The sequence below is a fragment of the Gordonia tangerina genome (genome assembly GCF_021556435.1).
In the GTDB taxonomy this organism is placed as follows: Bacteria; Actinomycetota; Actinomycetes; order Mycobacteriales; family Mycobacteriaceae; genus Gordonia; species Gordonia tangerina.
The window spans coordinates 460358-575700 of the sequence record NZ_JAKGCU010000001.1 but is presented as its reverse complement, the minus strand read 5'-3'; the positions used below and the strand labels follow the sequence as shown (position 1 = coordinate 575700).

Genomic DNA, 115343 nt, shown 5'->3' with positions numbered 1-115343 from the left:
GCGCGGCGCCGCGGCCATCCACCGCGACCTGATCCGGATCGGGCGTGCCGTCCGGTCGACGACCGGAGACAACCTGTTGTCGCCGAGCCAGATGTCGGCGCTGTGGACGATTGCGCAGCATGCACCCATCCGGGCGACCGAACTCGCCGACCGCGAGCGAGTCGCGGCACCGACCATGTCGCGGGTGGCGGCCTCGCTCGAGCACCTCGGGATGGTGGTCCGCACCACCGACGCCCACGACGGCCGGGTGAGTCTGCTCGCGCTGAGCGACGCCGGCAGTGCGCATCTCGCTGGTGCCTCGTCACGGAACTCGGCGCTGTTCGAGTCCGCGCTCGATGCACTCACCGATCCGGATCGCCGGTGTGTCGAACGGTCGATGCGGCTGCTCGCCGACACCGTGTGCGCCCTGACCCCGACTCAGCAGAAGGGAACCTGATGCAGCCCGGCACCAACGGCCATCGTGAGGGCGATGGCACCTCCCGAGCATCCGGTGGCGTGATACGTGGCGAGATCCGTTCCGGGGGAGCGACCGTCGGCGACGCCACGATCACCGTCGTCGATCCGAGTGGGCGGCAGGCCGCGCGTTCGATGGCCCGCAGCGACGGGACCTTCGTCGTCGATGTGTCCGCCGGCGGCCACTACGTGGTCGTCGTCTCCGCGGCCGGCCATGAACCTGCCGCGGTGACCGTGACCGTGGGAGCCACGCCGATCGACATCGAGGTGGCGCTCGCCTCCATGGCCGCACTCGGCGGAACGGTCACGACGTCGGCGACCGGAGAGCCGGTGGCACACGCGACGGTAGCCGTGGCCGACCGGGCAGGTCACGTCACCACCACCGCGGTCACCGATGCCACCGGAGGGTGGGAAGTCTCCGGACTGCCGGTCGGCACGTACACCGTCATCGTGACCGCGGCCGGCTGCGACCCGGTCGCCGAGACGGTCACCGTCGGCGGAACCGGAGTCGCCGTGGCCGACATCGTGCTGCGGACCGCAGCGGAGCTGGCCGGGGTGATCACCGACGGAGACGGCGTGACCGAAGGACAACCGGTGCCGCACAGCCAGGTCGGTCTACTCGACAATGCCGGGCAGATGGCGGCGAGTATGTTGACCGACGCCGCCGGCCGCTATCTCTTCGCGAACCTCGCACCCGGCGACTACACCGTCATCGCCAACGGCTATGCGCCGGAGGCCATCACCATCGACATCGAGCCCGGGCGCGTGGTCACCCACGAATTCGTCCTGGGCGCACGGGGGCAGGCATGAGTGGCACCATCACCGCGCGCGTGGCGACGTCGAGCGGCCATCCGCTGCCGGCCGCGGTGATGACCGTCATGTCCGCCACCGGCGAGCAGCAGGCCGTCCTGCGCGGCGACGACGGCGGCGCCATCACCACCGACGCCCTCGACGCAGGCACCTACACGGTGGTCATCACCGCCGACGGCTTCGCGCCCACCGCCCGCACGGCGGTGGTCAACGGCGCTGGACAGGTGAGCCTCGGCACGATCGCGGTGACCCGCTCCGGCGGAGCGCCGGTGCCGGCGGCCGGATCATGGGAGATCGATCCCGGCCACTCCACCGTCGAGATCAGCGTCCGGCACTTCGGAATCGCCACCATCAAAGGCCGATTCACCGACTTCTCAGGCCGCATCGAGGTGCCCGAGGACGTCGAGGCGTCGTCGGTGAGCGCCCAGATCAGCACGGCCAGCATCGACACCGACAACCAGACCCGCGACGGACACCTGCGCTCCGCGGCGTTCTTCGATGTCGAGCAGTATCCGCTCGCCGAGTTCCGGGCGACGCGGGTGTGCCCGGGCAGCGACGACACCTGGCGCCTGGCCGGGCATCTGACCCTGCGCGGGACCTCGGTTCCGGTCGACCTCAACCTGTCCTACCTCGGCGAGGTCGACGACCCCTGGGGCGGTCGGCGGGCCGCATTCCGCGCGACGGGGACGTTGCAGCGCAACGATTTCGGCATCAGCTTCGACGACAAACTGATCAGTGGGGTGGCGCAGATCGGCGGCACCGCATCGGTCGATCTGGAGATCCAGGCCATCCGTACCCCCTGAGCAACCACATTGTTCCTGATTGATCTGAAAGGCATCATGTCCGACACCAGCACCGCCGTCGCCCCGGGCACCACCGCCCGCGGCTCCCGACAGCGCTCCCTTGCCGAACTCGGCCCCAACTACAAATGGATTGCCCTGTCCAACACCACGTTGGGGATGCTGATCGCGACCATCAACTCCTCCATCGTGCTGATCGCGCTACCCGACATCTTCAAGGGCATTCACCTCAATCCGTTGGAACCGCAGAACACCAGCTATCTGCTGTGGATGATGATGGGCTTCCTCGTGGTGACCGCTGTGCTGGTGGTCAGCTTCGGTCGTCTCGGCGACATGTTCGGTCGCGCCCGGATGTACAACATGGGGTTCGCGATCTTCACCGTCTCGTCGATCTTCTTGGCCATCACCTGGTTCGACGGTGGCGAAGCGGCCATCTGGCTGATCTTCTGGCGCATCATCCAAGGCGTCGGTGGCGCCTTCCTGATGGCGAACTCGTCGGCCATCCTCACCGACGCCTTCCCGGCCAATCAGCGCGGACTAGCCATGGGCATCAACGGCGTTGCCGCCATCGCCGGGTCGTTCCTCGGCTTGCTGATCGGCGGTGTGCTGGCACCGATCCAGTGGCACTACATCTTCCTGGTCTCGGTGCCGTTCGGCGTGGTCGGAACCATCTGGGCGTACCTGAAACTCCACGACACCGGCGAACGCCGCAAGGCCAAGATGGACTGGTGGGGCAACATCACCTTCGCCGTCGGGCTCATCGCCATCCTCATCGCGATCACCTACGGCATCCAGCCCTACGGCACCTCCAACATGGGCTGGGGCAACCCGTGGGTCCTGACCGGACTCATCGGTGGTGCCGTCGTGCTGGGCATCTTCGTCTTCATCGAGACCAAGGTCGCAAGCCCGCTGTTCGAACTATCCCTGTTCCGCAACCGTTCTTTCGCCTTCGGCAACATAGCGAATCTGATGGCCTCCATCGGACGCGGCGGTCTTCAGTTCATCCTCATCATCTGGCTGCAGGGCATCTGGCTGCCGCAGCACGGATACGACTACTCGCGCACGCCGCTGTGGGCAGGTATCTACATGGTGCCGATGACCATCGGCTTCCTGCTCAGCGCACCGGTATCGGGTGCACTGTCCGATCGGCTGGGTACCAAATGGTTCACCACCACCGGCATGGTCATCACCGCCGGTACCTTCGCCGCACTCATCGCGATGCCGGTCGACTTCCAGTACTGGGTCTTCGCTCTGGTGATGCTCATCAACGGAATCGGCATGGGGCTGTTCGCCTCCCCCAACCGTGCCGAGGTGATGAACAGCTTGCCCATCACCTCCCGCGGGTCGGGCGCCGGGATGATGACCACATTCCAGAACGCCGCGATGGTGCTGTCGATCGGGTTGTTCTTCTCGCTGATGATCGCCGGACTCAGCGCGCATCTGCCCGACGCGATGTTCAGCGGACTCACTGCCAACGGCATGCCCGACGCGCCCGCCGACGGGATTGCTCATCTGCCCACCGTGGGCATCCTTTTCGCGGCGTTCCTCGGCTACAACCCCATCCGTGAGGTCGGCGGTCAAGCGCTGCAGGGCCTGCCGCAGTCGGCGGTGGATCACCTGACCGGGTTGGACTTCTTCCCGCATCTGATCAGTGATCCGTTCTCCGATGGCCTCACCGCCGCGTTCACCTTCGCTCTCATCTGCTGTGTGATCGGTGCGATCGCCTCGCTGTTCACCGGATCGCCGAAGTCGGCGACACCGGAGATGGTGGGCGCCGAACTGGCTGCCGTCGCCGCCGATGCCGGCGTAGGCACACCCGCGGAGCTGATCGACGAAGCGCACATGACCGGGGCACGACACCGCAAGCCTGGCCCGTCGACGGCAGGTTCCGCGGCGAGCGGCGACCCCCGAATCACCGGACACATCAACGGGTCCGACGGCGTCGCGCCCGCCGAAGCCGCCGTGACGGTGACCGATGTCCGGGGCCACCAGGTCGGTACGGCCACGGTCGGGCCGGACGGGTCCTACGCGGTGGGTGATCTCGCCGACGGCACCTATACGGTCATCGCGACCGCACCGGGCCGGTCGCCGCGGGCGCTCACGGTGTCCGTCGTCGGTGAGCTGACCTTCCGTCGCGACTTCGTCCTCGCCGGGGGATCGACTCTGCGCGGCACGGTCCGCGACGGGGACCGTCCGCTACCGGCGGCCCTGGTGGTCACCGACCGGTCGGGCGCGGTGGTCACCCGGGCGCACGCCGGCTCCGACGGCGACTTCGTCATCGGCGGCCTGTCGAACGGGGACACTGTCGCCGTCACGGCCTCGGCGCCCGGCTACCAGCCGACAAGTCAACTCGTGACCGTCGACGCCTCGGCACCCGGCGTGGTCGACATCGTCCTGATCGCCACCGGTGGCGTGCAGGGTACGGTCCTCACCCCCGACGGCACACCGCTCGTCGGCGCCACGGTATCGGCAATCGGACCCGATCAGACGATCGTCGCGTCGGTGACCACCGACACCGACGGCCGCTACCGCATCGAGGGACTCACCGACTCGGCGTTCACGGTGGTTGCCAACATGTACGAGCCGACGGCCCTCGCGGTCAGTGTGTCCGCCGGACAACGCAACACCGCCGACATCGCGCTCGGCGCCGGACACAAGCCGGTCGTGTCGTAGCGATCGTCCGGCGCGCGTCGGCACCGGACCGGCCCGTCCGGGCCGCCCGTGCACGTCCCCGGAAAAGCGCCCCGACACAGCACCCTCCGTAGCGAACCCGTCAACAATGCGTCGGCTGCCCCGCTACGCAGGGCGCTTTTCTGGGGCGGTCTTCCGGCGCGGCGGATTCTTCGGCGGGCACATTCCGGAAAAGCGCGCCTCAGCGCAACGACCCCAGGTGATCCCGGACCAGCCGGCGTACCCGGGCGGGCGCGTCGTTGTGCCCCAACAGCAGATGCACCGCCAGCCCGTCGACAAGCGCGTGCAGTCTCATCGCCTCGGCCTCCAGATCGTGCCGCGCGTCGACGAGCCCGTGGTCGCCCAGATCGGTCAGCACCCGCCGAGACAGCGCCCGCAGGCCGTCGTGCGCCTCGAGTCCGGCCTCGGCCAGCCCCGGATGTGCGACCGCATCGGTGACCAGCGCCAGGTTCACGTGCATCTCGACCCGCCGGACGTCGTCGAACGGTAGAACCTCCGACAGCATCGCCTCCGCGCGCCGCAGCGGATCGCGGACAGACCCGTGCCCGACGACACGCTCCCCGACCCGCTGATAGATCAGCCGCATCGAGAACGCGAGCAACTCCTCCTTGTCGGCGAACACATGTCGCAACGACCCGGCGGAAATCCCCGCCTCGGCGGCGACGTCCCGGATCGACACCCCCGACACCCCTTCGCGGAGCACCACCCGCCAGAGCGCCTCCGCGATCTCAGTTCGTCGGGCGTCGTGGTCGATCAGCTTGGGCACTTCCGCATGGTAGCCCAACTGTGCTAGCTTAGGTCGCGTTGCCAACACAGTCGTGCCGCCACAATCGTCTGCGCCTTGCCCGGACGACTCCCGACGACGACGAAGGAACTGTGACGGACCTGCCCACCGCGCCCCGACGCTTCGCCGCCCTCGACGTCTTGCGTGGCGTCGCCATTCTCGGGACGCTGGCCACCAATATCTGGATCTTCACGAATGTCGACGGTCTGGTCGGCTATCTCAACGGCACCCACGAGGCGACCGGGGCATGGTCCGTGGTCCAGGACGTCCTGCAACAGCTCGCACAGGGCAAGTTCCTCGGCCTGCTCACGATCATGTTCGGCATCGGACTCGCCATCCAACAGCGTTCCGCGGAACGTCGTGGCGAATCATGGCCCGGTGGCTATCCGTGGCGCGCGGCACTGCTCTTCGTCGACGGCACGGTCAACTACTTCCTCTTCACCGAGTTCGACGTCCTGATGGGTTACGCGGTCACCGGCCTGATCGTGGCGTTCATCCTGTCGACGACCATCCGACGACAACACGTCGCGCTGATCACTGCCGCAGTCATCCATGTGCTGCTGCTGACGCTGATCGTCGCCGCGCTCGCGACCGCCCCACCGACCGACCGAGCACAACCGCTGTCACCCAATCCGTACGCCGACGGCTCGTTCCTCGATCTCGTCGTGTTCCGTGCCGCGCACATCGCGCTGTTCCGTGCCGAGGTCGTCCTGATCCTGCCGATGTCGGTGGCGCTGTTCCTCGTCGGCGCCGCCCTCCTGCGGGCAGGCGTCCTCGAGCCGACGACACGCGTACCGTCGGCCGGCCGGCTGCGGAGGCGGCTGATGATCGTCGGACTCGGCGTCGCGTTCCCGCTCGACCTCGTCGTCGGCATCACCGGCGGCGACGCCGGCCTGATCGTCGGCCGCTACCTGCTCGCGCCGATCGTCGCACTCGGGATCCTCGCGGCGATCGCGGCTTTCTACGCGGACGGCCGGACACCCGGGATCCTCGGCCGCGCCCTCTCGCCGATCGGCCGGACGGCGTTGAGCTGCTACGTCTTCCAGAACGCACTGGCCGGCGCCATCTGCTACGGGTGGGGACTCGGCCTGGCCGCACGCCTCGACCCGACCACGGTCGTGCCCGCGACGATCGGGCTGTTCCTCGGCATCACCGTAGTGCTGATGGTGCTCGCGCGGCTGTGGCTCCGGCGATTCGATCGCGGTCCCCTGGAACGGCTCTGGCACAGCAGCTATGCGCGACTACACCGGCCTGAGCGGATGCGGACCACCGAACCGGCGGACCACACCCCGACGAATGCCTCCTCGTGAGACCATGAGGTCGCAGTCGCCCAGACGATCTGCGGGGACGTCCCAGATCTCGGCAATGATCTGGTAGCACTCACCAAGATCACGGGTCTGCTCGGACACAAACCGGTCGGAGGGCGCTGCTACCCGCACACCACCGCGACACTCAGTGATCCACAACGGCCTTCAGGAATGACCGGGTCCGCTCCTCACGCGGGGCGGTGAAGATCTGTTTCGGATCGCCCTCCTCGACGATGCGCCCCTGGTCGAAGACGAGCACCCGGTCGGCGACGTCGCGTGCGAAGCCCATCTCATGGGTGACGATGAGCATGGTGATGTCGGTGGTCTCGGCGATGCGCCGCAGCACGCCGAGCACGTCGGCCACCAGTTCCGGGTCCAGCGCCGAGGTGACCTCGTCGAGAAGGAGGATGTCGGGGTCCATCGCCAACGCCCGGGCGATGGCCACGCGCTGCTGCTGGCCGCCGGACAGTTTGGTGGGGTGCGCGTCCTCTTTGTCCTGGAGGCCGACGGTGGCGAGCAGTTCCCGGGCACGTTCGGCCGCCTCGGCCTTGCTCTTGCCCAGCACGTGGATCGGCGCCTCGGTGATGTTCTCCAGCACGGTCATGTTGGGGAACAGATTGAACTGCTGGAACACCATGCCGATCTTGGAGCGGACAGCACGCAGGTGCTTTTGCGAGGGCTTCACCAACTTGTCGCCCTTGAACTGATGGGTCAGTGGATCACCCTCGACCCAGATCACTCCGCCGTTTGCGTCCTCGAGGGTCATCAGCAGGCGCAGGATCGTGGTCTTGCCGGAGCCACTGGGACCGATCAGGGCCACCCGTTCCCCGCGCTCGACCCGGAAGTCGAGGTGGTCGAGCACCACGTGATCGCCGAAACGTTTGACGACCTTGTCGAACACGATCATCGCATCCGACGACGGTTCGGTCGGTAGTAGCTCAGTAGGCAAGGGACTTCTCCAGCTTTCGGATCAGGATGGATGTGGGATAGCTGGCAATCAGGAAGATGACACCGGCGATCGTGATCGGTTCCAGGTACTGAAAGGTGCGGGCACCGTACTGTTGCGCCGCGGTGACCATCTCGACCACGGTGATCGCGAACAGGAACGGCGTGTCCTTGAACATGGAGATCGCGTAATTGCCCAGGGCGGGCGTCGTGTTGCGGATGGCCTGCGGCAACACGACCGCACGCCAGGTTCGCGCGGTGGGCAATGACAGCGCGTGTGCCGCCTCCCATTGCCCCTTGGGCACCGAGTCGATGCCGGCGCGATACACCTCGGCCATGTACGTCGAATAGTGGATGCCGAGCACCACGATGCCGATCTGCAGCGCACTGAACTGCGGCAGCAGATAGTAGGCGAACAGCAACTGCACCACCAGCGGGGTGAGCCTGATGAACTCGCAGACCGCCCGGATGGGGACGCTGATCACAGCGGGCCCGGTTCGACGGAGTACCGCGATAGCCAACCCCAGTACCGCCGCGATCACAAAGCCCAGCACCGTGGCGAGCAAGGTGATCTTGAAGCCCTCCAACAAGATCGGCAGGCAGTCCCAGGCGCGCTGCCAACTCCAGTCGACGTTCATCGGCCCACCCCCACGTTCTCGTCGACCCGCTCGGGTCGCAGGCTGAGCACCTCGCGCAGCGTCGGGCCCACGCCCAGGCGCGACTTGGCACGCATCTCGAGGAGATTCATGAACAGCGTCAGCACGTAGGCGATGCAGAAGTACAGGATCAGACCGATACCGAAGGAGAACAGCGTGTCACCGGTGCCGCGGCGCAGCTGTTCGATCTGATACGTCAGATCCTGCAGCAGAATGAAACTCGCGAGGGCACTGCCCTTGAGTAATTGGATCAGCAGGTTGTTCATCGGCGGGATCATCTGCACCCAGGCCTGCGGGAAGATGACCCGATGCAACCGCTGCCAGGCCGAGAAGTTCAGCGCCACAGCGGCTTCACGCTGCGGAGCGGGAATCGCGGCCAGCGACCCGCGCACCACTTCCGCGCCGTACGCGCCGTAGTTCAGACCGAGCGCGAGGATGCCACAGAACATCGGGTCGAGTTCGTAACCGAACAACGGCAGCACGTAGAACAGCCAAAACAGCTGCACCAAAAGCGATGTGCCGCGGAAGAACTCCACGATCACCCGAGCGGTCCCGCGGATCGCGATCTGACGCGCCCCCGCCGCCACCCCCAGAACGAGCGCCAGCACAAACGCCAGCGCAGCCCCACCGAGGGTCAGGTAGACAGTGGTGAGTATGCCTTCCCAGATGCGCGGCCACGCATCCAGGAAGGCGTCGAAGTTGTCACCCACGAGTCGTTACTCGTCGCCCCTCAGATGTTGCCGGCACACAGATCCTCGGTGGTCAGCTCTGGATCGGGCAGCTCCTCTTCGGTGAACCCGAACTCACCGACGATGGACAGGTACTTCTCCGGATCGGAGGTGATCTTCTCGAGTTCGGAGTTGTAGGCGTCGAGCAGGTCCTGATCATCGGTGCGGAAGACCGTGCCGCCCGCGCCGACCTGCGGGACTCCGTCGATGACGGCGACGAAGGACGGCGTCACATCGACCGGGGCGTCCGGGTTGTTATTCTTCATCCAGTTCAGCGAGATGCCGGTGAGTGCGAAGACGTCGGCGCGTCCCGAGGTGACCGCGTCCATCCCGTCCTGCGGGGTGGCCACCTGCATGCTGTCGATGCCGAGGCTCGACGCATAGTCGGACTCGATCGCGCCGGTCATGGTGGCCAGGCGGGCGCCGCTCTCGGCCACCGACTGCATGTCGGTGAGGTTCATCGGATTGCCGGTGGGCACCATCAGAGCGGTCGTGTAGTTGAATTCGGGATCGCTGAACGAGGCCTGCTCGCAACGCTCGGGCAGGATCGACATACCGGCGCTGACCACGTCGAACCGGTTGGCCTGTAGACCCGGGATGAGCGCACCGAAGTCGGCGTTGACGCCTTCGACGGTCTCGATGCCGAGGTTGCCGAAGATCTCGCGGTGCAGGGCGACGGTCGCGCCGGTCAGCTGCCCGTTCTCCTCGAACGAATACGGCGCCTCACCGGCGAAGCCGACCGTGACGACCCCTTCGTCCTGCAACTGTTCCAACAGGCTGGAATCGCCGCCGGAATCGGTCGATGAACACGCCGCGAGACTCGCGCCCACCAGGACTGCAGCCGCCATGGTCCGGACGGATCGACGATGCAGGGTCTTCTTCATTGCAGACAATGCCATGAACTCAGCCTTCCGGTAACAGCCGGGACGCACCCGCCGTACAGGCCAGAGCCCGCGCTCCGGTCACCGAACCGACGCCCAACTTCTCCGATTTGATCGCTTCGTACGCCTAGTGAACCTAACACGGATCTCAGGTGGCGCTCAGGCGGCCCTCATCCCGCCCATCCTGACGATGGCGCCAAAAGGGCTTCCCACCTCCGGGTTTCGCGAGCCCATCCCCGTCCGACCGTTTTCTTCTGACAGCACACACGGTATCGGGTTGTCATTGGGTGAAACCATTTGTGCAGAAAACGAATCCGGGTGGTATTCGTCGACACCATCCGATCCGACGCCGACGTCTCTCGCGTTGTGTTCGCGCACCTTCGACCTAGGCAGCACGAGCGCACCGAGGAGCTCACACGGTCGTCACGGCTGGTGCACGCAACGGGTTTGCGGCCGGAGCATCCTGGCTATGCTCGGGCGGGAGGTGTGCGAGCGGTGCGAATCCTGTGCGTTGCGGTTCTGGTCCTGGCGGCCATCGGGTGCGGCGCGGCGTCGGCGGTGTGGTGGGGCTGGCTCATTCCCACGGTGATTGTGGGGGCGCTCGCCGCGCTCGGCGTCTACGATCTGGTCCAGCGCCGCCACTCGGTGTTGCGCAACTACCCCGTCGTCGGCCATCTGCGATTCCTGCTCGAATCGGTGCGGCCCGAGTTGCAGCAGTACTTCATCGAGCGCAACGTCGATGGTCGGCCGTTCGATCGGGATGTCCGCTCGTTGATCTACGAGCGCGCCAAGGGCACCGCGGCTGAGCTGTCCTACGGCACCGAACGCGACATCGACAGGGCCGGTTACGAATACCTGGTGCATTCCACCGCGCCGGTCGAGCCGCCGCCCCATCCATTCCGGGTGTCGGTCGGCGGCCCGGACTGCGCCGCACCGTACGCCATGTCGCTGCTCAACATCTCGTCGATGAGCTTTGGCGCACTATCAGGTAACGCTTTGCGCGCCTTGAACAACGGCGCACGCAGAGGCGAGTTCGCCCATGACACCGGCGAGGGTGGCCTCACGCCGTATCACCTCGGTGGTGCCGACGTCATCTGGGAGATCGGCTCCGGCTACTTCGGCACCCGCACCGACGAGGGACACTTCGATCCCGACCAGTTCGCGGACAAGGCGGCCACCGAACAGATCAAAGCCATCTCGATCAAGCTCAGCCAAGGCGCCAAACCCGGCATCGGTGGCGTGCTGCCGGCGGCGAAGGTCAGCGCAGAGATCGCCCGCTACCGCGGCGTGCCCGAGGGACAGAAATGTGTCAGCCCGGCCGGTCACTCGGAGTTCTCCACGCCTCGTGAACTCGTCGGCTTCATCGCCCGCCTGCGCGAGCTCAGCGGCGGAAAGCCGATCGGCTTCAAGCTGTGCGTGGGATCGCGAGTCGACGTGCTGGCCATCTGCAAGGCGATGCGCGCGGAGTCGATCGCGCCGGATTTCATCGTGGTCGACGGCGCCGAAGGTGGTACCGCCGCGGCACCGCTGGAGTACGAGGACCACGTCGGGTTGCCGCTGACCGACGGACTGATGACGGTACACAATGCGCTGGTCGGGACCGGGCTGCGCGACATCATCCGGATCGGTGCCAGCGGCAAGGTCGCGACCGGCAACGACATCGTCAAAAGACTCATCCAGGGAGCCGACTACACCAATGCCGCACGACCGATGATGATGGCCGTGGGTTGCATCCAATCTCAGCGGTGCCACACCAACCACTGCCCGGTGGGCGTGGCCACCCAGGATCGGCGTCGCGCCCGCGCGCTCGACGTCGACGACAAGAGTGACCGCGCGTTTCGATATCACCAGGCGACCGTCGACGAAGCGATGCGGTTGATGGCTTCTCTCGGGGTGCGCGACCCCGCCGAGCTCGGCCCGCATCTGCTCCGCAAACGCGTCTCGGCCACCGAGCAACGTTCCTACGCCGAGATCTACGAGTGGTTGACACCCGGTCAGTTACTCGACGACCCACCCGAGTCGTGGATCGACGACTGGACGCGCGCCGATCCGGATTCGTTTGCCCCGAGCGCCGGCAACTGAGCCCGACGATTTGTCAGAATCGGTGTCGTGCAGATCGGAATGACCTTGCCGGTGATGGAACCGGGGCTCGACGCCGATGTCCTGCGGACGTGGGCGACCGAGATCGACCGAGGGTCCTTTTCATCGTTGTGCTTCGGAGAGCGCATCGCCTTCGACAACCCGGACACCCTGACCCTGCTCGGTGCGCTGGCCGCCTGGACCGAGCGCGTACGGCTCGTGACGACGGTGGTGGTGCCGCAGCTCCATGACCCGGTGATGTTGGCCAAGGCCTTGGCCACCGGCGACATGCTGTGCGGCGGACGGCTGACCGTCGGCCTCGGGATCGGCGGACGGCATGAGGATTATCACGCGGTCGGCGCCGACACCGGCACGCAGACGATCCGCGGATTGACCGACCGTGTGACCACGATGCGCCGGGTGTGGGCGGGCGAGAAGATCACCGACTCGATGCTCCCCGTCGGTCCCACGCCGCCGCAGTCCGGCGGACCCGAGCTGCACGTCGGCACCACCGGACCCAAGACCATTCGCAGCGCCGCCGGATGGGCCGATGGGGTGGCCGGGGTGACCCTGGATCTGAACCTGGATCGACAGGCCGAACTGTTCGACGTCGCGCGTCGCGCGTGGGCCGACGCCGGGCGGCGCCGTCCACATCTGGCGACCTCGTTCTGGTTCGCACTCGGCACCGGTGACGGTCCGCGAGAGCAGATCCACCGACACCTCCGCCACTACATGAACTGGATTCCGACCGAGTTCGTCGACGCCATGGCCCCCACCACGGGGTGGGCCGGCACTGAGGACGAGCTGGTCGAGACACTACGGAGGTTCGCTGCCATCGGCACCGACGAGGTCCAGCTGATCCCGACGAGTTCTGATCCGGATCAGCTCCGACGTGCCGCCGAGGTGGCCGCCGCGTTTGGCTGATCCGATCCGATCGGCCGCCGACACCCACATGGGGAGCTGACATCCACGTGAGTAGCAACCCCCGTGGTTGTCAGTTCTCTATGTGGATGCGCGACGACCCGGTCGCCGAGTCCGGGTCTACGACGCCTTCGGCAAGCGAGGCGTCCAACGCGAGCAGTTGCTCGGGTGAGACCGCGCGCAACACTCCGAGGGTGGCCGACACCGCGATCTCGCAGGCGACGTCGATGTCGGCGCGATCAACGATCAACGCACGATATGCGACATCGAGACTGATCCCGATCAGCAGCGACGCCAGGGTATCGGCGCTCGCCGCGATCTCGGCGCCGCGTTCGGCGTAGTTCTGACGCAAACGAGCGGCGACCCGCGGTTCGAGCGTCGTGTAGAGCCGACGGCCGGGATCCTCGGCCTCCTGCCGGTGCCCGAGGAGGAGCCGCAACCCCTCCGGATTGCTCCGCGCGAAGTCGAAGGTCGCCTCCACCGAGTGTCGCGCCCGGGCGCCGTACGACCAGTCTTCGCTTTCGTCGTAGGCAGCCGCCATCCAGTCGGTGAAGTTGCCCAACTCCCGTTCGATCAGCCGGTCGACCAGTGCATCACGCGACCCGAAGTGTGCGTACAACGTCACCCGGGTGGTGCCGCCGCGTTCGGCGATCATGTCCATCGTCGACCGTTCGACCCCGTGTTCGGAGATGACCGCCCGGGCGGCGTCCAACAGTTGGTCATCGGTGGGTCGATTGCGGGTGCTGCGCGGTCGCGAACGACGACGCGATGCGCCCGTCCGCCCGGGCTTGTTCACTGTGGGCTCCTGATATCACCTCGTGGTCCGGGTGGCCAGACCGATGTGGACTCCATTGCCCCCGACACCCTCAGCCGGGGGTGTCCGTGCCACCCAACCGACCGAAATAGGCGGCCTCGACCTTATCCCGACTGGCCCGCAGGTCATCGGCCGAGCCCCCCAACGCAACCCGCCCGTGGTGCATCACGATGGCCGAGTCGGCGATGCCCAGCGCCAGGTCGATGTGCTGTTCGACCAACACCACCGCCATGCTCTGCTCGTCGGCGATGCTGCGCAGCCGCGGCAACAGATCCTGGACGGCCACCGGCGACAGACCGAGGCTCAGCTCATCGATGAGCAACACGGACGGCCGCGTCAACAATGCCTTCGCCAGGGCCAGCATCTGCTGCTCACCGCCGGACAGGTTGCCGCACCGTCGGCCGCGCAACGTCTTCAGCTTGGGAAAGTACTCAAAGACCACATCCACCTGCGGCCCACCCTTGCGTCGCGCCAACCGCAGATTGTCGGTGACGGACAGACGGTGGAACAAGCCGCGGTTGTCGGGCACCAGCGTCACCCCGCGGCGCGCATTGCGCTCGACACGATGATCGATCGGTTCACCCAATGCGGTGATCTGACCCGACATCAGAGGGAGCGCGCCCACCGCTGACAGCAATGTCGTGGTCTTTCCCGCGCCGTTGGGCCCCAGCAACGCAAGGATCTCACCAGGCCGAACCTCGAAGGTCAGCTCACGCACCGCGGGTACGCCGTAGTGACCGACGGTGACTCGATCCAGGGACAGAACTGGAGCGGCTGCGGCGGAGTCCGTGACCGCGCCGTCGGCGACTGTCGGCGTTGTCATCGTGTCTCCTCCGTAGTGGTCGATTCTCTCGTGGTCTCGTCCGTAGTGGTCGATTCCACCGGGGTCATTACGGTGCCGGCCGATGTGTCGGGTGCCGGATCGTCGGCGCCCGAATCCGACTCGGCCTGTACCTCAGCACTACCGAGGTAGGCCGCAACCACGGCCGGGTCGTTCGTGATCTCCGCCGGCGGCCCGGCCGCTATCACGCGCCCGAAATCGAGGACGTACAGCCGGTCGCAGACATCGAGAACCAGCGACATGTCGTGGTCGATGAGCAGGATGCCCACACCCGTCGCGGCGATCCGGCGCAACTCGCCGCCGAACTCACGACTCTCGTGCGTGTCGAGTCCGGCGGCCGGCTCGTCGAGCAGGACCAACCCGGTATCGCCGACGAGCGCGCGGGCTACACCGACCAGCTTCTGCTGCCCCAGCGTCAGTTCGTCCGGTCGGCGATCGGCGACGTCGGTCAGGCCGACGACGTCGAGCGCCTTCTCCACGACACCGGCCGGCGGTCGGGAACCGTTCACCACGTCGAGGACCATGGCGCGTAGTCCAACCCGCTGCACCGCGACAGCCAGATTCTGGGCGACGGTCAAGTCGGCGAACAGCTCTCCGGCTTGCCAGGTACGCGCCATACCCGCGCGGCGCCGACGGTGCGGCCCGGCACGGTCGATGCGCCGCCCGGACAGGGTCACCTCACCGCTGGAGCGCGCGAAGCCGGTGACCGCATCGACGAAGGTCGTCTTGCCGGCACCGTTGGGGCCGATCAGTCCGACGATCTCCCCCGCTCCGACGGTGAGGTCGATGTCGGCATTGGCGGTGACACCGCCGTAGTGCACCGAGAGCCCGCGGGTGCGCAGCAACGGCTCGGCGTCGGGGGCGGCTACGGTTGTCGCGCTGTCAGGCATGAAGGCCCGCCTTTGAGGTCGTAGGGGTGACGAGCGGTGCGGCCGCACCATCGCCGCTGTCGTCGGCCGGGGTGTCCGCGTGCGTATGTCGCCGGCGCAACTTGTCGCCGAGCTCGGTGAACGCGCCGGCCATGCCGACCGGATTGAGGATCGCCGCCAGCAACAGGCCTGCCGCAGCGATGATCTCGTAGTACTCACCGAGGGCCAACGTCTGGTTGAGGAAGACGTAGCCCACACCAAGCGGTCCGACGATGCCGGCGATGAATGCACCGGACACCGACGTGATGCCGCCGACATAGGTCATGGCGAGCAGGATCAGACCGACCATCACGGTGAACGATCCCGCCGACAGCTGGCCTCGGCTGTAGCCAATCAGGCAGCCGCCGACGCCGGCGAGGAAGGCCGAGAGCGCGAAGCCGAGCAACTTGGTCGATGCCACGTTGATCCCGACCGCGGCCGCGGCTCGCTCGTTGGATCGCACCGCCAGGAAGGCACGCCCGGTGGACCCGGCCATCAGACGCATCACCGCCAGCGTGGCGATGGTGACCACCACGAGAACCATCAGCGAGAACCGCAGGGTCACCAGGTTTGTGCCGTCACGCACACCGAGATCGATGCCGAACAGCGTCGGATCCGTGATCAGATTGCCCTCGTAGGCGGTGATTCCCGGATTGTTGAACACGAAACCCTGGATCGCGATCGCCGCGGCCAGGGTGACCACGGCGAGTTGGGCGCCACGGATACGCAATGCGGGTACGCCGACCAGGATGCCCAAGCCGGTGGCGATCAGCGCGGCGAACAGGATGCTGAACGGGAAGGGCACATTCCAGTTCACCGTCAGCTTCGACAACGCGAACCCGGCGGCGCCGGCAAAAGCCATGGACGCCAGCGAGATCTGACCCAGATAGCCGGTGAGCAACACCAGCGACAACGCGATCAGCGACAAGATCACCGAGGTGACGACACCGAAGCGCCACGTCCCCTCCGTGAAGAAGATGGCGGCCGTCACCGCGGCCAGCACGGTGATCGTCGGAATGGGACGGATGTGTGGGATGCGGACCGCAGGCATCTTCACCTCGCCCAGTGAACCGCGGGAGGGAATCCGTCCACCCATCAGGAACAGCGCGATGACGATGAGGACGAACGGTACGGCATCACCCAAGCCCGCCTGCGCCCATTCGGGCCACCAGTCCTTGGTGGTCAACCACGTGATGACCGCCTGGAAAGCTCCGAGGAAAAGTCCACCTGCGCAGGCGATTCCGAAGGATGTGAGTCGACCGAGTAGTGCGACGGCGAGAGCCGGGATCACGTAGAAGGTGTAGCTGGTGACGCTGAGTCCGATCGTGAAGGCAGCCAGGACCGCGATCAGACCCGTTGCGGCGCCGGTGATCACCCAGACGACAGCGGCGAGACGATCAGGTGAGTATCCGACGAGCCGCGCGGCGAGTTCGTCCTCGGCGCCGGCGCGGGTCGCCACACCGAGCCGGGTGAGCTTGAAGTATGCCCAGAACAGTGCGGCGATCACGATCGCGATGCCGGCCAGGATCAGGTCGGAGACGTTGACGACTGCGCCGGCGAACTCGATCGTGTCGTCGGGCAGAATCCGCAGGGCCAGCAGACCTTCGGTGTCGAAGCGGAGATGTACGAGCGCCTGGATGAAGAGCATCAGACCGACCGACGCCACCACCTGCGCCAGCACCGGCGCATGCCGCAGCGGCCGAAAGACGAGATAGTGCGCGACGATGGCCCAGAGAACGGCCGAGAGCACGCCGATGATGATCGCCGGGCCCATCGAGACCGGGTCGTCGGCGCTACCGATCGGGATGTGACCGATGGGGAGAACCAGCTCTCCGTCGCTACGCAGTGCGGCGACCGTGTAGACCGCCCACAGCCCGAGCGTGCCCTGCGCGAAGTTGATGACACCGGTCGCGGCGTACACGCCGACCAGCGACGATGCGAGAACGGCGTACACCGCACCGGTCGAGAGACCGAGAAAGACGAACTGCAGGAATTGCCCCATTACCGAACCAATCGATCGGTGCGCCGGCGAAGCGCGCGAACACGGAAAGAGACGGGGGGGGGGGGGGGGGGGCCGCCGGCCCCCCCCCCCCGACCCGGTGTGAGAGGACTCAGATGGCGCCCGGGATCATCTTGAGGACCTCCGGGTTCGGCGTGATGTAGCCACCGCCGACCGGTTCGGTCTTGTTGTCACCGGTGACCTCGAACAGCAGCATCTCGGTGGTGCAGTTCGGGGTCGTCTCCTTGCCGCAGGTGAGGGTCGGACCGGCGAAGCTCTGGAAGTCGGTGAGCCCCTTCAGCCCGGCCAGCACGCCCGGCCCGGTGAAGTCGGTGACGCCGGCCGTGTTCAGTCCGTTCACGAAGTCAACGAGCGTTGCGAACATCCCGTAGGCGTAGAAGCCGCCGCTGCCTCCGGCCTCGTCGACGTACTGCTCAGAGATCTGCACGTTCTCCTTGACCTCTTCAGGCGCCGACTCGAGCGCCGGCGGCTGCCAGATCGGCGAGTACGTTTGCGCGCCCACGGCCTGGGCACCCATGGTGTCGATGAACTCGGTGCACGCAGCCATGAACATAGTGCCCTGGTAGCCGACCGACCGCAGCGACTGCGACAGCTTGGTGCAGTTGTTCTCGTTCGCCGACGTCATCAGGCCGGCAGCCGCGGGGTCACCGTCGGCGAGAGTGGTGGCCAGCGCGGTGTAGTTGGGTCCGGCCGGCGGGTAGTACACCCCCTTGACGTCGATCTGGAGTTGCTGGCCCAGCGGCACCATGAGGGTGTCGAACACCTGATGCGCCTGCGGCAGATCGGCATTCGCGAGGGTCAGGGACTCCTTCTCGGCCGCCTTCAGGGACTGCATGAATCCGACGAGGAACGCGGCCGCGGGCGGGCCGAAGTACACCCGGTTGGCCGCCTCGGCGCCGGTCGCCGTGTTGAACGGGATCTGGCCGACCATCGGGATGCCGGCCGAGGTGAGAATCGGCATCGCTGCCTGGGATTCGGAGTTGTATCCGTCGATCGCGGCGACGACACCTGCTTGGACGAACTGGTTCGCGCACGAGATCGTGGACTCCGGCGCGGTCTGGTCGATCCCGCAGTCGATGACCTCGATGGGCCGACCGTTGATCCCACCGATCTGGTTGTTGATGTACTCGACGGCGGCGTCCTTGCCGGTGGTCACACCCGGTTGGGTGCCGGGCCCCTGCGAGGGATTGAACAGGCCGACCCGGATCGGGTCACCGGCGGCCGCGGTTCCGCTCCCCTCGGCCACCCCGGTGCTGCCGGAACCGCTGTCATCGTCGCTGCTGCACGAGACAACGGAGAATACACACGCCGCTGCCACGGCGGCCGCGAAGACGCGGCCAGTTCTCCTACGCATACTCACATGCCTTTCCCGCCGGTTCCGGGCACGACTGTTCGACCCGGTAGGGCTTCGAGTTCCAGATTTGAGCACCGGACCACCGGCGGCGGTTCGGTGGCCCGATCCGCCTGATGTGATCTGGGCCACTCGGAAAGTAGCGTCTGCCTTACACCGGTGTCAAGCTGTTTCACGAAGTGAAATTCACTGTGCGCGAGTGTGACCCCGCAGGTAGTGATGGGACAAGTGACCCAGAAAGTGCGGATCTGTGCGATCGCGACAATGCTTATCGTCACATTTCGGACACTGCCCAGAGGAGGTCCCGAAGCGGTGCGGCCGGTCAGTCCGTCAGGCGCTGCTGTGCGGCGTAGCGCGCCATCGCCTCGCGCTCGCGGGCGTGCCCGGGGTAGCCGAACAGAACGATCAGGGCACCGAGCACCACCACCGCAATCGCCGCCCCGTAGGCACGAGTATCGCCGTCCACGAAGGCATTTCGCGCAGCGGCGATGATCTGGTCGGCATATTGCGGGTAGCGTGACGCCAATACCTCGGCGCTGGAGAAGGATTTGGTGAGCGCGGCCTCGCTCTGCGCGGTGATCTCGTCGGCTTGCGGCGACGCGGCAATCGAGGCCGACAGCGACTTCGCGTAGCCCGCGGTGAGGATGGCCCCGAGCAGCGACTGCATGATGGCGCCACCGAGGTCACGCTGGAGGTCGGACATACTCGATGCCATGCCGGCGCGCTGCACGGGCACCGACCCGGTCAACGAGTGCGATGCGGGCGTGCCGGCGAAGCCCACACCGACACCGATCAAGAAGTAGGCGGCAATGACGACCCACACCGACGCACCCTCGTCCCAGGTGAGGTAGGCGACCACCAACCCGGCGACGATGAACGCGTAGCCGAGCAGGAGGGTGAACCGGGAGCCCAGGGCCTCGACGAGCTTGGCCGACTGTGGGGCCACCACCACCATCGCCAGAGCCGCGGGCAGGATCATCGCGCCCGCCTCCAGCGTGGAGTAGCCCAACACGTTCTGCAGGAACTGCTGCCCGATGAACATCGCACCCATCAAGGTGCCGAAAATGATGATGCCGCCGACGGCCGCCACCCAGAAGGTTCGGCGACGCGCGATCCGCAGGTCGAACAGCGGTACCCGGACTCGGAGTTGGCGCACCACGAAGCCCAGCGCAGCGACGAGTGCGATGGCGGTGAGGATCACTACCGCGGTGCCCTTGTCACCCAACGGGGCGAAGTTGAGCGCGAGCACCGTCGCGCCCACGAGCACGATCGACAGGACACCGCCGAGGTTGTCGACGGTGGCGGCGGTGTCTCCGCTGTCGGAGGGAACGAGGAACCAGGCGCCGATCAGGGCGATCACGGCCAACGGAAGGGTGACGAGGAATACCGCGTTCCACTTGAACACTTCGAGCAGTCCCCCCGACAGCACCGGGCCGGACGCCGAGATGGCCGCGCCCAGAGCCGACCAGGCCGCGATCGCCTTGGTGCGCCGAGCGCCCGACCACAGGGCGGTGATCACCGCCAGAGTGGTGGGAAACGCCAGGCCCGCTGAGATACCGCCCACCACCCGGGCCCCGAACAACACCTCGAACGACGGCGCGAATCCGGCCACCAGCGAGGCCGGGATCGACAGCGACATACCGAACACGAGCATGCGTTTGCGGCCGTACCTGTCGCCGAGGGCACCGAAGTAGAGCACCGAGGCGGCCAGCCCGAGTGAATAGCCGACCGCGATGAGGTTCAGTTGCGTGGAGCTGGCGTCGAGTGCCTCGCCGATGTCGGGCAAAGCGACGTTGGCGACCGCGAGATTGATGTTGGCGACCCCCGCCACGAGGATCAGCGCGGTCAGGACTCGGCCCGCGCGCGCGGGCGCGACACCGTCGTCGTCGGGCTTCGATACGGGCGCCGTCACGCGTCAAGAGTACGACGATCCGAGCGCCGAGGATGCGCACGCCAGGGAATTCGAACTGCCGGAGTCACGTTCGGGCGACATTCCGCCGCCTGATGGGGCCTGTCGGCGATTGCGGCCTAAGATCACCGACGAAAGACACACCAGGCCCGGTGGTGTCGTCGAGAAGAAAGGCGCCACAACGGTGCTCACACTCATCCCCGACTCCCAACGCCGCACCCTCGATGAGCTGGCCGAACGGCTCGATTTTTCGGTCGGCGAACGACTCTCGAAGCAGTCCGCATTCTGGATCATGCTCACGCTCTCGGGGATCATCGCGGTTGCCGGCGTGGTCGCCGACAGCACCGCCACCGTCATCGGCGCGATGATCGTCGCACCGCTGTCCACCCCGATCCTGGGCGTCGGGCTCGGGATCGTGACCGCGCGTGGACGACTGATCTTGTCGAGTGTCGGCTACATCGTCATCGGGGTGGTGCTGGTGACCGCATTGGGCGCGGTCATGGCGCAGCTGTTGCCCAACCCGACCAACGTGCTGGCCAATTCGCAGGTCCTCGGGCGCACCTCCCCCACCCTGGTGGACCTCTTGGCGGCCATCGCGACCGGCCTGGTCGGCGCCATCGCAATCACCCGGCGCGACGTCGGCGACGTCCTGCCCGGCGTCGCCATCGCCATCTCGTTGGTGCCGCCGCTCGGGGTGGTCGGGGTCTGTCTCGGTTCGGGAGCGCCGTCGTTGGCGCTGGGCGCGTTCGTGCTGTTCGCGTCGAATGTGATCGCCATGATCATCACTGCCACGATCATCCTGACCATCGGACGATACGGTCGCGAGGCCGCCGAACTCGCCGTGCAGGCCGGCGCGGGTCCGCAGCGGCCGCGTGTACGCGCGTATGTGGTGCTGACCGTCGCGCTCGTCGTGGTGGCGATCCCGATGGTCGCCAACTCCTTGTCGTCGCTCTGGTCCCGCCAGATTGCCACTGCGACCGACCAGTGGCTGTCTGACGCCGGATACGACACCGCGGAAGTGACCGATGTGTCGTGGAGCGGAAATGCGGTGACGATCAGCGTGCTGGCGCCACAGCAACTGCCACCGGTGGACGACCTCCAGCACACCGTCGACGACCTGGTGCCGTGGGACCCGCAGGTCGTCGTGGTGCACACCGTCGGGGGACGGACGCAGGCCGACTGATCTTCACCTGTCGGCCACTTTGCCGACGACGTGGCGTCTGCTCTGCGATGGTAGAGATGCGAGCTACACCAGGCGCGGTGTGAACCCGTATGTCGATGACAACACAGAAGAGGTGATCTCCGTGGGGAGTCCCCGTGAAGCCAGTCAAGCAGTGGCGGCAGCGAACTCGGACGCGCACGCGACGTTGCCCTTCGACGACACGCATGATGTCGACGATGCGGCCCGCGGCCTCATCGCGAAGCTCGACCCTGCCGTGATCTCGCGGGCCGACGGTGCAACGGCCTGGGATTGCGACGAATTCGGCTTCCTTGCCGAGGACTGCCCGCCCACGGCCAATCCCAGTCTGTGGCGTCAGTCGGGTCTGGTGGCACAACAAGGACTCTTCGAGGTCGCCGATCGAATCTATCAGCTGCGTGGTCTCGACCTGTCGAATATGACGGTGATCGAGGGCGACGAGGGCGTGATCATCATCGATCCGTTGATCTCGGCCGAGACCGCCGCAGCGGGATTGCGACTGTACCGGGAGCATCGGGGCGCACGTCCGGTGAAGGCGGTCATCTACACCCATTCGCACATCGACCATTTCGGCGGCGTGAAGGGTGTGATCAGCCAGGAGGCCGTCGATGCCGGGGAGTGCGCGATCATCGCGCCGGTCGGCATGGTCGAGCACGCGGTCGCAGAAAACGTCTATGCCGGAACGGCAATGGGACGCCGCGCCGCGTACATGTACGGAGCCGCATTGCCGCGTGGGCCGCAGGGCGCCGTGGGTGCCGGCCTCGGGCAATCGACGTCCACCGGAACGGCAACCCTGATCCTGCCGACGCTCAACATCACCACCACCGGGCAGACCGAGACCGTCGACGGTGTGACCATCGAGTTCCAGATGACACCGGGCACCGAGGCGCCCGCGGAGATGAATTTCCACTTCCCGCAGATGCGGGCACTGTGCATGGCGGAGAACGCCACCCACACCCTGCACAACCTCCTGACGCTGCGCGGCGCCCTCGTGCGCGATCCGCACGTCTGGTCGAAGTACCTGACCGAGGCCATCACCATGTTCGCCGCCCGATCCGATGTGCTGTTCGCCTCCCATCATTGGCCGACCTGGGGCACCGAGCAACTCACCGAATTCCTGTCGCTGCAACGAGACCTGTACGGCTATCTGCACGATCAGACACTGCGGCAGTTGAACCAGGGCAGAACCGGGTTGGAGATCGCCGAGGACATCGTGCTACCGCCCGCACTCGAGAACGCCTGGCACACCCACGGGTATTACGGTTCGGTGAGTCACAACGTGAAGGCCATCTATCAGCGCTACATGGGCTGGTTCGACGGCAACCCAGCGCACCTCTGGGAGCATCCGCCCGAGGAGTCGGCTCGCCGTCATGTGGAGTTCATGGGCGGAGCGGACGAGGTCATCACCAAGGCGCGCGCTACGTTCGACGACGGCGACTTCCGTTGGACGGCAACCGTGTTGAATTATGTCATCTTCGCTGACCCGACCAACGACGAAGCGAAACAGTTGCAGGCCGACACCTTCGAGCAGCTCGGCTACGGCGCGGAGAACGGCACCTGGCGCAATTTCTATCTCATGGGTGCCCACGAATTGCGCAACGGCCCCGTCGGCACGCCCACCACCACCGCGTCGGCGGACATCGCGGGCGCGATGTCGGTGGACCAGTTGTTCGATGCGGTGAGTCTCCGCGTTGACGGCCCGGCGTGTTGGGACGCCCACATCGTCGTCGACTGGGTGCTGACGGGCCTCGATCGTCGCCATCGCACCGAACTGCGCAACGGTCTGCTCGTGCACTTCGACGTCCCCCTCGATTCCGCCGACGCCACTGATGTGACATTCACGCTGAGCAAGTCGACGCTGATGGGGATACTGCTCGGTGGAGTCGACCTCGACGACGCGGTCAAGGTCCGGTCGGCCACCGTGGAGGGTGACATCGACAGGTTCCGCGAACTGGTCGGCTACCTCGACGCGCCGGACCCGGATTTCACCATCGTCACCCCGTGATCGAGATTCGAGATTGATCGTGTTCACCTGATTCCTGCCGCCGAGGAGTGCCCGAGGAACGGGCGCTGCTCCTGCCCCCTGGGGAGCGACCGAGCTTGCGAGGCCGTGTCACGAAGAGCCCACCACCGCAACCACACTCACGCACCAAGAGTTGTCGGACCCCGCCGCTATCCTGAACCCAACACCTACCGATCAAGTCCATCCCCAGCCGTCCCGCAGCGCACCAAAGTTGTCAGACCCTCCCGATAGTCTGATAGCAGTTCGATTCCCCACCAACTGATCCCGAACCCGATCTCGCTGTTGCCGCCGGAAAGGAGTGTTTCGTGTTCACTTTCACCGACCGTGCTGCCGACGACGCTCTGCTGGCCTCGAGCAGTCTCGATGAGTTGGCGCAGTACGGTCGCGATTTGTTGCGGTTGAGTAATCAAGCCCAGGCTCTGGCGATGCAGATCGCCCGTCAGATCGGTCAATCCACTTACAACGAGCGCATCACCGGCTACAACGATTACGTTCCGAACCGCATCCGCAATGCCGCCGATAAGGCCGCGAAAGGCGAAATCTCGCTGCAGTTGGGTATTTCGCGACGTCAAGCCAGCGAATGGGTTGGTCTTGACGAACTGCTCGACGAGCACCCCAAGATTCGTGATGCCTTCCGTGCCGGCGACCTGAGGCCCCACCGGCTGGGTGTGGCCATCCGCGGCGCCGCCACCGGCCCCACCGGCGACCTGCGAGCACGACTGGGCGAACTCGCCGGCAACGCCGAAACCACCGACAAACCCGACACCGAGAGCAAGGATGTCGAGGAGGAACTCACCCTCGACCTCGACGACCCCGCAGCCGACCTCGATCCCGACACCGACGGTGACAGCACTGACGACGTCGGCTCCGACGAGGCTGGTGATGCTGCGGCCGACACCGACCCCGATCCTGTTACCGACAATCCCGCCGACGAGGATGAGCCGTGGGATTTCGATGATGTGGTGCTCGATCTGGCCAGCCGACCCACCACCGACACCGCTCTGCGAGATGATCTCGACGCCATCATCATCAGCCTCGACCCCGATCGAGCCGCCGAGACCCGCGAGGACATCACCGATCTGTTCGGGGATGTGACGATCGGTGCCGAAGCGTTCGGTCACATGACCGTCGACGCCTGCATCCCCGCCGAACACGGCGTGCACCTGCGTGACCGCATCAGCGCCTTGATCAGCCGACGGGTGTGTCGCCGTGATGGGCGCAGCATCAAAGCCCAACGCGTCGCCGCGTTCGCCGAAATCATCAAAGCCCCCGGCGCCAAGCTGCGCTGCCACTGCGGCGACGACACCTGCCCCGCCCGCCAGACCCGCACCAACAACCCGGCACCCGCCACCACCCCGGGTTCGGTCACCGACAGTGTGCGCGAGTCGTCGGTCGACTCCAGCACGGCTGACGACGCCAGCGCATCTGGCCAGAGCGCCGACGAACCCGCCATGGGTGGGCCTGATGCGGCAGAAGAACAGCCGATCACCCTCGCCGACATCGACGCCGACCGTGACATCGAGGGCGAGAGCGAACAGTCCGACACCGGAAGCGATCACGCCGAAGCCGATCATGTCGCGCCCTTCCCGGAACCGCGACGAGACTTCATCACCGCACCACCTGCCGAGCACGACGCCGCCGTGGCCGATGCTCACACCGATTCCGACACCGATTCCGATTCCGACCTCGTCGTCCCCGGCCTGACCCTGCTGCGCGACCCGACCGGTCTCGACCCGGCCCGCCTGATGGGCTACGGGGCGATTGATCCGGCCCATGCCGCTCGGATCGCACCACACGCCAGCACCATCACCGCCCGACCGAGTGAAACCCGTACCGCCAGCGGGTTGATCATCTTCGGCAACCGCACACCGGCCCCACCGATCGACCCCACCGGGCACGGCGGATTCGCCACCCCACCACCGGGGGCACTGACCTATAAACCGTCAGCGGCATTGCGGGCGGAGATCATTCAACTCGACCGGCGCTGCCGTTATCCCTACTGCGGGCGACCATCCGAAGAGTGCGAACTCGACCACCTACACAAGTTCTGCCATGCCGACCCGTTGGCCGGCGGCTGGACCGTGGCCTTCAACCTCGCACCCCTGTGCCGCCCCGACCACGACCGCAAACATGACGGGCCGTGGATACCGACCATGCACACCGACCGCACCATCACCTGGCGCAACGCCCGCACCGGACAGACCATCGTCACCTACCCCAGGTGATCGGCGGCGCGAAACTGTCCGCGTCGTCTTCCCTGCGTCCGCCTGAGCAGTGACAACCACCGTCCTTACGGTCCTGAACCCGAGAACCCGCAGGGCCACAAATATCAGCCGAGTCCCGAGATCCCCTTGCCGATCAGCACTGCACCCATCACCAGGATCAGCACGCCCATGACCGTCGCATTGTTGGCCTCCAACCACACCTTGAGCCGGTCCATCGGGTCGCGCAGGTGATCAGCGGCGAACTGGTACGCGACGACGGGAACCACCACCGTCGTCGCGGCCAGCACCGTGAAGATCGCCACGAGCGCCGCATCGGCTCCCCACGCCAGTGACGCGGAGCCAATCGTGACACCCGCCGATGCACACAGCACCAGGTTCTTCGGGTTGACCGCCGCCAGCGCCACTCCGAGACCGGTGGCCGCCGGAGCGCGCATCTTGTCGATCGCAGACATCCACCGCGGCTGCGAGCTCTCGGCGTCGCGGCTGCGCCAGGTCCGAAACCCGTACAGCAGCAGGATGACCCCGAGGACGAGTTTCACCCATCCGCTCGACGATGATCTTTCATCGAGCGCCCCACCGACGACCAGGAAGATCGTCGTGGCCGCCACGATCCCGACCAGCCAACCCAGCACGAAGCCGACACTGGTGGTGCGCGCGTGCTGTCCGAGCATCATCGCGATGACACCGATGATCGGGATGGGAGAGATCGCCACGCCGACCGCGAGCGGCACCAACTCGCCGATCACAGATCCCATCCGATGCTCTCCGTCCGGTGTCAGACGCAGATGTTCACTGTCGCCGGCCCGATCGGAATGGTGACACAGATACTCGCCGAACCGAAGGGACTGGCAGCCTGGTGTGGCTCGACGGTGGCGGCGCTCGCTGCCGGAGCACACAGCAGACCAAGGCCCAACACCGCCGCGGTGACCCCCAAGGCCGTGCTCATCCTGCGCTTCATGAATACCCCCTGAGGTGGCGTCACCGGCGATCCGTCTGGCCGCGGTGTAGCGAATCTTACCTGCACGAGCCCTCACGCTCATCCGGCCGAACAGCCGATCCTGTGCTTTCGTTGCCGGGTGAGCATCACCCACCTCGGCCAGATCTTCCATATCGCCGGACGTCCCCGGGCATCCGCCGCCGACGACGCGCTGGTCTGGTTCCCCGACGGCGCACTGGTCGTCGATGACGACGGAATCATCACCTATTGCGGGCCGCGCGATGCCCGACCGGCCGACGCCACCGAGACGATCCGCGACCACGGCGACGCCTACCTCATCCCCGGTTTCGTCGACACCCACATCCACTTTCCGCAGACCTATTCGGTCGACGCCTACGGTGGCGGACAACTGCTGGAGTGGCTCGACTCGTGCATCTTCCCGGCCGAGGCCCGGCTGGCCGATCCGGACTTCGCCACCCGGATCGCTCGCGACTTCTGCGCCCGTCGGGTCGCGGTCGGTACCACCGCCGCGATGGTGTTCGGCTCCGCCTTTCCGCACGCTCAGGACGCCCTGTTCACCGAGACCCGACGTGCGGGGCTGCGACTGGTCAGCGGGCGGGGTATCCAAACGGTGGGCGGCCCGTCGGCCGAGCCGCTGCTCACCTCCGAGCGCGAAGCCATCGAGCTCACCGCAGCCGAGATCGAGAAGTGGCACGCAGCGGACACCGGCGCTCCTGACACCGCACTGCTGCACTCAGCCATCGTGCCCCGGTTCGCCCTGTCGGTGACCACCGAGACCCTGGCCAACCTGGGCGAGCTCTACGCCGACGTCCGCGACCGCGGGGTCTACGTGCACACCCACCTCAACGAGAACAACCGGCCCGGCGACGGCGAGATCGACACCGTCAGAAAACTCTTCGGGGTCGAGTCCTACCTCGACACCTACGACGGCCGGTTCCTTCCGGGCAGCCGCGTCGGCGGTGCCGGCCTGCTGGGTCGGCGCACGATCATGGCGCACGCGGTGCACTGCACCGACACCGAACTCGCCCGGATGGCCGAGACCGGCACGTCGATCGCGCATTGCCCGGTGTCCCAACTGTTCCTGGGCTCCGGAACCATGCCGTGGCAGCGTACGCTCGCCGCCGGGATCACGGTCGCGGCCGGCAGCGACGTTGGCGCCGGCGACGAATGGTTGATCTCCCGGGTGCTGTCCGACGCCTTCAAGGTGCATCTGAGCGAGCCCGGCGATGCCGGTGTGGCGATCCACCCGGCCGAGATGTTGTTCACCGGCACCCTCGCCGGTGCCCGCGCGCTCGATATGGAGGACCGCTTCGGGAACTTCGACGACGGCAAGGAAGCGGACTTCCTCGTCATCGAACCCGATCGTTGGCCACCACTGGAAGCGATTCTGACGCAAGGGATTCGCGCCGACGACGACCGCACCGCGCGCGACCAGACGTTGTTCGCGCTGCTGATGGGTCTGCGGGAGCCGGCCATCGCCGAGGTGTATGTGCGTGGTCGACGGGTGCAGGTGTCGACCACAGCGTGAGGCGCCCTTCGCGACGGTCCTCTACGCAGGGAGCAGGAGTCACTCGGAGATGCGGAGGCCGTCCCACTCGTGATCGTGCATCAAACCCTCGGCGAGACCGACGCGATACTTCAGGCAGCTGCGCAGGATTCCGAGGTAAGCGACCGGTAGTAGCACGGCGGGACGGTTGTCGCCGGGCGAACCGATCACATCGCTAGCGCCCCGGAAGTCCCGTACGAACTCTCGGAGGCTGCGGTCGCCGCGGGAATCCTTGCGCCAGCCGTAGAGCAGCATGCCCAACCCGATCATCTTGTCCACGTTGGGGTCCGGGGTGATGACGTCATCGTTCTCACCGAAGAAGGCCCGATCGACGCCGTCAGCCGGAGCGAACATCATGATCCCGCTGGTGGCCCGGGGATTGCATTCGATGCAGTACAGCCCGCGCCCGGGATGCTCGATGAAGTCGAAACCCACCTGCCCAGTGAAGTTCATGTCCCGCACGAACTCCGAGATCCAGTCGAAGATGCCGTCGTGGCGAACCGACCGGAAGTTGAGGCACGAACTTCCGCCGATCGCATAGTCGACCGGATAGGTCGCGTGAGCGTGGATGTGCCCCTCACGGACGATCGAATATGTGCAGTACTGCTTGCCCGAGACCCACTCCTGCGCCAACCACGGGTTGAGCGGATCGAACTCGAGCCAGTCCAGCGAATCCCCCGGCATCACCTTGTGCACCTGCTGTGATCCGCGCGAATAGCACTCCTTGAGTGCGAACGGCGCGTCAAAATCCAGTCCGGCCACATCCTGCGGTCCGCGCACCTGCGCGAACTTCATCGTCTGGAATTGTTTGTCGGCGAGCAGATGCTGGAATTCGAACTTGTTGTGCAGCCGATTCTCGGTATCGAAGTCGGACAGGAACAGTTCACACTCGGGTGGGAAGAGATCCACCATCATCGACAGGATGTCGGTTTCCTCATGAATCGGGATGACCATGTCGATGTGTTCATCGGTGACGATCTTCGCCAAGGCATGGCAATACGCCCGCGGTTCGAACTTCGGTGCCGGGACCCGATGAAACGACGTCGTGGCGTGGGAGAACCGGGTGACACCGATGGGAATGCTGTCCACGATGGTCACGCGATGACCGGCCGCCGACATCAGCCGGGCCAGTTCCAGGGTGAGAAATGATCGCCCGAATGTGATCAGGACGCGTTTGCTACCGGTAGTGCCCACCGTCGTGAGTGTAGGAGAGGCCCATTAGGCTCTCTCACCGGAGTCGGCCGACGCCGCGGAAAACAACGGCAGAAAAGGAATAGTCGGGCCGCCCAGAACGTTGCACAATCCTGATGTGACTCGGGAAACGGCTGTGACCAGGTGTGGGGAGGGTGTGGGATGTTCGTGATCGGCGTCATCGCCGCCTGTCTCGCTGCGATCGCCTACGGCATGTCCACGGTGCTGCGTGCACTGGGCGCGCGGCGAGTGGCGATGACTGCTCGTGCGGAAGGCACCGAGGCGTCGTACACCAACGCCGCCGGCGGTCCGTCGCTGCGGTCCACCACCTCCACGTTCCTCGATCCGGCCTTCATCCTCGGCACCATGATGGTCGTCGTCGGCTTCGCAGGTGGCGCACTCGCCGCACGCTTCCTGCCGCTCTTCCTGTCCCAGACCATTGTGTCGGCCAACCTCGTGGTGACTGCCCTGCTGGGCACGATCATGCTCAACATCGCACTGCACACCCGCGATTGGATCGCGATCTGGCTGGTCGTGCTGTCGCTGTGTCTACTCGGACTGTCGGCCGAACACCACACCGGTGGCGGCGAAAGCGCCGTCTTCCACTGGGAGTTGTTCGTCGCCACGCTCGGCCTGTGCGCCATCGCCCTGTTCGGCGTCTACCGGCTCGGCAGGCATGCGGCAATCGTCGGCGGCGCGACCGCCGGCCTGTTGTTCGGTGTCATCGCGATCGCCGTGCGTGTCCTCGACGGCGTGGACCCCTTCGACCCAATCGCGCTGATCACCGATCCGGCCGCCTGGACGATCGCGGTCGCGGGCGCGGTCGGATTCTTCGTGCAGACCGTCGCACTGCAGGTCGGTGCGGTCAACGGGGTCACCGCGGTACTGGTGGTCGGCGAGACGGCCGGCCCCAGCCTGGTCGGCGTGCTGTTCCTCAACGACAACGCCAAAGCCGGGCTCGGCTGGCTGGCGATCGTCGGCTTCGTCGGCGCCGTGGTGGGTGCGGTACTGGTCGCCTGGTACGGCTCGGGGGACCCCGACCACTTCGGCGAGGCCCCGCCGCAGAAGGGTGGCTGGCGACGCGGCCGTGAATCCGAACCCGAACCCATCGCGGAGCCGTACGACGACGATATCGACGCACCGCCGCCTGGCAGCACCTCGTGACCAGAAGTTCTGGCCGTGCCTGCCGGGTGTGGCCGCAGGTCCGGTCCCAAGCCGGAACCCGGAACTGCAGCCAGAGATATCAGTCCTTCTTGCGGGTGCCGGGCAGGACTCCGGCGTCGATGACCGCCTTCACATATGGGCGGGTGCGTTCGAGAAGATCGTCGACGCCGCTACCCGACCAGGCGGGTGCGGTAAGCGCGTCGGTCTCGGCCTCCATGGCCTGATAGAGCGAGACCCCGGCATCCGAGAGCTGATGGCCGTCGTCGGTGCGGGTCGCCAGACCGCGGGCGACGAGCCGGTCCACCGAACCCTCCCACGCCTCGTCGGACCATCCACGGGTCAGCTGCACCAGCTTGCGGCCCAGCACCCGCCGACGAATCGTGGGGTCGGGCAGTTGAGCCTCGTGGAAGACGACCGCGTCGAGCCCGCCGAACTGATGGTTGACCAGGACGGCGATGTGGTTGTCACCGCGCCACTCCCGGATGATCGCAATCGCCTGCCACAGCGCAACGTGCGGCACATCGGGCACTGGGGAGGCGTTCCAGCCGGCAGCCAGAGGCCGCCCGCCCATCGGCAGATCGGCCGCGATCTCCCGATAACGCTTCTCGAGATCGCGGATCTCCGGGTCCTCGACCAGGTCGCCGAGGACTGCACCCAATTGCTCGTCGAGCATCTGGTCACGGCGTGCGGCGACCCGATCGAGCCCCACGTCACGGGCCGCTTGCCAGGCCGGCGTGATGACATCGGCAGAGAAGTTGAAGAACGCGGCGGTCACCACCGCGGCATCGCAGTCACCCATCGGGGCACCGCGCGCGCCGACATAGAACCCGTGGCCGTCGAGACCGGTGTCCTGCTGGGCCTCGCGCAGGCCCCGATTGAAGTACGCGAGGACATGGAACGGCTCGATGGTCTCGTAGGCGCGTCGCGCCCGTTGCTGATCGGATTCACCGACGGATGAGGTCATGTCGTCCACATTCGCGTCGGCGCCGCGACCTGTCAACCACCGCACCCACCCGGCTGGGTACGTGCACCCAATCCCTTCCGCGGACCGGGTCGACCCGGTAGATGTTGAGTGCATGGATGATCTCGAGTCGATCAAACAGCTCAAGTACCGGTACTTGCGCGCCTTGGACACCAAGGACTGGGATGTGTTCGCCGAAACCCTCACCGACGACGTCACCGGTGAATACGGCTCGAGTCTGAACTTCGGCAACCGCGCCGAACTGGTCGACTACATGCGCACCTCGGTGGGGCCCGCGGTGATCACCGAACATCGCGTCGCCCATCCGGAGATCGACGTCGAGGGTGATTGCGCGACCGGCCGTTGGTATCTGCAGGATCGGGTCATCGTGCCCGACTTCCAGTTCATGCTGATCGGCGCAGCGTTCTACCGCGATCGCTATCGCCGGACCGATCAGGGATGGCGGATCTGCGCCACCGGCTACGACCGCACCTACGAGGCCAAGATGAGCTTGGCCGACCTGCCGAGTTTCGCCGTCGACATCGGCCCCGCGATCAAGGTGTGACGCGATGTGGCGCCGCAGTGAGGTCTTCGCTAACCGGACCGAGGCCGGCGCCTCGCTCGGCAGGATGTTGAGCGCCGATCCAGCGCTCATGGACGCGGCCGACCGCACCGTGGTTCTCGGGTTGGCGCGCGGTGGAGTGCCCGTCGCCCGGGAGGTGGCCTCGGCGCTCGGTGCCCGGCTCGATGTGCTGGTGGTACGCAAACTCGGCGCACCGGATCACCCCGAGTTCGCGATGGGCGCCATCGCTGCCGGCGAGATCGTCGTCAACGACGACGTGCCGCGCCGGTTGGGGGTGTCCGAGGAGCAGTTCCGGCAGATCGTCGACCGCGAGGACCGGATCCGGGTCGACCGGGAACGCCGCTACCGGCAGGGTCGCGAACCGCTATCTGTGCGTGGACGCACGGTGATCCTGGTGGATGACGGCCTGGCGACCGGGTCCACGATGGAGGTGGCGTTGCGGGCGGTACGTGCTGCAGGCGCCGACGCCGTGATCGTCGCCGTGCCGACCGGTCCGCGCGATGTGCTCGACCGGTTCGCCGCCGAGGACGAGGTCGACAAGGTGCTCTGCGTCAGCATCCCGGAGCCGTTCTACGCCGTCGGCGGCTCCTACGACGATTTCCGGCAGGTCGATGACGACGAGGTGCGTCGCAGCCTGCAGCAGCCGTGACCGATCAGATCACCCGCCGCATCGTCCCGGCGGCACGCGGGTCGTCACCGTCGGCGGCCAGGGCAAGGATCTCGTTGAAGCCGTCGACGAGACAGTCGGCGAAGAGCTCTGGTTCGGTGATGGACGCGGCATCGGAGTTCAGGCCCAGGCAGGCGACGCCGTTGTGGGTGATCATCGTGGCCATCACCGCACAGCCGGGCAGCGGCCCGAACGGGAACATCCGCTCCACCTTCGCACCGGCGACGTAGGTGTCCCAGGGGATTCCGGGCACGTTGCTGGCCTGCAGATCGTTCTGCGTTGTCGCACCGCTGAATTGGGCCAGTACCTGTCCCGGTAACCAGGCCAGCAGCGAGCCGAGGGTGTTGAAGATGTCGACGGCGGGTTCGGTGCGCGCGGCGCGCACCTGTTCACGAATGGTGAGTAGTCGCTCGAACGGATCCTCGATCCCCACCGGTCCGGCCATGCGGCCCACCGCGATCCGGTTGCCCCCGGCCGGGTCCTCGGGGCGACGCACCGAGATCGGGATGGCAACGGGGATCGCGTCGACGGGCCGCCCCATCTTCTCGTGATAGAGCCGGAATCCACCGATCAGCCCCGCCAGGTAGGCGTCGTTCACCGACGCCCGCGCCGCCTTACCGGCCGCTTTCAGGTCGTCGAACGGCACCTCGAACGCGCTGAACCGCCACGAGAGGCTGCGTTGCGCCAACAGCGGCGACCCTGGTGGGCTGACGAGCCCGGCCACCCGGGGTACCGATCGGCTGTACCGCAGCGCGGTGCTCAGCGCTCGCCGCGGATGGGCAAGAGCGCGCACACCTCGCCAGGTGGTGTCGACGCGATGCGGTAGCCGCTGCACCTCTTCGGCCAGTTGACGGCCGAGTACGTCGAGCGCCGAGACGGTGACCGGCTCCGGGCGCGGCGGTTGCGGCTTGCCCGGGATCGGCTCACGCGAGGTCGAATGGAGTTGTGCCAAACCGAGTATCGCGCCCATCCCGTCGGTCAGCGCGTGATGGGCCTTGAGGAAGTAGGCCGCCCTGCCGTCCGGGAGCCCCTCTATCAGCGTGCCCTCCCACGGCGGTCGGCCGGGGTCGAGTGCGGTCATCGCGAGTTGCTCACAGATGGCGAAGAGCTCGCGCATCGAACCGTCGCCGGACAACCGCATCCGACGCACGTGGTAATGCAGGTCGAAGTCGGGATCGACTGCCCAACTCGGGGTGCCGGTCCCGAACGGCGAATCGATCACCCGTTGCCGGAACCGAGGCGCCATGCGACTACCCCAGTCATGGGCTTCGATCAGCCGATCCCACTCGGGCGCACAGTCGTAGATCTCGATCATGCAGATGGTGCCACGCAGTCGACGGTCGGTGTCGCCACGCCACATCAGCGCATCGACCGCACTCATGTGCGGTTCGTTGGCCCAGTCCAGCGGCCGATCGGGTTCGCTCATCGGTTGTCCCCTGTCGATCGCGTCATACGGCCGTCCTCAAAGGATTCCACCGGCCAGTCGGCCAGCGTCGTGATGAACATCTGCCGCACCTCCTCCGCATGGTCGCCGACGGTCTCGGCCCGCCAGCGCGAGGTGTCGACGGGTGGCAGAACCTTCACCTCGACTGTCCCCGGTGCGATCAACTGCGCACCCCGCCACATCAATTCGCCGGTGTTGCGCAACACCACGGGCACCACCGGGACGCCGGCCTGCATCGCGATGTGGAACGGCCCCTTCTTGAACGGCCCGATCCGCGGTGTCGACGACCGGGTGCCCTCCGGGGCCACCACCAACGAGACCCCCTCGTCGCGAAGTTTTCCGATGGCGGGTCTGAGTTGCTCGATCGCACGACCTGGGTCGCCTCGGTCGATGAACACCAACCCGGCCGCGTCGAGTATCTGCCCCAGCACCGGAACCCGCTTGACCTCTTTCTTGGCCACCCCGGTCGCGTCGCGCCGAATGAGGTGGATCAGCACCGGCAGATCGAGTTTGGACTGGTGATTGAACACGAACACGCACGGCCGATTCGAGGTCAGGTACTGCGCGCCGTCGAGGACCGCCACGTCGATCCCGGCCAGCGCGAGCCCGACGTCGTTGCCGGTCGGGATGGCCGACTCCACCAGCACGCTCGGGTCGCGTCGCACCAACCCGCCGGCGGCACCGAGCACCGCTGCACCGATGAACGACCCGTAGAAGGCACCGGTCCGCACGGCCATCGCCATCCGGTTGTGACGGGGGTTGCGCAGGTCGATGATGGGCCACCCGCGCGCCTCCGCCTCGGCCCGCAGCCCATAGCGCGGTGACACCGCCGCCGGATGACCCACCGACTCCAGGTACGGGATGTCCTCGTTGCCGTCGCTGTAGGCAAACGAGGCGTCGAGATCGACCTCGTGCTCCTTGGCCAATGCGCGGACCGCAGCGGCCTTTCCCGGCCCCCACAGCGGGCGGCCGAGCACCCGGCCGGTCACGACGCCGTCGACCACCTCGACGTCGGTGGCCAGGGCATGGTCGGCGCCGATCTCGCGGGCGATCGGCTCGATCTGGAACCGGGTGGCCGAGGAGGCGATCACAATCCGGTGTCCGCGCTCGCGATGCGCTCGGATGATCTGCCACATCTGCGGCCGCAGAAAGGACGCGGTCTCATGGGTGAACAGGTCGTCTCCGAACGCGAGCAGTTCGGCATAGGTTTTGCCGGCGAATGCGGGTTTGGTGAGTTCGAGGACCTCGGCGTAGTCCTGTTCGGATGTCACCCCTCGCAACGCGATCAGAATCGCACCGGTCAGTTCGCCGAGTCCGAAATCCATGCTGCGTAACCGCGCCCGCGTGATGGCGCTCGCCGAGAACCCCTCGATCAAGGTGCCGTCGTAGTCGAAGAACGCGCCGACCTTCTTGCCGCTCGGTGCCGCCCGGATCTCCCGCAGCCGGTCGGCGAAGGTGCTCATCGTGCCACTCCGCGCAGGGCCTCCCCGAAATGCTCCGCCTCGATCGCGGCGATCCGCGTCAACCGGTCCCGCATCACGTTCACCTCGTCGAGCCACGCCTGGCGCCCGGCGGCCAGATCCTCGATTCCATCGCTGGTGATGAGGTGGCGGTTGTCGGCGAGCTGGTAGGCCGCGTCGTACAACTCTCTGGACACCGAGTCACGACTCTTGACCACGCTCTGCAATGCGAGTTGCATACCGAGGCCGAGACATTCGTCGAGCGTGGTGTCCTTGTCGATCGGGGTGTCGGTACCGGCCGCGACCAGGCTTTCGGCAACGACCAACTGCGCGTCGAAGAACGGCTGCAGGGTTCGTCGCGCGACCAGCGAACCACCGTGCTCACGCAGGATGCGATCGGTCCATGCCTGGTCGGGATTGACTGTCCGCCATTCCGGGGACATCAGGTCCAGTTCGGCGCCCAGCCGATGCAGGAACACCTCCTTGGCGGGAAAGAAGAACTCGAACTTCAACAGGTCACGAATACGCAGGGCCTCGTGCTGAGCAGACGGCAGCAGTTCACCGGAGCCGTCTTCGGCCAACGCACCACCCGCGGCGGCCAGCAGGCCGAGTTCGACGATGGCGCGGTCGACGAAATGGTGCAGCGCCCCGTTGCGGTAGTAGGCCGCCACCGCGTGGCTGTCGGGCGCGATCGACCACACGGTCTCGGGGCCCCCATCGAACCTGGTGAGCACACCGGCGTCGTGGAGCACCCCCAGGGTGCGGCGCAAGCCGATACCCCGACACAGATCGGGATCGGGCCCGGGCAGATCCCGGCGGTCGATGTAGTCGAGCAACGGTGCCAGGATCGTCTCGATCTCCGCCGCGGTGTAGGCGCGGTCGCGGGCGCCGAGCAGCGCGAAGCCGGCCAGCGAGGTCGCTGAGATCGGTGTGGCGGCATTGATCTCGTCCATCACCGCGAAAGCGACCTTATCGAGTTTCGCCGGACCCTCGCCCGCATCGGCGAGCGCTTGTCGTAGCGAAAACGGTTCGCCGAAACGGACTCTCGCCTCGCCGAGATACTGCCGTTGGGCTTTCGCGTATTTGAGCAGCCAGCCCACGCCCTCCGGCTTCTTGGTTCCGCCCGCGGATTCCTTCGCCATCGCGCCGATCTCGTGCAATTGGTCGTAGACGATGGAGGTGGGCACGATCATCACGTCGGCGTCGTCGAGCTGTTCCACCGCGTCGACGACGTAGGCGAGCAGACCCAGCATCGGCTTGCGCAGCTTGCCGGTCCGGCTGCGTCCGCCTTCGATGTACCACTCCAGATTGAAGCGCTTCTCCACGATGAACGACAGGTACGAGCGCATGGCGAACTTGTAGACGGGATCGGCCCCGAACTTGCGGCGGATGAAGATCATTCCTGCGCGGCGGGCAATGGGACCGACCGGCCAGAACGCCAGATTGTTTCCGCCGAGAACGAGATTGGGTGGAAAGTCGTGGCTGCGCAGGACCTCCGAGAGCACCAGCGGATCGACGTAGGAGCGGTGCGACGGCAAGAAGATCAGACCGGTGGACTTGTTGAGCTCACGGAGCCGGTTGAGGGTGCCGAGATCCACCGACACCGTCCAGGTGCGGTCATGCAGGTTGCTGAAGATCGACGAGAAGACGTCGTCCATCAGTCGGCTCTGGGTGGCGACGAAGGTCGACATCTTGTCGGTCGCCTCCTGCACCACGACTGCGGCAGGTCGACCGAGTTCGGCAGCGAGTTTTGCTGCACCCGCCTGGAACCGCGCCGATGTACCGATCTGCTCGGCGACCAGTCGGGGCACCTTGTAGCGGTCTCCGACGATCTGACGTTCGGCACGTTCGGCCGACAGCGCCGCCTGCACCGTCACGTAGGCGGAAAACGACTCGCCTTCGGCCAGATTCTGGGCATGACGTTGGCGGAGGTCTGCGATCGTGGCCGGTTCGCCCTGCACCACCCGCAGCCGATCGGGTCTGCGACGTTTGATGACCGGTTGGGTGAGCGCGACCGGGCGGCGCGGATTCGACAGCACGAGCACGTCGGCCATCGTGACCCGCCGCTCACCTTTGCGGACCGGAGGCAGCCAGGCCACCCTCGCCGGAATCAGCAGGGTGTCGTCGGCGAGTGAATCAAGGTCGGCCTCGCGCACCGACCGCACCGGCGCGCCCGGGTGCTGAACCTCCGCCCACTCGCTGACCGCCCGCAACTCGCACGCTGTCCGCACCTCGGCCAGCACCACCGATTCGCCCACGCCAACCGCCTCTCGCGTCCAGGCCCCGACGTCGCCGCGACTCGCACTTGCGAGCGCCACGGCATGGCCATTGTCGCGCGCAGACCGGGTCGGTCGGGCGCTTTCGGTGAGAGTCGACCTCAGTTGCTGCCGGAGCTCGCCTTGAGCAGCAGCGCGGCGATCTCGGACCGGTCGGCGACGTCGAGTTTGGTGCAGGCGCGGTAGATGTGGCCTTCCACGGTGCGTACCGACACCGTCAGGCGTTGCGCGATCTCCTTGTTGGACAGACCGGCCGCCACCAGGTTGGCGATCTCGCGTTCGCGGGTGGTCAGTGGCAACGGTTGTGCGGATTCCACCAGCGCGGGTGTCCGCAAACCGCCGCATTCGGCGGCCAACCGGTTGGCCACCGCCGCCGACGCCACCGTCGCGGCCCGGCTGCCCTCCGCCTCATGGAGCACACTGGCCTGCGCCGCCGCGTCGGCCGCCGACAACCGAAATCCCAAACGCTCGAATTCCGTTGCACACAAGTCGAGTTCGACGGCATCACGCGACTCCAGCGCGCTGGCGTGACGAGCGTAGAGTCCCGCGAGCGGTCCATCGATCATCCCGGCGAGTTCGCGGAGTCGCTGCGCGCCGGACGGATCACCGAACCGGGCCGCGGAGTGCAAGGCCTCGGCCTCGATAGCGAACTGCGCGGTTCGTCGGGCGTCGTCGGCGGCCTTGACCGCGGTCTCGACGGCCAGCGACACCGTACCGGCCGAGGCCTGCTGCCACGACTCCGCGACCGCCAACATCGGACCGAACACGGCGATGTGGCGGCCGTACTTGGTGTGCGCCCGACGCAGGGCACGCTCGGCGTCGTCGGTCCGCCCGCACGCGCTGAACGCCTGCACCACGTAGAACATTGCGGGATAGTTCCAGGATTCGGCCACCCCGTTGCCACTGTCCAGGGTGGCAAGCGTCTGTTCCATCCGGCGGCCGACCGATGCGCTGTCGCCGCGCGCCAGCTCGACGACCGATACCAGGATTCCAGCCAACGCCCAACCCACGTACTGGCCGATGTTGGAGAACCGTACGTACCGGTCGGCGCGGGTCGCCGCTTCATCCAGTTGACCGGTCAGGGTGAGTGCGAGGATCTCGCCGAGTCCGGCCGGAAACCGCAGCAGACCGTCGGTCTGGGTCTCGGCCACGCGCGCCCGCGCCGCCAGAGCAGCCACCTCGTCCCCGCGTCCGGCAACAGCTCGGGCCAGTCCACCGCCCAGCACGGCGAACTCCACCGCCCACGGGGACGGGTCCGCCGAGTCGAGCACCTCCTCCGACAGCGCGATCGCCTCGTCGATTCGGTTCTCGAAGGCGGCGCACGCGGACATGAAACCCCTGACCACCAGGGCCAAGTTCGGGTCGGTGACCTTGTCCTGCAGCATCTCGAGGACCTCGTCGGCGCGATCGGCATCGCCGATGGCCCAGAAGATGGTCGCGAACCGCAGCCCACCCCAGAAGATGAGTTCGATCTCGTTGAGGTCCTCGGGCCGAAACCTGTCGAGCACCGCGTCGGCCTCGGACGCATACCCCTGCCACATCAACGACCGTGCCAACGGCTCGGCGGCGCTGAAGCCGCTGCCCTCGGCGACGGCCGCGCGGGCGAAACGCTCACCCAGCGGGGCGTTGGCGAAGGCCAACGCATCGCGGGCGGCCGCACTCATGAGCCCGGAATCGACACCCACGTCGCTCTCCAGCGCGAGGTCGGCCAGCCGGATCCGCTCGGCGGCGGTGTCGGTTCCGCGGGTCTGCAACGCCTTGACCAGTTTGCCGCGCAACCGACGCGACGAGGCCAGGCCCAGTCGGTGCCGGATGACCTCACCGAACAACGGATGGTTGTATTGCACGTTGAGTCGGCGGCCGTCACGCAGGATCCGCACCAGTCCGGCGATCTCGGCTTCCTCGACCGCCTCGTCGCCGGCGAGGTCACCGAGGATGTCGATGTCGAGAGGCTCGCACAGGGCAAGGTACTTGAGGACCGTGAGCACCGAGTCGTCGAGCTGCTCGATCCGGCTTTCCAACAACGACGCCAGCTCGGAGGTGATCGCGGCGCGTCCACGTAGTTGCCAGATCCCATTCACCTGACGGAGCGTCTCGGCTTGGCGCGCCCCTTCCACGAGGTGGCGCAGGAACAGCGCGTTACCGCCGGAGGCCTCCCACATCAGATCCGCCGACAGACCTTCGAGCTGACCACCCAGCACCGATTCGATCAGTTCGACGCTCTGCTGTTTGCTGAACGGTGACAGCGTGATTCGGGTGAGGTGATTGTCCTTCCACAGCGAGGTGACGGCGTCGGGCACGCTCTCCCCGGACCGCACCGTGGCGACGATGTGCACGGCACGATCGATGGCGAGCTGATGCAACAGGGTCGCCGACAGTTCGTCGAGCAGGTGCGCGTCGTCGACACCGATCACGACGTTGCCGTCGGACAGCAACGATTCGCGGGCGGCGGCCAGGTAGGTCACCGGGTCGCTCGACGTCGCCGGGCCGACGAGATGGGCGAACACGCCGAGCGGGATACTGCGGGCGGATTCGGTACCGGCGACCCACCGCACGCCACCGTCGAGGGCGGCGGTGACGTGGCGGGCCAGCGTGGTCTTACCGACACCCGAATCGCCGGTCAGCACAACACCACACGCATTCGTCTCGCCGCGCAGTGCGGCTTCGATGATGCGGAACTCTTTCTCGCGCTCGACCAGAGGCCAATCGGAGGACATGGGGAGAGTTTAGTCTCACGGCCTCGGTCGGGACACAGGTCAGGGTGGGTGACGGTACGCGTACATACCGATGTACGACACAGTTCAGGCGTCGCGGCGGTCGGTGACGACGATGCCGAGCGCGAAGATCACTGCCGCGAACACCGCGAAGTAGATCAGGGACCCGTAGACGTTCCAGTGGTAGTCGGTGCCGGCGAGGTCGCCGTTGAGGAACCGGCTGCCGTTGGCGAACGGCAGGAAGGGGGCGATGTGGTCGCCGATCTTGGGCAGAATGGTCAGGATAGATTCCAACGCCAGGTTCCAGATGAGGACGATGACGATCGCGCCCGCAGTATGACGGACGATCGCGCCGACACCGAGGCCGATGACCACGTAGAGCGCCGCGAGCACGGCGGTACCCCAGATCTGCCGGATCACCACACTGTCGCCGAACTCGATGCCGACCGTCGTGCCACCGACGACACGCGCCAACGCGACACCCACGATGGCCAGCAGCACGCTGACGAGTAACGCCAGCAGACCGAAAACCGCGGCCTTGGCGATGAGCACGACCGGCCGACGCGGCACGGCCTGGAATGTGGTCCGAATGGTGCCAAACCGGTACTCGCTGGTCACAGCCAGCACCGCCATGATCATCAACACCAACACACCGAACGAGTTGAGGCCGATGAGGGCCGTCCACGCCGCCTCACCAGGTGTCGACGCGAGCGGACCGCTGGTGGTGGCCCCGGTCACCAAAGCCAATCCGATGGTCAGCACCGCGACGATCGCCACACACCAGTAGGGCGAGCGCGTGGAGGTGAGTTTGATGCGCTCGGCATCCATCGCCGTGATCATCGCGGTCCTCCCTGCGCGGCGGTGCCGGCCGGCCCGCCACCCTGATATTGGACCGCACCGGCGGTCATCGTCATGAACACCTCTTCGAGTGACGCGGTGGCTCCGGTGAGTTCGTGCAGCACGATTCCGGCATGCGCGGCGATGTCGCCGACCTGATCGGTGACCACGTCGGCGATGTCGAGCACCGGACGGCCATCGGAAGCCACGGCGGGGGTGACCCGCAATCCGGCCTCGGCCAACACCCGGTGCAGGGCGTCGAGCTGTGGGCTGCGCACCCGCACACTGCTCGATGCCCGGCTGGTGAACTCGGCGACCGAACAGTCCGCGATCAATTTGCCCTGTCCGATCACCACAAGGTGGTCGGCGGTCAGGGACATCTCGGTGAGTAGGTGGCTCGACACCAGCACGGTGCGACCCTGTGCGGCCAGATTGCGCATGAACCCGCGGATCCAGACGATGCCCTCGGGATCGAGACCGTTGACCGGTTCGTCGAACAGCAGGGTGTGCGGGTCGCCGAGCATCGCTCCCGCCAGGCCGAGGCGTTGCTTCATACCCAGCGAGAACCCACCGGCGCGTTTGCCGGCCACCGACGCGAGGCCCACCATGTCGAGGACCTCGTCCACCCGCCGCCGCGGGATGCCGTTGGACGCGGCCATCCAGCGCAGATGCGAACGCGCGCTGCGGTTGGGATGAATCCAGCTCGCGTCGAGCAGTGCGCCGACCTGGCGCAGCGGGGCGTCGAGCTCCCGATAGGGCCGGCCGTCTACGGTCGCGGTTCCGGCGGTGGGGCGGTCGAGACCGAGCATCATCCGCATCGTCGTGGATTTGCCTGCCCCGTTGGGTCCCAGGAAACCGGTCACCAGGCCGGGGCGAACCTCGAAGGTGAGGTCGTCGACGGCACGCACCGGCCCGAAGACCTTCGTCAAGTTCTCGACTGTGAGCACGCTCTCGACCTTAGACATCTGGTGGCGTTTGCGGGCGTAGCGTGATGGCGTGCCGGTCACGTTGGTCGTCCTGCTGTGGTCCGTCGATGGCTGCGACGACGCGCTCCACGCCTATGAGGACGACGTGCTGCGGCTGGTGTCTGCGCACGGCGGTCGTGTGCTGGTGCGGGCCCGCCGCACCGACGACGATCCGTCACATCCGTTGGAGACCCAGGTCATCGAGTTCGACGACCGGGCCGGGTCCGACGCATACCTGGCCGATCCGCGTCGGATGTCGATGGCCGATCGCCGCGCGGCATGTGTGGCGCGGACACAGATGTGGCCGGTCACCGTGTGACTGGTCGGGGCGGCGCGTCCGGCGGCAGCACCGCGGCGAGCAACATCCGGGCCGCGGTGGCGACCAACTCGTCGCGGTCGGCCCCGTCGGGCCGCAACAGCGCGATGCGCAGACACAGATTGGCGGTTGCGCCCATGGTGAGGAACACCAGATCGTCGAGTTCATGCGGCTCGAGGTCCGGTCGCAGTCGGGCGGGGAGGATGCGGGCCAGCGGGACCAGAGGTTCTTCGACCTCTGCCCATGCGTCGCCGAACTCCGCCTCGGTGGTCGAGTACGACACGCGCAGGACCGGGTCGTGCTTCTCGAACGCGGCGGTCAACGTCTCGACGATGGTCACCATCGCGGTCATGGGTTCCGCGTCCATCGCGCGGCCAACGCCGGTGGCCAACGACGTGGTGATGTCGTGGATCGCGGCCGCACGCAACTCCTCGATGAGTGCATCGATGTCGGCGAAGTAGCGGTAGACCGTGCCGATACTGACGTGAGCATGGTCGGCGAGTTGCTGCGTGGTGGGACGGATGCCCGGCCGCCTGACCAAAAGCTCCACCGCGCCAGAGAGAAGTCGTCTGCGCATCTCAACGCTGCGATTCTGCTGCGGACGGGCACGTCGGGATCTCGGTGGAGAGCGTCGCGCGGCACCGGCCATGAAAGTGAATAGTAAGTGAGGATTCCTCGTGTTTCACTGAAGCCGTGGAACTGCACCCGCCCGGAGAACTGGTGAACGCCGACCTCGCCGTCGCACGCTACGGCGCGGCGGGCGAACGGTGGGTGTCGGCGATGTGGCAAGGCGATGCACTCGCGGACGCCGTGGCGAACGACAACTTCGCCGGATCGTCGACGACCGACGCGGTGCGCACTGCGCTCGAGCACGGGATCGACGCCCTCGACGATGCCCCCGATTCGCTGCGGAACCTCTTCGAATTCCTGGACGACGAGCCCGATTGGGTCGATCACACCCGGCTCGACCGCGCTGCCGACGCACTGATCCGGCACACCGCGGCGCTGGGGGTGGTACTGGCCGCAGCGTCGTTGCTGCGCGGAGCCGGCAACAGCATCGCAGGCAAGCCGTTGGTGCAGACCGGCCGGTACGCGTCGATGCCCGCCGTCCGGTCGGTCGAGGTCGGCGAGTGGATGCGTCAGATCCTGACGCCGGGCGGGATGCGTCGTGAAGGCGGCGGTTTCGCCTACACCGTCCGGGTTCGGATGATCCATGCGCACGTGCGTCGCGGCCTGTACCGGTCCGGGAAATGGGACGAGCCGGCGTGGGGTGTGCCGATCCCGCAGCCGTACATGGCGTTCACGATGGCCGAGTTCGGCCACATCGCGCTTGAGGCCATGCACAGCCTCGGGGTTCGGCTCAGCGACGACGACCTCGATGCCGTCTATCACCTATGGCGCTACGTCGGACACGTGATCGGCATGGAGCCAGAGCTGAATCCGGCCGACGAGTCCGATCACATCCGGATCGAGGAACTCTACCGACTCACCTCGCCCGGACCTGACGACCACGACCGCGAGTTCGTGGTCGCACTCACCGACGATTACCTGATCCCAGAGATCGCCAATACGCTGCCGGGCCCCACCACCGCCCGACGCGCGGCGGCCACCCGATTGGTCCATGCGCTCCAGCGGGTGTTCCTGGGGGATTCCGACGCCGATGCGTTACAGATCCCCGACACTCGACTCAAGCACGTCATCCGCGCGGGCGCGCCCGTGATGGCAGGATTCGGTCACATCCGAATGCGCATCGGCGGTGGTCCACAACGCATCTCGCAACGGGGCTACCGCGTCCGAGACGCCGAGATGACTCGCATGCGCGCCGCCTACGGCGTCACCCACGAACTGGTGGACAACGCACCCCAGCCCGTTGGTTGATCAGCGGCGTGCCGACCCATGCACCGCCGCCCCCGCCACTGGTTGAGTAGCGGCGTGCTGCCCATGCACCGCCGCCCCCCGTCGTTTGTTGAGTAGCGGCGAGCGAGCCTGCCGCGTATCGAAACCCCCGCCCCGCAGCAACACTCCCTGTCGCATGTCGAGTAGCGACGAGCGAGCCCATGCCGCTGGTTGAGTAGCGGCGTGCGAGCCTGCGAGCCCGCCGCGTATCGAAACCACCCCACCCGCTCAAAAATCTTCTGCACTATCTTTAAGAAACTCCTTGACGTCGAACTGGTGTTCGACCATAGTGGAGTCATGGGAGCTTCGGGGGATCTCACCACCATCACTGATTCTGTTCGTGACCTGCACTTGGGCGACGATATGTCGGGGCGTGCCGCGTTCGATGCGATGACCGCTCTGGTCGTGCTGCGTAATCTGATCGACCATCACGCTGCGACGGTGGTCGGCCATCTGGATCGACTGGGTGTGGCCCGCGATCACGGCCGCAAACTCAGTGAGTTGTTGATCGTGATGGGGCTCGCGCCGGCGGTGGCGACCCGTCTGATCCGGATCGCCGCCGCACGCGAGAAACTGCCGACCCTGGCCGCGCATGCCGCTGATGGGGCGATCTCCGCCGAGCATGTCGACGCGGTGGGTAAAGGGGTCGATCATGTCGGGAAAAGATCGGCGGAACCGCTCGACGATGTGGCGCGTCTAAACATCGTGACCGAACTTCTCGCCCGATTCTTTTCCGGCGCCACCCCCGCCGACATCGGCAAACGTTCCCGTCGTCTGGGTAACCAGGCCGCTGAGGACACCGGTGGGCTACCCGCCTCCGAAGACCGTAACCTCAATGCGCTCACCCACGATGTCGATGGTGACGGACGGCTGCAGGTGCGCGCCGACCTCAACACCGAGGTCGGCGAAAAATTCTCGGCTGCGATGGAAGAGTTGGCGGCACCGCGTCCCGAACCCGACGGGTCGCCTGATGCCCGCGGCCCGGAGCGCCGCCACGCCGACGCGTTGGAGGCATTACTCGATATCGCTGCCCGTAGTGGTGATGTGGCGTCCGCGCCGCGTCACCGACTGCTGGTGTCGGTGCCCGCTGATACTCCTGATTTGGCCGAGTTGCCGTTCCTGGGGTCGATCACTGAAGCCATGCTGCGCACGTTGACGTGCGACACCACCGCGACGGTCGCGATCGTCGACGGTGAGGCGGTGCCGATGGAGATGAGTAAAGACAAACGCCTGTTCCCAGCCCATCTCCGTAAGGCGTTGCACAAACGCGACGAGTGTTGCATCAAATGCGGTGTGGCGGCCTCCCGCTGCCAAGGCCATCACCTCGTGCATTGGGCTGATGGTGGAATCACGGTGTTGGACAACGGATGTTTGCTGTGCCCGTCGTGTCATGCCGACATCCACCACAACGGGTGGGAGGTGATCATGGGTCACGACCGACATCCCTGGCTCATCCCACCCGCCGCTGTTGACCCGACACGTCGGCCGATACCGGCCTACAACCGACGCACGATGAACCTCGACAACCTACCCGCCGCCGCCTGAGCCACGCTGACCACTTCCCACGCACCCGGCCCCGGTCGGGACCGCAACCGTCCCTTGAGAACTCCATAGAGTGAACCAACGGCGCCGCAACGGTGTCGCGTACCCGACGGCCACATCGGTTGCACAGCAACCCATGTGGTGCGCGATACGCGACACCGTACGCCGGGCGAGCAGCATGCGGGCCCACTGCCCAACCGCAGTTTGCCCCAACCCGCTGGTTGCGTAGCGGCGAGCGAGCCTGCGAGCCCGCCGCGTATCGAAACCGGCTCCACGCCAATGTATTTCGCCATGATCGTCACATCGCGAGGTATTATTCAGGCGCGTTGCGGCGAGGACGCCCGAGCCCAGAAGCGCTTCGGGATACGGCCGGCGCCGGCGGCATGACGCCCGGCGATCACCGCGTGCCTCATCGCCGTGGCCATTCGCTCCGGGTCATCAGCGCGCGTGACCGCGGAGGCGAGCAGGACTGCATCGCAACCGATTTCCATGGCGAGAGCGGCGTCGCTCGCAGTGCCGATACCCGCGTCGAGGACCACCGGCACCTGTGCATCTGCGACGATCATCTCGATGTTGTGCGGATTCGCGATACCCAATCCGGTACCGATCGGTGACCCGAGTGGCATCACGGCTGCGACACCGAGATCCTGCAGCCGCCCGGCAAGAACCGGATCGTCGTTGGTGTAGGCCAACACGGCGAAGCCATCGTCGACCAAGGCCCTCGCCGCGTCGATCAGTTCGATCGGGTCGGGTAGCAGGGTACGTTCATCGGACACCACTTCGAGTTTCACCCAATGGGTCTCGACGGCCTCACGGGCGAGCTGTGCGGTCAATACTGCTTCGGCCGTCGTATGGCAACCAGCAGTGTTGGGCAGGATCGCGATGTCGAGGCGGCGCAGCAACTCGATCATCCCGGTACGCGAGTCCGGACTCACACGCCGCAAGGCCACGGTGGTCAGCTCGGTGCCCGACGCCACCAGTGCCCGCTCGAGAACGGCCAGGTTGGAGATCCCACCGGTGCCCATGATGAGCCGAGAAGCGAACTCGCGGTCCGCGATCCGCAGACAGTCAGTGGCCTTCGCGTTCCCGTATAGCGCGGATTCGGCATTCGTATCCGTGGTCGGATCATTCCGCATCGCGCTACCCACCCTGCACCGCCGTGACGATTTCGACACCGGCACCCGCATGCAGGGCCGTGCTCCAGCTCCCCCGGGGAACAACCACGCCGTCGACTGCGACGGCGATACCTCGGTCCGGCAGACCCATACTCCTCAGCAGTTCCGCCACCGAGGCATCGGGCCGCAGGGTCATATCCTCTCCGTTGACGGTGACCGTCATCATCTGTTCACTCCTTGGTTGATGGCGTCGCTCGCGTTCGTGGCCCCGACAGTGCGCCGGCCTGCAGCGCCGCGGAGTACGTCGAGGACCACATGAGCCGTATAGGGCGCCAACAGGATTCCGTTGCGGCCGTGACCGGTGGCAACCAGCACCCGCTCATCGATGCGACGGATGATGGGGAGCCCGTCGACCGAACACGGACGCATGCCGGCACCGGCCTCGGCCAGCTCGTAGGTACGCAGACCGGGCATGAGGTCGACGGCGTCGGACAGCAGGTCCGTCACGCCGCCGACATCGGGGGCAAAGGCCGTCTCGTCGAACGGTTCGTACTGAGTGGCGCCGACAACGACGCCGTCCTGCCGCGGGACCAGATACACCGCCCGACCGTGCATCCGCGCTCGCACCACGTGCGTTGGCGGTGGCACCGACCACGTGGTCCGGCGGAGCCGAAGGATCTCTCCCTTGGCCGCATGCAACGACACCTCCGGCACCAGCGCGGACGTTCCCAATCCCGCGGCGACGAGGATGTCATCGGCGTCGGCCAGCTCGGCGAGATCACTGATCCGCCGCTCGATCACCTCACCACCGGCCGCCAGAAGCGCCTCCCGCAACGCGGCGAGCAATCGACGGTTGTCCACCGCGCCCTCACCGATGGCCAGATAGCCGCTGTGCAGCCGGGAGCTCACGGCCGATTCGAGTCGCCGTATCTCAGTCGGGCCCACCCGGCGCAGGTCGTCCTGGGCGCGCGGTCGGCGGGCCCAGACGAAGTCGGCGAGAGTATCGAGATGTTCGGCGTCGGCGGAGGACGCTGCGACGAACAGCGAGTCGGCGGCTGCCAGAACGCTGTGGCCGCCCAGACGGGACAGCAACTGCGGCCAGCGGCGCACCGACTCGGTGGACAATGCCAGCAGCTCGTCCTCCCCGGGATGCCCTTCACCCAGGGACCCGAGCATGCCCGCCGCCACCCATGCCGCCCGATGCTCGGCGCCGGCGTCAAACACCCGAACCCGCCAACCGGCGTCGGCAGCGGCCAACGCACAGGTCAAGCCGATGACACCGCCACCGATCACCGCCAGCAGGCCGGTGGCGGAGCCGGAATTGTCAGCAATCACGTCCGATCATCCTTCCTTCGCCGGCATTACCCGGATCAGGTCAAACGGTCAGCGGAGGATCGATCCGCACTCTCAGCCCGGCGCACCCCGGGCTCCCGTGTCGTTCCACCCCAGGCTACCGCCGTCGTTCTGGGCGTTGGCACGGCGGTGGCGACCCGGGGCCGCAGTCGTCTCGACTCCCACGGCTAGCGTGGCCACCGTGACCGACACCCGAAGCGCGCGGACCGCGCGGCTCGCCGACGCCCGCCTCTACCTGTGCACCGACGCCCGCCGGGAACGCGGAGATCTCGTCGACTTCGTGTCCGCTGCAGTCGCCGGCGGTGTCGACATCGTCCAGTTACGGGACAAGGGTTCGCCCGGCGAAGCGCAGTTCGGCACCCTCGAGGCCCGAGAGGAACTCGAGATCCTGGCACGTATGCGCGCCATCGCCCACCAGCACGGCGCGATGCTCGCGGTCAACGACCGCGCCGACATCGCCGCACTGTCACGCGCCGATGTCCTGCACGTCGGACAGGGCGACCTGCCCGCCAAGCTGGCCCGCCACATTGCCGGCGCCGACATCGCGATCGGCATCTCCACCCACGACGCAACACAGTTACGCGAAGCGGTCGACGACGACGACGTCGACTACTTCTGCGTCGGGCCGTGCTGGCCCACGCCGACCAAACCCGGCCGGTCCGCCCCCGGCCTGGGCCTCGTCCGTCAGGCAGCGGCGGTCGCGACCGAGAAGCCGTGGTTCGCCATCGGCGGCATCGACGCCGACCGGCTCACTGCGGTGACCGATGCCGGAGCCCGCCGGGCAGTGGTGGTCCGCGCGATCACCGCCGCCGACGATCCACGCACGGCCGCCACGCAGTTGCGTGGTGCGCTGTAGGACGTTGCGCCGACAACGCAGTTGCCGCGTCGCAACTGCGCGGTCTATCGTGGTCGCCATCATGTTGTGCATGCAGAACGCGCTCGTAACCCGCCGCAGCGGGGTCTGAATCTGACCGACCCCCCGCTGCGGGGTCGTTGCGCATCTGCCCGTCGGTCGCTCCTCGACCGGACAGGCGAATTCCATGCACACCATCCGACGCACAACACATCCACGCACCGATCCGTTCGCGGCTCGGTTCGGTCAGTCGCTGCCACGCGGCATGCGCGAGGAGGCGACCGGCCTGAGCTGGGAAGGCTTCCTCGCCGAGTACGCCCCGACCGGGGCGATCCGGCTGGGCACCTGGTCGACCCGACGGGACCGAGAAGACCTGGTCACCTGCCAGGCCACCATCGCCCACGCCGACAAGATCATGTCGTTACAGGCGACCGCCGCCGGCCCGATCGGGGCAATGACGTCGATGTTGCACGACATCGGGGCGCCGGTCCAGATCGCCGGACTCCATCAGCGCGAGGTCGCCGGGACCGTCATCACATTCCTGCTGTGCGAACACGACGACCGCCGATGCTGGGCGTACGGCACCGGCCAGACCGCCGACGAAGCCAACGTCCGCGCACTCATCGCCGGGGCCAACCGGCTCCGGCCGACGCAGTGACCGGCGGTGGCCCGATCCCAAAACTGGGCCCGACTGCAGAATTGGGCCCGATTCTCAGCTCCGCGGATCGAGAGCGTTGATGCGTTCCTGCAGCATCGGCCAAGCATTCTCGAAACCCGGATGCAACGGCAACTCGGAGATGTCGTCCTCGCGCACCCAGCGCAGCTCAGCGGACTCGAAGTTCGCCACGGTGTCCACCGGTTGATCAACCTCTGCGATCACCGTGGTGTACGTCCACCCGCTGGGCGCCTGGTGGGTGACGATCGCGGCAACCACCCGCAGCGCGCTGTCCCCGATACCGGCTTCCTCGTCGGCCTCGCGGATCGCCGTGTCGATCGCACTCTCATGAGAGTCGCGGGCACCTCCGGGCAAACCCCAGGTACCGCCCTGGTGCGACCACACCGCCCGGTGCTGGAGCAGGATCCCGGTGGACCCGTCGGACAGCGGCGCGCGCAGCAGCAGTCCTGCCGCACCATTGCGGCCCCAGTAGCGCGAACCGTCCGGATCGACCACCCAACCGTCGCCGTCTCCGCGCACTCTGCCTCCTGCTGCTCGTCGTCGCCCCGACTCTCCAACCGTGCGGCCCGGACGTCGTCCACCGTATGTGAGGCGGCCGGTACTGGCCAGAGTGCGAACGTGGAATTCACTCCGCCGACCCGATCCGCCTCTGGTCGACTCCCCCGCCGACCCGATCCGCCCGCAATCCGAGAAGTGCGGGGACACGGCACCGCACGTCGAGCCGGGCGCGCACCCGAGGACTAGGGTTGAGGCAGATGTCCGAACCGTGTCCTCGAGCTTTCGACGCAACGCCGGACATCGCGTTTCGCCTCTTGCCGAGAGACGAAACATATGGACTGCACGCGGCGACAGACAAGGTGGAGACCGTGAACCCGACGCCGGCGCGACCGGCACGATCGGAAAGTGACGCCGGAAATATGGAGAGTTCGGAAGGAACCTGACGTGACCGGCGACGTCTCGCCCATGAGGACCGCGCTCACGCGTGCGGGCCGGACCATCCGGCCCAGTCCCACGGCGCCTCCGATCCGACAGGTGCTCTCCGACCGCCGCAATCTCGTCACCTCGACACGCCAGCGGGCACAGTCGCCGCTGACGACGCTGCGCCACTACTCGGTCACCAGTCCGGGAAAACTCATCCTGATCCTTGTGGTGCTCGCGATCTCGTGTGTGGCCACCGGTCTGTACGCCTCGACAACGTTGGAAGACCGCACCCAGACACTTCGGCTGATGATCGATCGCACCGAGCCGCTCGCCGAAGCCTCCCAGGTTCTCTACAGTTCACTGTCGATCGCCGATGCCTCGGCCAACTCGGCGTTCATCTCCGGCGGCCTGGAATCGCCGGAGTTGCGGACGCGATACGCCGACGCGCTCGCCACCGCGTCGTCGTCGCTGATCATCGCGGCCGGGTCCTCCGAAGAGGTCGAGCGAGCCACCAGCGCGGCCGCCTCTCGCGAGATCGACTCGGACCTCAACACCCTGGCCATCAGCATCCCGGTATACAGCGGCCTCGTGGAAGTCGCCCGGACCAACAACCGTCTCGGCAACCCGGTCGGCTCGGCGTACCTCGGCGAGGCGTCGAACATGATGCAGGAGAAGATCCTGCCGGCCGCCCAGCGCCTGTACCAGCGTCGGTCGATGGCAATCGCCGATCCGCAGAGTGCGCTGACGAAGCCACCGTGGGGTGTGTACATCGCGTTGGTCGCCTTGGTCGTCGGGCTCTTGGCCACCAGCCGCTATCTGGTCAGGCGCACTCGACGTCGATTCAACGTCGGTGTGTTGTCGGCCTTGATCGCAGTCGTCGTGGGGACGGTGTGGCTGCTGACCTCCGGTTTGATGTCGGTGGCCGCCACCAACAACGCGCGCGTGGACGGGGCGGCCCCACTGCGCGAACTCACCTCGGCACGCATTCTCACCCAGCAGGCGCGGTCGGCGGAGACGCTGTCATTGGTGCGCCGCGGTGACCAAGAAGATCAGGACCGCACATTCACCGACACCACCGCCGCCATCGAGCGGCTGATCGACCGGGTGGAGCGCGAGCGCGGTGACTCCAGCGTCGTCACCGACGCGCAGATCTACAACGCCAACTATGTGCTCGACCGCTGGCGTGAACTCGATGCGCAGGTCCGCGCACAGATGTCGGCAGGTGACTTCGCACAGGCCCGCACGATGACGATGGGCGACGGGCGCAACACCACCGCGCAGGCCTACCGCGACCTCGACCGCGCGCTCGTCGACAGCATCACCACCACCCGCCAGGCCTTCCGCGACGACATCAACACCGCCCAACGTGTCCTCGGCTTCACTGGCTCCGGCATCCTCGGACTGACCTTGTTCGCCGGCGCCGCGGTGGTGATCGGACTGATCCCGCGTATCCGGGAGTACCGATGATCGACCGGTTCGAGGTTCGGGTACGCATCAAGAAGCTGACGACGTCGGCGGTACTGGTCCTGGCGGTGGGTGCCGCCGCCACCGGCTGCGCCCGGTTCCCCGCACCGGAATCGCCGCCACCGGTCGCGTTCGGAGCACGTCCGCTGCCTCCCGGTGCGCAGACCGATGTGCCGCGCGAGCCGGTGCCGACCTCGCAGAACTGCGACGCGACGGTGAGCCTGCGCCCCGGTGCGATGCCACCCCCCGGCCAGATGCCGCGGGGCAGCACGATGGCGGAGATCCTGGAGAGCGGGCGGCTCATCGTCGGACTCGACATCGGCAGCAATCTGTTCAGTTTCCGCGACCCGATCAGCGGCGACATCCAGGGATTCGACGTCGACATCGCGCGCGCGATCTCGCAAGCCATCTTCGGCGACGAAGCCACCATCGAGTTCCGGGTGCTCAGTTCCGCCGACCGCACCCAGGCGCTCGCCGACCACTCCGTCGACGTGGTGGTGAAGACGATGAGCATCACGTGTGACCGGCTGCAGGATGTGTCGTTCTCAACCCCTTACTACGTTGCCTACCAACGCATTCTGTCGACCCGCAACTCCGGTGTCACCGAACCTCGGCAACTCGTCGGCAAACGCGTGTGCGCCGCCCGGGGCGCCACCTCCATCGGCCGAATACAGGCCATCGTGCCGCGCGTCAGAATGGTCACCACCACCACGTGGGCCGATTGCCTGGTGATGATGCAACAGGGTCAGGCCGACGCGGTCAGCACCGACGACGCCATCCTCGCCGGCCTCGCCGAACAGGACCCGTGGGTGCAACTCGTGGGGCCTAGTCTCGGCGTGGAGTACTACGGTGTCGGAATCCCGAAGGGCCAAGACGACATGGTGCGTTTCGTGAACGGAGTCCTCGAACAGCTCCGCAGCTCAGGACAGTGGCAAGAGATGTACGACCGCTGGTTGTCGATCCTGGGGCCGAGTAACGGACCGCCACAACCGGTGTACAGAGACTGACGGCATGACCGATGAGGAGACGACGGGGAGCATCCGACCGAGCGGCACTGGCCGATCGAGGTGACGTGCTGAGATGACAGGCTGAGATGACAGACGAGGAGTATCGCCCGCAGGCGCCGGCGTCCACAGCGGACGCGGGCGGGGCCGAGGTGGGCACGCAGGCGGTGAGCCGCGATGAGCTCTGCGACGACGAGCCCGCCGACGTGGGTACCCAGGCGGCGTCGGCCGCCGATCTCGACGTCGGCACCCAGCAGGCGTCGGTTGACGATCTCGATGTCGGCACCCAGCAGGCGTCGGTTGACGATCTCGATGTCGGCACCCAGCAGGCCACCCTCGGCGATCTCGACGTCGGAACCCAGTACGCCGACGTTGGGAACGCAGATGACCAGGAAGACGGACCCACCGACCGGGTGTCGGGACGGTCCGGACCGACGATCCCGACCGACGTTATCTCCGCCCTCGGCTCAGGTCGGCGACTGGTGCCGCGCAACCGATCGATGGTGCACGATCGTCGTCTGGGCAGTGGACTCGTCGAGTTGCCCAAGATCACCGACATCGAGCCCGCAGATGCGGTGCTGACCCACCCGGTCATCGCGGAGAGCAAACGCACGTGCTGGCGATGTGGAAAACCGGTCGGACGCACCTCCGGTCCCGGTCAGGGCGATCTCACCGGCGAGTGCCCGCACTGCGGGGTGCGGTATTCGTTCGTGCCCGGCCTCGAGCAGGGCACACTGGTTGCCGACCAGTACGAGATCGCCGGTGCCATCGCACATGGCGGCCTCGGCTGGATCTATCTGGCCATCGACCGCAACGTCTCCGACCGCCCCGTCGTGCTCAAGGGTCTGCTCAATTCGTCGGACTCCGAGGCGCAGGCAGTGGCTGTCGCCGAACGACAGTTCCTCGCGTCGGTGAACCACCCCGGCATCGTCAAGATCTACAACTTCGTGGAGCACGTCAACGAATTCGGTGACCGTTTCGGCTACATCGTGATGGAGTACATCGGCGGGCAGACCCTCAAACAGATCACTGCCGAGGACGAAGGCGGCACCGGGTTGCTGCCCGTCGAGCACGCGATGGCCTACATGCTGGAGGTACTGCCCGCCGTCGGTTACCTGCACTCCGTCGGCCTGGTCTACAACGACGTCAAACCCGAGAACATCATGGTCGGCAGCGACGAGGTGAAGCTGATCGACCTCGGTGCGGTGTCGGCGATCAACGGGTACGGACACCTGTACGGCACACCGGGTTTCCAGGCCCCCGAGATCGTCCGGACCGGCCCGCAGGTGGCCTCCGACATCTACAGCATCGGTCGCACCCTCGCGGCGCTCACCGTGGACATGCCCAAACGCAACGGCCGCTACCTCGACGGCCTGCCCTCCACTGAAGACACCCCGGTGTTCCGAGATAATCCGTCGTATTACCTTCTGCTGCAACGAGCTACGGCCGAAGACCCTGCCGACCGGTTCGCCTCCACCGACGAGATGACGACCCAGGTCCTCAATGTGCTGCGCGAGATCGTCGCCGTGCACACGGGCGTGCCGCGCCCATCGCTGTCCACGGTGTTCACCCCGCAACGCTCGACGTTCGGTACCGATCTGATGTTGGCACCGGTCGACGGTTTCTTCGATCCCGAACAGGCCGCGTTCTACGATCCTGTCGACATCGCCCGGGCGTTGCCGCTGCCGCTGGTCAATCCCGCCGATCCCGCGTCGAGCATGCTCACCTCGGCCGCGTTCTCCGATCCGCGCCAGACCCTGGACTCCATCCATGCGGCCCGCGCCGACGGCTTCTCGTCACTGCTCGGCCGCACCGACAAGCGCAAACACCCGTCCCTGGAGATCGATCTCGCCGAGGTGCGCGCGCATCTGGAACTCGACGACGTCGACACCGCCCTCGCTCTGTTGCGGGATGTCTCGGTGCACCACGGTGATTCGTGGCGCGTGCAATGGTATCTGGCCATCTGCGCGCTGATGAACGACGAGCCAGAGCTGGCCTATGAGCGGTTCAGCGATGTGCTGCAGGCGATGCCCGGCGAGGTGGCACCGAAGTTGGCGGTGGCCGGTACGGCCGAACTCATCGGCCGGTGGCTGTCGGATGAGGGTTTGCCGTCGGAGAGTCACGACGCACGCATAGCCGAACTATTCGATGTCGCCGCCCACCACTATCACGATCTGTGGCTCACCGACCACGGGATCGTGACCGCGGCCTTCGGGCTGGCACGGCTGGCGGTGGCCGCCGGTGACGTCGCGTCGGCCATCGCACCGCTGGACGAAGTGCCGCCCACCAGCAGACATTTCAACACCGCACGCGCGACGGCGGTGATCGCACTGGTGCACGGCAGACCCACCGGCGAGATCACCCGCCAGCAGGTCGTCGAAGCCGCGCGACGAGTGGGCGTGATGCCCGAGGGCGAACCCCGCAAGCAGCGTCTGCTGCTCATCGTGCTCGGCACCGCCCTGGGCTGGGTGCACGAGAATCCCGACACCGATCCCACCCTTCAACCGACCACGCTGCTGGGATATCCGTTCACCGAGCAGGGCCTGCGGGCCGGCACCGAACGCAGTCTGCGAGCACTGGCCCGACAGACCCGGTCCAACCGAGATCACCGGTTCATGCTCGTCGACCTCGCGAACTACGTGCGGCCGGACACGCTCTTCTGAACACGCCACCCCTCGCTGATAGAACAACCCAAAGCCCGCCCCGCTGATCCAGCAGCCCGAAGCCGCCGCTCCTCGAGTAGCCCGAAGCCCCCGCCCCGCTCCTCGAGTAGCCCGAAGCCCCCGCCCCGCTCATCGAGTAGCGTGAAGCCCCCGCCTCGCTGATCGAGTAGCCCGAGGCGCTAGCCGAGGGCGTATCGAGATCAGACAACGCACCCACTCGACCCAAAACAACGCCCAGTCAACGACATACGGCGCCCAACAAACGAGATACCGCGCCCACTCGACGGGAAAGGACGGCCACTCAACGCGGGGTGCTGACGACTTCCGCGGACTGTCGCGCGATGGCCAGTTCCTCGTTGGTGGGGACCACGAGCACCGACACGTCGGCATCGTCCGGCGAAATCCGCCGGGCATCTTTGCTGCGCAGGGCATTACGATCGCGGTCGACGACGATCCCGTAGTTCTCCAGGCCCGCAAGCGCATCGGCGCGCACACTCGCCGCGTTCTCACCGACACCGGCCGTGAACGTGATTGCGTCCACCTTCCCCAACTCGATCATGTACGCGCCGATGTAGCGGCGCAGGCGATGGATGTAGACATCGTAGGCGCGTCGTGCCGCCTCGTCGCCCTGCGCCATCTTCTCGGTGATGGTCCGGAAGTCGTTTTCGCCGCACAAACCCTTCAGCCCGGACTGCTTGTTGAGCAGCGTGTCGATCTGATCGACCCGGAGCTTCGCGACACGGTGCAGGTGCAGCACGATGCCCGGATCGACGTCACCGCTGCGGGTGCCCATCACCAATCCCTCGAGCGGGGTCATCCCCATCGATGTGTCCATCGGCCGACCACCGGCGATCGCCGACGCCGACGCCCCGTTGCCCAGATGCAGGACGATCTGATTGATCGACTCGAGTGGGCGTTCGAGGAACCCGGCCACCTGCTCCGAGACGTACTCGTGGCTGGTGCCGTGAAATCCGTAACGACGAATGGCGTGCATGCTCGCAACGCCGCGGTCGATGGCGTAGGTCGCGGCAGCGTCGGGCATGTCGTGGAAGAAAGCGGTGTCGAAAACCGCCACCGATGGCACCTCCGGCAACAAAGTCCGAGCTGCCTCGATGCCGATCAGGTTGGCTGGATTATGCAGCGGCGCAAGGCTGGAGATTCGCGATATCTCCCCGATCACCTCGTTGTCGATCAGGGTCGGGCGGAAGAAGGTGCGTCCCCCGTGCACCACTCGATGGCCCACCGCCTGCAACCCGGCGCTGCGTAGATCCGTGCCGTGATCGGTGAAGAACCGCATCGCCCGCTCGATGGCCGCATGGTGGTCGGGCAGCTCCGCCGACACGGTCTCGACGTCACCGTTTTGTTCATGGGTGATCGAAGACCCGCTATCACCGATCCGTTCGGCGATGCCGTCAGCCACCACCTGCTGGCTATCGGGATGCACCAGTTGGTATTTCAGCGACGACGAACCGGCGTTGAGAACCAGCACCGCACCGGCGGCCCCCGCGTTCATGCCGGCCCCTCCGTCACGGTCCCGGGTTCACCCTGGGCCTGGATGGCGGTGATCGCCACCGTGTTCACGATGTCGGAGACCAGCGCGCCGCGGGACAGATCGTTGATCGGTTTGTTGAGGCCCTGGAGCACCGGGCCGATGGCGACCGCACCCGCACTGCGTTGTACCGCCTTATAGGTGTTGTTGCCGGTGTTGAGATCCGGGAAGACTAGGACCGTGGCCTGCCCGGCCACCGGCGACTGCGGCATCTTGGTCGCCGCCACGCTCGGTTCCACCGCGGCGTCGTACTGGATGGGACCTTCCACCAGGACCTCCGGCGCTCGTTCTCGTACGAGATCGGTCGCCACCCGCACCTTGTCGACGTCGGCGCCGGAGCCGGACTCACCGGTGGAATACGAGAGCATCGCCACCTTGGGTTCGATCCCGAACTGCGCGGCCGTCTGCGCCGACGAGATGGCGATGTCGGCGAGTTGTTGATCCGTCGGGTCGGGCACCACCGCGCAGTCGCCGTAGGCGAGCACCTTGTCGGCCAGACACATGAAGAACACGCTGGAGACCGTGTTGACGCCGGGCTTGGTCTTGATGATCTCAAAGGCCGGCCGGATCGTGTGTGCGGTGGTGTGCACCGCCCCGGACACCATACCGTCGGCGATTCCGGTGTGTACCATCATCGTGCCGAAATACGAGACGTCGTGCATCATCTCGGCTGCTCGCTCCACGTCCATCCCGCGGTGCTTGCGAATCTCGGTGTACTGGGCGGCGAAATCATCCAGCAGGTCCGACGATCCGGGATCGATCACGTCCACACCGTCGAGGTCGACACCGAGTTCCTGTGCGCGCGTCTGTATCCGGTCCGGTGGGCCGAGCAGGGTGAGGCGGGCGACGCTACGTCGCAACAGGTGTCCGGCTGCGCGCAGAATCCGGTCCTCTTCACCCTCGGGCAACACGATGTGCTTGGGGTTCGCCCGCGCGCGGGCGATGAGGCCGTACTCGAACATCTGTGGGGTGACCACCGATGGCGCCCGCACGTCGAGCACCTTCAGCAACGCCTCCGGGTCGATGTTGCGTTCCATCAACCCCAGGGCCGCATCTATCTTGCGCACCGAATCTCGACCGAGCCGCCCCCGGGTGTGCGCGGCGGTGCGCGCCGTCTCGTAGGTGCCATGTCCGCACGCGATGATCGGCAGCGTCGGTTTGAGGCCTTTCACGAGCGCCTCGATCATCGGATGCGGCCGCAGACCGCCGTTGAGGATGATTCCCGACAGTCTCGGGAAGCTTTGCGCGGTATTGGCGTTGACGAGCGCCAGCAGGACGTCGGAACGGTCGGCGGGCGTGATCACCACCATCCCGTCGGTCAGCCGCTCCAGGATGTGTTCGACGGTCATGCCACCGGCCATCACGTTGAGGGCCTCCCGGTCGAGCAGGGCCTCGTCGCCGCTGTACATGTGCGCACCGAGCGCGGTTTTGAGTTCACCGATCGTGGGGGCGAACAACACCGGGTTCTCCGGCAGACACCAGGTCGGCACCCCGGTCTTGGCGACCTCACGATTGGTGACGTCGAGCAGCTCCGGTTCGCAACGGTTCACCACGATCGCCGCCGTGGTCGCATGCGCGGCGGAGATCTCGGTGAGCAGCAGCTCGGCCAGACCGTGCATCTCCACGGCACTGCGCCCAGACGCCTTGACCGCCAGGATGATCGGCGCCGAGAGGTTTGCCGCGATCCGCGCGTTGTAGCTCAGCTCCGACGGGTTGCCGACGTCGGTGTAGTCGGACCCGACGATCAGGACGGTGTCGCAGGACGCCTCGACGGCGTGGAAGCGGGCCACGATCTCCCCGATCGCCGCTTCCGGGTCGTCGTGCACCTGCTCGTAGGTGACGCCGATACGGTCTTCGTAGGGCAGATCCACCGAGTCCCGATCCATCAGCAGATCGAGGATGTAGTCTCGTTCGCCGCCGCTGGCCCGGGAGATGGGACGGAACACACCGACCCGCCCGCCACGCGCCGACAACAGCGCCAGCAACCCGAGCGCGATGGTCGACTTGCCGGTGTCCCCTTCGGCCGAGGCGAGGTAGATGCTGCGCGACTCGACGGTGTCTGCACCCATGGACTCAGCCTATCGACGATCCGGCGACCACAGGGAGTGCTCGCTGGTGAATTCGAGTTGGATCGATCACGCACGAGGTCGGCATTCGCAGGTCAGAGCAGGATGCCGGGGTTGCAGACGCCGTCGGGGTCCAAGGTGCGTTTGACCGCGCGCAGCGCCTCGACCGCGAGTGTGCCGATCTCGTCGTGGTAGGTGTCGCGGTGGTCGCGGCCGACACCGTGATGATGGGTGATGCTGGCACCGGAAGCGCGGATCGCGGTGTTGGCAGCCGCTTTCGCCGCTGCCCATTGCTCGATCGGGTTCGCTGTCTGTGGGCAGACGACGGTGAAGTAGAGCGAGGCGCCGGCCGCATACACATGGCTGATGTGACACATCACCAGCGGCTCGGTTCCCAGGTCGGCGAGGGTGGTGGTCACCGCATCGGTGACCGCGGCTTTGACCTCCGCCAATCGGGACCAGTAGGTGACGGTCTCCAGGGTCTCCACCAGCACGCCGGCGTCGAGCAGCGGGTCACGCAGATACGGTGCGCGGAACCGACCGGCCCGCCACGCCTGCCCCGGCTCTGTTCCGGCGTAGGTGCCACCGGCCTGACCCAACACCTCGGTGGTCGCGTCACGGCGCCGGTCCACCTCGGCCGCCGCACCCTCATAGCCGACGACCGCCAGACATCCGCCGGTATCGCCGCCGAGGTCGTCGGGGTCGGCGAGGTTGATGGCGGTCTCCACCTCGTCGGACAGCCGCAGCACGGTGGGCATCGGCCCGTCCTGGGCGAGGCGCCGCAGAGCGGCTGCGCCGGCGTCGAAGTCGGCGAAGCGCCAGCCCTCGAATACCCGACGGGTGGGTGTCGGGTGGATGCGGACGGTGACCTCGGTGATGATCCCGAACGCCCCTTCCGATCCGAGGACGAGGTGGCGCAGGTCCGGGCCGGCCGCCGACCGGGGTGCCGTGCCGAACTCGACGGTGCCACGCGGGGTGGCGAGCACCAGATGCTCCACCATCTCGTCGAAGCGACCGTAGCCGGCCGACGACTGACCGGCCGATCGGGTGGCCGCGTACCCGCCGATGCCGGCGCCCGCGTAGGACTGCGGGAAATGCCCGAGGGTGAACCCGTTGGCGCGCAGCAATTCTTCGGCGCGCACGCCACGCAGGCCGGCCTGCAGTGTCGCGGTGCGGGAGATCTCGTCGACCTCCACGAGCTGGTCGAGCCGGTGCAGGTCCACCGACACGACCCCGGCGAACCCGGCACGCTGCGGCGTGAGACCGCCCACCACCGAGGTGCCCCCGGTGAACGGCACCACCGCGACCCGGTGGTGGGCGCACAACTCGAGCAGCCGCACCACGTCGTCGTGGTTTGCGGGTGCGACGACCAGATCGGGGGCGTCGCTGCCGTCACCGCCGCGCAGCGTGAGCAGATCGGTTGTCGAGTATCCACGGGTGTGATCGATGCGATCACGGTGGTCTGCGCTGACATTCGACGCTCCGAGCAGTTTCACCAGCGCGGTGCGGACCGCCTCGGGCACCACGGGTTCGGCGAGCACGACCGCGTCGGGGTCGACACCGGTATCGGCGACCGCATCGGCACCGGCGAGCGCAGCGGCCGCGGCCGGAAGGTCGGCCGGGGTGGTCGGATCACCCCACCGGGGGCGGTGCATCGTCACGGCCCGCAGCGCGGTCTCGTCGTCGGATGTGTTCGACAAGCTCGGTTCGTCGGACATCGGCCCACCTCCTCGTGCGTTACACATTCAGCGTAACTGTCACTCAGGTGGCGGCGTCGGTCACCTCACGATGGCGCGCACCACCAGGTCGGCGACGTCATCGTCGGAGAGCGCACTGTCCGGGATGAGCATCAACGAGTAGATCGTGCGGACCAGGAACTCGGCGGCCCCGCGCGGGTCGGGCCGGAGTTGCGCGGCGATCTCGGGCTGCAGATCGGGCAGGGTCTGCTCCACGATCTGGTGGATCAGTGTCGGGCCCGCCGCAGCTTCGGTGGCCACGAGCGCCCGCACCACCTCTTCGGGTTCGTTGCGCAGCACGTACTGCAGGGCCTCGTGCTCACGGATGTAGGGCAGCACGTTGCGCACCTGCGCACGCACCTTGCCGGCCGCATCGGGCTCGGCGTCGGCCCACTCGCGCAGTTTGACCCGCAAGGTCACGACCTCACGCTCGACGATCGCGGCGATCAGCGCATCCTTGCCACCGAACATCCGGTACGCCGTCGCCCGCGCAACCCCGGCCTGCCGCGCGACCGAGGTCAGGCTCAGCGCCTTCGCCCCGAATCGCGACACCAGCGCCACGCCGACGTCCACCATGCGGTCCCGTTCCATGGGCAATCACGGTATCGGACGAATCGCGCGGTCCGCGGCCACCGCGACCGGCACCGTCAAGCGCCCCCCGAGGCCGATTACGCTCGAGCGCCCGTCACACCGAGAGCTTGCGCAGCCGGGGTGCCAGGTCCTTTTCGAAGTTCTCCAGGAAACGACGCTGGTCGTGCCCGGGCGCGTGGAACACGAGGTGATTGAGCCCCGAGTCGGTGTAGAACTTGACCTTTTCCACCGCCTCGTCCGGGTCGGACGCCACGATCCACCGCTTGGCGACCTGCTCGATGGGCAACTCGTCGGCCAACCGCTCCATCTCCGTCGAGCTGTTCACGCTGTGCTTCTGCTCGGCGGTCAACGACAGTGGCGCCCAGAACCGGGTGTTCTCCAGCGCCAATTCCGGGTCCGGATCGTAGGACATCTTGATCTCGATCATCCGGTCGATCTGCTCGAAATCGCGTTCGGCCTTCTCCGCGCCTTCCTTGACCGCCGGGATCAGCTTCTCCTGATACAGCTCGGCACCCTTGCCCGACGTGCAGATGAACCCGTCACCTGCCCGACCGGCATAGCGGGCGACCACCGGGCCACCCGCGGCCACGTACACCGGGATCGGCTGCTCGGGCACGTCGTACATGTAGGCGCCCTGCGTCTTGTAGTACTCACCGTCGAAGTTCACCTCCTCGCCAGTCCACAACTCACGCATCAGCCTGATCGACTCACGCAGCCGGGCGAAACGCTCCTTGAACTCCGGCCACTCACCCTGAAATCCGGTCGCGTACTCGTTGAGCGCCTCACCGGTACCCACACCGAGCATGATCCGACCCGGATACATGCAGCCCATCGACGCGAACGCCTGGGCGATCACGGCCGGGTTGTAGCGGAACGTGGGCGTCATGACCGACGTCCCGATCTGCACCCGCTCGGTGCGCTCGCCGACCGCCGCCATCCACGCCAACGAGAACGGGGCATGACCACCGTTGTGCCGCCACGGCTGAAAGTGATCGCTTACCGTCACCGAATCGAGCCCGTGCTCCTCGGCCAACACGGCGATCTCCACGAGTTCCCGCGGATCGAACTGCTCCGCCGACGCCTTGAGACCGAGTTTGAGTTCTGCTGCCACGCTGTTACCTCGTTTTCGTCCATCACGTATTCGTTCGTCCCCGATCGATCACTCCGTATCCAACCTACTCAGGCTCAGCGCACGCGGTTCGTCCCCCGGGTACCGCTTCCTCCGGCGGTGGCAGAAGGACAACGAACAGGTGTCGGCGGACGCACCGTTTGCGCCGGTGGACCTCAAGTTGACTTGAGGTTCTACCGTGGTGGGATGAGCATGCAGTCGGTCGCATGGGACACCATGTACAAAACGATGAACGCGCCGCAGGGACGCACGCTGCGCGGTGAACGGCGCGCCACCATGCGTCGGATCGGCGGCTTCGCAAAACCGCATCGTCGGCGCATCGTCCTGTTCCTCGGGTTGTCGGTGTTCACCGCCTTGTTGACGGTGGCGACACCGCTGCTGGCCGGGCGGGTGGTCAATCTGATCACCGGTGGTGGCAGTGGCGGTGCCATCGCCGGACTGGCGGTGCTGATCGCGGGTATCGCGCTCGTCGAGGCCGGATCGGGGATCGCGCTGCGGTGGTTGTCGTCCAATATCGGTGAAGGACTCATCCTGGATTTGCGCCGTGCGGTGTTCGACCACGTGCAGAAGATGCCGGTCGCCTTTTTCACCCGCACGCGGACCGGCGCGTTGGTCAGCCGACTCAACAACGATGTCATCGGCGCACAACGTGCGTTCAGCGACACGCTGTCGGGGGTGGTGTCCAACGCGGTGACGCTGGTGCTCACGCTGGGCGTGATGATCGCGATCAGCTGGCAGATCACTCTGCTCGCACTGGTGCTGTTGCCTATCTTCGTGGTGCCGGCGCGGCGCATGGGCAAACGGATGGCGGCCCTGTCCCGCGAGGCCGCCGAGTACAACGCGCGCATGTCGACGCAGATGACCGAGCGGTTCTCAGCTCCTGGTGCGACGTTGGTCAAGCTATTCGGACGTCCCGAGGTGGAGTCGGCGGAGTTCGCCGATCGCGCCGACCGGGTGCGCGACATCGGCGTACGGCGCGCGATGCTGCAGAACTACTTCATGACGGCACTGACACTGGTGTCCGCGCTCGCCTTGGCACTGGTCTACGGGCTGGGCGGCTGGCTGGCGGTCGGCGGGCACCTGTCCGCGGGCGCCGTGGTGTCGCTGGCGCTGCTGCTGACCCGGATGTATGCGCCGCTGACCGCGCTGGCGAATGCGCGGGTGGAGATCATGAGCGCGTTGGTCAGCTTCGAGCGTGTCTTCGAGGTGCTGGACCTGACGCCGTTGATCGCCGACAAACCCGACGCCCGCACGGTGCCGGCAGGCCCGGTGTCGGTGCGCTTCGACGACGTGTCCTTCGCCTACCCGTCGGCCGACAAGGTGTCGCTGGCGTCGCTGGAAGAGGTTGCCCAACTGGACAACCGCGGTGGTTCGACGGTCCTGCACAACATCGACCTCGACGTGCCGGAGGGCACCATGACCGCGCTCGTGGGCAGTTCAGGCGCCGGCAAGTCGACCATCGCCAATCTCGCGACCAGGCTCTACGACGTCGATTCCGGTTCGATCACTCTCAACGGGGTCGATCTGCGCGATCTGCGCAGCGCCTCGGTCCACCGCACCGTCGGTTTGGTGACGCAGGACGGTCACCTGTTCCACGACACGGTTCGAGCCAACCTGGCGCTGGCGAATCCGGCCGTGTCCGAGGCGCAGATCTGGGATGCGTTGCGTCGCGCGCGCCTCGATGCACTCGTGTCGGCCCTGCCCGATGGCCTCGACACCGTCGTCGGCGAGCGCGGCTACCGCCTGTCCGGCGGCGAACGCCAGCGGCTGACCATCGCGCGGCTGCTGCTGGCCCAACCGTCGCTGGTGATCCTCGACGAGGCCACCGCACATCTGGACTCGACGTCGGAGGCGGCGGTGCAGGAGGCGCTGGCCGAGGCCCTGGTCGGTCGGACGTCGATCGTGATCGCCCACCGACTCTCGACGATCCGGGCCGCCGACGAGATCGCGGTTCTGGAGGGTGGGCGGATCGTCGAACGTGGCGATCACGCGACGCTGCTGGCCCGCAACGGCCGCTACGCCGAGCTGTACCGCACCCAGTTCGCCGACGACGCCGACGGCGATGAGCACGAACTGACCGCCTGAGCCTGCCGAGAGAGCCCCACATCTCGCCGAGCGACTCCGGCCCACGCTCGCCGGTCACTGCTCCGGAGTCGCCGCCCAACCGTGAAAAGTGAGTTCGCGCACCACGATCACCGGACCATCGGGTCGGTCGGTGCGGTAGTGGGAGTACTTCGCGGCCAGGCGGTCGATCGCACGTGTGCCGAGTTCACTCTCGGCGTCGGCCACATCGGCGCGGCCGTCCACACGAACCCACCAGAGGCCCGACCACTCCTCGGTGTAGTGGTCGGCGAGTAGTGATACGGCCGGATTCGCCGCGATGTTGGCAAGGCGCCGGAGCTGCTGTGTGCGTTTGGGTTTGTGATCGACGCACGACACCACGATGTCGTCGAACAGCGCGAAGACCACCGGAACGAGGTGCGGGCGGGCATCGGCACCCACCGTGGCCAGCCGCGCCACTCGAGCCGAGGCGAACCGGTCTCGCGCGGACATCACCGGGAGTTGCCCGCCGACGACGCTCGCGGCACGAGCGCGGGTTCTGTCGGTGACATTTCGGGTTCTGTCGGCGACGGGAGGGTCATTCGGGCGGGGTGTCGCCGGGGCGGGTGTCGTCGGTGCGCGGCTGCCGGCTCGGCGGGCGCGGCCGCCGGAACTGCAACACGATCAGCCCGATGTTGACCACCACGATGGCGATTCCCAGACCCACCCAGACCCATCGTCCTTCCTGCCACCAATTGACCGTCAACAAGGCCACGCAGACCAGCAAGATCGCCGACCCGACGATGGTCATCCCGCGGGAAAAGGTCTGCGCTCCGCGTGCGAAGTCGTTGTTGATCATCGAAAAATGCTCATCTCAGGTGTTGACTACGATCACCACCGCGATCGCGACGGCCACCACCACTATCCCAACGATCAGGAACGTGACATGCGAGGGGCCGGGCATCTCGCCACCGTCGCGCAGGGCGTTCATCGTGCGTCGCCACCGCCACGCACCGAGCAGGGCGATGGCACAACCCAATCCGACCATCACCAGCCCCAGCGCAGTCTCCAGCACGGGATGTTCGATGTCGGCGGCGACATAGACCACGGCAACCCCGGCCGCCATGAACCCCAACGCGGTGCGCACCCAGGCGAGCACCGTGCGTTCGGCGGCCAGCGTGAAACGCGCATCGATGGCGCCGGGCACCGTCGGGGCGCTCGCGCCGGTGGTCGTCGGGGCGGTCTGAGACTCAGCCGGCCCGTTGGCCCTCTCGATGCTCAGTGTCCTTGGCCTTTCGGATGGCGTCGGCGGCAAACGCCGCGATCACGTCGATGGCGTGCATGCTCTCCGGGTGCCGGGTGGACAGCACCGGGAAGGCGTGCACCTGCCAAGCGTAGCTGTGGGCCACGGTGTCGACACCCGCATCATCGAGCGTCTCGACGAGCTCGATGACGTCGGCTTCGAGCATCTCACCCTCGGCGGTGACCATCACCGTCGGCGGGAACGCCGCATCGGCGAGGTCGGTGATGCGGCGCACCCCGTTGAAGACCACCGGACCACGCGCGAACAGCGGTGCGAGCTCGGCCATCTTGCTGCGCGGGATGTAGGCGTCGGAGCGGCTGGACCGATCCGGGTGGGTGCCGACGTCGAGGTCGAGCAACGGCGAAATCCCCACGAAGGCGGTGGGCATCGGCAGTCCCTCGTCGATGGCGGCCTCGATCACCTTGCCGGCCAGGAAGCCGCCCGCGGAGTCACCCGCGACGATGACGCGCCGGTAGCCCCGTTCCGACACCAGTTCTCGGTAGGCGCCGGCGGCGTCGGCCACCGAGGTACCGACCCCGGCCGCGGGCAGCTGGCGATACTCCACCGAGAACACCGGCAGCTCGCAGGATCGCGACAGCCGACTCGCGATCGAGCGGTGCGAGCCCAGTCCGCAGACCACGAACGCGCCGCCGTGCAGATAGAGGATGGCCGTCTCCGCATCGCGCCGCGATGGTCCCGCGGGCAGGATGAGTTCGACCGGACGACCCGCCAGCGTCATCCGCTCACGCACCACGCCGGCCGGGCGCGGCCCGACCGCGAGCGCCCGGTCTATCAGGAACAGACCCGCCATCCCCGGCCTGTTCAGCGGCCACAGCGAGAGTGTGGGGCGCAGCAGACCGCGGCTGCCGACCCACATGGCATAGGACAGCAGACTCGGGGCGCGGTGATGCACGATCGGCATGGCTCACATCCTCGTCGTCTGGCGATCGGCGGTACGCATTGCCGACGCAGCACGTCCGTTGCTCACATGCTGAGATGGCGTCAGTGCGAAAACTACACGGATCGGGCGTTCCGATCTCGGTTTCGTAGACCGTTTACCACACCATCGATGGGCGCAAACGTCGCGGTGCGTGCGCCACGCCCCGTTCACCTGCGTCACAGACACTGCTGGGAGCTCTCGGTTATATTCTCCGTTCCATGCCGAATCGATGGTGGTGATACGTGGTCATTCCGGCCCAGTTCCTGTTGTCGTCGCAGGCCAGCGCACCGCGAACCCTGTGCGACGTCCTCGATGACACCGCTCGGTCGTACCCGGATTCACCGGCCATCGACGATGGTGACCTGACTCTCACCTACTCCGAGTTGCTCGCTTTGGTACGCCGCGGCGCCGAGAACCTCGGTGACGCGGGAGTCGGCCGCGGCGGGCGTGTCGGCATCCGGATGCCCTCGGGCAGCCGCGATCTGTACGTGGCGATCTTGTCCACGCTCTACGCCGGGGCCGCCTACGTTCCCGTCGACGCCGACGACCCCGCCGAACGTGCGGAGCTCGTCTTCGGTGAGGCGGGCGTGGACGCCATCATCGACGCCGAGGGTGTGCACCCGACCGAAGGACGCACGCCGGTCCCGGCGCAGCGCCCGACGGTCGATGACGACGCGTGGATCATCTTCACCTCGGGTTCCACCGGTACCCCGAAGGGTGTGGCCGTCACCCACCGCAATGCGGCCGCGTTCGTCGACGCCGAGGCCCGCATGTTCCTCGTCGACGACCCGCTGGGGCCCGAGGACCGGGTACTGGCTGGACTGTCGGTGGCCTTCGACGCCTCCTGCGAGGAGATGTGGCTGGCCTGGCGTTACGGGGCCTGTCTGGTGCCTGCACCCCGATCGCTGGTGCGCAGCGGCATGGATCTCGGACCATGGTTGGTGCAGCGCGACGTCACGGTGGTGTCGACGGTGCCCACACTGGCATCGCTGTGGCCGCCGGAAGCGCTCGAGGCCGTGCGGCTGCTGATCTTCGGCGGCGAGGCCTGCCCGCCGGAACTGGCCGAGCGGCTGGCCGTCGAGGGCCGCGAGGTGTGGAACACCTACGGTCCCACCGAGGCCACCGTGGTGGCGTGCGCGGCACCGCTCGATGGCCGCGGCCCGGTGCGTATCGGATTGCCACTGCCGGGTTGGGATCTGGCCGTGGTGGGAGCCGATGGCCAGCCGGTGGGCGAGGGCGAGGTCGGTGAACTCGTCATCGGTGGCGTCGGCCTGGCACGTTATCTGGACCCGGCCAAGGACGCCGAGAAGTACGCACCGATGCCGACCCTGGGTTGGGAACGGGCCTATCGCAGCGGCGACCTCGTGCGGCTCGATCCGGCCGGTCTGCTGTTCCAGGGTCGCGCCGACGACCAGGTGAAGGTCGGTGGGCGGCGCATCGAGCTCGGCGAGATCGACAATGCGCTCCAACAGCTTCCGGGCGTCAGTGGCGCGGCCGCGGCGGTCCGCAAGTCGGCCGCCGGCAACAGTCTGTTGGTGGGCTATCTGGTGTCGCCGCACCCCAACTTCGACGTCGCCGCCGCACATCGACTGCTCACCGAACAGCTGCCGGCGCCCATGGTTCCTCGGCTGGCGCTGGTGGATGAACTCCCGACACGAACGTCGGGCAAGGTGGACCGCAATGCGCTGCCCTGGCCGCTCCCGGGGAGCTCTGGTGCGGCAAAAAAAGACGATGACGGTGACGATCTCACCGACACCGAGGCCTGGATGGCCCAACGATGGACCGACGTCCTCGGCGTCACCGTCGACGACGCGAAAGCCGACTTCTTCGCCGAAGGTGGCGGCTCCCTGGCCGCCGCGCAGCTGGTAACCGCACTGCGGGAACGCTATCCCGATATCACCGTCGCCGACCTCTACGACCATCCTCGTCTGGGTTCGCTGGCCGAACTGCTCGACGGTCGCACCCCGGTGACGGTCGTGCAGGAACGTGACATCACGCCGACCCCGCGCAGCACCGGGTGGTCACAGATCCTGCTGTCGGTGCCGCTGACCACCCTCACCGGTCTGCAGTGGGCGACCTGGCTGGGCGTGGTCAACAACATCGCGGTGGAGGTGGTGGCGCGCGCCGACCGGGATGTGCCGTGGCTGGTTCCGGTGAACTGGTGGGTACTGCTCGTGGCGTTCCTGCTGTTCATCACCCCACCCGGCCGGATGGTGATCGCCGCGGCCGGCGCGCGTCTGCTCCTGGCCGGGGTGACTCCCGGCAGCTACCCGCGCGGCGGAAGCACCCATCTGCGGTTGTGGGTGGCCGAACGCCTGCTCGACGCGAGCGGTGCGGCCAACCTGTCCGGTGCACCGTGGATGATCTATCTGGCCCGCGCCCTCGGCGCCACCGTCGGCCGGGGCGTCGACCTGCACACCATTCCGCCGGTGACCGGCTTCCTCACCATCGGCGAGGGTGCGTCGGTGGAACCCGAGGTGGACATCGCCGGATGGTGGATCGACGGCGACACCGTCCACATCGGTGAGATCGTCATCAAACGCGGCGCCTCCATCGGGGCGCGATCGACGTTGCTTCCGGGTGCAGTGATCGGACGCGACGCCGAGGTGGCTGCCGGGTCGGCAGTTCGTGGTCGGGTCAAGGCACGCCAGCACTGGGCGGGCTCACCGGCGGTGAAGGTCGGCAAGGCCGATCACCCGTGGCCCGAACACCGACCACCGCGCGGTTCGATGTGGGTGCCGATCTTCGGACTGTCGTCGATGGTGCTGGCCGCGATCCCGCTGATCGCGCTGGCCGCCGGACTCGCGGTGATGGGCTCGTGGGCCATCCATGCCGATCGGCTACGCAGCGTCGCCCTGCGCTGCCTGGTCCTGCTGCCGGCCGCCACCGTGACCAGCCTGCTCGTGTTCGCGTTGATCACCGCGATCTTGGTGCGGCTGCTGTCGATTGGGCTCACCAAGGGCTATCACCCGGTGCGATCACGCGTCGGCTGGCAGGTGTGGATGACCGAACGCTTGATGGACGCGTCTCGCACCTACCTGTTCCCGCTGTACGCGAGCCTGTTGACGCCGTGGTGGTTCCGGTTACTCGGGGTCAAGGTGGGTGCGGGCACCGAGATCTCCACCGCGCTGGTGTTGCCGAAGTTCACCACGGTCGGCGACGGAGCGTTTCTCGCCGACGACACGATGGTGGCGTCCTACGAACTCGGCGGCGGATGGCTGCACATCGACGAGGCCAAGATCGGCAAGCGGTCGTTCCTGGGCAACTCCGGGATGACCGGACCGGGACGTAAGGTGCCGAAGAACGGCTTGGTCGCGGTGTTGTCGGCGACGCCGGATCGCGCCAAGTCGGGGTCGAGCTGGCTGGGCAGTCCCCCCGTCCGATTGCGGCGCACCACCGCCGAGACCGACACGTCACGCACGTTCGATCCCCCGGTGCGTTTGAAGGTGGCCCGCGCCGTGGTGGAGACCCTGCGCATCATCCCGGTGATGGTGTCGTTCGGACTCGGCCTGTTCATGCTGTTGGGGCTGCAGTACATCGGTCAGCATGTGTCCTGGTGGGCGGCGGACCTGCTCAGCGGTGTGCTCCTGTTGGTGGCCGGCGCGGCCGCATGCTGCATCGCGGCGGCGGCGAAATGGTTGGTGGTGGGTCGGATCCGGGTGTCGGAGCATCCGCTGTGGAGTTCGTTCGTGTGGCGCAACGAGTTGTCTGACGCGTTCGTGGAGACCGTCGCGGCCCCGTGGTTCGCCAATGCGGCCACCGGCACACCGATCCTGAACCTCTGGCTACGCATGCTGGGTGCCCGGATCGGCCGCGGTGTGTGGTGCGAGACCTATTGGCTGCCGGAGGCCGATCTGGTGACCCTCGGCGACGGCGCCACGGTCCAGCGCGGGTGTGTGGTGCAGACGCATCTGTTCCACGACCGGGTGATGGCAATCGATCGGGTCACCCTGGAGGCCGGTTCCACGCTGGGTCCGCACTGTGTGGCGCTGCCCGCGTCAGGCCTGGGCGAGAGCGCGACCGTCGGGCCCGCGTCGTTGGTGATGCGCGGCGACGTCGTCCCCGCTCACACCCGCTGGCAGGGCAACCCCATCGCCCCGTGGCGGAAGTGACCGCGCCCCACCGATGATCGAGTAGCCCGCGAGCCGCCAGGCGAGCGAGCGTATCGAGATCCTCGTCACCGGATCTCGATACGCCTCGCCTAGCGGCTCGGCTACTCGATCGGCGGATAAAGCCGCGCGCGGAACCGCCTACGGATGACACCGCGTACGGAACCGCCGACCGCTGGACCGGTGTGTCGACCCCGCCGACGGATGACACCGCGCGCCGACCCGCCGACGGCTGGTGCGTCAGTCGACGACTGCGCCGCGACGCCGGCGGCGGAAGACGTAGTGGTCGGCGGCGGCGGAGCCGGCCTGGGCGAAGCCGACCGCGAGCAGACCACCGATCAGCGCCAGCGGGAGCTCGTAGCCGCCGTCGGCGGCCCAGAAGCCCGCGTCCCAATGGGCGTAGGCGATGGCGCCGATCATGTCGGCGATCAGCAGGATCGCGACGATGGGCAGGAACAGGCCGAGAATCAGCAGGATGCCGCCGACGAACTCCACCCACGTGGCGTACTGCGCCGCGAGATTCGGCGCGGGTATCCCCATCGAATCGAAAGCGCGCTCGGTGGCGTCGATTCCGTTGGTGTGCAGCTTCTGCCAGCCGTGCATGATGAAGATGTAGCCAAGAATCAGTCGTGCCAAGAAAAACGTCCCACTGCGAATGCCGAACATTGCTCTCCCTTGTCGTCCCGACCATCACAACCGGACTACGGTCCGCTTGATCTACACTTTCTCACGCCATCGCCGTCGCATGCACACGGCACCCGACAGGTAACCTGAGTCTCCGCAACACCACGCGACATCAAGGCGAATACCCCGTTCGCGTGCCGTGACACATTGCGCCGCGTTCGAACACAGATCGGAGAGTCAGTGCCGGGAAAGTCGGCGAAGGGTCCACGAGAACCGCTGCTGGGCGCCCCGCTGGATGCACTCGACCCATACCTGCCCGACAACGGCAACCTCGGCTACCGCATCTCGCGCTACGACCTCGACCTCGAGTACAAGGTGTCACCCAACCGACTATCCGGGGTGGCGACGCTGACTGCAACGTCCTTTGTCGCGCTGCGGAAGTTCACACTCGATCTCGCCTCGTCGCTGTCGGTGTCGCGCGTGACGGTCAACGACAAGCGGGCCCGTTACAGTCACCGCAGCCGCAAGCTGTCGATCACCCCGGATGCCCCGGTACCGCCGGGCGGGGCGATGACCATAGTCATCCGCTACGCCGGCACCCCCCGCCCTATCCGCGGTGCGTGGGGTGAGGTCGGTTGGGAGGAGCTCTCCGAGGGCGCTCTGTGCGCCAACCAGCCCAACGGCGCGGCATCGTGGTTCCCCTGCGACGACCACCCGAGCGCCAAGGCGCCCTACCGGATATCCATCACCACCGACAGCCCCTACTACGCGCTCGCCAACGGGGTGCTGGAATCCAAACGGTCCCGGGCCGCACAGACCACTTGGGTGTACCAGCAGGTCGAGCCGATGCCCACCTACCTCGCGTCGATCCAGATCGGTCCGTACGTCAAGAAGACGTTGGCCAGCAAGCCGATCCCCGTCGACGCCGTGCTGCCGGGACGGCTGGTGTCCAACCTCGACGTCGATTTCGGGCGCCAGGTCGAGATGATCGACACCTTCGTCGAGATGTTCGGGCCCTACCCTTTCCCCCGCTACACCGTGGTGATCACCGACGACGACCTCGACATCCCGATCGAGGCGCAGAGCTTCTCCACCTTCGGCGCCAATCACTGCGACGGCTCCCAACGCGCCGAACGGCTCGTCGCCCATGAGCTGGCCCACCAGTGGTTCGGCAACTCCGTCACACTGTCACGCTGGCGCGACATCTGGCTGCACGAGGGATTCGCCTGCTACGCGGAGTGGCTGTGGAGTCAGCGTTCAGGCGGCAAGAGCGCCACCGAATGGGCACACCACTACTACGACAAACTCGCAGCGAACCCCGTGCGCGCCACCCTCGCCGATCCCGGACCGCGCCGGATGTTCGACGACTGGGTCTACAAACGTGGTGCACTCACCTTGCACGCCCTGCGTCTGACCATCGGCGACGGCAACTTCTTCGCCCTGCTCAAACGGTGGACGGACAAATATCGGTACGGTTCGGCGACCACCGAGGACTTCATCGCGCTGGCCGCCAACTACTCGACCATGTCGCTGACCCACCTGTGGGACGAGTGGCTCTTCACCGCGGCGTTGCCGGACTTCCCCGGTCCGTCCTGAGCATGATCGACGAGCTCGGCCGATGACCGGCGAGACGGCCGCGACGCGGCGCACCTCCGGCGCCATCGGCCGGGTCACCGTGGCCACGCTGATCGCGGCCGCGTCCGGTTACGTGGTGCTGCTGTTGGCGGCCCGTCAGCTCGGCGCAGCGGGCTACGGCGTGTTCGCGGTGTTCTGGGCCGCCTACGGGATGGTCACCGGCGCCCAGAACGGGCAGTTGCAGGAGACCACCCGCGCCATCCGGGCCGGTATCGACGGCGCCACCGCACCGGGTCGTCGGCCGTGGCTGATCAACGGCGCCATCGGAGTGACGATCGGCCTGCTGGTCGCAGTGACGTCTCCGCTGTGGAGCGGGCTGGTCTTCGGCGAACAGCGCGGGCTGTCGGTGCTGCTGCTGGCCATCGGCGTCGCATCGTTCGGGGTGTACGCCCACCTCGCGGGCACATTGTCGGGGGCGGTGTCCTGGGGTGCGTTCGCGATGCTGCTGTCGGTGGACGCGGTGATCCGTCTTGTCGGCGCCGTGCTCACGGTGGTGTTCGACGGCGACGTGACCGCGTTTCTGGTGATCACGGTGATCGGCTCGGTGTCCTGGATGGTGCTGTTGGCGACGTCGCCTGCCGCCCGCGCGGCAGTCTGTCTGCCCGCCGATGTCACCGCGCGCCGATTCACCGGCAACACGGTGACCGCGATGGCGGCCGCCGCGGCCAGCGCGGTGCTGGTGATGGGTTTCCCGGTGCTCATCACCGCGACCGGCGCCGACGCCGACCCCGCTGCGGTGGGCGCGGTAGTGCTCGCCGTGACGCTGACCCGTGCGCCGCTGTTGGTGCCGCTGAACAGCTTTCAAGGGGTGTTGATCACGCGTTTCGTCGACGCCGGTCGACGGTTGGGGGCGGCGTTGCGAGCCCCGTTCGTCGCCGTCGCCGCGATCGGCGTGGTGGGGTCGGGGGCCGCGTGGCTGATCGGACCCTGGCTGCTCACGGCGGTATTCGGCGCGGATTTTCGGCTCAGCGGCGCCGCGCTGGCCGCGTTCACCCTGGGTGCGACGACACTGGCGTTGCTGACCGTGACGGGGGCGGCCACGATCGCCGTCGGCGCACACCGCTGGTATGCGGCCGGCTGGTGGGTGGCGACGCTCGCCTCGATCGGGTTGTTGCTGCTACCGACCGACGTGACGGTCCGCGTGGCGATCGCGTTGCTCGGCGGCCCGGTGGTGGGGATGGCGGTTCACGGTGTGGTGTTGGCCGGGCGCAGTCGGCCCGCGGTGGCCAGCACACGCGATTGAGCGTGGTTGAGCCGCGACGTCGCGTGCAGGCGGGCGGCACGCGCGGCACGCGGCCAGCCTCGCTGCGCGCACCGGCGGGCTTCCTCGGCGAAGAAGGCGTTCTCCTCGGCGAACCGTCGTCCGTCGACGGCCTGCACCGAACTCACCGACGCCTCATGCCGGCGATATCGGAACGCCACGCGCGCATCGTGCACGAGCGAGCCGCCGCGGGCCGCCAGGTCGACGAGCAGGGCAAGGTCGAGCACGATGTCCAGCCCCGGCCGAAACCCGACCTCGCGGACCGGATCGGTACGCCACAGCAGCGACGGAAAATAGGTCCAGTTGCCGTGGTAGAGGCTGGTCGCCATGGCTTCCCCGCGCAGCACGGCCGGCCGGCCGGGCTGCGCGCGCGGCGTCAACAGGGTCTTGATCCGGTCTCCGAGTGGGCGCACCACACGACCGTCGTCGTCGATGACCTCCACCCCCGGGGCGATGACCGTCGCCTGCGGATGGTCGCGGGCCAACGAGCGCACGCCCGCCACGTAGTCGGGCAGCATCACGTCGTCGCAGCCCATCACCACGAAGTACTCGGCCTCCACCAGTTCCACGCATCGCCGGAAGTTTCCGTTGACACCCAGATTGGTCTCGTTGCGCAGGTAGTGGATGCGCGGATCGGCCACAGACGCCAGCCACGCGGCGGGCTCCGGGTCGGGATAGCAGTCGTCGATGACGACGAGCCGCAGGTCTCCGTCACTCTGGTCGAGCACGCTGGTGACCGCCTGCCGGAACTGGGCGACGTCGCCGTAGAACGGCATCATCACGTCGATCGGCACCCGACCAGGGTAGGTCATGGCGACAGTCCGCTCGGCTAGGGTTACCCGCATGACCTCCGGCGCCACCAGCAACGATGACGTGTGGCTGGTGATACCCGTTTTCAACGAGGCGCAGGTGATCCGGGATGTCGCGGCGAATGCGGCGAAGACCTTTCCCAACATCGTCTGCGTCGACGACGGCAGCCGCGACGATTCCGCCGCGCAGATCCGAGCGGCGGGAGTACGACTGGTACGGCATCCGGTCAATCTCGGTCAGGGTGCGGCCATCCAGACCGGCGTCGAGTATGCGCGCGCACAACCGGGAGCTCGGTATTTCGTCACCTTCGACGCCGACGGACAACATCGGGTCGACGACGTCGTCGCGATGATCGAGCGGCTGCGCACCGAGCCCGTCGACATCATCGTCGGCACCCGCTTCGCCGAGGGGCGCAGCGAGTCGGTGCCGCTGCTGCGACGAATGGCGTTGCGCACCATCGTCTTTCTCAGCCCACGAACACGACGCCTCGGACTGACCGACGCCCACAACGGATTACGCGCCTTCAACAAGACCGTGGCCGACGACCTCGACCTGGTGATGGCCGGGATGAGTCATGCTTCGGAGTTCGTGGCCCTCATCGACCATCACGGCTGGCGGGTGGCCGAGCAGCCCGTCACCATCTTGTACACCGACTACTCCCGGGCGAAGGGACAGTCCCTGATCAATGGCGTCAACATCGTCGCCGACGGACTGCTGCACCCGCGAATGAGGAAGTGAGCACCACATGATCTGGCTGCAGATCCTCGCCATCGTCGGGCTGGTGGTACTGGTGGCGTTCTTCGTCGTCAACCGCGGCACCGCTCGCGCCTCGGCGGGCGTGAAGATCCTGTTCGTGGTGTTTGTGGCATTCGGCCTGTACGCAATGCTTCGCCAGGACGACATCACCTGGCTCGCCAACAAGATCGGCATCCAACGTGGCCTCGACCTCGTGTTGTTCCTGTTGGTGATCGCCTTCGCGTTCACTACCGTGTCGACCTACCTACGATTCCGCGAGCTCGAGATCAAGTACGCGAGATTGGCGAGGGCGGTTGCCCTGCGCGACGCGGAGAATCAGCAGAAACCCTAGGCCGCCAAGTCTTGACACGGTAGTCGACCCCTTCGCGTCGAGAGAACCCCAAAAATCGCCGAGAGAACCCAGCTTCTCGCCGACGGCATCCGATTGTGGTGGGGCTGGGTTCTCTCGGCGATTTTTGGGGTTCTCTCGACTACCGTGTCAAGACTTGGGGAGGTTAGGTCGCGAGGGTGCGCAGGTAGGTGGTGACGTCGTCGTGGTTCGGGAGCAGGCCGGAGTCCCGAGCCTCCGACAAGCCCGGCGCGGCAGTGTCTTTCGCCGACAGCTCGTAGCTCAACGGGCTACCGTCACGAGCGGTGTTCGGCCACTCGATGCCCAGTTCCGCGTCGAGGGGGTTGATGCCGTGTTCGGCGCCCGGGTTGTAGCCGGTCGAACAGAGGTAGGTGACCGTCGAGCCGTCGGCGAGCGAGCAGAAGGCGTGACCGAGCCCCTCGGAAAGATACACCGCACGGCGGTCGACGTCGTCGAGCAGCACCGTGTCGTAGGTGCCGAAGGTCGGCGACCCGACCCGGATGTCGACGATGACGTCGAGAATCGCGCCCGACGGACAGGTCACGTACTTGGCCTGCCCGGGCGGGACGTCGGCGAAGTGCACACCACGTAGTACGCCCGCCGCCGACACCGAGAGGTTCACCTGGGCGAGGTCGAGCCGATGGCCGATCGCCTCGGCGAGCAGATCTGCCTTGAACACCTCCGCGAACAGACCGCGATCGTCTCCGTGCTGCACCGGGGTCAGTTCCCACGCCCCGTCGATCGCTAGTGGTCGCAACTTCATGTCAGAAGCCCTTTCCGCGGTCGAGTAGCTCCAGCAGGTAGCCGCCGTAGCCGGATTTGCGGAGTTTCTCGGCGCGTATCCGCAATTCGTCATCGTCGATGAAACCGCGTCGCCAGGCGATCTCTTCGGGCACCGCGATCTTGAGTCCCTGCCGCTGCTCGACGGTTCGGACGAAATTGCCGGCGTCGAGTAACGAGTCGAAGGTGCCGGTGTCGAGCCATGCGGTGCCGCGCGGCAACACCTGCACCGCCAGCCGCCCCTGCTCGAGGTAGTGCGCGTTGATGTCGGTGATCTCGTATTCACCGCGGGCGCTAGGGGCGAGGTTGCGCGCGATCTCGACCACGTCGTTGTCGTAGAAGTACAGGCCCGGCACCGCGTAGTTGGAACGCGGGTGCTGCGGCTTCTCCTGTAACGCCACCGCACGACCGCTTTCGTCGAAGTCCACCACCCCATACGCCGACGGGTCGGCCACCCAGTAGGCGAAAATGGCGCCGCCGTCCACGTTTTCGAATCCCTGTAGCTGACTGCCCAATCCCGGGCCGTAGAAGATGTTGTCTCCCAAGACCAGCGCGACCGACTCATCACCGATGTGATCGGCACCGAGCACGAATGCCTGTGCGAGTCCGTCGGGCGACGGTTGCGTCACGTACGTCAGGTTGATGCCGAATTGCTCACCGGTGCCCAGCAGCCCGCGGAATGCGGCGCTGTCGTGCGGCGTGGTGATGATCAGGATGTCGCGGATGCCGGCGAGCATCAACGTCGACAGCGGATAGTAGATCATCGGCTTGTCATAGACCGGCACCAATTGCTTACTGACGCCCTGGGTGATGGGGTGCAGGCGGGTGCCCGTGCCTCCGGCGAGGATGATGCCGCGCATAGCGCCCAGCCTAGGGCATGGCGCACACGTCCCACCCGGTCACCGCGCCCGACGGTACAGTGACGGTCGTCCAACGGAAGGGTCGAGTCATGCGGGTTCTGGTCACCGGGGGTGCCGGTTTCATCGGCGCCAATTTCGTGTTGCGCACGCTCGCGCAACGCCCCGACGTCGAGATCACCGTGCTCGACAAACTCACCTACGCCGCCAACCCGGCCACCCTGGAGTCGGTCGCCGACCGCATCGATCTGGTCGTCGGCGATGTCGCCGACGCCGCGCTGGTCGATCGGCTGGTCGCGGCCGCCGACGTGGTGGTGCATTTCGCCGCCGAATCCCACAACGACAACTCGCTGGCCGATCCGTCGTCGTTCGTGCAGACCAACCTCGTGGGCACGTTCGCCCTGTTGGAGGCCGTCCGCCGCCACGACGTGCGGTATCACCACATCAGCACCGACGAGGTGTACGGTGACCTCGATCTCGAGGACCCGACCCGGTTCACCGAGGCGACGGCCTACAATCCATCGAGCCCGTATTCCTCCACCAAGGCCGGCTCGGATCTGCTGGTGCGGGCATGGGTGCGGTCATTCGGTCTGCGGGCGACGATCTCCAACTGCTCCAACAACTACGGGCCCTATCAGCACGTCGAGAAGTTCATCCCGCGCCAGATCACCAACGTGCTCGCCGGAGTGCGGCCCAAACTGTATGGCGACGGCCTCAACGTGCGCGACTGGATTCACGTCGACGACCACAACGACGCGGTGTGGACCATCATCGAACGCGGTGAGATCGGCGAGACGTATCTGATCGGCGCCGACGGCGAGGTGAACAACCGCACCGTCGTCGAGACCATCCTGGAATTGCTAGGACAACCCGCAGACGCCTTCGACTTCGTCACCGACCGGCCCGGCCACGACCGCCGTTACGCCATCGACTCCACCCGGCTGCGCACCGAATTGGGTTGGCAGCCGCAATATCTGGACTTCCGATCCGGTTTGTCGGCGACCATCGACTGGTACCGCGCCAACCCTGACTGGTGGCAACCGCACAAGCAGGCCGTCGAAGCGAACTACGCGGGCACCGAGCGGGTCATCGGCTGAGGGTGGGCAGGGCTCACCCCAGCGGCACCACCCGGTCGAGGAAGTCCACCTGGTCGGCGACGACCTCCTCGAAGGCGTCGCCGACGTAGATGTCGAAGTGTCCCTCGGGATAGCGGATCAACTGCGTCGTCGGGCCCCGGTGGGCGTACCGCACCGTCTGCCGTGGTGGCGCGACACTGTCCTTGTCACAGACGCAGACCAACACCGGGCAGGTGAGCTCGGCGAGCGCGCGTCCTGGATGATGCAGCGCGATCTCCGGCACCACCCGCGCCGCGACCTCGTTGGTGAACGCCTGACCATCGGGTACCAGCGGGAGATACCCCGCGACCACATCGGGCGCCGTCATCAGCGCCGTATCGTGGGGCTCGCCTGCCAACCCCACCATCACCGGATCACGCCGCAGAAGCTTCGCCGCGAGGTCGGCGATGGCCCGCCCGGTCACCCGGACCGCCGTGGCCGGCTCCATCGCGAGCACCGACGCGGTGCCGCTGGTGAACGGGCATTGCGCGATCACCGCGGCGACATCGCCGTCGCGCGCGGCCGCCACCATCACGTGGCCGCCACCGAAGGAGGTGCCCCACAAGATCACTCGCCGGTTGTCCACCTCGGTGAGGCTGCGCGCGAACGCGATAGCCGCCGCCCAGTCCTGCAGCTGCCGGCGCACCGACAGCAGTTGCCGCGGCTGACCATCGCTGGCCCCGAAGTGTCGGTAGTCGAAGACCAGACAGGCATACCCGGCGTCGCAGAATCGCTCGGCGAAGGCATCGAGCCGCATCTCTTTGATGGCGCCGAGCCCGTGCGCCATCACGATGATCGGCGCGGGCCGGTCGGCCTCCGGGAGGTACAGCCACGCCCGACACGTCACACCTCTGGAACCGAACTCCACGTCTGCGCGCGCCATGCGCCGACGGTATCCGTTGGGCATGAGGCGGACAACACACAGACTCCCCCACGCTGCCTGCCAGCTGCGACGCATACGGTGGAGCCATGCGCGTACTCGTCAGCGGCGGCGCCGGCTACATCGGCTCGCACACCGTCATCCGTCTCGTCGAGGCCGGCCACGATGTGGTGGTGGTCGACGACTTCAGCAACGCCAAGCCGACCGTCGTGGGCCGGCTGGAGGCGTTGACCGGGCGCCCCATACCCGTGCATGCCATCGACCTGACGGACACCGACAAGACCGAGCACCTGTTCGCGCACGAGCAGATCGACGCGGTCATCCACTTCGCCGGCTTCAAGGCGGTCGGCGAGTCGGTGGCCAAGCCGCTGGCCTACTACCAGAACAATCTCGACAGCACCTTCTCCCTGCTACGCGCGATGGACCGCCACGATGTGCGGACACTGGTGTTCTCGTCGTCGGCGACGGTGTACGGCGCCGAACCCGAACTCCCGATGACCGAGGATCTGCCGACCTCGGCCACCAATCCGTACGGCTGGACCAAGGTGATGATCGAGCAGATCCTGTCCGATGTCGCGGCCAGCGATGACCGGTGGCGGATCGCCGCGCTGCGCTACTTCAACCCGGTGGGCGCCCATGCCAGCGGCGACATCGGCGAGGACCCCAGCGGTATCCCCAACAACCTGATGCCGTTCGTCGCGCAGGTGGCGGTGGGGCGACGCGAGCAGCTGTCGGTGTTCGGAGACGATTACGACACCGTCGACGGCACCGGTGTGCGCGACTACATCCACGTCGACGATCTCGCCGCGGGGCACGTGGCCGCCCTCGACACCGTGGGCAGCCGCGCCGAGCCGATGTCGGTGTGGAACCTGGGCACCGGACAGGGTGTGTCAGTGCTGCAGGTGATCAAGGCGTTCGAACGGGCCAGTGGCCGCCCGATCCCGTATGAGATCGCGCCGCGACGGGCCGGCGACATCGCCGCCTCATACGCCGATCCGGCCCGCGCCAACGCGGACTTGGGGTGGCGGGCCACCAAGACCATCGACGACATGTGCGCCGACACCTGGCGGTGGCAGTCGAAGAACCCGAACGGGTATCCCGACGCCTGAGTGCGTACTCAGCCGGCCGGCCGGTAGACCTGTTCGTTGACGCGATAGACGCTCACGTTGCCCTGCCGGAACACCTCGGTCAGTCCGGGTGCACCGGAGTTGCGCAGCGCCAGGAACGGGTCGCCCTGCACCCCGTTCTCCGGGTCGGGCACCCCGTTCTGGAACTCCCAATAGCTGGGCGGGCTGTCGATGACGTAGTGCACGTTCATGTCGCGCACGATGTCGTCGATGTAGGGGTCGGCGCCGATCTGGGAGACGCCCCAGAACAGGTCGCGCTGCCGTTGGGAGAAGTCGTTGGCCCGGTAGAACGGGAACATCGGGGTGACCCCGGTGACCGGATACAGCCAACCGGTGCCCTGATCGAGATTGTTGAGCACCAGCACGTCGTGAGCGTCGGGTTGCTCGGCCAACCATTGATAGGCGTCCAGATCGTCGGGCCCGATGTACTTGCCGCCACGTTCCTTCGACGCTATCTGCGCGTCGGCCGGGTAGCGCACCACCCCGGCGCCGGCGATCAATGCGATGAGCACGACCGCTACTGCGGGCAGCGCCCAACGAGCCGATCGCGGCGACGTCCGGTCACGTCCGGCCACCCAGCCGGCGACCGCCACCGCCGCAGCGCCCAGTGCGCACCCCACGGCAGCCGCGGAGAACATCGCCACCACAAAGGTCAGTCGATGGGGTGAGTTGTAAAAATAGCCACCGATGGCGCCCAGCGGATAGGACAGCACACCCAGCGAGACGACCGAGTTGGCGGTGACGAGCACGAACACCAGCCAGCCGGCCAGCCCCGCCCAGCACCGCATCCAGGCCAGGACCGCCAGACCGAGCACCGTGAGGACGATGAGCGCCCAGATCGGATAGTGCTTCTCCAGTGGAATGGTGCCGTTGAACGCGGCCTGCGCCAGACCGGACGACACCCCGACCCCTTCTTCGCGGAAGTCGAAGAAGGGTAGTTCGTTGGTGTCGGCGACCTTGATGGTGCCGTAGACGACCGGCGCGATCCCCACCACGGTGAGCAGCCCGGCGACGGCCAGCGTCGCCAGATCACGCAGCCGCCCGTACGCCGGGTGCCACAAACCCTCGAGCAGCAGCCACAGCACCACGATCACGCCGGCCAGGATCAGACCGGACGGATGGGTCGCGGTGACCCCGGCCATCGCCGCGGCGGCCGCCAATACTCGGCGCCGGTCGCGGACGGCACTGATCACCAGAATCGCGGCGATAGGCGCCATCGACACCCCCACCGCGTTGGGCACCGACGTAAGCTGCACCTCCACATAGGGCAGTGACGGGAACAACGCCGACGCCGCAGCCGCAGCCCCGGCCACCACCGCCGAGCGCGACGGGTCGAAGCGATGGCGGGCGAACCAGTAGGCCAGCGCGGCGGCCCCGAACGGAACGGTGATCGCCAACACCGCGGGCGAGTAGGTGTTGTAGAGCTCTACCGGGTCGGCGCCGGTGAGGGGGAAGAGGATGGCGCCCAGTGCATGCCAGGTGTTCGGGTAGTAGTTGAAGCCGTGGGTGTCATAGTTCATCAGTTCGCCCATGCGTAGCGCCGAACCGACCCCGGTCTCGTCGATCCAGCGCAGCGAACTGGCATGCCACAGGGAGTCCCACACCTGCGAGATGTTGCCCAGACCGGCAAAGGCGGTCGTGACGAGCGGCCGGATGCAGGTGATCGCGATGATGATCGCGCCGACACCGGCACCGGCGGCCAACGGCACTGCCGCACGCCATCCGAGCGGTGGGTCGTCGTCTGCGCGGTTCGGGGCGAACGTCGCGAAGCGGCGGGTGGCGAGCAGCGCCGCATACACCCATGCGAACAGCAGTGTGATCACCAGCGCGAGGAGCGCGGTGACGATGTTCCACTCGAACCCGATCGCCGAGTACAACACGGTGAACACGCTGACGACGGCGAAGGTGATCGGCGGGCCGGCGGCGATCGCCACCGGCCAGGGCAGCAACATGCGGCGTCCGACGAGGGCGCCGGGAACCACCAGCATCAGGGCCGTCACCACCGTGACCCATGCCCCCAGCATCATCGCCCGATTCCTCCCGTCGCCTGCGAACCGGAGATGAGGTTACCGGTCGGTCGTCCGGGGGATCTCGCACGCCGCGGCGCCGGGACGCTGCTGGAAGATCCGGCGGTCCGCCCGATGCCCGGCGACGACGATCGCCAGGCACACCAGCGCCGCGATGACCCCGACCCCGAACATCGCGGTGTAGGTGATCGCCGGGCGGTTCTCCGAGATCCAGGCGAGGATCACCGGCACGGCGAACCCGAGGTAAGTGACCGAGTAGAAGACCGCGGTCAGACCCGCCAGGTTGTGCGGTCCGGCGATGCGCTGCACCTCCAGCAGGCCCGCGATCATGGCCATCCCGTAACCGCAGCCCAGCACGATCGCGGCCAGCAGTGACACCCAGACGGCGAGGGTGTGTGCGGCAGCTGCCGCGAGGGCCATCCCCGCGGCGAGCACGATCAGCGCGAGGACCGGGCCGCGTGCACGGTCCGGGTCGTCGAGCCGACGTCCGAGTGACTGGATCCCGAACCCTGCGCCCAGGCCCAGCACGCAGCACAGCGCGGCGAACGCGATCGGCGCGCCGGCGGTCCGGGCCGACATCAGCGCCGGGATGACCGCGTAGGCCGACGCCGCGGCACCGAAGACCCACGGCGCGACCGGGACCACGACGAGCAGGAACCGCCGGTTGAGTACACCTGTGATGCGCAGATCGTCGGCGAGTCGGCCACGGTCGGTGCCCCGGTACCGGGTCTCCGGTGCGCCGGCCAATGCAACGAGGGCGATGCAGGCGAGTGCGATGTTGACCGCGTACGGCGTCACCGTCGGCCACGGCCCCCATTGCGCGAGCACACCCGCGATGCCCGCCCCGACCCCGAAGCCGGCGGTCAGGCTCATCGCCGCCCGACGCGCCCCGACGCCGGCGCGGTCGCCGTTGCGATGACTGATCTCCGCCAGCCAGCTGCCCCCGACCGCCATCGACAGGCCCAACGCGACTCCGCTGGCCACCCGGCCGACGCTGAGCAGGGCCAACGAGTGCGGTCCGAGTGCCAGCAGCAGCGACCCCAATCCGGCGAACACCGGCGCCGGCAGCATCAACGGCCGCCGGCCGTACCGGTCGGACAGTGGGCCGCCGATCAACAGCGCCGGGACGATGCCCAGCACATAGGTGAACAGCAGACTGTCGATGGCGACAGCCGACAACTCGCCTTGCTGGCGGTACATCACCAGCAGCGGCGTGAACTCGTTGCCACCCCACGCGGCGGTGAACAGTGCAGCCGCCACCGGCGTCCACGAACCGGGACGCGACGACGCGGGCTTCTCGACCGAGGTCTGGTCAGTCAGCGTCATGTCCGAGGACCGAGGTCGTGCACGGATGCCAGATGCGCGGCCAGTGCCGCGGCGTACGCATCGCTGTCGCCGTCGGCGACCGCGGTGAGCAGTTCGCGATGGTCGGCCAGGATGCGGGCGGCAACCGTGTCGTCGCGGCGCACGCTCGTGGTGGTCATCCTTCGGTGCCGTTCGCCGAGGCTGACGAAGAAGTCGGCGAGCAGCGGGTTGTCGCCGGCGGTGACAATCAGCTGATGGAACTCCGCGTCGATGCGGGCGAATTCTGCGATGTCGGCAGGGTCGGCCGCGCGGTGGGCGGCGAGATTGCGTTCCAGGCGCGCGGCGAGATCGGCGCGTCCGGTGGGGTCGCCGGCCAACGTGCGCACGGCGTGTTCCTCCAGCAGGATGCGCGCCTGCACCACGTCGCGGGCCTCTCGGTCGGCAACCGGAACCACCAGTGCGCCGCGCTTGGGGTACAGCCGCATCCAGCCCTCGGCCTCCAACCGCAGGAACGCTTCCCGCACCGGCGTGCGACTCACGTCACATTCTGTGGCGATGTCACCTTCGCTGATCAGCTCACCGCCGAGGATCTGGTTTGTGAGAATCTGGCCTTTGACCTCGCGATATACGCGTTCAGCTGCCGATTCACCGGTTGCGGACAACATAGATACAAGTTGTACCTTATCGACCCGATCGATCAATCGGGGGGCACCTTGATCGGCCTGTGGACACGGTGCGACACTGAGGCGGTTCCGCAGCCCGGCCACGAACGTGATCCGGGTCGCGACGGTTCGCCGTAGTGCCGAAGCGCACACGCTTCGCGCCACGGACCGGCAGTTGTAGGGGCGCCCCACCGTTGTGGCGCCACCGTAGAAACCCGCCGTTCGATGCGGGTGATCCAGGAGGAACAACCGTGGCCAGCACGGCAGACAACGCCCCCACCCACCGCACTGCGTTCAACGAGCCGTCGATCGCCGAGTTGCCGATCACCGACGAAGAGATCTTCATGGCGCACGTGGGCGGCAAACTCTCGGTGGAGTTGCGCGCGCCGATCGACACCCAGCGCGATCTGTCGATCGCCTACACCCCGGGCGTGGCCCAGGTGTCACGGGCGATCGACGACAAGGCCGAACTGGTGAATCAGTACACCTGGACCCAGCGTCTGGTGGCCGTGGTCTCCGACGGCTCGGCCGTCCTCGGCCTCGGTGACATCGGTCCGCGCGCATCGCTACCGGTGATGGAGGGCAAGTCGGCGCTGTTCCGGTCGTTCGCCGGACTCAACTCGATCCCGATCGTCCTCGACACCAAGGACCCCGACGAGATCGTCGAGACCCTCATCCGGCTGCGACCGAGCTTCGGCGCGGTGAACCTCGAGGACATCTCCGCTCCCCGCTGTTTCGAGATCGAACGGCGCGTCATCGAGGCGCTGGACTGCCCGGTGATGCACGACGACCAGCACGGCACCGCGATCGTCGTTCTGGCGGCACTCAAGGGTGCGATGGCTCTACAGGAACGCGATCTGCGCGACCTCAAGGTGGTCATCTCCGGTGCCGGTGCCGCCGGTGTGGCGTGCGCCAACATCCTCGAACACGCGGGGGTGAGCGATGTGGTGGTGCTCGACTCAAAGGGAATCGTCAGCTTTCACCGCGACGACCTCAACGAGATCAAGCAGGAACTCGCCGAACGCACCAACCCGCGCAGCCTGTCCGGCGGCGCCGCCGAGGCGCTGGACGGAGCCGACGTGTTCCTCGGTGTATCGGCCGGTCAGATCGACGAGAACGCCATCGCCTCGATGGCCGACAACGCGATCGTGTTCGCCCTGTCCAACCCCGATCCGGAGATCCACCCCGAGGTCGCGGCGAAGTACGCCGCGGTCGTGGCCACCGGCCGCAGCGACTTCCCGAATCAGATCAACAACGTGCTCGCGTTCCCGGGTGTCTTCGCCGGCGCGCTCGACGCCGGTGCGCGTCGCATCACCGAGCGGATGAAACTCGCTGCCGCAGAAGCGATCTTCTCGGTAGTCTCCGACGACCTGCGGGCCGACAAGATCGTGCCGAGCCCGCTCGACGACCGCGTCGCCCCGGCGGTCGCCAAGGCCGTCGCCGCAGCCGCCAAGGCCGAGGGCGTCGCCTAAACCAGTCGACCGTTCCTGAAATCGGCCTCCTCAGGTCGGGCCGAGGGGATATCCCCTCGGATCGGCCTGAGGAGGCCGATTTCAGTTTCCGCGGAGCCTATCGATGTGCCCGTGCGTCCAAGACACATGGAACTCGATCTCACTGATCTCGCCGACGGCGTGTACAGCACAGCGCAGATGTCGGCACTGGGTCACGGTGACGCCGCGCTACGCCGGATGGTCCGCGTGGGTGCACTGACGCGGCCCGGTCGCGGCTGGTACGCCACACCGGCCGCCGACGACGACGCAGTCGAGGCGGCTCGCCGCGGCGGCTGCGTGAGCTGCGTGTCAGCGCTGCGTAAGCATGGGTTTTGGGTGCCGCCCGGATATCACGAGCTGCATGTCCGCCCCTCCCGCCACAATCGCACGAAACGACGCGACTTCTGCTCCACACCCGGCGGTCCGCTGCCGGTCACCACGTCACTCGATCCCGTCCCGACCGCACTGGTCTGCGCCGCGCAGTGCATGACCGCCGAGGACTGGATCATCGTCACCGACTCGGTGCTCAACACGTGGGGCTGGACTGTCGAGCGCCTGAGAGCCGAGCTTCCGCAGGTGAACGCCAAGATCGAGACCATGCTCGCGAAATGCGACCCGAGATCGCAGTCGGGTACCGAGACAGCCGTCCGGGTGCGCCTGCGAGCCCGCGGCTTCCACGTCGAGGTGCAACCCAAAGTCGACGAGGTCGGGTATGTCGACCTCAAGGTCGGCCGCCTTCTCATCGAGTGCGACAGCAAACTCCATCACACGAGCAGAGAGAACTACCTCAAGGACAGGCGGCGCGACCGCAAGTCGCTGGCGCAGCAGTTGCTGACGATCCGGGTCACCTACGATGACGTGCTCTACGGCTGGGAGGAGACTCTCGCCGACATCCGGGCCGTCACCGACGCGGATCGGCACCGTCCGCGCCGGAAGCGACGGAAATCAGACTCCTGAGCGACGACCGAGGGGATATCCCCTCGGATGGGCCTATGGAGGCCGATTTCAGTCACTCCCGTCCGCGCCACGTGCACAGGCAGATCTCGTTGCCCTCGGGGTCGGCCAGCACCCACCATTCCGGCGCGAACTCGTCGGTGACCAGCCGACCACCGGCATCGAGGGCGGCAGCCATCCGCTCCTCCACCGCGTCGTGAGGGAGCCACAGGTCCACGTGGACGCGGTTGCGCTGCGACCTCGGTTCGTCCATCTGCTGAAACCACACCCCGGGGAGGATGCCCGCCGGGTCGGAGAGGTCGATTGACGTCTGCTCGGGCTCGTCGTCGTAGCCGAGCACGGCCTTCCAGAACGGGCGGACCTTGTCGACGTCGAGGACGTCGATCCCCAACTCGAAGCGTCCCGACGGAGCGGCCGCCGGCTCCAGATCGAGGTCGGCCGCGATCGACGAGATCCGATTGGCCAGCGCGACGTCGGCTTCGGTGAGTCGGTGCGCGCTGTGCGTGGTGAGCGCCAGATGTACTGAGCCGTACCGCAGTTCCACGTCGGGATGGTGACCGGCCGCCTCGGCGGCCTCGATGATCCGGGCGACGAACTCGCCGCCGCGCACCATGTTCTTGGTCCGGAAGGCGGCGTAGACGGTGTCGGCCAATACCCGCCACGGGTCCGAGAGCGCCTCGGTGGCCGCTGCCGCGCTGACTGGGGTTCCGCTGGATCCGGTCATGATTCGACCCTACGACTGCACCGCGCTCCTCGTGACCCGAATTCTCGGTACGCTCACGTCGTGCTCCTTCCGGCGCGAGTCGCCCACGGTGTGGCGGACGGCTCGGTAGACCTGGCCTTCCGTACGTGGAAGGCGGCGCGAGTCCGCGCCGGGTCGACCTTCCTCAGCTCGGCCGGGCTGATCGAGATCAGGTCCGTGCGGAAGGTCGACGTCGAGGAGATTTCCGACGATGAGGCGCACCGCGCCGGATTCTCCAGCGCAGTGGCGGCGGTCGGGAAGCTCCGCCGCACCGACGACCCGGTCTTCCGGATCGAGCTGGGGTGGGCCGGACCCGACCCGCGGATCGCCTTGCGAGCCGACGACGACCTCTCCGACGACGACATCGCCGAGCTGCGTACCCGGTTGCAGCGACTCGACAATCGATCGTCACACGGCCCCTGGACACGGGCGACCCTGCAGCTGATCGCGCGTCGTCCGGCCGTCGTCTCGACCGACTTGGCAGCCGAATTGGGCAGGCCACGCGCAGATTTCAAACTCGATGTGCGCAAGCTGAAGAAACTCGGCCTGACCCGCAGCCTCGACGTCGGCTACGAATTGTCCCCACGCGGCCGCGCGGTGCTGACGCTGCTCGAGGACACCCGGCCGGGCGGCGCATAGTCGTACCCAGCCCACCGCACCGCACCGCATCGCACCCCGTCCGGAAGCAGCATCCGCTTCACCGGCGGGCCCCGAAACCGGCCAACGCGTGTGGTCTCGCACCCAAACGGGTCCGCACCGGGGCCCGGTTTGGTCGCGCGCCACCGGCTCGCTAGACTCGTGGGCGCTGCCGCCGCGCAGCACGCCGCCCTAGCTCAGTCGGTAGAGCAATTCACTCGTAATGAATAGGTCAGGGGTTCGATTCCCCTGGGCGGCTCCATCTGGGATTCGGGAGAGGTTCCCTTGGCACTCGCTGGCGTCTGCTTACTCGCCCGACTATCGATCATCCGGACAACATCGCGCTCCCTATAGTGGAGTCGAGAGCATCGGTTCTTCGATAGAACGCACAGCGGCAAGGAGCGAGTGATGTCGGACTTCATCAACAAGATCAAAGAAGAAGCCAAGGCCTTCTCCGCCGCGGTCGACCAGGAGCTGACCGTCCTCGAGGGCGTCGACGGCTACGACCCGCTGCGCGACGAGGATGAGCGGTCCGACGACGACAACACCGCTGACGAAGCCGACACCCCCTCCGACGACACGGAGGGCGGCGGAACCCCCGTCAAGGAGTAGGCCCGCGTGGTCGCCCGTCGACTGCCCGACCTCGCGGCGCTCGACATCGTCGTCACCGTGGCACGCCTCGGCAGCATGGGGGCCGCCGCCCGTGACCTCGGGATCAGCCAGCAAGCGGTGAGTGCACGCGTACGTGGCGCGGAACGCGAACTCGGTGTCGAGATCTTCATCCGGTCGGCGGGTGGCGTCGACATCACCGCGAACGGGATGGCCGTCCTCGAATGGGCCAACGCCCTGGTGGAGCGGGGCGCCCAGTTCATGACCGGCGTGGACACACTCATCGACGCCCGCCATGCCACGCTCGTGGTGGCCGCTTCCAAGACCGTGGCCGAGTACCTGGTTCCCCGCTGGATCACCACACTCACCCATCAGAGCGACGTGAAGATCTCCGTGCGGCCGATGAACTCGGCCGACGTCATCGAGACCGTCCACCAGGACGAGGCCGATCTCGGATTCATCGAAAGTCCCGGCAGCATCGGCGATCTCACCGACACACTGGTGGCCCGCGACGAACTGGTGGTGGTGGTCGCACCCGGCCACCGGTGGTCGGACGGGCGGACCGTCGACATCGCCGAACTCGCTGCCACACCGCTGATCCAACGCGAACCCGGTTCCGGTACGCGCGTGACCTATGAAGCAGCTCTGCAGGATTCGGGCGTCAGCCCGACCGAACCGCTCATCGAACTACGGTCGGTTACCGCGATCCGGTCGTCGGTGCTGACCTCGTCGGGGGCCGCAGTGTTGTCACGGTTGTCGGTCGACGACGACATCGAGGCGGGGCGGCTGGTGCGGGTCGAGGTGGCCGGACTGCGCATGGTGCGGCCGCTGCGCGCGGTGTGGTCGTCCCACATCCGGTTGCGTGGTCCGGCCCGCGAGCTGCTCGACATCGCCCGCGCGCACGGCCGGCCAGCCTGAATCACCTCAGCGCTTGAGATCCGGGTTCTCCGCGTAGACCTCCTCGATCAGCGACATGTCGAAGATCTGCTCGGGCTTGATGGAATAGCCGGCCTTCTCCAGCGCGATGATGTTCTCCTCGATCAGGGCATCGGTCATCGTCAGCAAACCGTTGGCGTCGGTGTCCGGTGACACGACCAGACCGTTCTGGGCGATGGCCTCCTTGGTCTGTTCGCCTTCCTCGAGCCCGAGGTCGGCACCGTACTTGGTCACGGCCAGGCGCGCCGAACCGGCCGGGTCGGCGACGGCGTCGTACCAACCCTGGATATCGGCCTTCAGGAACGCCTTCACCTTGTCGCGCTCGTTGTCGATGGTCTCCTGGCGCACCACCAACGTCTCGGCGACGAGCGGCAGGTTGAAGTCGGCGAACAGGAAGTTGGCGTTGGGGAATCCGCTGGCCTCCAACGTGATCGGCTCGTTGGTGACGTAGCTGACCCATCCGTCGACGTCGCCGGTGGTCAGCGGCGTCGGATCGTACTGCACGGTGATCTTCTGCACGTCGGACTCGGTCATGCCGTTGGCGGTGAGCAACGCCGCGAAGACGTTCTCATTGGACGCCTGCACCCCGATCTTTTTGCCCTTCATCTCCTCCGGCGACAGGATCGGGCTCTCCGCCGACGACACGATGCAGAATGGGTTCTTCTGGAAGGTTGCCGCCACGGTCATCAATGCCGCCCCCTGCAGGATGACCGGCGCCGTCAATTGTGGCGCGGTCATGCCGATCCAGACCTTGTTCGACGTCAGCCCGGTCTCCACACCGGTACCGGCCCCACCACCGGTCAACAACTCCGGTGTCCCGAGCCCTTCGGCCTCGTAGTAACCGTTCTCCAATGCCCAGTATTCGCCGGCGAATTCGATGTTCTTCTGCCACGACAGCTGTACCTTCGGATTCATCGACGATGCACCTGAACCGCCGGAGTCGCTGCTGCCGCTACTGCAGGCGGCCAACACCCCGGTGGCGCCGAGCGCACCGATCGCACCGCCGGCAGTGAGCGAGTACCGCAGAAACGACCGCCGGTCGAAGGTGGCGCGTGACGACGTGTTGCTCATGTGTTCCCTTTCCGATGTCCCCCCGGTTGATCCGGAGATCACTTCTGTTCCATACCCATTCGGGTGAGTACCACGGTCTCGGCGACGCCGACGATCGCGTAGATGATGATCGAGGCGACCGTGATGACCAACACCGACGCCCACAGTTCGTCATAGGCGGCGGCGGGCAGCGCCTGCTGCAGTGTGGCACCCAGCCCCTTGTTGGTGCCCAACCATTCGGCGACTGTCGCCCCGACGATCGCTCCGGGCACCGAAACCTTTGCGGCACTGAACAACGACGGCACCGCTGCCGGTATGGCAGCCATCCGCAGTGCGGTCGCCGACGATCCGCCATACACCGTGATCACATCGTTGATCTGTCGCGGCGCATTCGCCAGCCCGGTCATGATCATCACCAGAGCCGGGAAGAACACCACGATGCCGCCCATCACCGCGACCACCGCGACACCGCGTCCCACGATCAACGTGATCAACGGCGTCATCGCCACCAACGGCACCGAACGCAGCAGCATGGCGATCGGCATGAACGTCTGCGCGGCGGGCCGCGACAGCACGAACAGCGCCGCGGTCGCGATGGCCGCGCTCATCCCGACGACGAAGCCGATCGCCGCGTCGGTCAACGTGATCCACAGGTTGTCCAGGATCTCCGCGCGCGCTTCAGCAGCATCCGGCGCGGTGAAGAGGTACTCGAACACATCCACCGGGGTACGGCCGATGATGGGGCCGATATCGGGGAACGCGAGCAGAAACAGCCACCAGATAACCAGGATCAGCACAAACGACAACAGCAACGATCCGAGGAAGCGGCCGATGCTCCACAGTCCGGTTGCCGTCACCGCAGGACCGCCAGACCGGCCGACCACCGCGTCGCGAACCGCGCCACCACGCTGATCGCCGCATAGGCGATGCCCGCGATCGCACCGCTGATCAGCGCGATCGCCCATACCGCGGGAATGTCGCCGCGCTGTTGGGCGACGATCATCGCCGGGCCCGCCCCGGTGTCGGGCATCGCCAGGAATTCGCCGAGCACCGCACCCAGCACGGCGGCAGGTGCTGCGATCTTCACCGCCGCAAGGGTGTTGGGCACTGCCGCGACCGACCGGACTCGCCACAGCTGGGTGGCGCGTCCCCCGCCGTACACCTTCACCAGGTCCAGGCTGCTCTGATGGGGTGAGCGCAGTCCGGTCAGCGTGCCGATCATCGTCGTGAAGAACACGGAGATCGCCGCGAGGAAGACGATCATCGTCTGCACCTCGGCGAAGGCGACCTGAATGATCGGCGCCACCGCGATGATCGGGGTGCAATACGAGATGATCGCGAGCTGCGTCGCCAAGCCTTCGATCGGCGGGATCAGCACCACCAGGACAGCGAGGCCGATGGCCAAGCCATTGCCCCACAGGAACCCTCGCGCGGCGAGCTCGACGGTCGACGAGAAGTTGTCGACATAGAACGCGGCGCCGGTGTCGACGATCGTCGAGATGACCTCGCCCGGTGTGGGTATCGTGCCGCTGAACCAGTCCAGCGCACCGGCGATCCACCACAGCGCGATCAACCCGAGCAGGCCGAGCAGCCCGGCGTACCAACGGTTGGCACTCCCGAGATCAGCCACGTGTGGCCTCGGCGGTCGCTCGCCTGCCGTCGTCGGCTCCGCCGAACAGCAAACCCGACAGATGATCGTGTATTTCGTGGAACTCGGGGGTGCGCATCATTTCCGGAACCCGCGGGCGCGGCAGGTCGATCGAGACCATCTCCACCACTTTGCCGGGGCGCGGGCTCATCACCGCCACCTCGTCGGACAGGAACACGGCTTCGGCGATGCCGTGGGTGACCATCAGCGTGGTCGCCGGTTTCTCGGTCCAGATCCGCAGCAGTTCGACGTTGAGTCGCTGCCGGGTCATGTCGTCGAGCGCACCGAACGGTTCGTCGAGCAGCAGCGCGGTGGGTTTGACGACCAACGCGCGGGCAATCGAGACACGTTGGCGCATGCCACCGGACAGGGTCGCCGGCTTGGACTTCTCGAAGCCCGACAGTCCGACGAGCTCGATGAGGTCGGCCACGAGGTCGTCGTCCACCGACATCCGGCTCACCTGCAGCGGCAGCTTGATGTTGGCCTCCACCGACCGCCACGGCAACAATGCCGAATCCTGGAAGGCGATACCCAACTCGTGGTTGCGTTGCAGGTCGGTTGGCGACTGGCCGTTCATCAACGCGGTGCCCGCGGTCGGTTCCTCGAGACCGGCCAGAATCCGCAGCACGGTCGACTTGCCGCAACCCGACGGCCCGAGCAGCGACAGGAACGAGCCCTCCGGCGTCGCGATCGACACATCGTCGAGCGCAGTCACCGTCGAGCTGCCCCGCAGGGCGCGTGTCGAGAAGGTCTTCGTCAGCCCGGAGATATTGATGCCGGTTCCCGGCGGCCGTGACGCGGCAGCACTCATGCAGCGAGACGTTAGGAGCCGGGTGTTGCTGGCTGATTACCGCTGAATTATCACTGTCCGCTTTCGGCTCGGTTCGCTGGGAGGGGGAATCTGATCACACCGGGTGTCAGACCCCTTAGAGTGGCATCCAGAGCACGAGGTGTGTGACACAGACAACGGGAGGCCGCCGAGCATGGCATCGATCCGCGATCATCTTCAGACCTTGACCGACACGGTCGGCGCGGTGCGCGTGCTGCAACGATCCGGCGCACTCGACCTCACCAAACCGCGCGAACTGGCGACCGCGGTCAAACGCAGCAAGACGCTCGGCGCGCCGGCGACGATCATGCTGCACGGCGCAGAAGAGCACCCCGACGCGCCGGCGCTGACCGACGAACGCGGCACACTCACCTTCGGTGAGCTCAACGACAACGCGAAGGCGCTGGCCAACGAACTCCTCGCGATCGGGCTCACCCCAGGCAGCGTCATCGGCGTGCTTGCCCGCGATCATCGCGGACTGCTCACCGTGCTGGCCGCCTCGGGTTTCGCAGGTGTGCGACTGGCGATGATGAACACCGGGTTCGGTAAGACCCAGTTCGCCGAGGTCGCCGAACGCGAAAGAGTCCAGGTGATGTTCTACGACGAAGAGTTCATCGACCTGCTCGACGGTCTGCCCGACAGCCTCCCGCGGTATCTGACCTGGGTCGACGGCGACCGGCCGATCCCCGAAGGGGTTCGCACACTCGACGCCGTCGTGGACGGCGGCAACACCTCCATGCCGCCCGAACCCGACGATGTCGGTGGGTTGGTCATCCTCACCAGCGGAACCACCGGACTCCCCAAAGGTGCCCAGCGCGGCCGATTCTCACCGTTCACCAGCGCCCTGCTACTCGACCGCATCCCGATCCCGCAGAACGGCACCGCGGTCATCGTCTCGCCGATCTTCCACTCCACCGGTTTCGCCCTGTGGGGTGTTGCGACCGCGCTTGGCAACAAGACGGTGGTGATGCGTCGCTTCGACGCCGAGAAGACTCTCGGCGCCATCGCCGACAATCGCGCCGACGTGCTGGTGGCGGTGCCGACCATGCTGCACCGGATGGTCGCGCTCGGTCCCGACGTGATCAAGAAGTACGACCTGTCGTCGTTGAAGATCATCGTCATCGCCGGTTCTGCACTCTCGCCGACCTTGTCGGAGGCTGTGCAGGATGCCTTCGGCGACGTCTTGTACAACCTGTACGGGTCCACCGAGGTCGCGATCGTATCGGTTGCGACGCCGAGTGAGCTGCGGCAGGCGCCCGGAACCGTCGGCCGTGCACCGGTGAGCAGCCATCTCGCGCTCTACGACGACAACGATCAGCGGATCACCGCGTCCAACGTGCGCGGCCGGCTGTTCGTGAAGAACGGCGCGCCGTTCGAGGGCTACACCGACGGGCGCAACAAGCAGGTCATCGACGGTTACATGTCGACCGGTGACATGGCGCGGTTCGACGACAACGGCCTGATGTTCATCGAGGGTCGCGACGACGACATGATCGTGTCCGGCGGCGAGAACGTCTACCCGCTCGAGGTGGAGAACCTACTCGCCGAGCATCCCGATGTCGCCGACGTCGCGGTGGTGGGCGTCGAGGACGACGAGTTCGGAACCCGCCTGCGCGCGTTCATCGTTCGCGCCGAGGGCGCCGACCCCCAGATCGACGATCTGAAGCTGCACGTGAAGTCGAACCTGGCGCGCTACAAGGTGCCCCGCGACGTCGTGTTCGTCGAAGATCTCCCGCGCAACGCCACCGGCAAGCTGGTCCGCCGGAATCTGCCGACGGGTCCGCTCGCCTGAGTGACCGGGCCGACATCAGCGGCCGGCGTCGACCCGACGCCGGTCGTTGAGTGCCAGTCCGATCGTCGCGACCATCGCGTCGACCGCGAACTTCGGTTTCACGTTGACGTCGAGTGCGGTCCGGCAGTCCAGCACGGCCTCCACACAGCGCAGCAGCTGCTCCGGCGCCGCGTAACCGGCCATCGGTACCGCGATGTCGTCGGTCTTGTCCGGATGCATCGCGGCAACCTGCGCACCCACCGAGATGACCAGCGCATCCCGGAACAGTGCCGCCAGATCGACGAGCGCGCGGTCGAGCATGTCGCGCTGAACCCGGGTGGAGCGCGACTTCTGGCGTTTCTCCAACTCTTTGAGCGCACCGGCGGTACCCCGCGGCGGACGGGCGGTGCCCTTGCCGGTGCCGCCGGCGCCCAGCGCGGTCTTCATCTCCTCGGTCTCGGACTCGTCGAGTTCGGCACTGATCGCCTTGGCCGCATCCTCGGCCGAACGCACCAACGCCTCGGCCGCCGCATACGCGGTCGAATCGCGGGCGGCCGCTCGGGCCAGGCCCAACGCCTTCTCGCGCTGTGCACGCGCTTCGTCGTCTGTGGCCAGACGCTTGGCGCGGCCCACGTGGCCGCCGCACACCCCCGCCGCCCACGCGGCGCGTTGCGGATCAATGCCGTCGCGATCGATCAGCACCCGCTCGATGTCGGCTACCGCCGGGGTGCCCAACGCGATGTGCCGGCACCGCGACCGCAGGGTCACCGAGATGTCGTCGGGGTCGACCGACGGCGCGCACAGCAGGAACACCGTCCGCGAGGGCGGCTCCTCGACCGCCTTGAGCAGCGCGTTGGCGGCTTGCTCGGTGAGTCGGTCGGCATCCTCGACGATCACGATCTGCCAGCGTCCGGTCCCGGGCCGCCGGGCGGCCGCCTGGACCACGTCCCGGGCCTCGAGCACCGACAGGCTCAGGCCCTGCGGAACCACGTGGCGCACGTCGGCGTGTGTCTGCGCCATCACCGTCACACAGGCACGACATTCGCCGCAGCCCACATCACCGACGTCGGGCGACTGGCACTGCAGGGCCGCGGCGAAACAGGTCGCTGCCACCGACCGTCCGCTGCCAGGCGGCCCGGTGAACAGCCACGCGTGCGTCATCGAGGCCCGCACGGCCCCAGCCATCGTGTCGCGGTTGGGGTCGTCGGACGGCGCGAACATGGAAACAGCCCCGGCATCGCCCTCGTCAAGACGCGCCGCCACCCCGCGGGCAGCCCGGGCAGCAGACCGCAGTTCGTCGGCAATCGGTGCCTGGCCGATCATCCGGTCGAAGACATTTGTCACAGTGCCAGCGTAATGCGCAGTTCAGACACGTCCCCGAGACCCACGCGTGTTTAACAACTGCAAGCAGCCCGCTACCTTTGAAGCGTGATCAAACGTCGGTCTCGGTGGTCAAAGGGCCTGCATCTGGCCCGTTGGCTGGTGCATACCCCGTGGCCGATCCTTGCGCTGGACATGCTGCGCGCAAACGTCGTCGGCGCCCTGTTCACCTTCGCGTTCCTCCGGTTCGGGATGCCACTGGAGGATTCCTACAGCCTCGACGAGATCACCGCGCTCAATCAGGTGATCTTCGCGATCTACCTGGTGGTCGCGATGTTGGTGGGTGGGTTCCTCAGCATCCAGCTGTCCTTGCCGGTGTTGATCTGGCATCGGCGGCGCACCCGCCTGGACAACGCGAACGCGCGGCGCCGGGCGCTGAAGCTGCCGTATGTGCTGTCGGTGGTCAACCTCGGGCTGTGGACGGTCGGCGGCGTGCTGTTCACGATGGTGAATTTCTCCGTCTCGCACAAGAATGCGTTCATCGTGGCGATGGCCAGCGCGGTCGGCGCGCTGGTGACCTGTGTGCTCTCCTACCTGCAGGCCGAGAAGGTGCTGCGACCCATCACCGTCGCGGCGATGGCCAACGAACCCGACGCGGCCGTGGCCCCGAGCGTGACCGCCCGCATCGCGGTGTTCTGGGTGGTCAGCGTGGTCGCCCCGCTGGCGGTCATCATCGGGTTGATCATCCTGCAGCGTCTGGGCTGGATCGAGACCGACCCGGAGGGACTGCAGCGCCCCATCCTCTGGATGTCGGGCGCGGCGCTGGCGTTCAGCGTCATCGCCATCGTGCGTGTGGTTGCGGCCATCAACGACCCGATCAAGCAGCTACGCAAGGCGCAGAGCGAGGTCTCGGCCGGCAATCTGAACGTCGCCGTCAAGATCTACGACGGCAGCGACCTGGGACTGTTGCAGGCCGGCTTCAACGACATGGTGTCGGATCTGCGGGAGCGCCAGGAGCTGCGCAACCTGTTCGGCCGCTACGTCGGCGAGGATGTGGCCCGCCGCGCCATCGAGACCGGAACCGAACTCGGCGGCGAGGAACGCTACGTCGGCGTGCTTTTCGTCGACATCGTCGGGTCGACGCGGCTCGCGGTCAACCGGCCGCCGCGAGAAGTGGTCAACCTGCTCAACGAGTTCTTCCGGGTGGTGGTCGCCGTGGTGGGTCGCCACGGAGGCTTCGTCAACAAATTCCAGGGTGATGCGGCGCTCGCCATCTTCGGCGCACCACTGGATCTCGACGACTTCGCGGGTCGCGCGCTGGCATCGGCACGCGAACTGCGCACCGAGCTCTATCGCACGCTCGGCGACACCGACATCGGTATCGGGGTGTCGGCCGGTAAGGCCATCGCCGGCCACATCGGTTCCGAGCAGCGGCTGGAGTACACGGTGATCGGCGACCCGGTGAACGAGGCGGCGCGACTGACCGAGCTCGCCAAGGACGAACCCACCCGGGTACTCGGGTCCGCGCGCGCGGTGTTCCTGGCCTCGCAGACCGAAGCCGAACACTGGGATATCGGTGAGGGTGTGGAGCTGCGTGGACGCGGGATAGAGACCCTGCTCGCGCGGCCGCTGTTGGAGCCGGTGGACATCTGACGGGCGCGGAGGGGGTCCGTGTGGGGTCTCGATACGCTCCTCGCCTAGCGGCTCGGAGCTACTCGACCACCGACTGGTGGCGCCACCCGGCGGCGCAGTGGACCGACGGATTTCGTCGCCCCGCCGCTGATCGAGTAGCCGCGAACGGAGTGAGTCGGCGTATCGAGATCCTCGGATCGAGTAGCGTGCGAGCCGTTAGGCGAGCAGGCGTATCTCTAATAGGTCTAGCTGGTCGAGATCCTCGGATCGAGTAGCGTGCGAGCCGTTAGGCGAGCAGGCGTATCGAGATCAGTCCGCCGACTTCTTCGCCGTACTCTTCTTTGCCGCAGTCTTTTTCGCGGTTGCCTTCTTGGCCGCAGTCTTTTTGGCGGTCTTCTTGGCCGGAGCCTTCTTGGCGGCCTTCTTCGCCGACTTCTTGGCCGGCCCACGGGCACGACGATCCGCCAACAACTCCATCGCCCGTTCCGGCGTGATGGAGTCGACCTCGTCCCCCTTACGCAGGCTCGCATTGGTTTCGCCGTCGGTCACGTACGGCCCGAAGCGGCCGTCCTTGATGACCATCGGCTTGTCCGACACCGAGTCGTTTTTGCCGAGTTCCCGTAGCGGCGGCGCGGCCGCCTGCCGACCCCGACGCTTGGGTTCGGAGTAGATCTTGAGCGCCTCTTCCAGGGTGATGCCGAAGATCTGGTCCTCACTGGTCAGCGACCGAGAGTCGGTGCCCTTCTTCAGGTATGGGCCATAGCGACCGTTCTGCGCGGTGATCTCGTCACCGGATTCCGGGTCCACACCGACGACACGCGGCAAAGACAACAGCTTCAATGCGTCGTCAAGGGTCACCGTCGAGATGTCCATCGACTTGAACAGCGACCCGGTGCGCGGCTTCGGGCCGGCTTTCTTCGCTGCCTTCTTGGCCGTCTTCTTGGCGGTCTTGGCCGCGGTTTTGGTCGCGCCACCCGACGTGTCGTCGAGCGGCACAACATCCCCGTCACCACCGGTGGCGCCGCCGGCCCCACCGTCACGTGGCGTCGGACCCGCCGGCACCGTGGCGGGCGCCTTACCGTCGTCGTCACCATCGTCGTCCGACGGCAGGATCTCGGTCACATACGGACCGAATCGTCCTTCCTTGGCGACGATCTCGTTTCCGGTGAGCGGATCGTTGCCCAACGACCGACCCTCCTGCGGAGTCGCGAACAGCTTCTCCGCGACCGCCAAGGTCAACTCGTCGGGCGTGATGTCGGCCGGGAGGTTGGCGCGCTTGAGATCCGGTTCGGCATCCGGCCCCGCGACGTTGCGTTCGAGATAGGGTCCGTATCGGCCGACCCGCACGAAGATCGGCCGGCCCTCGTCGTCGTCGAACAACCGGATCGAATTGACCTCGCGGGCATCGATCTCTTCGAGATTCACACCGACGAGCTTCTTGAGGCCACCGTACTTGGCGACCTCCGACTTGGCCGTCTCCGACTCTGCTTCGGCGTCGCCGAAATAGAAGTCGGTCAGCCAGCTGGTGCGGTTGGCCTGGCCGGCGGCGATCTGGTCCAGGTCGTCCTCGAGGGTGGCGGTGAAGTCGTAATCCACCAGACTCTCGAAGTAGGCCTCCAGGAGGCCGACGACGGCGAACGCGATCCACGACGGGACCAGCGCGTTACCCTTTTTCACCACGTAGCCGCGGTCTTGAATGGTGCCGATGATCGACGCATACGTCGACGGACGTCCGATGCCGAGCTCCTCGAGCACCTTGACCAATGACGCCTCGGTGAACCGCGCCGGCGGATTGGTGGAGTGACCGTCGGCGTCGAGTTCGGTTGCCGTCAGCGCCTGCCCCTCGGTGAGGTTGGGCAGCCGGTTCTCGGCGTCGTCGGCCTGACCACCGGCGAGTTCGTCGACGGTCTCGACATAGGCCGAGAGGAAACCGGGGAAGGTGATGGTGCGTCCCGAAGCGGCGAAAGTGCAGCGTTCGCCGGAGGTGGCGGTGCCGCTGATCCGCAGGCTCATCGTGGTGCCCTTGGCGTCGGCCATCTGCGAGGCGACGGTGCGCTGCCAGATCAGCTCGTAGAGCCGGAACTCGTCGGCCTCGAGTTGCCCACCGACCTGTCCGGGCGTGCGGAATGTCTCGCCGGCCGGGCGGATCGCCTCATGGGCTTCCTGCGCGTTCTTGACCTTGCGGTTGTACTGCCGCGGTGTCGGATGGACGAACGACTCGCCGTACAGCTCCCGCGCCTGGCTGCGCGCGGCGTTGATTGCCGACTCGCTCAACGACGTCGAGTCGGTACGCATGTAGGTGATGTAGCCGTTCTCGTAGAGCCGCTGCGCGATGCGCATGGTGCGGTCCGACGAGAAGCGCAGCTTGCGGCCGGCCTCCTGCTGCAGGGTCGAGGTCATGAACGGGGCGTACGGACGCCGGGTATACGGCTTCTCCTCCACCGACGTCACGGTCATATCGGCACCGTCGAGGGCGGTAGCCAGGCTCGTGGCGCGCTCACCGTCGAGCACCAGCACGCCGTCGGCCTTCTTGAGCGCTCCGCGCGCATCGAAATCTCGGCCGGTGGCGACCTTGGCGTCATCCACCGACACCAGCCGCGACGTGAACGTGCGCGGCGTCGACGAACTCTCCGCACCGACGTCCATGGTCGCCGCGATGTCCCAGTACTCGGCGGAGACAAAGGCCATCCGCTCGCGTTCACGGTCGACGATGATGCGGGTGGCCACCGACTGCACGCGGCCCGCCGACAGCTTCGGCATGACCTTCTTCCACAGCACCGGCGACACCTCGTAGCCGTACAGGCGGTCGAGGATGCGGCGGGTCTCCTGTGCGTCGACGAGGTCGATGTCGAGGTCGCGGGGGTTCTCGGCGGCGGCCCGGATGGCTGACTCGGTGATCTCGTGGAACACCATCCGCTTGACCGGGATCTTCGGCTTGAGCGTCTCCAGCAGATGCCAGGCGATCGCCTCCCCCTCGCGGTCACCGTCGGTGGCGAGGTAGAGCTCGTCGACATCCTTCATCAGCGACTTGAGTTCGGTGACCGTCGACTTCTTGTCGGCCGAGACCACGTAGAGCGGCTCGAAGTTGTCGTCGACGTTGACACCGAGACGCGCCCAGGGCTGACCCTTGTACTTGGCGGGGACGTCGGCGGCGCCGCGCGGCAGGTCGCGGATGTGGCCGCGGGAGGACTCCACGACATAGTTCGCTCCCAGGTACCCCGCGATCTTGCGGGCCTTTGTCGGCGACTCGACGATGACCAGTCGTCGGGTCGAGCTCCCCTTGGTGGGAGTTGCGGTGCTGGAATCGGCCACCGGGCGTCCTTTACTTCGCATTCGCTGATGTCGTCCGCGCCAACGGCCTCGTCACACGCACGACACTCGATCAGGTTTGTACCTTATATATAGCGTCGTCTGCACACTCGGATTCCCGTCGGCAAACCCCCAGTGTGGCAAATTACGGCGCCGCGGCCGCATAATTCCTGGTCAGAGCAATATGCAAGGAATTTTGCGGCCTCGGGTGGGTCGGCGGCATCACAGACCGTCGACATGCGGCCAATGCACGGCGGCGTCGGGCACCGCAGGGGGATCCCCGATGTACTCCAGGAGGTGGCCGAGTCGCCGTTTGCCGGCGATGCGCAGGGCGTGCGACAGCCCCCGGCCGACCAGGGTGGGGGCCACGCCGACCCGCATCAGGGCGGTCGCCAGGGCGGGATGCGTGTCGGGGGCGTGGCTGTCGAGACCCAGCATGAATCGGTCGCCGTCGCGTTCGCCGGCGGCGAGAGTCCACAGCCGCAGGGCACGCGGTGACGGCACCCAGCCCGACGGCATCGCCTTGACCGCACCCGACGACCACCGGCGATGCAGGTCGTCGAGATCATGGCAGGGTTGCGTCCGCGCGATCGGATTGCCCTCATCGGAGATGACGACCTCGGCATCCACCCCGGTCGCGGACATCTCCTCGACGAGCGCGTCGGCGCGCCAGCGTTGCGCCACCACGACCGAGATCCGCGTACCGCCGTCGGATCGGACCGCTTGTCCGTGCGCGGCGAGCAGACCCGACAGATCCTCGTACGCGGGTTGGTCGATCTGCGCGGAGAAGAACGACAACTGGCCCACACACCGAGATTACTGCCTGACCGGCCGCGTGCAGCGTCACGCATCGCGCCGGACACGGATCACCACCGGTCGGCCAAGGCCACAAAAGAGTCGCTCCCGACCACCGTTACGGTGACCGGGAGCGACTTCGCTCAAGCTTTCGCAGCTTGCAGGAGGTGACTCCTAGACGGCGCGGACGCCAGTGGCCTGCGGGCCCTTGGTTCCCTGGCCGACCTCGAACTCGACCCGCTGGTTCTCCTCGAGGGTGCGGAATCCCGAGCCCTGGATCTCGGAGTAGTGGACGAACACGTCATCGGACCCCTCGTCAGGCGCGATGAAGCCGAAGCCCTTTTCCGCGTTGAACCACTTCACAGTTCCCTGTGCCATTACTGCAATCCTTTACATACATTCCAACAGACGCGACACGATGGGTCTCGTGTCGTGGCCGGTCCCGACCGCCATACCTCGATAGTTCCCCACGGAAGAATCCCCGAAAACCTGCCTCAGTACCACGGTCACAACACGATCTCGGGAGATCACCGGGGTCCCGGCGGCTCACGAAAGCTGCGACCGCCCATAAGTCAATCACGTTCACGGCGCGCGCGATAGTCACCCCGATCAACCAGATTCCAAACCTGCCGATTTTCGCGGTCCCGACATCCGTCGGTAACATGGGAGATCCGTGTCGAACCACGACACAGCACAATCGAACTCTCCAGGCAATGCACACTCCCACATTCGGGTCCGAGCTGCTCCGACGCAGCACGGCCGGCACCGACCCGTCCACCTCTCCGATCACACACATGTCGGTGATCGGCTCGCGCGCAGCCACTTTCGCCGACTGGCCGGAGTGGGTTCCGGCCGATCTCGTGGCCGCATTCGGTGCCGACGGAATCGATAAACCGTGGGTGCATCAAGTGGCGGCTGCCGAACATGCATTTAACGGAAAACACGTGGCCCTGTGCACCGGCACGGCCTCCGGGAAATCGTTGGCGTATCAGCTACCCATTGTGAGCACGCTGTTGAAGGATCCGAATGCGACAGCGTTGTATCTTTCACCGACGAAGGCTCTCGGTGCCGACCAGATCCGTTCGGTCACATCACTGCTCAGTGCGGCCGGCGACAGTCGTCGCGGAGCGGCGACAGGTGTTCAACGCCAGTTCACACATCTGCAACCGTGCGCCTACGACGGTGACACCGACGTGGAGCTACGCCAGTGGGCGCGTGCACACTCCCGGTGGATCTTCACCAACCCGGACATGCTGCACATCGGTATCTTGTCCGGTCACGCGCGATGGCGACACTTCTTTCGGCATCTGCGCTACATCGTCGTCGACGAGGCTCACCATTACCGCGGGGTGTTCGGCTCGCACACCGCGTTGGTCCTGCGCCGACTCCTGCGGATCGCGCGCTCGGCCGGTGGTGATCCGGTGGTCATCGCCACCAGCGCGACGATGGCCAAGCCGGCCGAGGCGCTGACGCGGCTCATCGGCGAACCCGCCGTCGCGGTGACCGAGGATGCCTCACCGCGCGGCGAACGGACAGTTGCGCTGTGGGAGCCGGATTTTCTGCCCGCGGTGACGGGTGAGAACGGCGCACCGATCCGACGTTCGGCCGGTTCCGAATCGGCTCGACTGCTCGCGGATTTCGTTGTCGAGGGAGCGCGGACGCTGTGTTTTCAGCGCAGCCGGCGCGGGGTCGAGCTGACCTCACGACAGGCCCGGCATCTGCTGGCGCAGAGCGCTCCTGAGCTCGTCGACCGGGTGGCCGCCTACCGCGCCGGGTATCTCGCCGACGATCGGCGGCGACTCGAACGAGCCATCTCCGACGGTGAACTGGTGGGGGTGGCCACGACCAACGCGCTGGAGTTGGGCGTCGACATCAGCGGTCTGGATGCGGTCATCGTGGGCGGTTACCCGGGCACTGTTGCGTCCTTCTGGCAGCAGGCCGGACGCGCTGGGCGCCAACGCACTTCCGGAGACTCGCTGGTGGTGCTGGTGGCCCGCGACGACCCGCTCGACACCTACCTCGTGCACCATCCCGAGGCCTTGCTCGGGCGGCCGGTCGAGGCAACCGTCACCGATCCCACCAATCCGTACATCCTCAAACCCCACCTGCTGTGTGCTGCTGCCGAACTCCCGCTGCGCGAGAACGAGATCGCCGCCTGGGACGCCACCGACGCGGTCGCCGAACTGACTGCCGAGGGAAAACTCAAGAGACGCAAGGCCGGGTGGTATGTCGCCGCAGGCATCGAGCCGCATGCCGACATCGACATCCGAGGCGGCATCGGCGGTCAGGTGCTGATCGTCGACACCACCACCTCGCAGTTGCTAGGCACCGTCGACTCCGGTCGCGCGATGTCGACGGTGCATCCCGGCGCCCTGCACATCCATCAGGGCGAGTCATTTGTGGTCGACGAACTCGACCTCGACGACGGTCTGGCGCTGGCACATCCCGAGGAGCCGGACTGGACCACGTCGGCCCGCGAACTCACCGACGTCTCCATCACCGACGTGGTGGACCGGCGCGACTGCGGGGACCTCACCGTCTCCCTCGTGGAGGTGGACGTGACCCATCAGGTGGTGGGGTATCTGCGCACGCTGCTGTCCGGTGAGGTGCTCGATGCGGTGGAACTCGACATGCCCGCCCAGACGCTGAGCACCCGCGCCGTCATGTACACGCTGACCCCGGAGTCGCTGGAGGGCGCCGGGGTGACAGTCGGCGATTTCCCGGGCGCACTGCATGCGGCCGAGCATGCCGCCATCGGCTTGTTGCCGCTGGTCGCCTCCTGCGATCGGTGGGACATAGGCGGCCTGTCGACCAACCAGCACCCCGACACCGGCCTGCCGACCGTGTTCGTCTACGACGGATACATGGGTGGTGCCGGTTTCGCCGATCGCGGCTTCACCACCTTCGACACCTGGATCGCCGCCACCCGCGACGCGGTGGCGAGTTGCCGATGCGAGAGCGGCTGTCCGTCGTGTGTGCAGTCCCCCAAGTGCGGCAACGGTAACGATCCGCTCGACAAAGATGGCGCGATCAAGGTGCTGACGCTGTTGTGTCGGAGATACTCGAAGGATGACTGACGATCGCGCAGGCGGACGCGAACATGCGGCCCGCACGATCACCTCGGTGCGCCCGGCGTGGTTCTTGTTGGCACGTCCGACCCAGAATGTCGACGAACTGCCCGCCACCATCGGCGAACGCGACGTGTTCTTCGACGACGAGGCCGCGATGGACGCTCTCGACCTGCATTACGCGTGGTGTGCGGCCCAGCGCGGTGGGTACCACGCGACGGTGGTCCGCAGCGCACATTGGTATCTGCAGAGCGCGATGATCGGGCCCCAGGTGGACCCGGGACTCGGCGATGTCTACGTCGCGCTCACCGACGGCTCCGGTGGCCGGCGCGCGGTCGGTGGCGGCTTCCTCACCGAGGGGGAACTCATTCACTGGACCTCGTTCGTGCGGGCCACAACCCGATTCATGCCCGACGCCCCTGCGGTTCCCGTCTTCGAACTGGCACACCTCGGTGACGACAACGTCGACTTCGGCCACATCTGGTTCGCGCCACTGCAGTCGCGTCGGGTGCACCCGCAGCGGATCGTGATCCCCGACGAGCACTGATCGTGCACCTGCCGGTGCGGTTCAGGGCCCGGCGCGGGCCGACGCCACCGCCTCCCGAACCCCGAACGGCCCGAGACGCACCGGTACCGCAACCGTGAGCACCACATCGATACCGTCGACCTCGCACCGCGCGATCCGCCCGCCGACACGCTGCGCCTCGGCTATCTCGATGGCGGCCGAGCACGGGTCCGGCGCGGCCAACACGTGCTGCTGTGCAGCGGCGAGCGCCGCCAGATCCGCGGTCGACTGCGCGCGATGACGCGCCACCACTGCCCCACCGACGTAGAGCATCGCGACGGCCACCGCAGCCAGCGCCGCAACCGCGAAAGCACCCAGCAGCGTTGCGAAACCGCGGTCATCAGCCCACCAACGCATCACGGCGCTCGCTGTCTTCGGGGATGTCCCCGAACTGCGTGACCCCGGACTGCTTGACCCTGGAGTCGGCGCCGAGGGACTCCTTCGCTGCGACGGCCCTCGCAGACAGCTCCACCAGCGGTAGCAACGGCACGTTGTCGCGTACCTCGGCGACGATCTGTGTGCCACTGTCGCGCAGTGAGACCCGCGCGTCCTGCCCGGCGATGGAGACCGCCGTCGAGAGCGCCGACGTATCGCCGATCGCGGCCAACCTGGCCGCCTCGCGCGCCGCGTCGGTGCACCGGATCTGCGCACCCGCCGCCGCCACCACGCCGACACCGATCACCACGGCGGAGACGATCGCAGCGATCGCGTATGCACCCTCGACCGTGACCATGCCGCGATCATCGGCGATCGCCAACCGGATCGCGGTGATGCTCCGTCGCACCATGTGCACGGTGACCTCAGCCGACCGACGTGTTGAGCGCCTTGCCGATGATGCCGGTCAGGCCGCTGACGATGTTGTCGCCGGTCACCACCGTGTAGAGAATCGCTCCGAATGCCGCCGCAGCAATGGTCCCGATCGCGTACTCCGCAGTTCACGAATCATTCCCCGGCTATTTTGACATGGGAGTGACGAAAGGACTCCCTAGTGAACACACTCAGCACCCGCCGCGCGGCTCAGATATCCGCCACGCTCGCAATCGCCGCCACCGCCGCCATCGGCGTCGGCACTCTCGCCGCCAACCCCGCTCGCGCGCAGGTCAACCCCGGCAACTACACGCTGTCTCAAAATGGCATGCGCACCCCTGGCACCTGGCACATCGGCTCCGGCACCCTCCGTAATAATCTGCCTCCCTCGCTGGTCGGCTCCAGCGCCTCGAACCCGGTTCAGAACTAACAGTGCACCAAACCCGCGATGGCGGCTTCGCGGACAATGGGCTGGGTGGGCGTATTGTATTGCGCCCCAACGGTCATGGTGGATATGTGGGTGAGCAGTACCTCGCGGGTATCCGCACGGGCTTGGTTCGCTTGACGCCGCGTTAATCACCGCGAGCAACCCCCGCCCCTCCTGCCGAGTGAGCCCCCAGCCGCAATGACTGAGGGCTCACTTAGCTCTCAGCAACTTCTACCCCAAGATCGGGTACGGTAACCCTGAACCGCATATCAGGGAGGAATCATGAAGACCAGGACCAGACTCGCCGCTGCCGCCCTCGTCGTTGGGAGCGCGGCGACCATCGCCACCGGGATCACGGGGGCGGGGCAGGCGTCCGCGCAGGTCAACGCTGGGAAGTATATCTACACGACCAGCGCCCCCGGTTCCGCCCGGGCGACGTGGGTGGTGACGGGTAACGCCATGTACCCCGTGAGTGGGCAGAAGGGATCCTTGTCCGACCCCAGCGTCAACCCGTTCGTGAAGTACGCCTTGCATCAGTCTCGCAATGGTGGCTGGGCGGATAACGGCGTGGGTGGGCGAATTGTCCTGCGCGCCAAGGGGAATGGTTATGTTGGGGAAGCGTACTTCTTGGGAATCAAGACTGCTGATGTTCGCCTGACCCCCAAGCGCTGAGCCGATTTGCTAACGGCGCTGCCAGCCGAAATCTGGCTGGCAGCGTCATTCGATCGTCCACCGCTTATCGGAGCGCAGTGCCGCCGCGATTGAGTCTCGCGAGTGCTCTGGGACCTGGGAAAGATCCACCGCGTAGTGGTGACTGGGGTCATCCGCTTCCGACACGTATCCGACGATGGCGTTGAGCAGGTCCACTGTCACCTCGACCCCATCGGCTTCCAGATGCACGTCGATAAGCGTTTCGATGTCCCGCTGGACCGCAGCCGGAGCCGTGATTCGGATGACATCCTCGTAAGCCGACTTCCCTTGTCTTGCTAGACGAGACGGCTTCGGCTGGGGCATCTCCGGCAGTGGAGTGGTCTCCATATCCGCGAGAAGGTCTCGGACCGTTCGCCCCAGCGGTGCCAGATACCCCTCAAGTTCGATCAAGTCCAGCCGCCTCTCCCTCGACTCGATCTTCGAGACCATTGTTTGAGCCATGCCGAGTTCGTCGGCGAGTTGCTGCTGAGTAAGACCACGTAAAACCCTGTACGACCGGAGGATTCGGCACAACTGTTCCGCTCGCTGCAAGTAGTCGGCTCCTCGTAAGGGCATGGGGGAAGTGTTCCCCTCTGGGGTGCGATACCCCAAATGTGTATCGTGTACCCCAAAATAGGGTAACAGGGAGGACTCGCCATGACCACGCCGCCGCCACAACCACCGCATCAGCCCCCGTGGGGTCCAACCGGGGCGTACGCGCAGCAGCCCTCACAGTCCCCGTATCCTCCCCAGCCCCCATTCCCACCCCAGGCACCTTCGCCATCCCCGCAGCGCCCGTCTGAGCCCCTCCTGGACCGCGTACTCGCGTTTCTGCGGACGCCTCGTGGTCTTCTCGCCGCGATTGTCGCCGCAGTTCTCGCCGCGACCCTCACGATCACGGTTGCCGTGATCGGCGCGAAGGCGGCTTTCGGGGATGAGTCGGAGCGTCAGGTGGTCGCGCTGGGCGATGGACTGCGCGTGGACTTCGTGGTGCCGGAAGGATGGCAGGTGCGGGGGCTATCCGGCGAAGACCTGCAAATCGCGAGCCCGACATCGGACCCCCGCAGCGCCGGAGAGCTGGATCAAGTGCTCGGGAAGTTCTTGGCTGGCGAAGCTGGCGTGCGGCAACCGCTGGCAATCGTCGTGATGTCTTCTAAGCCCTGTGCCGAGCCGGGGGAGGCGGCTACCGCGAGTGATTCAGTGTTCACCGGAGGGTGGTGGACCCGCTCGAAGGATGGGGTGAAAAACATCGACTCGTACGAATATGCGGCGCGGGGTACGGACTTCGTGTGGACGGGCTCGCGTGACGACCCCTGCGCAGAATCGAGGGGGAGCGCGATCCCTGCTCTCTCTGCGATTGACATTCAATCGGGTGGTGATGGAGACGCGCCTCGTGCGGCGACGGATGCCGCGCGTGCGATCACGAAAACCCTTCGTGTCCAAGGGGATTGATTCTCCACGCCACTCTCGACCCTCGCGCTCCGGTGTGGAGGTCGAGTTGTTTCCCTCCGCCTCCGCCGCCCAGAACGCCTCCCACGCCCAGCGTTCCGCGTCCGCTCCATCACCCCATTCAGCCGCCTCACGCGCCTGGTCAGCAATCATTTCTGGGGTTGGGTGATTGTCCGCCTGGTCCTCCCGCTCCTGCGCCATGAGGGTATCCCAGCGGTTGCCCAGCGCGTGCGCCTCAGCGGCGGGATCACCCATTTCCTCAGCCCAGCGCGAGCGGTCGGTAAGCTCCTCGTCGCTTGGGATCGCACGCGGGTCAGTCCCCTCAGGCAGCATCCAGTACCCCGCCCAGTCCACGGCATCCCTCACGCCCTGTTTCACCTGTGCGGGATGCGATCGGTCGTAGGCATCCCAATCTTGGAACTTGATGCCACGGAAGTGGCTACTACCCGGACTCTTTGTGGGTCTGCGCTGCGCTGTCATCAAGCTCGATGCAGGTAGATGACCTTCCCGTGCTCGTCCGTATTGCGCGAGCATGAGTCGGTCAACCATGCCTCGTGCTGTGACTCCGAGCCCACCTGGTAGCTCCGAAAGGCGTAGCAGCCCAGGCAATCCCGCTCCCTTTGTGGCGATGGAGTCGATAGTGCGATCCGATGCTATGGGCTGAAATTCTTTGAGGCAGTATCGGATTAGCTCATTCGCGTTCTCAGGGGTGACCGCCCCGCCGCGCATGTCGAGGTGGCTGACAGTGAGTTCTGAGCCGTGATGTCGCCGCAGCGCCATGCGAAGATTTCGCAGATCAGGGGCGGTTTCCGATGCCGTCCAGATGACCGCGTGGACGTGGGGGTGGAAGCTCTCCCAGGTGATTCTGGCATTCACCTCGCGGACGCCGAGGAGCAGCCGAATCCCGGCGCCTTTGGTGTCCCCTCGCAGCGCTTCGAGATACCGCTTGATCACCTCGAACTGCTCGCGCAAACCACAATCATCCCTGGTCAGGGCGGTGATCAGCCACAGCTTTCCCTGTACCTTCCCAGTCCACGGGTTCGCCTCGGCGTCCAGGTGAATCATCGCCGAATCCCACGCAACTTCGGTGACTCGATGAGCGCACCTTGGGCACAGAGGGGATTGCGAGTCGCATGCGTTCAGGGCTCCGCTGCCGGTAATCAGCGCGCGACGCCCGTACGGGTCGATGTCGATTTTGGGTCGGGGGTTAGTCCGATGGTTGACCATTCCCGCAGCACTTTCGAGCGCCCGCCGCGTCGAGCCCCGGCGACGACCAATGATGTCGTTCAGGTTATCGACATTCGGCAGGATTCCTGTGACGGTGCCGACATATCTCATCACCGAATCGGTCAAAGTGTCGCTCACCATGAATCACCTCCGCTCAAATTTCGATGACGACCAGGACGCGAGGGTGAATTGGAAGTTCATTCGCCGCGATGGTCTCAGATGATAATAGTCAAGGCGCGGACCGCTGTCGTCAAAGCGCAAACCCCGGTCAATGATGAACCGGGGTTTGCGAGTGAGCGAAATGAACTTCCACGACCCAATATAGCCAGCGCGCAGTCCAAGCACGCAGAATCTGGGGCAAGTCTCTAATTACACCCCATCCGCTATATACCCAGGTAGATCCGTATAAATTCTCCTCACCTCGTTCCGATGATCTGACCAATGATTCCTGACTCGGATCGCCCCGTCGAATAAGAGAAGGAAAGAGAAATGACGTGCTCGGTCGCGGGCTCCCGGCACGCCATTCGCTTCGCTGCTCTATCGACTGGGCGACCTCGCAGGGAAGTATCGCCTGATCTCGGTCTCGGTGGGGAGATTGATATGGCGTACCTGGGCATATAGCGGATGGGGTGTACTGGGTAGTCGCCGCGTGAGTTCCCCAGTTGCTCTTCGCCGCGTGTTGTCCCCACCCCTTCGCCCCTGTCACTCTGCTACCCCTGCCTGCTGCCTCATCCCCTCGCCCACCTGGTGTATCTCCCGGTCTGATCCCTGATGGTCGCGGTGGTCATTCCCGGCGCTTCCCCCTGCTTGATCGCGGCGTTTTCTCTCGGTGGACTTTCCTGAATTCTCGCGGAGATTCGTCTTGGATAGTGGTGTGACCTGCGCGTTTCTGGGTGATCCGATTGTCGAGATTCTCGTGGCTATATTAACCGGTGAGAGAAATGGAAAGGTCCTTCCGAATGACTGATTTTGTTACTGTGCGGAGTGCCACCCAAGGCATTCCGAAATCTCATTTGGCGCGAGTTGTGGATGCGGTTTTGATCGAGCCGCCACTAGTGCCTGATGCGGAGATTCATCGGGTGATCGGCACCGGGGGCATGATCGAGATCCTTGATGTGGATATCTCGAAGACTTCCCGTAAGAGTGATCCTGATACTTCGGTGATGATTGCGGATGGGCTGGCTGCTCATGATGTTTTGGCGCGATTCCCTGATCACGCAAGCCCTATCCGCCTCCGGCTTTGGCTTCCCGCTCTTTCTTTGGATGGTCTGGCTGCTCGTGGGATTCAGGTCCGAGTGATTCCTGGAACTCTAGTCGTGAAGTCTCGGTGGGTGCAGGCAACCGCCGATCTCGTCCGCCCCCGAACTGCCACTGAGCGCGCTGAGGCTGAGACTGCCGCTGCCCTTACCCCCGCTGAGGTCGAGTCGATCACCAACCGGGTCCGCGCCGATGCTGAGACCCAGCTTCGCGCTGATCTGACTGCTGAAGTCACTGTGCAGGTGCGCCGTGAGGTCGCCGAGACCGCGATTGCCGCCCTGAGTGCCCTGCTGACGCCCGATGACGCAGATTCCGCCCCCGCCGCACCCCCGAACACCGAGAACGCCACTCAAGACGACTTCTCGGACTTTGAAGAGCACGACCCAACAGAAGGAGCAATCAAATGAGCACCACAAAGAACATTCTCGTGATTCCCGACGAGTTCGAGATTGAGGAGGTCGAGTGGAACGGGAGCATTCGTAAATACATCTCGAACTGGCAGGAATTGACCGATTCCCGCGTCAATCCCCCTGAAGGTTGTAGTCATCGCTTCGCGGGCGAAGACGTGAGCATGTCTTTCATTTGGAACTTGTGGGCGACCTCGTGGAGCTTCTGGATCACGTCGAAGGGTCGAGTCCTCATGACAGGGAGACGCGGGCGTTGGGGGGATACGACGGGGAATCTGAACTGGATCAAAGAGATGCTCGAATCGAAGATCGCCGCTGTTCAGCCTACAGGTGGAGGCGATGATTCATGACCGCGATCTCGACTCCTTCGACCCAGGTCCCGCTTCGAATCACGGAGGCGCGCCGGGTGATTCGCCGTCCACAATGCCCCCTTACGACGGTAGCTCGTGCCGCTGAGGCAGCCACGCATACCCGATGTGAGAGGAGACCGCGATGAGCTTGAGAGGTCCGACCTATGACCCCTTTGCGGACCCGGTTCGTGAGGGCGAGTGGCGTGAGTCTGCTGGCGTGGCGGGGCGTAATGCTCGGCGGATCGCCAGAGGAACCGCGTGGCTTTTCCGGGGTAAAGCCCGGTTCATGCTGGTCATTGCCCTTGCCCTGATTCTCGCGGCGGGCTGTAACCCTGCGGGTTGGATCTTCCCAGATCAGAGCGATTCCAAGACCGACCGCGAGCAGGTGCAACAGGAGACGCAGCAGCGCGCTGAGTCATCGCCTGCCGACCTCGGTGCCATCGCCAAGACCATTCGCGAGTCGATGGTCCGGCAGGCTGGGGGTGCGCGATGAATCGCAACCGCCGCGTTCTCCCGTTGATCGGGCTGTTCCTTGTTGTGTGGTTGGCTGCGGGGCTGGTGATCGGTGGGATCGGAGCTGCGTTCCAGCCCGCATCCGAGGATCTCTCGTCGGTCGACTGGAACGCAGTGAAGGACGGTCGTCCTCAATCCGCTGAAACATCCGATCCCGCAACCTATTTGACCGCCGATGTAGCCGCAGAGGGGGCATTCGCTGAGGTCGTTCGCCGCACCCCGGTCGATTCGATCTTCAATCCCGGTGTGGCTCGGAAGACCGCCGACTGGTGGAGTGTGCCAGCCGAGGTCGTCGCGG

General features: G+C 66.5%; 101 protein-coding genes, 1 tRNA gene, 1 pseudogene and 1 riboswitch (2 of these 104 running past the window's edge). Of the genes and pseudogenes, 47 read left to right on the top strand and 56 right to left on the bottom strand.

Translation table 11 applies throughout. From position 1 onward, the window contains the following. The 4 genes in view from L1892_RS02675 to L1892_RS02660 are tightly spaced (at most 36 nt apart) and all read left to right on the top strand, a layout consistent with a single transcriptional unit that may run on beyond the window. On the top strand, nt 1-436 hold the 3' portion of the coding sequence (locus L1892_RS02675; RefSeq protein WP_235721877.1) for a MarR family winged helix-turn-helix transcriptional regulator. 41 nt of this gene lie to the left of the window's left edge; only the last 436 of its 477 coding nucleotides appear in the window; the start codon falls outside the window, past its left edge; the stop codon is at nt 434-436. Beyond that, a complete protein-coding gene (locus L1892_RS02670; protein ID WP_235721876.1) occupies nt 436-1263 on the top strand; it encodes an MSCRAMM family protein in 828 nt (275 codons plus the stop codon). The genes L1892_RS02675 and L1892_RS02670 overlap by 1 nt, the downstream gene beginning before the upstream one ends. After that, complete coding sequence (locus L1892_RS02665; RefSeq protein WP_235721875.1) at nt 1260-2066, top strand: YceI family protein; 807 nt, start codon at nt 1260-1262, stop codon at nt 2064-2066. The genes L1892_RS02670 and L1892_RS02665 overlap by 4 nt, the downstream gene beginning before the upstream one ends. Before the next feature lie 36 nt (nt 2067-2102). Further along, nucleotides 2103-4736 carry an MFS transporter gene (locus L1892_RS02660; protein WP_235721874.1) on the top strand — a complete coding sequence of 878 codons (2634 nt, stop codon included), beginning with the start codon at nt 2103-2105 and terminating at the stop codon, nt 4734-4736. A gap of 199 nt (nt 4737-4935) precedes the next feature. Here L1892_RS02660 and L1892_RS02655 read toward each other — a convergent pair whose 3' ends face one another. Then, on the bottom strand, nt 4936-5520 hold the full coding sequence (locus tag L1892_RS02655; protein WP_235721873.1) for a TetR/AcrR family transcriptional regulator: 585 nt from the start codon (nt 5518-5520) through the stop codon (nt 4936-4938). Between the two features lie 110 nt (nt 5521-5630). Between L1892_RS02655 and L1892_RS02650 the strand changes: the two genes are divergently transcribed. Beyond that, nucleotides 5631-6848, top strand: a complete 1218-nt coding sequence (locus L1892_RS02650; protein ID WP_235721872.1) for a DUF418 domain-containing protein — start codon at nt 5631-5633, stop codon at nt 6846-6848. Nucleotides 6849-6990: 142 nt separating this feature from the next. On the opposite strand, the gene ehuA is transcribed toward L1892_RS02650, so the two are convergent. Genes ehuA through L1892_RS02630 form a run of 4 tightly spaced genes read right to left on the bottom strand, consistent with a single transcriptional unit; the run spans nt 6991 to nt 10022 of the window. Further along, entirely contained in the window at nt 6991-7752 is a 762-nt protein-coding gene (gene ehuA, locus L1892_RS02645) for an ectoine/hydroxyectoine ABC transporter ATP-binding protein EhuA (RefSeq protein ID WP_235722015.1), read from the bottom strand. 31 nt (nt 7753-7783) lie between these two features. Continuing rightward, nucleotides 7784-8428 (bottom strand): ectoine/hydroxyectoine ABC transporter permease subunit EhuD, encoded by a 645-nt coding sequence (gene ehuD / locus L1892_RS02640; protein WP_235721871.1) that lies wholly within the window; start codon nt 8426-8428, stop codon nt 7784-7786. Beyond that, nucleotides 8425-9156, bottom strand: coding sequence for an ectoine/hydroxyectoine ABC transporter permease subunit EhuC (gene ehuC, locus L1892_RS02635; RefSeq protein WP_235721870.1), 732 nt, complete (start codon nt 9154-9156; stop codon nt 8425-8427). The genes ehuD and ehuC overlap by 4 nt, the downstream gene beginning before the upstream one ends. 20 nt (nt 9157-9176) lie before the next feature. Next, nucleotides 9177-10022 carry an ectoine/hydroxyectoine ABC transporter substrate-binding protein EhuB gene (locus L1892_RS02630; protein ID WP_235722014.1) on the bottom strand — a complete coding sequence of 282 codons (846 nt, stop codon included), beginning with the start codon at nt 10020-10022 and terminating at the stop codon, nt 9177-9179. Nucleotides 10023-10613: 591 nt separating this feature from the next. On the opposite strand from L1892_RS02630, the gene L1892_RS02625 reads away from it, so the two are divergent. Next, nucleotides 10614-12137, top strand: a complete 1524-nt coding sequence (locus L1892_RS02625; RefSeq protein ID WP_235722013.1) for an FMN-binding glutamate synthase family protein — start codon at nt 10614-10616, stop codon at nt 12135-12137. Nucleotides 12138-12176: 39 nt separating this feature from the next. Continuing rightward, complete coding sequence (locus L1892_RS02620; RefSeq protein WP_235722012.1) at nt 12177-13058, top strand: LLM class flavin-dependent oxidoreductase; 882 nt, start codon at nt 12177-12179, stop codon at nt 13056-13058. Between the two features lie 70 nt (nt 13059-13128). Here L1892_RS02620 and L1892_RS02615 read toward each other — a convergent pair whose 3' ends face one another. From L1892_RS02615 to L1892_RS02590, 6 genes are all read right to left on the bottom strand, one after another. Beyond that, the gene (locus tag L1892_RS02615; RefSeq protein WP_235721869.1) at nt 13129-13851 is read right to left on the bottom strand and encodes a TetR/AcrR family transcriptional regulator; all 723 of its coding nucleotides are present in this window, start codon (nt 13849-13851) and stop codon (nt 13129-13131) included. Nucleotides 13852-13921: 70 nt separating this feature from the next. Continuing rightward, a complete protein-coding gene (locus L1892_RS02610) occupies nt 13922-14692 on the bottom strand; it encodes an ABC transporter ATP-binding protein (protein WP_235721868.1) in 771 nt (256 codons plus the stop codon). Next, nucleotides 14689-15600, bottom strand: coding sequence for an ABC transporter ATP-binding protein (locus L1892_RS02605; protein ID WP_235721867.1), 912 nt, complete (start codon nt 15598-15600; stop codon nt 14689-14691). Before L1892_RS02605 ends, L1892_RS02610 begins: the two co-directional genes overlap by 4 nt. Beyond that, nucleotides 15593-17620, bottom strand: coding sequence for an ABC transporter permease (locus L1892_RS02600; protein WP_235721866.1), 2028 nt, complete (start codon nt 17618-17620; stop codon nt 15593-15595). Before L1892_RS02600 ends, L1892_RS02605 begins: the two co-directional genes overlap by 8 nt. Nucleotides 17621-17729: 109 nt before the next feature. Then, complete coding sequence (locus L1892_RS02595) at nt 17730-18992, bottom strand: ABC transporter substrate-binding protein (protein WP_235721865.1); 1263 nt, start codon at nt 18990-18992, stop codon at nt 17730-17732. Nucleotides 18993-19311: 319 nt separating this feature from the next. After that, complete coding sequence (locus L1892_RS02590; protein WP_235721864.1) at nt 19312-20901, bottom strand: MFS transporter; 1590 nt, start codon at nt 20899-20901, stop codon at nt 19312-19314. Between the two features lie 181 nt (nt 20902-21082). Here L1892_RS02590 and L1892_RS02585 point away from each other — a divergent pair, with 181 nt between their 5' ends. From L1892_RS02585 to L1892_RS02575, 3 genes are all read left to right on the top strand, one after another. Then, the gene (locus L1892_RS02585; protein WP_235721863.1) at nt 21083-22081 is read left to right on the top strand and encodes a DUF389 domain-containing protein; all 999 of its coding nucleotides are present in this window, start codon (nt 21083-21085) and stop codon (nt 22079-22081) included. A gap of 121 nt (nt 22082-22202) precedes the next feature. Beyond that, a complete protein-coding gene (locus L1892_RS02580) occupies nt 22203-24101 on the top strand; it encodes an alkyl/aryl-sulfatase (protein WP_235721862.1) in 1899 nt (632 codons plus the stop codon). Nucleotides 24102-24424: 323 nt separating this feature from the next. After that, nucleotides 24425-26344 carry an HNH endonuclease signature motif containing protein gene (locus L1892_RS02575; protein ID WP_235721861.1) on the top strand — a complete coding sequence of 640 codons (1920 nt, stop codon included), beginning with the start codon at nt 24425-24427 and terminating at the stop codon, nt 26342-26344. 104 nt (nt 26345-26448) lie between these two features. On the opposite strand, the gene L1892_RS02570 is transcribed toward L1892_RS02575, so the two are convergent. Next, a complete protein-coding gene (locus L1892_RS02570; RefSeq protein ID WP_235721860.1) occupies nt 26449-27099 on the bottom strand; it encodes a GAP family protein in 651 nt (216 codons plus the stop codon). Between the two features lie 30 nt (nt 27100-27129). On the opposite strand from L1892_RS02570, the gene L1892_RS02565 reads away from it, so the two are divergent. Further along, nucleotides 27130-27315, top strand: a complete 186-nt coding sequence (locus L1892_RS02565; protein ID WP_235721859.1) for a hypothetical protein — start codon at nt 27130-27132, stop codon at nt 27313-27315. Nucleotides 27316-27420: 105 nt separating this feature from the next. Next, a complete protein-coding gene (locus L1892_RS02560) occupies nt 27421-28830 on the top strand; it encodes an amidohydrolase family protein (protein ID WP_235721858.1) in 1410 nt (469 codons plus the stop codon). Between the two features lie 39 nt (nt 28831-28869). Here the strand turns inward: L1892_RS02560 and L1892_RS02555 are convergent, their stop codons facing one another. Then, the gene (locus tag L1892_RS02555; protein WP_235722011.1) at nt 28870-29967 is read right to left on the bottom strand and encodes an ATP-grasp domain-containing protein; all 1098 of its coding nucleotides are present in this window, start codon (nt 29965-29967) and stop codon (nt 28870-28872) included. Between the two features lie 234 nt (nt 29968-30201). On the opposite strand from L1892_RS02555, the gene L1892_RS02550 reads away from it, so the two are divergent. Next, nucleotides 30202-31203, top strand: coding sequence for a DMT family transporter (locus L1892_RS02550; RefSeq protein ID WP_235721857.1), 1002 nt, complete (start codon nt 30202-30204; stop codon nt 31201-31203). Between the two features lie 79 nt (nt 31204-31282). On the opposite strand, the gene L1892_RS02545 is transcribed toward L1892_RS02550, so the two are convergent. Further along, nucleotides 31283-32167 (bottom strand): SCO6745 family protein, encoded by an 885-nt coding sequence (locus tag L1892_RS02545; protein ID WP_235721856.1) that lies wholly within the window; start codon nt 32165-32167, stop codon nt 31283-31285. Between the two features lie 112 nt (nt 32168-32279). Here L1892_RS02545 and L1892_RS02540 point away from each other — a divergent pair, with 112 nt between their 5' ends. Together L1892_RS02540 and L1892_RS02535 are read left to right on the top strand one after the other, a co-directional pair. Continuing rightward, entirely contained in the window at nt 32280-32729 is a 450-nt protein-coding gene (locus L1892_RS02540) for a nuclear transport factor 2 family protein (RefSeq protein WP_235721855.1), read from the top strand. 4 nt (nt 32730-32733) lie between these two features. Beyond that, the gene (locus tag L1892_RS02535) at nt 32734-33396 is read left to right on the top strand and encodes a phosphoribosyltransferase (RefSeq protein WP_235721854.1); all 663 of its coding nucleotides are present in this window, start codon (nt 32734-32736) and stop codon (nt 33394-33396) included. 4 nt (nt 33397-33400) lie between these two features. On the opposite strand, the gene L1892_RS02530 is transcribed toward L1892_RS02535, so the two are convergent. From L1892_RS02530 to L1892_RS02505, 6 genes are all read right to left on the bottom strand, one after another. Further along, entirely contained in the window at nt 33401-34840 is a 1440-nt protein-coding gene (locus tag L1892_RS02530) for a wax ester/triacylglycerol synthase domain-containing protein (protein WP_235721853.1), read from the bottom strand. Continuing rightward, nucleotides 34837-36321 (bottom strand): HAD-IB family hydrolase, encoded by a 1485-nt coding sequence (locus L1892_RS02525; protein ID WP_235721852.1) that lies wholly within the window; start codon nt 36319-36321, stop codon nt 34837-34839. Before L1892_RS02525 ends, L1892_RS02530 begins: the two co-directional genes overlap by 4 nt. Continuing rightward, complete coding sequence (locus L1892_RS02520) at nt 36318-38576, bottom strand: glycerol-3-phosphate 1-O-acyltransferase (protein ID WP_235721851.1); 2259 nt, start codon at nt 38574-38576, stop codon at nt 36318-36320. The genes L1892_RS02525 and L1892_RS02520 overlap by 4 nt, the downstream gene beginning before the upstream one ends. A gap of 119 nt (nt 38577-38695) precedes the next feature. Continuing rightward, complete coding sequence (locus L1892_RS02515; RefSeq protein ID WP_235721850.1) at nt 38696-41311, bottom strand: helix-turn-helix transcriptional regulator; 2616 nt, start codon at nt 41309-41311, stop codon at nt 38696-38698. Nucleotides 41312-41395: 84 nt separating this feature from the next. After that, nucleotides 41396-42148, bottom strand: coding sequence for an ABC transporter permease (locus L1892_RS02510; RefSeq protein ID WP_235721849.1), 753 nt, complete (start codon nt 42146-42148; stop codon nt 41396-41398). After that, a complete protein-coding gene (locus tag L1892_RS02505) occupies nt 42145-43092 on the bottom strand; it encodes an ABC transporter ATP-binding protein (RefSeq protein ID WP_235721848.1) in 948 nt (315 codons plus the stop codon). Before L1892_RS02505 ends, L1892_RS02510 begins: the two co-directional genes overlap by 4 nt. 49 nt (nt 43093-43141) lie before the next feature. Between L1892_RS02505 and L1892_RS02500 the strand changes: the two genes are divergently transcribed. Next, nucleotides 43142-43429, top strand: a complete 288-nt coding sequence (locus tag L1892_RS02500; protein ID WP_235721847.1) for a DUF1330 domain-containing protein — start codon at nt 43142-43144, stop codon at nt 43427-43429. On the opposite strand, the gene L1892_RS02495 is transcribed toward L1892_RS02500, so the two are convergent. Next, nucleotides 43419-44003, bottom strand: a complete 585-nt coding sequence (locus L1892_RS02495; RefSeq protein WP_235721846.1) for a TetR/AcrR family transcriptional regulator — start codon at nt 44001-44003, stop codon at nt 43419-43421. The two genes, L1892_RS02500 and L1892_RS02495, sit on opposite strands and share 11 nt — an antisense overlap. A 116-nt stretch (nt 44004-44119) precedes the next feature. Between L1892_RS02495 and L1892_RS02490 the strand changes: the two genes are divergently transcribed. Together L1892_RS02490 and L1892_RS02485 are read left to right on the top strand one after the other, a co-directional pair. Continuing rightward, complete coding sequence (locus L1892_RS02490) at nt 44120-45304, top strand: oxygenase MpaB family protein (RefSeq protein WP_235721845.1); 1185 nt, start codon at nt 44120-44122, stop codon at nt 45302-45304. 315 nt (nt 45305-45619) lie between these two features. Next, nucleotides 45620-46867 carry an HNH endonuclease gene (locus L1892_RS02485; RefSeq protein ID WP_235721844.1) on the top strand — a complete coding sequence of 416 codons (1248 nt, stop codon included), beginning with the start codon at nt 45620-45622 and terminating at the stop codon, nt 46865-46867. A 314-nt stretch (nt 46868-47181) separates the two neighbouring features. Here L1892_RS02485 and L1892_RS02480 read toward each other — a convergent pair whose 3' ends face one another. The 3 genes from L1892_RS02480 to thiO all read right to left on the bottom strand — a co-directional run bounded on the left by L1892_RS02480 (nt 47182) and on the right by thiO (nt 49311). Beyond that, on the bottom strand, nt 47182-48000 hold the full coding sequence (locus tag L1892_RS02480; RefSeq protein WP_268899811.1) for a thiazole synthase: 819 nt from the start codon (nt 47998-48000) through the stop codon (nt 47182-47184). A 4-nt stretch (nt 48001-48004) separates the two neighbouring features. Further along, nucleotides 48005-48202 carry a sulfur carrier protein ThiS gene (thiS, locus tag L1892_RS02475; protein ID WP_235722009.1) on the bottom strand — a complete coding sequence of 66 codons (198 nt, stop codon included), beginning with the start codon at nt 48200-48202 and terminating at the stop codon, nt 48005-48007. Next, entirely contained in the window at nt 48202-49311 is a 1110-nt protein-coding gene (thiO, locus tag L1892_RS02470) for a glycine oxidase ThiO (protein WP_235722008.1), read from the bottom strand. Before thiO ends, thiS begins: the two co-directional genes overlap by 1 nt. Then, a riboswitch (TPP riboswitch) is annotated at nt 49309-49423 on the bottom strand. (Overlaps the previous gene by 3 nt.) 81 nt (nt 49424-49504) lie before the next feature. Here thiO and thiE point away from each other — a divergent pair. After that, the gene (thiE, locus tag L1892_RS02465; protein WP_235721843.1) at nt 49505-50188 is read left to right on the top strand and encodes a thiamine phosphate synthase; all 684 of its coding nucleotides are present in this window, start codon (nt 49505-49507) and stop codon (nt 50186-50188) included. Between the two features lie 184 nt (nt 50189-50372). Then, the gene (locus L1892_RS02460) at nt 50373-50843 is read left to right on the top strand and encodes a 2-isopropylmalate synthase (RefSeq protein WP_308191641.1); all 471 of its coding nucleotides are present in this window, start codon (nt 50373-50375) and stop codon (nt 50841-50843) included. A 54-nt stretch (nt 50844-50897) separates the two neighbouring features. On the opposite strand, the gene L1892_RS02455 is transcribed toward L1892_RS02460, so the two are convergent. Then, nucleotides 50898-51380, bottom strand: coding sequence for an NUDIX hydrolase (locus L1892_RS02455; protein ID WP_235721842.1), 483 nt, complete (start codon nt 51378-51380; stop codon nt 50898-50900). A gap of 423 nt (nt 51381-51803) precedes the next feature. On the opposite strand from L1892_RS02455, the gene L1892_RS02450 reads away from it, so the two are divergent. The 3 genes from L1892_RS02450 (at nt 51804) to L1892_RS02440 (ending at nt 56913) form a co-directional block, all read left to right on the top strand. Further along, entirely contained in the window at nt 51804-53249 is a 1446-nt protein-coding gene (locus tag L1892_RS02450) for a GlnX family signal transduction membrane protein (protein WP_235721841.1), read from the top strand. Next, a complete protein-coding gene (locus L1892_RS02445) occupies nt 53246-54253 on the top strand; it encodes a transporter substrate-binding domain-containing protein (protein WP_235721840.1) in 1008 nt (335 codons plus the stop codon). Before L1892_RS02450 ends, L1892_RS02445 begins: the two co-directional genes overlap by 4 nt. 86 nt (nt 54254-54339) lie before the next feature. Then, entirely contained in the window at nt 54340-56913 is a 2574-nt protein-coding gene (locus L1892_RS02440) for a serine/threonine-protein kinase (protein ID WP_235721839.1), read from the top strand. 301 nt (nt 56914-57214) lie between these two features. Here the strand turns inward: L1892_RS02440 and L1892_RS02435 are convergent, their stop codons facing one another. The 5 genes from L1892_RS02435 to fgd form a co-directional block, all read right to left on the bottom strand. Then, nucleotides 57215-58426: an acetate kinase gene (locus tag L1892_RS02435; RefSeq protein ID WP_235721838.1), complete on the bottom strand. Its 1212-nt coding sequence runs from the start codon at nt 58424-58426 to the stop codon at nt 57215-57217. Beyond that, nucleotides 58423-60531 (bottom strand): phosphate acetyltransferase, encoded by a 2109-nt coding sequence (gene pta, locus L1892_RS02430; protein WP_235721837.1) that lies wholly within the window; start codon nt 60529-60531, stop codon nt 58423-58425. The genes L1892_RS02435 and pta overlap by 4 nt, the downstream gene beginning before the upstream one ends. Nucleotides 60532-60623: 92 nt before the next feature. Then, nucleotides 60624-62246 (bottom strand): FAD-binding oxidoreductase, encoded by a 1623-nt coding sequence (locus tag L1892_RS02425; protein ID WP_235721836.1) that lies wholly within the window; start codon nt 62244-62246, stop codon nt 60624-60626. Between the two features lie 60 nt (nt 62247-62306). After that, entirely contained in the window at nt 62307-62855 is a 549-nt protein-coding gene (locus L1892_RS02420) for a TetR/AcrR family transcriptional regulator (RefSeq protein WP_235721835.1), read from the bottom strand. Nucleotides 62856-62949: 94 nt separating this feature from the next. Continuing rightward, nucleotides 62950-63966 carry a glucose-6-phosphate dehydrogenase (coenzyme-F420) gene (fgd, locus tag L1892_RS02415; RefSeq protein ID WP_235721834.1) on the bottom strand — a complete coding sequence of 339 codons (1017 nt, stop codon included), beginning with the start codon at nt 63964-63966 and terminating at the stop codon, nt 62950-62952. Between the two features lie 204 nt (nt 63967-64170). Here fgd and L1892_RS02410 point away from each other — a divergent pair, with 204 nt between their 5' ends. Next, the gene (locus L1892_RS02410; RefSeq protein WP_235721833.1) at nt 64171-66069 is read left to right on the top strand and encodes an ABC transporter ATP-binding protein; all 1899 of its coding nucleotides are present in this window, start codon (nt 64171-64173) and stop codon (nt 66067-66069) included. A 54-nt stretch (nt 66070-66123) separates the two neighbouring features. Here L1892_RS02410 and L1892_RS02405 read toward each other — a convergent pair whose 3' ends face one another. The 4 genes from L1892_RS02405 to L1892_RS02390 all read right to left on the bottom strand — a co-directional run bounded on the left by L1892_RS02405 (nt 66124) and on the right by L1892_RS02390 (nt 68249). Beyond that, entirely contained in the window at nt 66124-66537 is a 414-nt protein-coding gene (locus L1892_RS02405; RefSeq protein WP_235721832.1) for a TIGR03668 family PPOX class F420-dependent oxidoreductase, read from the bottom strand. Nucleotides 66538-66622: 85 nt separating this feature from the next. Next, entirely contained in the window at nt 66623-66883 is a 261-nt protein-coding gene (locus L1892_RS02400) for a hypothetical protein (protein ID WP_235721831.1), read from the bottom strand. 15 nt (nt 66884-66898) lie between these two features. Then, nucleotides 66899-67231, bottom strand: coding sequence for a YidH family protein (locus L1892_RS02395; RefSeq protein WP_235721830.1), 333 nt, complete (start codon nt 67229-67231; stop codon nt 66899-66901). A 43-nt stretch (nt 67232-67274) separates the two neighbouring features. Next, nucleotides 67275-68249 carry an alpha/beta hydrolase gene (locus tag L1892_RS02390; protein ID WP_235721829.1) on the bottom strand — a complete coding sequence of 325 codons (975 nt, stop codon included), beginning with the start codon at nt 68247-68249 and terminating at the stop codon, nt 67275-67277. A gap of 260 nt (nt 68250-68509) precedes the next feature. Between L1892_RS02390 and L1892_RS02385 the strand changes: the two genes are divergently transcribed. Next, entirely contained in the window at nt 68510-72379 is a 3870-nt protein-coding gene (locus L1892_RS02385; RefSeq protein WP_235721828.1) for a Pls/PosA family non-ribosomal peptide synthetase, read from the top strand. Between the two features lie 237 nt (nt 72380-72616). Here the strand turns inward: L1892_RS02385 and L1892_RS02380 are convergent, their stop codons facing one another. Further along, nucleotides 72617-73042 (bottom strand): DoxX family protein, encoded by a 426-nt coding sequence (locus L1892_RS02380; RefSeq protein ID WP_235721827.1) that lies wholly within the window; start codon nt 73040-73042, stop codon nt 72617-72619. A gap of 198 nt (nt 73043-73240) precedes the next feature. On the opposite strand from L1892_RS02380, the gene L1892_RS02375 reads away from it, so the two are divergent. Together L1892_RS02375 and L1892_RS02370 are read left to right on the top strand one after the other, a co-directional pair. Further along, a complete protein-coding gene (locus L1892_RS02375; protein ID WP_235721826.1) occupies nt 73241-74596 on the top strand; it encodes a M1 family metallopeptidase in 1356 nt (451 codons plus the stop codon). A gap of 22 nt (nt 74597-74618) precedes the next feature. Continuing rightward, entirely contained in the window at nt 74619-75878 is a 1260-nt protein-coding gene (locus L1892_RS02370; RefSeq protein ID WP_235721825.1) for a lipopolysaccharide biosynthesis protein, read from the top strand. On the opposite strand, the gene L1892_RS02365 is transcribed toward L1892_RS02370, so the two are convergent. Continuing rightward, nucleotides 75821-76690 (bottom strand): glycosyltransferase family 2 protein, encoded by an 870-nt coding sequence (locus L1892_RS02365; RefSeq protein WP_235722006.1) that lies wholly within the window; start codon nt 76688-76690, stop codon nt 75821-75823. The genes L1892_RS02370 and L1892_RS02365 overlap by 58 nt on opposite strands. A 49-nt stretch (nt 76691-76739) precedes the next feature. On the opposite strand from L1892_RS02365, the gene ppgS reads away from it, so the two are divergent. Further along, nucleotides 76740-77444 carry a polyprenyl-phospho-N-acetylgalactosaminyl synthase PpgS gene (ppgS, locus tag L1892_RS02360; protein WP_235721824.1) on the top strand — a complete coding sequence of 235 codons (705 nt, stop codon included), beginning with the start codon at nt 76740-76742 and terminating at the stop codon, nt 77442-77444. A 7-nt stretch (nt 77445-77451) separates the two neighbouring features. Further along, nucleotides 77452-77793, top strand: a complete 342-nt coding sequence (locus tag L1892_RS02355) for a DUF2304 domain-containing protein (RefSeq protein WP_235721823.1) — start codon at nt 77452-77454, stop codon at nt 77791-77793. Between the two features lie 163 nt (nt 77794-77956). Here L1892_RS02355 and L1892_RS02350 read toward each other — a convergent pair whose 3' ends face one another. Together L1892_RS02350 and rfbA are read right to left on the bottom strand one after the other, a co-directional pair. Then, nucleotides 77957-78574 carry a dTDP-4-dehydrorhamnose 3,5-epimerase family protein gene (locus L1892_RS02350; protein ID WP_235721822.1) on the bottom strand — a complete coding sequence of 206 codons (618 nt, stop codon included), beginning with the start codon at nt 78572-78574 and terminating at the stop codon, nt 77957-77959. Nucleotide 78575: 1 nt separating this feature from the next. After that, a complete protein-coding gene (gene rfbA, locus L1892_RS02345) occupies nt 78576-79451 on the bottom strand; it encodes a glucose-1-phosphate thymidylyltransferase RfbA (RefSeq protein WP_235721821.1) in 876 nt (291 codons plus the stop codon). An 89-nt stretch (nt 79452-79540) separates the two neighbouring features. Here rfbA and rfbB point away from each other — a divergent pair, with 89 nt between their 5' ends. Beyond that, a complete protein-coding gene (rfbB, locus tag L1892_RS02340) occupies nt 79541-80545 on the top strand; it encodes a dTDP-glucose 4,6-dehydratase (protein ID WP_235721820.1) in 1005 nt (334 codons plus the stop codon). A 13-nt stretch (nt 80546-80558) separates the two neighbouring features. Here the strand turns inward: rfbB and L1892_RS02335 are convergent, their stop codons facing one another. Next, nucleotides 80559-81446 (bottom strand): alpha/beta hydrolase, encoded by an 888-nt coding sequence (locus L1892_RS02335; protein WP_235721819.1) that lies wholly within the window; start codon nt 81444-81446, stop codon nt 80559-80561. An 86-nt stretch (nt 81447-81532) separates the two neighbouring features. Here L1892_RS02335 and galE point away from each other — a divergent pair, with 86 nt between their 5' ends. Beyond that, complete coding sequence (gene galE / locus L1892_RS02330; RefSeq protein WP_235721818.1) at nt 81533-82552, top strand: UDP-glucose 4-epimerase GalE; 1020 nt, start codon at nt 81533-81535, stop codon at nt 82550-82552. Nucleotides 82553-82560: 8 nt separating this feature from the next. On the opposite strand, the gene L1892_RS02325 is transcribed toward galE, so the two are convergent. The 3 genes from L1892_RS02325 to L1892_RS02315 are packed head-to-tail and all read right to left on the bottom strand — an operon-like array spanning nt 82561 to nt 86567. Further along, on the bottom strand, nt 82561-84597 hold the full coding sequence (locus tag L1892_RS02325; protein WP_235721817.1) for a DUF6541 family protein: 2037 nt from the start codon (nt 84595-84597) through the stop codon (nt 82561-82563). Between the two features lie 39 nt (nt 84598-84636). Continuing rightward, nucleotides 84637-85923: an MFS transporter gene (locus L1892_RS02320; RefSeq protein ID WP_235721816.1), complete on the bottom strand. Its 1287-nt coding sequence runs from the start codon at nt 85921-85923 to the stop codon at nt 84637-84639. Then, nucleotides 85920-86567: a GntR family transcriptional regulator gene (locus L1892_RS02315; protein WP_235721815.1), complete on the bottom strand. Its 648-nt coding sequence runs from the start codon at nt 86565-86567 to the stop codon at nt 85920-85922. The genes L1892_RS02320 and L1892_RS02315 overlap by 4 nt, the downstream gene beginning before the upstream one ends. A gap of 248 nt (nt 86568-86815) precedes the next feature. Here L1892_RS02315 and L1892_RS02310 point away from each other — a divergent pair, with 248 nt between their 5' ends. After that, entirely contained in the window at nt 86816-88036 is a 1221-nt protein-coding gene (locus L1892_RS02310) for an NAD(P)-dependent malic enzyme (RefSeq protein WP_235721814.1), read from the top strand. A gap of 111 nt (nt 88037-88147) precedes the next feature. Beyond that, entirely contained in the window at nt 88148-89011 is an 864-nt protein-coding gene (locus tag L1892_RS02305; protein WP_308191639.1) for a hypothetical protein, read from the top strand. Nucleotides 89012-89063: 52 nt separating this feature from the next. Here the strand turns inward: L1892_RS02305 and L1892_RS02300 are convergent, their stop codons facing one another. Beyond that, nucleotides 89064-89732, bottom strand: a complete 669-nt coding sequence (locus L1892_RS02300; RefSeq protein WP_235721813.1) for a 4a-hydroxytetrahydrobiopterin dehydratase — start codon at nt 89730-89732, stop codon at nt 89064-89066. 60 nt (nt 89733-89792) lie between these two features. On the opposite strand from L1892_RS02300, the gene L1892_RS02295 reads away from it, so the two are divergent. The 4 genes from L1892_RS02295 to L1892_RS02280 all read left to right on the top strand — a co-directional run bounded on the left by L1892_RS02295 (nt 89793) and on the right by L1892_RS02280 (nt 91913). After that, nucleotides 89793-90389, top strand: a complete 597-nt coding sequence (locus L1892_RS02295; RefSeq protein WP_235721812.1) for an ASCH domain-containing protein — start codon at nt 89793-89795, stop codon at nt 90387-90389. A gap of 183 nt (nt 90390-90572) precedes the next feature. Then, nucleotides 90573-90648: transfer RNA gene (locus tag L1892_RS02290), tRNA-Thr, on the top strand. A 146-nt stretch (nt 90649-90794) separates the two neighbouring features. Next, the gene (locus tag L1892_RS02285; RefSeq protein WP_235721811.1) at nt 90795-90998 is read left to right on the top strand and encodes a hypothetical protein; all 204 of its coding nucleotides are present in this window, start codon (nt 90795-90797) and stop codon (nt 90996-90998) included. Nucleotides 90999-91004: 6 nt separating this feature from the next. Then, nucleotides 91005-91913 (top strand): LysR family transcriptional regulator, encoded by a 909-nt coding sequence (locus L1892_RS02280; RefSeq protein WP_235721810.1) that lies wholly within the window; start codon nt 91005-91007, stop codon nt 91911-91913. Nucleotides 91914-91919: 6 nt separating this feature from the next. Here L1892_RS02280 and L1892_RS02275 read toward each other — a convergent pair whose 3' ends face one another. From L1892_RS02275 to L1892_RS02260, 4 genes are read right to left on the bottom strand one after another with little or no spacing between them, the layout of a single operon-like run. After that, nucleotides 91920-93002 (bottom strand): ABC transporter substrate-binding protein, encoded by a 1083-nt coding sequence (locus L1892_RS02275; protein WP_235721809.1) that lies wholly within the window; start codon nt 93000-93002, stop codon nt 91920-91922. Nucleotides 93003-93040: 38 nt separating this feature from the next. Continuing rightward, nucleotides 93041-93838 carry an ABC transporter permease gene (locus tag L1892_RS02270; protein WP_235721808.1) on the bottom strand — a complete coding sequence of 266 codons (798 nt, stop codon included), beginning with the start codon at nt 93836-93838 and terminating at the stop codon, nt 93041-93043. Continuing rightward, nucleotides 93835-94611 carry an ABC transporter permease gene (locus L1892_RS02265; RefSeq protein WP_235721807.1) on the bottom strand — a complete coding sequence of 259 codons (777 nt, stop codon included), beginning with the start codon at nt 94609-94611 and terminating at the stop codon, nt 93835-93837. Before L1892_RS02265 ends, L1892_RS02270 begins: the two co-directional genes overlap by 4 nt. Beyond that, nucleotides 94604-95440, bottom strand: a complete 837-nt coding sequence (locus tag L1892_RS02260; RefSeq protein WP_235721806.1) for an ABC transporter ATP-binding protein — start codon at nt 95438-95440, stop codon at nt 94604-94606. The genes L1892_RS02265 and L1892_RS02260 overlap by 8 nt, the downstream gene beginning before the upstream one ends. Nucleotides 95441-95612: 172 nt before the next feature. On the opposite strand from L1892_RS02260, the gene L1892_RS02255 reads away from it, so the two are divergent. Further along, nucleotides 95613-97250, top strand: a complete 1638-nt coding sequence (locus tag L1892_RS02255) for an acyl-CoA synthetase (protein WP_235721805.1) — start codon at nt 95613-95615, stop codon at nt 97248-97250. 15 nt (nt 97251-97265) lie between these two features. Here the strand turns inward: L1892_RS02255 and L1892_RS02250 are convergent, their stop codons facing one another. After that, nucleotides 97266-98573, bottom strand: coding sequence for a DNA polymerase III subunit delta' (locus L1892_RS02250; protein ID WP_235721804.1), 1308 nt, complete (start codon nt 98571-98573; stop codon nt 97266-97268). Nucleotides 98574-98744: 171 nt separating this feature from the next. Here L1892_RS02250 and L1892_RS02245 point away from each other — a divergent pair, with 171 nt between their 5' ends. Then, nucleotides 98745-100202, top strand: coding sequence for an adenylate/guanylate cyclase domain-containing protein (locus tag L1892_RS02245; RefSeq protein WP_235722004.1), 1458 nt, complete (start codon nt 98745-98747; stop codon nt 100200-100202). Nucleotides 100203-100490: 288 nt separating this feature from the next. Here L1892_RS02245 and topA read toward each other — a convergent pair whose 3' ends face one another. The 3 genes from topA to L1892_RS02230 form a co-directional block, all read right to left on the bottom strand. Beyond that, nucleotides 100491-103493 carry a type I DNA topoisomerase gene (gene topA, locus L1892_RS02240; protein ID WP_235721803.1) on the bottom strand — a complete coding sequence of 1001 codons (3003 nt, stop codon included), beginning with the start codon at nt 103491-103493 and terminating at the stop codon, nt 100491-100493. Between the two features lie 219 nt (nt 103494-103712). Continuing rightward, a complete protein-coding gene (locus L1892_RS02235) occupies nt 103713-104297 on the bottom strand; it encodes a hypothetical protein (RefSeq protein ID WP_235721802.1) in 585 nt (194 codons plus the stop codon). A gap of 162 nt (nt 104298-104459) precedes the next feature. Further along, on the bottom strand, nt 104460-104663 hold the full coding sequence (locus tag L1892_RS02230) for a cold-shock protein (RefSeq protein WP_004022110.1): 204 nt from the start codon (nt 104661-104663) through the stop codon (nt 104460-104462). 335 nt (nt 104664-104998) lie between these two features. On the opposite strand from L1892_RS02230, the gene sftH reads away from it, so the two are divergent. Both sftH and L1892_RS02220 read left to right on the top strand, forming a co-directional pair. Continuing rightward, entirely contained in the window at nt 104999-107362 is a 2364-nt protein-coding gene (gene sftH / locus L1892_RS02225; RefSeq protein WP_235721801.1) for a DNA 3'-5' helicase SftH, read from the top strand. Further along, on the top strand, nt 107355-107900 hold the full coding sequence (locus tag L1892_RS02220) for a hypothetical protein (RefSeq protein ID WP_235721800.1): 546 nt from the start codon (nt 107355-107357) through the stop codon (nt 107898-107900). The genes sftH and L1892_RS02220 overlap by 8 nt, the downstream gene beginning before the upstream one ends. Nucleotides 107901-107921: 21 nt before the next feature. On the opposite strand, the gene L1892_RS02215 is transcribed toward L1892_RS02220, so the two are convergent. The 3 genes and pseudogenes from L1892_RS02215 to L1892_RS02205 all read right to left on the bottom strand — a co-directional run. Beyond that, nucleotides 107922-108275, bottom strand: coding sequence for an Rv3654c family TadE-like protein (locus L1892_RS02215; RefSeq protein WP_235721799.1), 354 nt, complete (start codon nt 108273-108275; stop codon nt 107922-107924). Further along, complete coding sequence (locus tag L1892_RS02210; RefSeq protein WP_235721798.1) at nt 108259-108705, bottom strand: TadE family type IV pilus minor pilin; 447 nt, start codon at nt 108703-108705, stop codon at nt 108259-108261. The genes L1892_RS02215 and L1892_RS02210 overlap by 17 nt, the downstream gene beginning before the upstream one ends. A 13-nt stretch (nt 108706-108718) precedes the next feature. Continuing rightward, nucleotides 108719-108853 (bottom strand): annotated as a pseudogene (locus L1892_RS02205) (DUF4244 domain-containing protein); the annotation flags it as partial. 53 nt (nt 108854-108906) lie between these two features. On the opposite strand from L1892_RS02205, the gene L1892_RS02200 reads away from it, so the two are divergent. After that, entirely contained in the window at nt 108907-109155 is a 249-nt protein-coding gene (locus tag L1892_RS02200; protein WP_235721797.1) for a hypothetical protein, read from the top strand. Nucleotides 109156-109434: 279 nt separating this feature from the next. Further along, entirely contained in the window at nt 109435-109824 is a 390-nt protein-coding gene (locus tag L1892_RS02195; RefSeq protein WP_235721796.1) for a hypothetical protein, read from the top strand. Between the two features lie 45 nt (nt 109825-109869). Here L1892_RS02195 and L1892_RS02190 read toward each other — a convergent pair whose 3' ends face one another. Next, the gene (locus L1892_RS02190) at nt 109870-110418 is read right to left on the bottom strand and encodes a type II toxin-antitoxin system RelB family anti-toxin (RefSeq protein WP_235721795.1); all 549 of its coding nucleotides are present in this window, start codon (nt 110416-110418) and stop codon (nt 109870-109872) included. A 621-nt stretch (nt 110419-111039) separates the two neighbouring features. Further along, on the bottom strand, nt 111040-112659 hold the full coding sequence (locus L1892_RS02185) for a hypothetical protein (protein ID WP_235721794.1): 1620 nt from the start codon (nt 112657-112659) through the stop codon (nt 111040-111042). An 818-nt stretch (nt 112660-113477) separates the two neighbouring features. Here L1892_RS02185 and L1892_RS02180 point away from each other — a divergent pair. The 4 genes from L1892_RS02180 to L1892_RS02165 all read left to right on the top strand — a co-directional run. Continuing rightward, nucleotides 113478-114182, top strand: coding sequence for a hypothetical protein (locus tag L1892_RS02180; protein ID WP_235721793.1), 705 nt, complete (start codon nt 113478-113480; stop codon nt 114180-114182). Next, entirely contained in the window at nt 114179-114532 is a 354-nt protein-coding gene (locus L1892_RS02175; protein WP_235721792.1) for a hypothetical protein, read from the top strand. The genes L1892_RS02180 and L1892_RS02175 overlap by 4 nt, the downstream gene beginning before the upstream one ends. A 142-nt stretch (nt 114533-114674) precedes the next feature. Beyond that, entirely contained in the window at nt 114675-115025 is a 351-nt protein-coding gene (locus L1892_RS02170) for a flagellar basal body-associated FliL family protein (protein WP_235721791.1), read from the top strand. Further along, a protein-coding gene (locus tag L1892_RS02165; RefSeq protein ID WP_235721790.1) for a hypothetical protein crosses the window boundary here: on the top strand, nt 115022-115343 show its 5' end (the start). It continues 488 nt past the right edge of the window; only the first 322 of its 810 coding nucleotides appear in the window; its start codon is at nt 115022-115024; its stop codon lies beyond the right edge, outside the window. Before L1892_RS02170 ends, L1892_RS02165 begins: the two co-directional genes overlap by 4 nt.

Excerpts from the sequence above, each read along its gene's own strand:
- L1892_RS02670 (WP_235721876.1), top strand. The coding sequence starts at position 436 with ATGCAGCCCGGCACCAACGGCCATCGTGAGGGCGATGGCACCTCCCGA.
- L1892_RS02665 (WP_235721875.1), top strand. The coding sequence starts at position 1,260 with ATGAGTGGCACCATCACCGCGCGCGTGGCGACGTCGAGCGGCCATCCG.
- L1892_RS02660 (WP_235721874.1), top strand. The coding sequence starts at position 2,103 with ATGTCCGACACCAGCACCGCCGTCGCCCCGGGCACCACCGCCCGCGGC.
- ehuA (WP_235722015.1), bottom strand. The coding sequence starts at position 7,752 with ATGATCGTGTTCGACAAGGTCGTCAAACGTTTCGGCGATCACGTGGTG.
- ehuD (WP_235721871.1), bottom strand. The coding sequence starts at position 8,428 with ATGAACGTCGACTGGAGTTGGCAGCGCGCCTGGGACTGCCTGCCGATC.
- L1892_RS02630 (WP_235722014.1), bottom strand. The coding sequence starts at position 10,022 with ATGGCGGCTGCAGTCCTGGTGGGCGCGAGTCTCGCGGCGTGTTCATCG.
- L1892_RS02620 (WP_235722012.1), top strand. The coding sequence starts at position 12,177 with ATGACCTTGCCGGTGATGGAACCGGGGCTCGACGCCGATGTCCTGCGG.
- L1892_RS02610 (WP_235721868.1), bottom strand. The coding sequence starts at position 14,692 with ATGACAACGCCGACAGTCGCCGACGGCGCGGTCACGGACTCCGCCGCA.
- L1892_RS02605 (WP_235721867.1), bottom strand. The coding sequence starts at position 15,600 with ATGCCTGACAGCGCGACAACCGTAGCCGCCCCCGACGCCGAGCCGTTG.
- L1892_RS02600 (WP_235721866.1), bottom strand. The coding sequence starts at position 17,620 with ATGGGGCAATTCCTGCAGTTCGTCTTTCTCGGTCTCTCGACCGGTGCG.
- L1892_RS02595 (WP_235721865.1), bottom strand. The coding sequence starts at position 18,992 with ATGCGTAGGAGAACTGGCCGCGTCTTCGCGGCCGCCGTGGCAGCGGCG.
- L1892_RS02570 (WP_235721860.1), bottom strand. The coding sequence starts at position 27,099 with ATGGGATCTGTGATCGGCGAGTTGGTGCCGCTCGCGGTCGGCGTGGCG.
- L1892_RS02565 (WP_235721859.1), top strand. The coding sequence starts at position 27,130 with ATGTTCACTGTCGCCGGCCCGATCGGAATGGTGACACAGATACTCGCC.
- L1892_RS02555 (WP_235722011.1), bottom strand. The coding sequence starts at position 29,967 with ATGTCGGCGGCCGGTCATCGCGTGACCATCGTGGACAGCATTCCCATC.
- L1892_RS02550 (WP_235721857.1), top strand. The coding sequence starts at position 30,202 with ATGTTCGTGATCGGCGTCATCGCCGCCTGTCTCGCTGCGATCGCCTAC.
- L1892_RS02545 (WP_235721856.1), bottom strand. The coding sequence starts at position 32,167 with ATGACCTCATCCGTCGGTGAATCCGATCAGCAACGGGCGCGACGCGCC.
- L1892_RS02540 (WP_235721855.1), top strand. The coding sequence starts at position 32,280 with ATGGATGATCTCGAGTCGATCAAACAGCTCAAGTACCGGTACTTGCGC.
- L1892_RS02535 (WP_235721854.1), top strand. The coding sequence starts at position 32,734 with ATGTGGCGCCGCAGTGAGGTCTTCGCTAACCGGACCGAGGCCGGCGCC.
- L1892_RS02530 (WP_235721853.1), bottom strand. The coding sequence starts at position 34,840 with ATGAGCGAACCCGATCGGCCGCTGGACTGGGCCAACGAACCGCACATG.
- L1892_RS02525 (WP_235721852.1), bottom strand. The coding sequence starts at position 36,321 with ATGAGCACCTTCGCCGACCGGCTGCGGGAGATCCGGGCGGCACCGAGC.
- L1892_RS02515 (WP_235721850.1), bottom strand. The coding sequence starts at position 41,311 with ATGTCCTCCGATTGGCCTCTGGTCGAGCGCGAGAAAGAGTTCCGCATC.
- L1892_RS02510 (WP_235721849.1), bottom strand. The coding sequence starts at position 42,148 with ATGATCACGGCGATGGATGCCGAGCGCATCAAACTCACCTCCACGCGC.
- L1892_RS02495 (WP_235721846.1), bottom strand. The coding sequence starts at position 44,003 with ATGCGCAGACGACTTCTCTCTGGCGCGGTGGAGCTTTTGGTCAGGCGG.
- L1892_RS02485 (WP_235721844.1), top strand. The coding sequence starts at position 45,620 with ATGGGAGCTTCGGGGGATCTCACCACCATCACTGATTCTGTTCGTGAC.
- L1892_RS02480 (WP_268899811.1), bottom strand. The coding sequence starts at position 48,000 with ATGCGGAATGATCCGACCACGGATACGAATGCCGAATCCGCGCTATAC.
- thiS (WP_235722009.1), bottom strand. The coding sequence starts at position 48,202 with ATGACGGTCACCGTCAACGGAGAGGATATGACCCTGCGGCCCGATGCC.
- L1892_RS02460 (WP_308191641.1), top strand. The coding sequence starts at position 50,373 with ATGCACACCATCCGACGCACAACACATCCACGCACCGATCCGTTCGCG.
- L1892_RS02445 (WP_235721840.1), top strand. The coding sequence starts at position 53,246 with ATGATCGACCGGTTCGAGGTTCGGGTACGCATCAAGAAGCTGACGACG.
- L1892_RS02440 (WP_235721839.1), top strand. The coding sequence starts at position 54,340 with ATGACAGACGAGGAGTATCGCCCGCAGGCGCCGGCGTCCACAGCGGAC.
- L1892_RS02435 (WP_235721838.1), bottom strand. The coding sequence starts at position 58,426 with ATGAACGCGGGGGCCGCCGGTGCGGTGCTGGTTCTCAACGCCGGTTCG.
- pta (WP_235721837.1), bottom strand. The coding sequence starts at position 60,531 with ATGGGTGCAGACACCGTCGAGTCGCGCAGCATCTACCTCGCCTCGGCC.
- L1892_RS02425 (WP_235721836.1), bottom strand. The coding sequence starts at position 62,246 with ATGTCCGACGAACCGAGCTTGTCGAACACATCCGACGACGAGACCGCG.
- L1892_RS02420 (WP_235721835.1), bottom strand. The coding sequence starts at position 62,855 with ATGGAACGGGACCGCATGGTGGACGTCGGCGTGGCGCTGGTGTCGCGA.
- L1892_RS02410 (WP_235721833.1), top strand. The coding sequence starts at position 64,171 with ATGAGCATGCAGTCGGTCGCATGGGACACCATGTACAAAACGATGAAC.
- L1892_RS02405 (WP_235721832.1), bottom strand. The coding sequence starts at position 66,537 with ATGTCCGCGCGAGACCGGTTCGCCTCGGCTCGAGTGGCGCGGCTGGCC.
- L1892_RS02400 (WP_235721831.1), bottom strand. The coding sequence starts at position 66,883 with ATGATCAACAACGACTTCGCACGCGGAGCGCAGACCTTTTCCCGCGGG.
- L1892_RS02390 (WP_235721829.1), bottom strand. The coding sequence starts at position 68,249 with ATGCCGATCGTGCATCACCGCGCCCCGAGTCTGCTGTCCTATGCCATG.
- L1892_RS02380 (WP_235721827.1), bottom strand. The coding sequence starts at position 73,042 with ATGTTCGGCATTCGCAGTGGGACGTTTTTCTTGGCACGACTGATTCTT.
- L1892_RS02370 (WP_235721825.1), top strand. The coding sequence starts at position 74,619 with ATGACCGGCGAGACGGCCGCGACGCGGCGCACCTCCGGCGCCATCGGC.
- ppgS (WP_235721824.1), top strand. The coding sequence starts at position 76,740 with ATGACCTCCGGCGCCACCAGCAACGATGACGTGTGGCTGGTGATACCC.
- L1892_RS02355 (WP_235721823.1), top strand. The coding sequence starts at position 77,452 with ATGATCTGGCTGCAGATCCTCGCCATCGTCGGGCTGGTGGTACTGGTG.
- L1892_RS02350 (WP_235721822.1), bottom strand. The coding sequence starts at position 78,574 with ATGAAGTTGCGACCACTAGCGATCGACGGGGCGTGGGAACTGACCCCG.
- rfbA (WP_235721821.1), bottom strand. The coding sequence starts at position 79,451 with ATGCGCGGCATCATCCTCGCCGGAGGCACGGGCACCCGCCTGCACCCC.
- rfbB (WP_235721820.1), top strand. The coding sequence starts at position 79,541 with ATGCGGGTTCTGGTCACCGGGGGTGCCGGTTTCATCGGCGCCAATTTC.
- L1892_RS02335 (WP_235721819.1), bottom strand. The coding sequence starts at position 81,446 with ATGGCGCGCGCAGACGTGGAGTTCGGTTCCAGAGGTGTGACGTGTCGG.
- galE (WP_235721818.1), top strand. The coding sequence starts at position 81,533 with ATGCGCGTACTCGTCAGCGGCGGCGCCGGCTACATCGGCTCGCACACC.
- L1892_RS02325 (WP_235721817.1), bottom strand. The coding sequence starts at position 84,597 with ATGATGCTGGGGGCATGGGTCACGGTGGTGACGGCCCTGATGCTGGTG.
- L1892_RS02320 (WP_235721816.1), bottom strand. The coding sequence starts at position 85,923 with ATGACGCTGACTGACCAGACCTCGGTCGAGAAGCCCGCGTCGTCGCGT.
- L1892_RS02315 (WP_235721815.1), bottom strand. The coding sequence starts at position 86,567 with ATGTTGTCCGCAACCGGTGAATCGGCAGCTGAACGCGTATATCGCGAG.
- L1892_RS02300 (WP_235721813.1), bottom strand. The coding sequence starts at position 89,732 with ATGACCGGATCCAGCGGAACCCCAGTCAGCGCGGCAGCGGCCACCGAG.
- L1892_RS02285 (WP_235721811.1), top strand. The coding sequence starts at position 90,795 with ATGTCGGACTTCATCAACAAGATCAAAGAAGAAGCCAAGGCCTTCTCC.
- L1892_RS02275 (WP_235721809.1), bottom strand. The coding sequence starts at position 93,002 with ATGAGCAACACGTCGTCACGCGCCACCTTCGACCGGCGGTCGTTTCTG.
- L1892_RS02260 (WP_235721806.1), bottom strand. The coding sequence starts at position 95,440 with ATGAGTGCTGCCGCGTCACGGCCGCCGGGAACCGGCATCAATATCTCC.
- L1892_RS02255 (WP_235721805.1), top strand. The coding sequence starts at position 95,613 with ATGGCATCGATCCGCGATCATCTTCAGACCTTGACCGACACGGTCGGC.
- L1892_RS02245 (WP_235722004.1), top strand. The coding sequence starts at position 98,745 with ATGCTGCGCGCAAACGTCGTCGGCGCCCTGTTCACCTTCGCGTTCCTC.
- L1892_RS02230 (WP_004022110.1), bottom strand. The coding sequence starts at position 104,663 with ATGGCACAGGGAACTGTGAAGTGGTTCAACGCGGAAAAGGGCTTCGGC.
- sftH (WP_235721801.1), top strand. The coding sequence starts at position 104,999 with ATGCACACTCCCACATTCGGGTCCGAGCTGCTCCGACGCAGCACGGCC.
- L1892_RS02220 (WP_235721800.1), top strand. The coding sequence starts at position 107,355 with ATGACTGACGATCGCGCAGGCGGACGCGAACATGCGGCCCGCACGATC.
- L1892_RS02215 (WP_235721799.1), bottom strand. The coding sequence starts at position 108,275 with ATGCGTTGGTGGGCTGATGACCGCGGTTTCGCAACGCTGCTGGGTGCT.
- L1892_RS02210 (WP_235721798.1), bottom strand. The coding sequence starts at position 108,705 with ATGGTGCGACGGAGCATCACCGCGATCCGGTTGGCGATCGCCGATGAT.
- L1892_RS02195 (WP_235721796.1), top strand. The coding sequence starts at position 109,435 with ATGAAGACCAGGACCAGACTCGCCGCTGCCGCCCTCGTCGTTGGGAGC.
- L1892_RS02190 (WP_235721795.1), bottom strand. The coding sequence starts at position 110,418 with ATGCCCTTACGAGGAGCCGACTACTTGCAGCGAGCGGAACAGTTGTGC.
- L1892_RS02185 (WP_235721794.1), bottom strand. The coding sequence starts at position 112,659 with ATGGTGAGCGACACTTTGACCGATTCGGTGATGAGATATGTCGGCACC.
- L1892_RS02180 (WP_235721793.1), top strand. The coding sequence starts at position 113,478 with ATGACTGATTTTGTTACTGTGCGGAGTGCCACCCAAGGCATTCCGAAA.
- L1892_RS02175 (WP_235721792.1), top strand. The coding sequence starts at position 114,179 with ATGAGCACCACAAAGAACATTCTCGTGATTCCCGACGAGTTCGAGATT.
- L1892_RS02170 (WP_235721791.1), top strand. The coding sequence starts at position 114,675 with ATGAGCTTGAGAGGTCCGACCTATGACCCCTTTGCGGACCCGGTTCGT.